Origin of the sequence: Treponema brennaborense DSM 12168 (assembly GCF_000212415.1) — a bacterium.
Classification (GTDB): Bacteria; Spirochaetota; Spirochaetia; order Treponematales; family Treponemataceae; genus Treponema_F; species Treponema_F brennaborense.
Window position 1 is genome coordinate 634,388 of the sequence record NC_015500.1, and the last position, 115,343, is coordinate 749,730.

Annotated in this window: 94 protein-coding genes (2 of these 94 running past the window's edge); 41 read left to right on the plus strand and 53 right to left on the minus strand. The window is 53.8% G+C overall.

Going from position 1 to position 115,343, the window contains the following annotated elements; all coding sequences use genetic code 11:
• The 3 genes in view from TREBR_RS02605 to TREBR_RS02615 are tightly spaced (each overlapping or abutting the next) and all read right to left on the minus strand, a layout consistent with a single transcriptional unit that may run on beyond the window.
• Positions 1–1,067: the 5' portion of a DNA adenine methylase gene (locus TREBR_RS02605; protein ID WP_013757672.1), read on the minus strand. Its footprint begins 79 nt before the window's first position; 1,067 of the gene's 1,146 nt are visible here — the first part of the coding sequence; it begins with the start codon at positions 1,065–1,067; the stop codon falls past the left edge of the window.
• Entirely contained in the window at positions 1,064–1,771 is a 708-nt protein-coding gene (locus TREBR_RS02610; RefSeq protein WP_013757673.1) for an LrgB family protein, read from the minus strand. The genes TREBR_RS02605 and TREBR_RS02610 overlap by 4 nt, the downstream gene beginning before the upstream one ends.
• Positions 1,768–2,160: a CidA/LrgA family protein gene (locus TREBR_RS02615; protein ID WP_013757674.1), complete on the minus strand. Its 393-nt coding sequence runs from the start codon at positions 2,158–2,160 to the stop codon at positions 1,768–1,770. The genes TREBR_RS02610 and TREBR_RS02615 overlap by 4 nt, the downstream gene beginning before the upstream one ends.
• Before the next feature lie 181 nt (positions 2,161–2,341).
• Here TREBR_RS02615 and gdhA point away from each other — a divergent pair, with 181 nt between their 5' ends.
• From gdhA to TREBR_RS02635, 4 genes are all read left to right on the plus strand, one after another.
• Positions 2,342–3,688: an NADP-specific glutamate dehydrogenase gene (gene gdhA / locus TREBR_RS02620; RefSeq protein ID WP_013757675.1), complete on the plus strand. Its 1,347-nt coding sequence runs from the start codon at positions 2,342–2,344 to the stop codon at positions 3,686–3,688.
• 196 nt (positions 3,689–3,884) lie between these two features.
• Positions 3,885–4,898 (plus strand): methyl-accepting chemotaxis protein, encoded by a 1,014-nt coding sequence (locus TREBR_RS02625; protein ID WP_013757676.1) that lies wholly within the window; start codon positions 3,885–3,887, stop codon positions 4,896–4,898.
• A gap of 57 nt (positions 4,899–4,955) precedes the next feature.
• Positions 4,956–6,221, plus strand: coding sequence for an O-acetylhomoserine aminocarboxypropyltransferase/cysteine synthase family protein (locus tag TREBR_RS02630; RefSeq protein WP_013757677.1), 1,266 nt, complete (start codon positions 4,956–4,958; stop codon positions 6,219–6,221).
• 9 nt (positions 6,222–6,230) lie between these two features.
• Entirely contained in the window at positions 6,231–7,016 is a 786-nt protein-coding gene (locus TREBR_RS02635) for a histidinol-phosphatase (RefSeq protein WP_013757678.1), read from the plus strand.
• A gap of 43 nt (positions 7,017–7,059) precedes the next feature.
• On the opposite strand, the gene TREBR_RS02640 is transcribed toward TREBR_RS02635, so the two are convergent.
• The 3 genes from TREBR_RS02640 to TREBR_RS02650 form a co-directional block, all read right to left on the minus strand.
• Positions 7,060–7,422 carry a DUF1622 domain-containing protein gene (locus TREBR_RS02640; RefSeq protein WP_013757679.1) on the minus strand — a complete coding sequence of 121 codons (363 nt, stop codon included), beginning with the start codon at positions 7,420–7,422 and terminating at the stop codon, positions 7,060–7,062.
• A 19-nt stretch (positions 7,423–7,441) separates the two neighbouring features.
• Positions 7,442–7,849, minus strand: coding sequence for an acyl-CoA thioesterase (locus TREBR_RS02645; RefSeq protein WP_013757680.1), 408 nt, complete (start codon positions 7,847–7,849; stop codon positions 7,442–7,444).
• A gap of 138 nt (positions 7,850–7,987) precedes the next feature.
• The gene (locus TREBR_RS02650; RefSeq protein ID WP_041610305.1) at positions 7,988–10,762 is read right to left on the minus strand and encodes a hypothetical protein; all 2,775 of its coding nucleotides are present in this window, start codon (positions 10,760–10,762) and stop codon (positions 7,988–7,990) included.
• Between the two features lie 76 nt (positions 10,763–10,838).
• Between TREBR_RS02650 and hflX the strand changes: the two genes are divergently transcribed.
• From hflX to TREBR_RS02675, 5 genes are all read left to right on the plus strand, one after another.
• On the plus strand, positions 10,839–12,107 hold the full coding sequence (hflX, locus tag TREBR_RS02655; protein ID WP_013757682.1) for a GTPase HflX: 1,269 nt from the start codon (positions 10,839–10,841) through the stop codon (positions 12,105–12,107).
• Between the two features lie 27 nt (positions 12,108–12,134).
• Positions 12,135–12,608, plus strand: coding sequence for a flagellar basal body-associated FliL family protein (locus TREBR_RS02660; RefSeq protein WP_013757683.1), 474 nt, complete (start codon positions 12,135–12,137; stop codon positions 12,606–12,608).
• 146 nt (positions 12,609–12,754) lie between these two features.
• Entirely contained in the window at positions 12,755–13,111 is a 357-nt protein-coding gene (locus TREBR_RS02665) for a hypothetical protein (RefSeq protein ID WP_013757684.1), read from the plus strand.
• The gene (locus TREBR_RS02670) at positions 13,098–13,673 is read left to right on the plus strand and encodes a sigma-70 family RNA polymerase sigma factor (protein WP_013757685.1); all 576 of its coding nucleotides are present in this window, start codon (positions 13,098–13,100) and stop codon (positions 13,671–13,673) included. The genes TREBR_RS02665 and TREBR_RS02670 overlap by 14 nt, the downstream gene beginning before the upstream one ends.
• 11 nt (positions 13,674–13,684) lie before the next feature.
• Positions 13,685–14,152, plus strand: coding sequence for a hypothetical protein (locus TREBR_RS02675; RefSeq protein WP_013757686.1), 468 nt, complete (start codon positions 13,685–13,687; stop codon positions 14,150–14,152).
• Between the two features lie 58 nt (positions 14,153–14,210).
• Here TREBR_RS02675 and TREBR_RS02680 read toward each other — a convergent pair whose 3' ends face one another.
• From TREBR_RS02680 to TREBR_RS02705, 6 genes are all read right to left on the minus strand, one after another.
• The gene (locus tag TREBR_RS02680; protein ID WP_013757687.1) at positions 14,211–16,508 is read right to left on the minus strand and encodes an ATP-dependent helicase; all 2,298 of its coding nucleotides are present in this window, start codon (positions 16,506–16,508) and stop codon (positions 14,211–14,213) included.
• 14 nt (positions 16,509–16,522) lie between these two features.
• The gene (gene rimO, locus TREBR_RS02685) at positions 16,523–18,049 is read right to left on the minus strand and encodes a 30S ribosomal protein S12 methylthiotransferase RimO (RefSeq protein WP_013757688.1); all 1,527 of its coding nucleotides are present in this window, start codon (positions 18,047–18,049) and stop codon (positions 16,523–16,525) included.
• Positions 18,042–19,127, minus strand: a complete 1,086-nt coding sequence (locus tag TREBR_RS02690; RefSeq protein ID WP_013757689.1) for a helix-turn-helix domain-containing protein — start codon at positions 19,125–19,127, stop codon at positions 18,042–18,044. Before TREBR_RS02690 ends, rimO begins: the two co-directional genes overlap by 8 nt.
• A gap of 16 nt (positions 19,128–19,143) precedes the next feature.
• Positions 19,144–19,818, minus strand: coding sequence for a LolA family protein (locus tag TREBR_RS02695; protein ID WP_013757690.1), 675 nt, complete (start codon positions 19,816–19,818; stop codon positions 19,144–19,146).
• A gap of 197 nt (positions 19,819–20,015) precedes the next feature.
• Positions 20,016–21,749, minus strand: a complete 1,734-nt coding sequence (gene ade, locus TREBR_RS02700) for an adenine deaminase (RefSeq protein WP_013757691.1) — start codon at positions 21,747–21,749, stop codon at positions 20,016–20,018.
• Positions 21,746–22,921, minus strand: a complete 1,176-nt coding sequence (locus TREBR_RS02705) for a sensor histidine kinase (RefSeq protein ID WP_041610306.1) — start codon at positions 22,919–22,921, stop codon at positions 21,746–21,748. The genes ade and TREBR_RS02705 overlap by 4 nt, the downstream gene beginning before the upstream one ends.
• On the opposite strand from TREBR_RS02705, the gene TREBR_RS02710 reads away from it, so the two are divergent.
• Complete coding sequence (locus tag TREBR_RS02710; protein WP_041610307.1) at positions 22,920–23,498, plus strand: hypothetical protein; 579 nt, start codon at positions 22,920–22,922, stop codon at positions 23,496–23,498. The two genes, TREBR_RS02705 and TREBR_RS02710, sit on opposite strands and share 2 nt — an antisense overlap.
• Here the strand turns inward: TREBR_RS02710 and TREBR_RS02715 are convergent.
• The gene (locus TREBR_RS02715; protein ID WP_013757694.1) at positions 23,493–24,188 is read right to left on the minus strand and encodes a LuxR C-terminal-related transcriptional regulator; all 696 of its coding nucleotides are present in this window, start codon (positions 24,186–24,188) and stop codon (positions 23,493–23,495) included. The genes TREBR_RS02710 and TREBR_RS02715 overlap by 6 nt on opposite strands.
• Positions 24,189–24,339: 151 nt before the next feature.
• Here TREBR_RS02715 and TREBR_RS02720 point away from each other — a divergent pair, with 151 nt between their 5' ends.
• From TREBR_RS02720 to TREBR_RS02730, 3 genes are all read left to right on the plus strand, one after another.
• Complete coding sequence (locus tag TREBR_RS02720) at positions 24,340–25,296, plus strand: formylglycine-generating enzyme family protein (RefSeq protein ID WP_013757695.1); 957 nt, start codon at positions 24,340–24,342, stop codon at positions 25,294–25,296.
• Positions 25,297–25,388: 92 nt separating this feature from the next.
• Positions 25,389–26,393, plus strand: coding sequence for a formylglycine-generating enzyme family protein (locus tag TREBR_RS13465; protein WP_013757696.1), 1,005 nt, complete (start codon positions 25,389–25,391; stop codon positions 26,391–26,393).
• Between the two features lie 210 nt (positions 26,394–26,603).
• Positions 26,604–27,902, plus strand: coding sequence for a PP2C family protein-serine/threonine phosphatase (locus tag TREBR_RS02730; RefSeq protein WP_013757697.1), 1,299 nt, complete (start codon positions 26,604–26,606; stop codon positions 27,900–27,902).
• A 405-nt stretch (positions 27,903–28,307) separates the two neighbouring features.
• Here the strand turns inward: TREBR_RS02730 and TREBR_RS02740 are convergent, their stop codons facing one another.
• The 7 genes from TREBR_RS02740 to TREBR_RS02770 form a co-directional block, all read right to left on the minus strand.
• Positions 28,308–29,471, minus strand: a complete 1,164-nt coding sequence (locus tag TREBR_RS02740; RefSeq protein WP_013757699.1) for a sugar ABC transporter permease — start codon at positions 29,469–29,471, stop codon at positions 28,308–28,310.
• 38 nt (positions 29,472–29,509) lie between these two features.
• The gene (locus tag TREBR_RS02745) at positions 29,510–31,030 is read right to left on the minus strand and encodes an ATP-binding cassette domain-containing protein (RefSeq protein ID WP_013757700.1); all 1,521 of its coding nucleotides are present in this window, start codon (positions 31,028–31,030) and stop codon (positions 29,510–29,512) included.
• Between the two features lie 79 nt (positions 31,031–31,109).
• Positions 31,110–32,210, minus strand: coding sequence for a substrate-binding domain-containing protein (locus TREBR_RS02750; RefSeq protein ID WP_013757701.1), 1,101 nt, complete (start codon positions 32,208–32,210; stop codon positions 31,110–31,112).
• A 252-nt stretch (positions 32,211–32,462) separates the two neighbouring features.
• The gene (locus TREBR_RS02755; protein WP_013757702.1) at positions 32,463–33,536 is read right to left on the minus strand and encodes a substrate-binding domain-containing protein; all 1,074 of its coding nucleotides are present in this window, start codon (positions 33,534–33,536) and stop codon (positions 32,463–32,465) included.
• A 203-nt stretch (positions 33,537–33,739) separates the two neighbouring features.
• Positions 33,740–35,308 carry a response regulator transcription factor gene (locus TREBR_RS02760; protein ID WP_013757703.1) on the minus strand — a complete coding sequence of 523 codons (1,569 nt, stop codon included), beginning with the start codon at positions 35,306–35,308 and terminating at the stop codon, positions 33,740–33,742.
• On the minus strand, positions 35,301–36,779 hold the full coding sequence (locus TREBR_RS02765) for a sensor histidine kinase (RefSeq protein ID WP_013757704.1): 1,479 nt from the start codon (positions 36,777–36,779) through the stop codon (positions 35,301–35,303). Before TREBR_RS02765 ends, TREBR_RS02760 begins: the two co-directional genes overlap by 8 nt.
• A complete protein-coding gene (locus tag TREBR_RS02770) occupies positions 36,776–37,756 on the minus strand; it encodes a substrate-binding domain-containing protein (RefSeq protein WP_041610309.1) in 981 nt (326 codons plus the stop codon). The genes TREBR_RS02765 and TREBR_RS02770 overlap by 4 nt, the downstream gene beginning before the upstream one ends.
• A 207-nt stretch (positions 37,757–37,963) precedes the next feature.
• Between TREBR_RS02770 and TREBR_RS02775 the strand changes: the two genes are divergently transcribed.
• Entirely contained in the window at positions 37,964–38,821 is an 858-nt protein-coding gene (locus TREBR_RS02775) for an AraC family transcriptional regulator (protein ID WP_013757706.1), read from the plus strand.
• Positions 38,822–38,972: 151 nt separating this feature from the next.
• On the opposite strand, the gene TREBR_RS02780 is transcribed toward TREBR_RS02775, so the two are convergent.
• From TREBR_RS02780 to TREBR_RS02795, 4 genes are read right to left on the minus strand one after another with little or no spacing between them, the layout of a single operon-like run.
• On the minus strand, positions 38,973–39,812 hold the full coding sequence (locus TREBR_RS02780) for an energy-coupling factor transporter transmembrane component T family protein (RefSeq protein ID WP_013757707.1): 840 nt from the start codon (positions 39,810–39,812) through the stop codon (positions 38,973–38,975).
• Positions 39,802–41,514 carry an ABC transporter ATP-binding protein gene (locus tag TREBR_RS02785; RefSeq protein ID WP_013757708.1) on the minus strand — a complete coding sequence of 571 codons (1,713 nt, stop codon included), beginning with the start codon at positions 41,512–41,514 and terminating at the stop codon, positions 39,802–39,804. The genes TREBR_RS02780 and TREBR_RS02785 overlap by 11 nt, the downstream gene beginning before the upstream one ends.
• Before the next feature lie 32 nt (positions 41,515–41,546).
• On the minus strand, positions 41,547–42,095 hold the full coding sequence (locus TREBR_RS02790; protein ID WP_013757709.1) for an ECF-type riboflavin transporter substrate-binding protein: 549 nt from the start codon (positions 42,093–42,095) through the stop codon (positions 41,547–41,549).
• 47 nt (positions 42,096–42,142) lie between these two features.
• Positions 42,143–42,997: an SAM hydrolase/SAM-dependent halogenase family protein gene (locus TREBR_RS02795; protein ID WP_013757710.1), complete on the minus strand. Its 855-nt coding sequence runs from the start codon at positions 42,995–42,997 to the stop codon at positions 42,143–42,145.
• 200 nt (positions 42,998–43,197) lie between these two features.
• Between TREBR_RS02795 and TREBR_RS02800 the strand changes: the two genes are divergently transcribed.
• The 4 genes from TREBR_RS02800 (at position 43,198) to TREBR_RS02815 (ending at position 49,437) form a co-directional block, all read left to right on the plus strand.
• Entirely contained in the window at positions 43,198–44,907 is a 1,710-nt protein-coding gene (locus TREBR_RS02800) for a bifunctional phosphoribosylaminoimidazolecarboxamide formyltransferase/inosine monophosphate cyclohydrolase (protein WP_013757711.1), read from the plus strand.
• An 11-nt stretch (positions 44,908–44,918) separates the two neighbouring features.
• Positions 44,919–45,989 (plus strand): MraY family glycosyltransferase, encoded by a 1,071-nt coding sequence (locus tag TREBR_RS02805; RefSeq protein WP_013757712.1) that lies wholly within the window; start codon positions 44,919–44,921, stop codon positions 45,987–45,989.
• Between the two features lie 86 nt (positions 45,990–46,075).
• Positions 46,076–47,380, plus strand: coding sequence for an SH3 domain-containing protein (locus TREBR_RS02810; protein ID WP_013757713.1), 1,305 nt, complete (start codon positions 46,076–46,078; stop codon positions 47,378–47,380).
• 8 nt (positions 47,381–47,388) lie between these two features.
• Positions 47,389–49,437 carry an ABC-F family ATP-binding cassette domain-containing protein gene (locus TREBR_RS02815; RefSeq protein ID WP_013757714.1) on the plus strand — a complete coding sequence of 683 codons (2,049 nt, stop codon included), beginning with the start codon at positions 47,389–47,391 and terminating at the stop codon, positions 49,435–49,437.
• 106 nt (positions 49,438–49,543) lie between these two features.
• Here the strand turns inward: TREBR_RS02815 and TREBR_RS02820 are convergent, their stop codons facing one another.
• On the minus strand, positions 49,544–51,451 hold the full coding sequence (locus tag TREBR_RS02820; RefSeq protein ID WP_013757715.1) for a clostripain-related cysteine peptidase: 1,908 nt from the start codon (positions 51,449–51,451) through the stop codon (positions 49,544–49,546).
• 210 nt (positions 51,452–51,661) lie between these two features.
• Between TREBR_RS02820 and galE the strand changes: the two genes are divergently transcribed.
• From galE to TREBR_RS02850, 6 genes are all read left to right on the plus strand, one after another.
• Positions 51,662–52,642, plus strand: a complete 981-nt coding sequence (gene galE, locus TREBR_RS02825) for a UDP-glucose 4-epimerase GalE (RefSeq protein ID WP_013757716.1) — start codon at positions 51,662–51,664, stop codon at positions 52,640–52,642.
• The gene (locus TREBR_RS02830) at positions 52,642–53,871 is read left to right on the plus strand and encodes a M20 family metallo-hydrolase (protein WP_013757717.1); all 1,230 of its coding nucleotides are present in this window, start codon (positions 52,642–52,644) and stop codon (positions 53,869–53,871) included. Before galE ends, TREBR_RS02830 begins: the two co-directional genes overlap by 1 nt.
• Before the next feature lie 69 nt (positions 53,872–53,940).
• Complete coding sequence (locus TREBR_RS02835) at positions 53,941–54,558, plus strand: penicillin-binding protein activator LpoB (RefSeq protein ID WP_013757718.1); 618 nt, start codon at positions 53,941–53,943, stop codon at positions 54,556–54,558.
• Positions 54,558–55,892 carry a COG3014 family protein gene (locus tag TREBR_RS02840; protein WP_013757719.1) on the plus strand — a complete coding sequence of 445 codons (1,335 nt, stop codon included), beginning with the start codon at positions 54,558–54,560 and terminating at the stop codon, positions 55,890–55,892. The genes TREBR_RS02835 and TREBR_RS02840 overlap by 1 nt, the downstream gene beginning before the upstream one ends.
• Positions 55,880–56,914, plus strand: coding sequence for an LPP20 family lipoprotein (locus TREBR_RS02845; RefSeq protein ID WP_013757720.1), 1,035 nt, complete (start codon positions 55,880–55,882; stop codon positions 56,912–56,914). Before TREBR_RS02840 ends, TREBR_RS02845 begins: the two co-directional genes overlap by 13 nt.
• Positions 56,915–56,933: 19 nt before the next feature.
• Positions 56,934–59,174 carry a peptidase U32 family protein gene (locus tag TREBR_RS02850; RefSeq protein ID WP_013757721.1) on the plus strand — a complete coding sequence of 747 codons (2,241 nt, stop codon included), beginning with the start codon at positions 56,934–56,936 and terminating at the stop codon, positions 59,172–59,174.
• A 179-nt stretch (positions 59,175–59,353) separates the two neighbouring features.
• Here TREBR_RS02850 and TREBR_RS02855 read toward each other — a convergent pair whose 3' ends face one another.
• Entirely contained in the window at positions 59,354–59,821 is a 468-nt protein-coding gene (locus TREBR_RS02855) for a single-stranded DNA-binding protein (protein WP_013757722.1), read from the minus strand.
• A 97-nt stretch (positions 59,822–59,918) separates the two neighbouring features.
• The gene (locus TREBR_RS02860) at positions 59,919–61,847 is read right to left on the minus strand and encodes a hypothetical protein (protein ID WP_013757723.1); all 1,929 of its coding nucleotides are present in this window, start codon (positions 61,845–61,847) and stop codon (positions 59,919–59,921) included.
• Positions 61,848–61,999: 152 nt separating this feature from the next.
• On the opposite strand from TREBR_RS02860, the gene TREBR_RS14610 reads away from it, so the two are divergent.
• Positions 62,000–62,881 carry an NAD-dependent deacylase gene (locus TREBR_RS14610; RefSeq protein ID WP_013757724.1) on the plus strand — a complete coding sequence of 294 codons (882 nt, stop codon included), beginning with the start codon at positions 62,000–62,002 and terminating at the stop codon, positions 62,879–62,881.
• A gap of 18 nt (positions 62,882–62,899) precedes the next feature.
• Here the strand turns inward: TREBR_RS14610 and TREBR_RS02870 are convergent, their stop codons facing one another.
• Together TREBR_RS02870 and TREBR_RS02875 are read right to left on the minus strand one after the other, a co-directional pair.
• Positions 62,900–64,552 (minus strand): putative manganese-dependent inorganic diphosphatase, encoded by a 1,653-nt coding sequence (locus TREBR_RS02870; RefSeq protein ID WP_013757725.1) that lies wholly within the window; start codon positions 64,550–64,552, stop codon positions 62,900–62,902.
• Positions 64,553–64,640: 88 nt separating this feature from the next.
• A complete protein-coding gene (locus tag TREBR_RS02875) occupies positions 64,641–65,045 on the minus strand; it encodes a PPC domain-containing DNA-binding protein (RefSeq protein WP_013757726.1) in 405 nt (134 codons plus the stop codon).
• Positions 65,046–65,355: 310 nt separating this feature from the next.
• Here TREBR_RS02875 and malQ point away from each other — a divergent pair, with 310 nt between their 5' ends.
• From malQ to TREBR_RS02890, 3 genes are all read left to right on the plus strand, one after another.
• Positions 65,356–66,918, plus strand: a complete 1,563-nt coding sequence (gene malQ / locus TREBR_RS02880) for a 4-alpha-glucanotransferase (protein ID WP_013757727.1) — start codon at positions 65,356–65,358, stop codon at positions 66,916–66,918.
• 11 nt (positions 66,919–66,929) lie between these two features.
• A complete protein-coding gene (locus TREBR_RS02885) occupies positions 66,930–67,664 on the plus strand; it encodes an RluA family pseudouridine synthase (RefSeq protein ID WP_013757728.1) in 735 nt (244 codons plus the stop codon).
• A gap of 208 nt (positions 67,665–67,872) precedes the next feature.
• Positions 67,873–69,171, plus strand: coding sequence for a redoxin family protein (locus TREBR_RS02890; protein WP_013757729.1), 1,299 nt, complete (start codon positions 67,873–67,875; stop codon positions 69,169–69,171).
• Between the two features lie 89 nt (positions 69,172–69,260).
• On the opposite strand, the gene TREBR_RS02895 is transcribed toward TREBR_RS02890, so the two are convergent.
• Entirely contained in the window at positions 69,261–70,019 is a 759-nt protein-coding gene (locus TREBR_RS02895; RefSeq protein ID WP_013757730.1) for a hypothetical protein, read from the minus strand.
• Positions 70,020–70,109: 90 nt separating this feature from the next.
• Here TREBR_RS02895 and TREBR_RS02900 point away from each other — a divergent pair, with 90 nt between their 5' ends.
• The 5 genes from TREBR_RS02900 to TREBR_RS02920 all read left to right on the plus strand — a co-directional run bounded on the left by TREBR_RS02900 (position 70,110) and on the right by TREBR_RS02920 (position 75,237).
• Positions 70,110–70,565, plus strand: coding sequence for a MarR family winged helix-turn-helix transcriptional regulator (locus TREBR_RS02900; protein ID WP_013757731.1), 456 nt, complete (start codon positions 70,110–70,112; stop codon positions 70,563–70,565).
• 121 nt (positions 70,566–70,686) lie between these two features.
• Positions 70,687–71,763 (plus strand): BMP family ABC transporter substrate-binding protein, encoded by a 1,077-nt coding sequence (locus TREBR_RS02905; protein ID WP_013757732.1) that lies wholly within the window; start codon positions 70,687–70,689, stop codon positions 71,761–71,763.
• A gap of 33 nt (positions 71,764–71,796) precedes the next feature.
• The gene (locus tag TREBR_RS02910) at positions 71,797–73,350 is read left to right on the plus strand and encodes an ATP-binding cassette domain-containing protein (RefSeq protein ID WP_013757733.1); all 1,554 of its coding nucleotides are present in this window, start codon (positions 71,797–71,799) and stop codon (positions 73,348–73,350) included.
• On the plus strand, positions 73,347–74,408 hold the full coding sequence (locus TREBR_RS02915) for an ABC transporter permease (RefSeq protein ID WP_013757734.1): 1,062 nt from the start codon (positions 73,347–73,349) through the stop codon (positions 74,406–74,408). The genes TREBR_RS02910 and TREBR_RS02915 overlap by 4 nt, the downstream gene beginning before the upstream one ends.
• 1 nt (position 74,409) lies before the next feature.
• On the plus strand, positions 74,410–75,237 hold the full coding sequence (locus TREBR_RS02920; RefSeq protein WP_013757735.1) for an ABC transporter permease subunit: 828 nt from the start codon (positions 74,410–74,412) through the stop codon (positions 75,235–75,237).
• 3 nt (positions 75,238–75,240) lie between these two features.
• Here TREBR_RS02920 and TREBR_RS02925 read toward each other — a convergent pair whose 3' ends face one another.
• From TREBR_RS02925 to lysS, 3 genes are all read right to left on the minus strand, one after another.
• Positions 75,241–76,101 carry a Nif3-like dinuclear metal center hexameric protein gene (locus TREBR_RS02925; RefSeq protein WP_013757736.1) on the minus strand — a complete coding sequence of 287 codons (861 nt, stop codon included), beginning with the start codon at positions 76,099–76,101 and terminating at the stop codon, positions 75,241–75,243.
• A gap of 84 nt (positions 76,102–76,185) precedes the next feature.
• Positions 76,186–78,216: a methyl-accepting chemotaxis protein gene (locus tag TREBR_RS02930; protein ID WP_013757737.1), complete on the minus strand. Its 2,031-nt coding sequence runs from the start codon at positions 78,214–78,216 to the stop codon at positions 76,186–76,188.
• A 520-nt stretch (positions 78,217–78,736) separates the two neighbouring features.
• A complete protein-coding gene (lysS, locus tag TREBR_RS02940) occupies positions 78,737–80,341 on the minus strand; it encodes a lysine--tRNA ligase (protein WP_013757738.1) in 1,605 nt (534 codons plus the stop codon).
• A gap of 360 nt (positions 80,342–80,701) precedes the next feature.
• On the opposite strand from lysS, the gene TREBR_RS02945 reads away from it, so the two are divergent.
• Positions 80,702–82,600 carry a DEAD/DEAH box helicase gene (locus TREBR_RS02945; RefSeq protein ID WP_013757739.1) on the plus strand — a complete coding sequence of 633 codons (1,899 nt, stop codon included), beginning with the start codon at positions 80,702–80,704 and terminating at the stop codon, positions 82,598–82,600.
• On the opposite strand, the gene TREBR_RS02950 is transcribed toward TREBR_RS02945, so the two are convergent.
• From TREBR_RS02950 to TREBR_RS02965, 3 genes are all read right to left on the minus strand, one after another.
• Positions 82,601–83,512: a hypothetical protein gene (locus TREBR_RS02950; RefSeq protein ID WP_013757740.1), complete on the minus strand. Its 912-nt coding sequence runs from the start codon at positions 83,510–83,512 to the stop codon at positions 82,601–82,603.
• Positions 83,513–83,559: 47 nt separating this feature from the next.
• A complete protein-coding gene (locus TREBR_RS02955) occupies positions 83,560–85,074 on the minus strand; it encodes an NFACT RNA binding domain-containing protein (RefSeq protein ID WP_013757741.1) in 1,515 nt (504 codons plus the stop codon).
• 237 nt (positions 85,075–85,311) lie between these two features.
• Entirely contained in the window at positions 85,312–86,013 is a 702-nt protein-coding gene (locus TREBR_RS02965) for a glycogen-binding domain-containing protein (RefSeq protein ID WP_041610313.1), read from the minus strand.
• A gap of 114 nt (positions 86,014–86,127) precedes the next feature.
• Between TREBR_RS02965 and flcA the strand changes: the two genes are divergently transcribed.
• Together flcA and TREBR_RS02975 are read left to right on the plus strand one after the other, a co-directional pair.
• Positions 86,128–89,427, plus strand: coding sequence for a periplasmic flagellar collar protein FlcA (flcA, locus tag TREBR_RS13470; RefSeq protein WP_052296139.1), 3,300 nt, complete (start codon positions 86,128–86,130; stop codon positions 89,425–89,427).
• A 49-nt stretch (positions 89,428–89,476) separates the two neighbouring features.
• Positions 89,477–90,118, plus strand: a complete 642-nt coding sequence (locus tag TREBR_RS02975) for a diacylglycerol/polyprenol kinase family protein (RefSeq protein ID WP_245523732.1) — start codon at positions 89,477–89,479, stop codon at positions 90,116–90,118.
• Here TREBR_RS02975 and TREBR_RS02980 read toward each other — a convergent pair.
• The gene (locus TREBR_RS02980) at positions 90,103–90,933 is read right to left on the minus strand and encodes a hypothetical protein (protein WP_013757745.1); all 831 of its coding nucleotides are present in this window, start codon (positions 90,931–90,933) and stop codon (positions 90,103–90,105) included. The two genes, TREBR_RS02975 and TREBR_RS02980, sit on opposite strands and share 16 nt — an antisense overlap.
• A gap of 137 nt (positions 90,934–91,070) precedes the next feature.
• Between TREBR_RS02980 and TREBR_RS02985 the strand changes: the two genes are divergently transcribed.
• Entirely contained in the window at positions 91,071–91,763 is a 693-nt protein-coding gene (locus tag TREBR_RS02985; RefSeq protein WP_013757746.1) for a DUF2259 domain-containing protein, read from the plus strand.
• An 8-nt stretch (positions 91,764–91,771) separates the two neighbouring features.
• Here the strand turns inward: TREBR_RS02985 and TREBR_RS02990 are convergent, their stop codons facing one another.
• Positions 91,772–92,209: a hypothetical protein gene (locus TREBR_RS02990; RefSeq protein WP_013757747.1), complete on the minus strand. Its 438-nt coding sequence runs from the start codon at positions 92,207–92,209 to the stop codon at positions 91,772–91,774.
• Positions 92,210–92,309: 100 nt separating this feature from the next.
• Here TREBR_RS02990 and TREBR_RS02995 point away from each other — a divergent pair, with 100 nt between their 5' ends.
• The 3 genes from TREBR_RS02995 (at position 92,310) to TREBR_RS03005 (ending at position 96,338) form a co-directional block, all read left to right on the plus strand.
• Positions 92,310–93,398, plus strand: a complete 1,089-nt coding sequence (locus tag TREBR_RS02995; RefSeq protein WP_013757748.1) for a lipoprotein TP_1001-related protein — start codon at positions 92,310–92,312, stop codon at positions 93,396–93,398.
• A gap of 51 nt (positions 93,399–93,449) precedes the next feature.
• Positions 93,450–94,346 carry an aldose 1-epimerase family protein gene (locus TREBR_RS03000; RefSeq protein WP_156786591.1) on the plus strand — a complete coding sequence of 299 codons (897 nt, stop codon included), beginning with the start codon at positions 93,450–93,452 and terminating at the stop codon, positions 94,344–94,346.
• Positions 94,347–94,454: 108 nt separating this feature from the next.
• Positions 94,455–96,338 (plus strand): tRNA uridine-5-carboxymethylaminomethyl modification enzyme MnmG/GidA, encoded by a 1,884-nt coding sequence (locus TREBR_RS03005; protein WP_013757750.1) that lies wholly within the window; start codon positions 94,455–94,457, stop codon positions 96,336–96,338.
• Positions 96,339–96,466: 128 nt separating this feature from the next.
• On the opposite strand, the gene TREBR_RS03010 is transcribed toward TREBR_RS03005, so the two are convergent.
• From TREBR_RS03010 to TREBR_RS03025, 4 genes are all read right to left on the minus strand, one after another.
• Positions 96,467–97,381, minus strand: a complete 915-nt coding sequence (locus TREBR_RS03010; protein WP_013757751.1) for an amidohydrolase family protein — start codon at positions 97,379–97,381, stop codon at positions 96,467–96,469.
• A gap of 88 nt (positions 97,382–97,469) precedes the next feature.
• Entirely contained in the window at positions 97,470–99,272 is a 1,803-nt protein-coding gene (gene pepF, locus TREBR_RS03015; RefSeq protein WP_013757752.1) for an oligoendopeptidase F, read from the minus strand.
• A 168-nt stretch (positions 99,273–99,440) separates the two neighbouring features.
• Complete coding sequence (locus tag TREBR_RS03020; protein ID WP_013757753.1) at positions 99,441–101,225, minus strand: RecQ family ATP-dependent DNA helicase; 1,785 nt, start codon at positions 101,223–101,225, stop codon at positions 99,441–99,443.
• 67 nt (positions 101,226–101,292) lie between these two features.
• Positions 101,293–102,603, minus strand: coding sequence for an OmpA family protein (locus tag TREBR_RS03025; protein WP_013757754.1), 1,311 nt, complete (start codon positions 102,601–102,603; stop codon positions 101,293–101,295).
• A gap of 148 nt (positions 102,604–102,751) precedes the next feature.
• On the opposite strand from TREBR_RS03025, the gene TREBR_RS03030 reads away from it, so the two are divergent.
• Positions 102,752–103,192 carry a Holliday junction resolvase-like protein gene (locus TREBR_RS03030; RefSeq protein WP_013757755.1) on the plus strand — a complete coding sequence of 147 codons (441 nt, stop codon included), beginning with the start codon at positions 102,752–102,754 and terminating at the stop codon, positions 103,190–103,192.
• Here TREBR_RS03030 and TREBR_RS03035 read toward each other — a convergent pair.
• The 11 genes from TREBR_RS03035 to TREBR_RS03080 all read right to left on the minus strand — a co-directional run.
• Positions 103,168–104,979 carry a putative bifunctional diguanylate cyclase/phosphodiesterase gene (locus tag TREBR_RS03035; RefSeq protein ID WP_013757756.1) on the minus strand — a complete coding sequence of 604 codons (1,812 nt, stop codon included), beginning with the start codon at positions 104,977–104,979 and terminating at the stop codon, positions 103,168–103,170. The two genes, TREBR_RS03030 and TREBR_RS03035, sit on opposite strands and share 25 nt — an antisense overlap.
• A gap of 39 nt (positions 104,980–105,018) precedes the next feature.
• Positions 105,019–106,056 carry an extracellular solute-binding protein gene (locus TREBR_RS03040; protein ID WP_013757757.1) on the minus strand — a complete coding sequence of 346 codons (1,038 nt, stop codon included), beginning with the start codon at positions 106,054–106,056 and terminating at the stop codon, positions 105,019–105,021.
• 71 nt (positions 106,057–106,127) lie between these two features.
• Positions 106,128–107,003 carry an ABC transporter permease gene (locus TREBR_RS03045; RefSeq protein WP_013757758.1) on the minus strand — a complete coding sequence of 292 codons (876 nt, stop codon included), beginning with the start codon at positions 107,001–107,003 and terminating at the stop codon, positions 106,128–106,130.
• Positions 107,003–107,956 (minus strand): ABC transporter permease, encoded by a 954-nt coding sequence (locus TREBR_RS03050; RefSeq protein ID WP_013757759.1) that lies wholly within the window; start codon positions 107,954–107,956, stop codon positions 107,003–107,005. The genes TREBR_RS03045 and TREBR_RS03050 overlap by 1 nt, the downstream gene beginning before the upstream one ends.
• Positions 107,953–109,125: an ABC transporter ATP-binding protein gene (locus TREBR_RS03055; protein WP_013757760.1), complete on the minus strand. Its 1,173-nt coding sequence runs from the start codon at positions 109,123–109,125 to the stop codon at positions 107,953–107,955. The genes TREBR_RS03050 and TREBR_RS03055 overlap by 4 nt, the downstream gene beginning before the upstream one ends.
• Before the next feature lie 217 nt (positions 109,126–109,342).
• On the minus strand, positions 109,343–109,477 hold the full coding sequence (locus TREBR_RS14690) for a hypothetical protein (protein ID WP_281054869.1): 135 nt from the start codon (positions 109,475–109,477) through the stop codon (positions 109,343–109,345).
• A gap of 15 nt (positions 109,478–109,492) precedes the next feature.
• On the minus strand, positions 109,493–111,442 hold the full coding sequence (locus TREBR_RS03060; RefSeq protein WP_041610314.1) for a methyl-accepting chemotaxis protein: 1,950 nt from the start codon (positions 111,440–111,442) through the stop codon (positions 109,493–109,495).
• A 116-nt stretch (positions 111,443–111,558) separates the two neighbouring features.
• Positions 111,559–111,891 carry a branched-chain amino acid transporter permease gene (locus TREBR_RS03065; RefSeq protein ID WP_013757761.1) on the minus strand — a complete coding sequence of 111 codons (333 nt, stop codon included), beginning with the start codon at positions 111,889–111,891 and terminating at the stop codon, positions 111,559–111,561.
• On the minus strand, positions 111,882–112,586 hold the full coding sequence (locus TREBR_RS03070; protein WP_013757762.1) for an AzlC family ABC transporter permease: 705 nt from the start codon (positions 112,584–112,586) through the stop codon (positions 111,882–111,884). Before TREBR_RS03070 ends, TREBR_RS03065 begins: the two co-directional genes overlap by 10 nt.
• A gap of 40 nt (positions 112,587–112,626) precedes the next feature.
• Positions 112,627–114,420 (minus strand): alpha-glucosidase, encoded by a 1,794-nt coding sequence (locus TREBR_RS03075; protein ID WP_013757763.1) that lies wholly within the window; start codon positions 114,418–114,420, stop codon positions 112,627–112,629.
• Positions 114,421–114,504: 84 nt separating this feature from the next.
• Positions 114,505–115,343: the 3' portion of an AraC family transcriptional regulator gene (locus TREBR_RS03080; protein ID WP_013757764.1), read on the minus strand. 37 nt of this gene lie beyond the right edge of the window; 839 of the gene's 876 nt are visible here — the last part of the coding sequence; the start codon falls outside the window, past its right edge; the stop codon is at positions 114,505–114,507.

The following is a 115,343-nucleotide window of genomic DNA, read 5'->3' on the forward strand; positions in this document are numbered from 1 at the left end:
TTGTAATTCCGCTCCAATCTGACGACCGAGCCGTGCTTGGAAAGCAGTCCGGTCATTGCGTCGGGAGAAAGGAAGCCTTCGGAATTGAACGAAATCAGCAAAAAGCGCGCGTTCACGTTCGCGACGAGGTTTTCAAGCGCGTCAGCGATTTGCCGTTTCCGGTTGTAAGCCGAGCGGTTCCAGCCGGCCGGAATGCCCGACACTTTGCTTATCGTCCGCTCGTCCGGCTTCTGTCCGGAAGCGATCAGATTCAGCATGAAATAATTCGATCCGTACGGGTGCTGATTGTACGGCGGGTCGATATACGCGAGGTCGGTTGCAGGCGCGTCTTTGACGATGCGGTTCGCGTCGCCGCAATAGACCGTCGTTTCGCACGTAAAATTGCTGAACACCGGGTACGGCAGCGTGATGTCGCCGCAGATGCGCTGCAGGGCATTCCGTCCCGCGCCGCCGAATTGACCGGTGCCGTCCGCGTTTTTGTAAAAACCTTTGAAAATACCCGCAGTGTTCGCGTGAACGGACGCTTCGGCAAGCAGCGGCGCTATCAGAAACGGCTGCATGTCTTGCGGTACTTTCCGCGCGATAAGGGCGCGCGCGGTGTCGATGAACCGCGCGTTTCGTCCCGTATAAAAACAGCGTTCTCCCGTACGCACGGCTTCGTCGTCCGCCGGTGCGTACAATTCGGTAACGAACCCCGCGGAAAGCGGTCCGCTTTCAAGTTCCGAAACGAGTTCCGCGTGAAGCGAACGCAGCTGTTCCGTGTCAGCGTCTTTTCCGTTAGCCGAATAGCAGCGGTTTATGACGAACGCGTACGGTTCAAGGTCGTTTACGAGCAGGCGGCGCGCGTATCGCCGCAAGTAACGCGACACGATTCCCGATCCCGAAAATACGTCGAACACGTCGAGTTTCCGCCCGCCCAGTTTTTCACGGACGAGCTGCACTCCGCTGCCGATAAAGTCGAGCAGCGCGCGTTTGTTTCCGATGTAGGTGATGAGCTGTTCGCTCAGATATGCGGGATTTTCTGCGGAATCCGCGGAATCTGCGGCGGCGGTCGGAGTTTCGTTCATATGCTGATTATAGCGGAAATGACGACCGTTGCAATCCCCGCGCAGCCGATGGCGAGCGCGCTTATGGAACCTTCGGTTTCTCCGATTTCTATCGCCTTCGTCGTTCCCATGGCGTGGCTGCTGACGCCGATCGCCAGTCCCGCGGCGACGGGATTTTTGACGCGCAGCAGTTTCAGCAGCGGTTCGGCGATGATCGTTCCCAATATTCCGGTAAAAATGACGGCGGCGCTCGTTACGCCCGCAATGCCGCCGGTTGCCTCCGACAGGCTGAGGGCGATGGGAGTCGTTACCGATTTGGGCAGCAGCGACGCGGTGATGACGCGGTCGAGCCGGAACAGTCTGCACATGAACAGAATGCTGCCGGTCGAGACGGCGGTACCGACCACCGTGCCGACGAGGATCGGAATCAGGTTTTTTTTGAGCGTATCGAGTTGATTATACATGGCGACTGCCAGAACTGCGGTCGCGGGGCCCAGAAACAGCGAAATGAAATAGCCGCCGCGATTGTAATCGCCGAACGGTATGCCCGTAATCCATAAAAACAGACAGCACAGAATGCTTGAAACGATGAGCGGGCTGGTCAGGGCCGATTTCCATTTTCTGTGTACGACGATACCGATCTGGTACGTAAACACGGAAAGCGTTATGCCGAAAAACGGCGAAGCGGCGGCCGTGTCGAACATCGTGCGAAGCAGCTCTTTCATGATTTTCCCTCCGTTTCGGGTGATTGCCGGCGTTCGTTGCCGGCGTTCATGATCCGGAGACAAAGCGAAACGGCGGCGGCCGTAGCGGTGAACGTCAGAATCGTGGAAACGGTGCATATCAGTATGAACGGGAGCAGAATCGAACGCAGCAGCGGTATGTGTTCAAGTATGCTGACGCTGGCCGGTACGAAGAAAAACGCCATATTCTGCTGCAGAAACGCCGTTTTCGTTTCGATGTGGCGTACTTTGAGCAGTTTCACAAGCAGCAATATGAACAGCAGGATCATACTGACGATGCTGCCCGGCAGCGTGAACGGCAGTACTGCCGAAATGCATTCGCCTGCAAGACACAGGGCGAACACGATCGCGATTTGCAATAAAATTTTCATAACAGAACCTTTGATTATACCGCATATAACGGTATGCGGAGCTTATAATGCCATATTGTGCGTTTTGTTGCAACGGTGAAAAGGGCGGCCGGCCGGCCGTATCTTGTAGAAATTCATTTTTTTGTGTTAATATCAAATGCAATCTTTATAGTAGTAGTAAAGATTTCTGGGGGTATTGATTATGAAAAACGCGTATGTAAAACGTGTCTGGGAACAGGTTCAGGCGAAAAACGCCGCCGAACCCGAATTCCTGCAGGCGGTGCAGGAAGTTTTGGAATCTCTGGAACCGGTCGTGGATACGATGCCGGAATTGGAAAAAGGCGCGATTCTCGAGCGCATCGTCGAGCCGGAACGGGTAATCATGTTCCGTGTTCCCTGGGTCGACGATTCCGGTAAAGTTCAGATTAACCGCGGTTTCCGCGTTCAGTTCAACAGCGCCATCGGCCCGTACAAAGGCGGTATCCGCTTTCATCCGTCGGTAAACCTCGGCATCCTGAAATTCTTGGGATTTGAACAGGTTTTCAAGAACAGTCTGACGACGCTTCCGATGGGCGGCGGCAAGGGCGGTTCCGATTTCGATCCTCACGGAAAATCCGATAACGAAGTCATGCGTTTCTGCCAGTCGTTCATGACCGAATTGAGCCGTCATATCGGTGCGGATACCGACGTTCCCGCGGGCGACATCGGCGTCGGCGGCCGCGAAGTAGGTTACATGTTCGGTCAGTACAAACGTCTGCGCAACGAATTTACCGGCGTCCTTACCGGAAAAGGTTTGCAGTTCGGCGGTTCTTTGATTCGCCCCGAAGCAACCGGTTACGGCTGCGTGTATTTTGCGCAGAACATGCTTGCCGTCAAAGGCAAAGATCTGAAAGGCAAAGTGTGCGCCGTCTCCGGTTCCGGAAACGTCGCGCAGTTCTGCTGTGAAAAATTGATCCAGCTCGGTGCCAAACCGGTAACGATGTCGGATTCTTCGGGTTTCATTTACGATCCGGACGGAATCACCGCGGAAAAACTGGCGTTCATCATGGAACTTAAAAACGTAAAGCGCGGCCGCATCAAAGAATACGCGGACAAATATCCCTCGGCAACATATACGGCCGGCGCGCGCCCCTGGTCGGTAAAATGCGATTGCGCGTTCCCCTGCGCGACGCAGAACGAATTGAATTGCGACGAAGCGAACGCGCTGATCAAAAACGGCGTTCAGCTGGTTGCCGAAGGCGCCAACATGCCGTCTACTCCCGACGCCGTAGCGGCGTTCCAGAAAGCGCTCGTCATGTTCGCTCCCGGAAAAGCGTCCAACGCCGGCGGCGTGGCGACGTCCGGTCTCGAGATGAGCCAGAACTCCATCCGCCTGTCCTGGAGCCGTGAAGAAGTTGATGAAAAACTTAAAGGCATCATGAAAAACATTCATGACAACGCGTACGCGGCCGCCAAACAGTTCGGTATGGCAGGCAACTACGTTGCCGGCGCCAATATCGCCGGATTCCTGAAAGTGGCGAAAGCGATGCTGGCTCAGGGTATCGTCTGATAAAACGGTGAACGGAACGCCGCGTGAGCGTGCCGCTTATCCGGCGTTTTCCGTTCCGTTTCGACGCGCCGTGCCGTGGTGTGCATCGCGCGCCGCATTGTGCCGTCGCGTACCACGGTATTCAGCCAGTATCATTTAATAAAATTAAATCGTTTTGAAAATTGACACGTCCGATTCCTTAATGATAGAATAACGTATGGCTTTAAAAACATCTAATAAAAAAACGGAAATGTCGGCGCTGTTTCAGACGCTCATTCAAAATTACGGTTCGCTGCGGGCGGCGCTCGATACGATTTATCAGTTGTCGCAGAATATCCGTCTGCTGTCTTTCAACTCGTCCGTAGAAGCGGCACGCGCCGGTCAGGCGGGGCGGGGATTCCGGATCATTGCCGGTGAAATAAAAAAGTTTTCGGAAAAAAGCGACGAATCGAACAAACTGTGCGGCGACGTAGTTAATACGATCGAAGGCGGTATGCAGCAGCTTATCGGCGTGCGCACCGCGGATATGGCGTTCGATCTCATCGATAAAATAGACCGTAACCTGTTTGAACGCAATTGCGACGTGCAGGCCTGGGCAACTTTCGGAAAAATAATTTCGGCGCTGGAATCACCGTCCGCCGCGTCGCTGCAGAGTGCGCGTGAAATATTGTCGAATCTGGTGAAGATATACGAAGTGTATCTGGACATCGTTCTGTGCGATCTGTCGGGAAAAGTCGTGTGCACCGGCGTAACGTCCGTGCTTGAAGGCACCGACGTTTCGGAACGGGAATGGTTTCGGCGTACCGTGGAAAGCGGCAAAGTGTACGTTACCGATATGTATCATTCGGCGACGCTGAACGCGCAGACCGTTGCGTACAGTTGTCCGGTGTGTTCTCTCAGCGGGCAGCTGCTCGGCGTCATTTCGACTCGGTTCAATTGGAAATTCATTTACGATATAGTGGATAAAGCCATGATCGGCCGCGACGGTGAAATTTACGTCGTAAACAAGCAGGGAACGGTTATTGCGTCTAAAAATAAAGGCGATGTCCTGAACAAATCGCTGTCGGCGCTGCCGGCTATGACCCGGCTGCAAAACGGTACCGATTACGGCTACGATATCGACGCGCAAAAAGACGGAAAACTGGCCGTGTTCGGTTTTGCCCGTACGCAGGGATACAACGCGTATCGGGGAAAAGACTGGTCTGTCATCGTCCGGGAAATATATCAGTAAACGGAGTGCCGCCGGCGGACGCGTCCGTACGGCGACCCGTTTCAGGAGGAGCACGAGATGAAAATAGAAACACAGTGTCTGCACGAAGGATACGAGCCGAAAAACGGCGAACCGCGCGTCGTGCCGATCGTGCAGAGTACGACGTATTGTTTCGATTCGACCGAGCATATCGCCCAACTGTTCGATATGCCGACGGAATACATGTATTCCCGGTTTGCCAATCCGACGTGCGACGCCGTTGAAAAGAAAATTGCGGCGCTTGAAGGCGGCAGCGGCGCGATGCTGACTTCAAGCGGACAGGCCGCTTCGCTGTGCGCCGTTTTGAACGTGTGCAAAGCCGGAGACAGTTTTATTGCGGTTTCCACGATATACGGCGGAACGGTCAATCTGTTTTCCGTTACGCTGAAAAAATTCGGCATAGAATGCGTTTGGGTGTCTCCGGACGCGACCGACGCGCAGCTGAAAAAAGCGTTCAAACGGAATACGAAAGCCGTGTTCGGTGAAACGATCGCGAACCCCGCGCTGCGCGTTTTCGATATCGAACGGTTTGCAAAGATCGCGCATGAAAAGAAAGTGCCGCTTATCGTAGACAATACGTTCGCCACGCCGGTGTTGTGCCGGCCGTTCGAGTGGGGTGCGGATATCGTGATTCATTCCACCACCAAGTACATGGACGGGCACGCGCTGCAAGTCGGCGGCGTTATCGTCGACGGCGGCACCTTCGATTGGGCGGCGAGCGGCAAGTTTCCCGAATTTACGACGCCGGATGAAAGTTATCACGGCGTCGTGTACACGCGCGATTTCGGCAATATGGCGTATATCATCAAAGCCCGTATGCAGCTGATGCGCGACTTCGGTTGTTATCAGTCGGCGCACGCCGCGTTCCTGTTGAATCTGGGACTCGAAACGCTTGCGGTGCGCATGAAGCGCTATTGTCTGAACGCTTCGATCGTCGCCGAATATTTCAAATGTTCCGACAAAATTGCGGCGGTAACGTATCCGGGGCTGCCCGAAAACGGCGATCGCGCGCTCGTACAGAAATATCTGGGCGACGGCTGCAGCGGCGTCATCACGATTTCGATAAAAGGCGGCCGCGCGGCGGCTATCCGTTTTATGGATTCGCTTAAACTGGCGTCGAACGTCGTGCACGTAGCCGATATTCGCACTTGCGTGCTGCATCCGGCTTCCGCGACGCACCGGCAGCTTACCGACGAACAGCTGGCGGCGGCCGGCATCGACGGCGGCATGATCCGGTTTTCGTGCGGACTTGAAAACGTCGAAGATATTATCGCGGATATTGAACAGGCGCTGGCAAAGGTATAAACTGTCGGTATGCTGACTAATTTTCATACTCACACGTTTTTGTGCCATCACGCGGAAGGTACCGTTTCCGATTACGTTGCCGCGGCGCAGGCCTCTGGATGCGATATGCTCGGATTTTCGGATCACTGTCCGTACCCGCGCGACGGGAACGACACCTGGCCGGGGATCCGCATGACGCCGGAAGAAGCCGTTACGTACGTTTCCGACGTACGTAACGCCGCGGCCGCTTTTCCCGTATATCTGGGATTTGAATGCGAATACGACGCGGAATACGCGTCCTGGTATGCCGATGAATTGAAAGGCCGCTTCGGTGCGGATTACCTCGTGTTGGGTGCGCATTGGGTATGCGCGGGGAACGAGCGGCTGTACATACCGGACGTGCACGACCGTGCGCTGATCCGGCAGTATTTCGATACCGTTATTGAAGGAATGCGCACGGGCTTGTATTCGTTTCTCGCGCACCCCGACCTGATTATGGCCGACGGCCGCTGCTGGGATGCCGAACTGGAATCCCATTTCAGTGAACTTATCGACGCAGCCGTCTCATGCGGACTGCCGCTTGAAGTGAACGGCGTGGGGCTCGCGCGCCGCATGGTTGCAGGTGAACGCGGTTTGCGCCATCCCTATCCGGTGGATGAGTTTTGGGAACTTGCGGCAAAAAAGAACGCCGCCGTCGTCTGCAACGCAGACGCGCACCGGCCGCAGGATGTAATCGCGAACGCCGTACTCGCACGGAATTTTGCCGCGCGGTTCGGTATTACGCCGCTGGAAACGATTTTTCCGGAATCACGGTAAACGCGGTCTATACTCACATCACGATAACGCGGCCCGCCCGTGCTCAGATTTGTTCGAAAATTTCGGGATGTTCGTGCCGTTCGCGGTCGATTTCAAGAATTTCCTTGTTCAGGAAAAATGACAGCACCGTCCGCAGAACGACGACTCCGGCGAGAATGCCGAGTTCCTGGACGCCCGGTTCGACGATCGTTTTCAAAATATCGGCGGCGATAAGCAGTTCCAATCCGAGCAGCAAATACGTACCCAGATCGGCGCGCAGTACGCGCAGCCGCTGGATATTGTATTTTCCGCGCAGTCTGAAGAACTCGTTTTTCAAAAACGCACCGGTTGCGATCAGCGTTCCGTATACGACGACGAAAATACTGATGATACTGATAATGGTTGAAAGTTCTTCCAAAAATCTCATCGTTTCTCCTTTTTGCGCGTTATGCGGAGGCGTCGGGCTGTAAACCTTCCACCATGAATTCGGCGGGTAATTTTGCCGGCCGGCCGGCGGTGGTAACGCACGCCCAGGTAACGTCCGCTTCGGCACACACCGTACCGTCCGCTTTGCGGATAGTCTGACGGAACGTTCCCGAAACGGCTTTCATTTTGGACGGATAGACTTCAATGAACAATTCGTCGTCAAGAAACGCGGACGCTTTATAGTGAATATCGACGTGCGTCACGTACAGATAATATCCGGCGGCGACGATTCCGTTGTAGTCGAATCGCACTGCGTGCAGAAACTCCATGCGGCCGTATTCCAGATAATTCAAATAGACGGCGTTGTTTACGTGACCGTACGAATCGCATTCGTACGAACGGACAACCAATTTTGCAATATGTTTCATATTCCGATTATAGCCCGAAACGGCGAAAAATACTAGTATCGCGGCCGGTTCACTTTTTGCCCCGCGGCGGAAAGCAACAGTGCAGCGAAAAGCAACAGTGCGGCGAAAAGCAACAGTGCGGCCGCCGGCAGTGCGGATTTATTTCAACACGGAATCGACCAGTTTTTTGAAATCCGGATCGAGTTTGACCGCAGCCGTTTCAAGCCGGCCTGCAATGGAAAAAAGACCGTCCCGCTCTATGATCGCGTCTGCCGGTTCAACGTCTGCCGGATCCGTTTCAATCGGTTCCGCTTCAGCTAATTCGGCTTCGGTTAATTCGGCGGCAAAATCCGGTTCTGCCGTTTTGGGCGGAAACAAAGTGAAACTGAACGGAACGTCGCCGGTAATTTCTTCGGCAAGCGGAACGTTGTCTTCAGGTTCTTGTTCGTCGGGAATCGGTTCGTTGTCGTCGGTGGGACCGTAATCGGGGTCCGTGACCTCGAATAGCGCCGGATCGAACGCGCGGCCGTGCGGATACGTGGGCTGCTGCGGCATACCGAACGTCAGCGGTTCCGAAAAGAGTTCCTTCGCAGATTTGGCCGGTTCCGCTTGGTCGAATTCGGCAAGGTCGATTTCTTCGGTATCTGCCGCTGCGGCTGCCGGTTCAACTTCAGCCGACTCAACTTCGGTCGGTTCGGAGATTTCCGGCACCTCGGTGCTTGCTTCGGCGGCTTCGGCTTCGTCCGTTTCCGCGGCGGGAGAGTTCTCGAATTCGGCAGTGTCCTGAATATCAGCCGGTTCGATACCGAAGTCGGGTTCCGTGACCACGAACGGTGCCGGATCGAACACGCGGTCGTGCGAATACGTGGGCTGCTGCGGCATACCGAGCGTCAGCGGTTCCGAAAAGAGTTCCTTCGCAGATTCGGCCGGTTCCGCTTGGTCGAATTCGGCAAGGTCGATTTCTTCGGTATCTGCCGCTGCCGCTGTCGGTTCAGCTTCGGCTGGTTCAGCTTCGGCCGGTTCGGAGATTTCCGGCACCTCGGTGTTTGCTTCGGCAGCTGTCGGTTCCGTATCGGTGAATCCGAACTCGGCCGGATCTATTTCTTCCATTCCGTGGTCTGCCGCGGCTTCGTTTTCGGCTATCGATACGCTGCCGTCAACTTCGTCTGCACCGTTTTCAGGGGGCGCGTCGGAAATTTCTTCGAGTTCTTCGACGTCTTCAACCTCTTCCGCGTCTTCGAGTTCCTCGGCTTCATCTGTTATTTCGTTGTTTTCAGGGGGCGCGTCGGAAATTTCTTCGAGTTCTTCGACGTCTTCAATCTCTTCCGCGTCTTCGAGTTCCTCGGCTTCATCTGTTATTTCGTCGTTTTCGAGGGGCGCGTCGGAAATTTCTTCAAGCTCTTCGACGTCTTCGAGTTCTTCAACGTCTTCAATCTCTTCCGCGTCTTCGAGTTCCTCAGCTTCCTCGATCTCCTCGGCTTCGGTCGTGGTTGCGACGGGGCGGCGCTGCGTTTTTTCCGATTCCGCCGCGGCAGGCAGTGTTCCGGAAGACGGTGTTCCGGGGGGTGCGACTTTGACTGTTATGTTTCCGCTTGAAATGATCTGTTCAAGCATCTGTTTCAATTCGTCTGCAGTTGTGCCGGCGGGAAGCGCGGGCTGCGCAGACTGCGTGTTTCGCTCGGACGTTCCCAGCGCTGCGATGATTTCGTTCCAGCTTTTATCAAGCAGCGCGTCCACCGCTTCCCGGTTGCGGCGCGCGCGGCTACCCAGACTCTTTTTGATTTCGGCCGAAATTTCGTGCCGGCGGGACGTGATTTCTCCGCTTATTTTATTCCAATCGACTTCTTCTTTCTTTTGCAGATATTCGTTGATCAGCCCCAGCTGAACCCGGCGGATCCGATCCCTGATGACCACCATATCGTCGTGCTTGACATTGAACAGCAGGAAAATGATCAAAAAGAGCGTGATGAACACGCATACCAGCAGCACCGCTTTCACCGTATCCGAAAATAAAAAGACCGCTTCCGGATACAGCCAGGCGATGCAGCCGTATTTCGATTGCGTGCTGGTCAGCAGCACCCAGGTGACGGCCGGCGTTTGAACTACCCGTTCCGTTCCGAAGCGTCCGTTCCGCCAGCTTTTTTCGATTTCAGCGGTGATCATATTTTGTGCGGAAACCGGCAAACCGAATACGAAACCCCGTTCGTGTGCGCCGGTTCCGCTCAGTTCGTCTGCAAGCGGCGGTGCAACCAGCCTCGCCGAATCCGAAAGCGAAATCTGATGCTGAACGGATAAAAACCGTGTGAAATCCGACGCCAATACGTAAAACAGCATCGAACCCCGGTACGCTTGATATGAATCGTAAAACGCAAACGAAAAAACGATCATACCGGAATCTGCGTCGAACAGAAAACGGGGCACATCGCTTCTGTTTTCGATCAAATTATACGGAATTGCGTCTTCGCCGTAATTATTGAACGAAACCGAATCGCTTCGCTGCCGGTATACGTCCGACTCGAACGTGCTGTAGTGGATCCGCCGCCCCGCCGCGTCCACCAGTCTGATTCCGGTGAGCCCCGGCGTTTCGGAAAGCAGCGTTCCCGCCAGTTCCGCCCTGCTGCGGATATCGGAATCGGTCTGAACCGGCTGCACGCACTGCACCACGGCCGGCGCCGTCGTAAAAACGGCGAACCGCTTTTCAAGTATTTCCATATACTCGTCCAAATTCGCGCCGATTCCGTCGAGTTTACGGTTAATGGAATTGACTAAAACCGGCTGATAGAACTTGGTTTCAATAAAAGAGAATAATCCTGCGAAAGCTGCCACGGCGAACGCCGCAAAAATGAGAATTGCACATAAAAAACTGACGGCAGCTTTTTGGCTTGAAGACACGCTTCCTCCGGAAAACTTTAAAATATATCGTTTCTTAATCATCGGCAAAATGTCCGTGTTAATCAAGAGGTTTTTAATATAATTTGATAAAAATGGAGTTTTGTGTTACACTTCGTGAATGATCGATATTCACGCCGAACAAACGGCAAAAATTAAAGCGTATCTGGTCGCCGCCGCGGGAACGTCGCCCGCGGAACTCAAAGGACTCGTGTCTACGCTCGACATGGAAACGGTCGGCGTACTCGTTTTGTCCCGTGCCGAGCCCGACGGCAGCGTCGCCCGTTTCGGCATCGGCAGCGGAAAAGCGCAGGAAATAGCGGATCTCGCTTCCGAGCTTGAAGCCGACTGCATTATATTCGATTTTGAAATTTCTCCCACGCGGCAGCGCAATTGGGAAAAGCTGGCGGGTGTTCCCGTTTTTGACCGGCACGAAGTGATTTTACGCATATTCGCCGCGCGTGCGCGCACGAAAGAAGCCGTTCTGCAAGTCGAACTTGCGCGATTGACGTATTCTTTACCGCGGCTCGCCCATTCTTACGGCGACATGGCGCGGCAGCGCGGCGGCAGTTACGGTTCCAAAGGTGCGGGAGAAACCAAGCTGGAACTCGACCGCCGTACCGTTCAGGATCGGATTGCGCAGGTTCGCCGTGAACTGACCAAAGTAGTACGGGAACGCGAAACGCAGCGGCGGCGGCGCGACCGCGTACCGCTGCCGTCGTGCGCGCTTGTCGGCTATACGAACGCCGGCAAATCGAGTTTGCTCAACGCGCTCACCGGTGCGTCCGTCCTTGCCGAAGACAAATTGTTCGCCACGCTCGACCCGACGACACGGCGTCTTTCGATTGCCGGCGGTACCAGTCTGCTTTTGACCGACACGGTCGGCTTTATCAGCAACCTGCCGCATAATCTGGTAGACGCCTTCAAATCTACGCTTGAAGAAGCGGTGCGCGCGGATCTGCTCGTCGTAGTGATCGACGCCGCCGACCCCGCCGCCGCCGAGCAGTACGCCACCGTGTGCCGGGTTCTGGAAGAAATCGGCGCGGATTCAAAGCCGCGTATCGCGGTGCTGAACAAAACGGACAAGCTCGCCGAATTCGACGTGCGCCGCCCCGCGCTCCGCGCGCAGTTTTCGGATGCGGTGGAAGTCAGCGCGCACACTAAAGCGGGATTCGACGTGCTGATTCCCCGTATCTGCAACGCGCTCGCAGGCGTGGAGCGCCGCTACCGCATTCCGCTCGATCAGCACGCACTGCTGACTCAGGTACGCAAAGGCGGCACGATTGCGGACGAGCAGTGGCTGGACGGCTTTATCGAGTTTGCCGCCCGGATCGGCGGTTCGGCTTCCGGCAAATTGCTTTCCCTGCTCGCGCCGTACGAAGTTGAGTAAACGTTCCGTATCTGCTACACTGTCGCCATGAACAAAATTCCTTCCCGGTTTACCGTTTTGTATACGATCATTTTTATCATTATAATCGCCATCGTCTGCGGTACGGCCGCCGTGTTCGTTTCACGCAGCGCGCGGCCCGGTGCGGATTTGCGCAAAGCTGATCCTTCGCCGCAGTCGCTTGCAAAAAACTTCGCCGCGTACACCGACATCGGTCAGATCAGAACCGGTACGGCCGCGGCGGACGGCCGCGGTGCGACGGTGGTCGTGGAACCGTGGTTTTCATATGAAGACGGCGATACGGCCTTTTTTGAAGAACTCGCCGGAAAGAAACGCAAAATCCGCAGTCTCATTATCGCCTATTTTGCGTCCCGGAGTGTTTCCGAACTGCGAACGGCGGGTGAAGCCGCCGTAAAAGCGGATCTCTTGTCTGCGATAAACGGCGAACTGACGCTCGGTTCCGTTTACGCCGTCTACTTTGAAACGTATCTGTTCATAGAATAGTGCGGTTCGCTTACTGCGGCAGTTTGATTGCGGTTCGCTTACTGCGGCGCTCGGCTGCGGCGTTTTGAAAATACGGTTCGGCGGACTGCAACTTTTTTATCCGCCGTGGGTCGAATGAGTATAGATATTTCCGGAGGTTTTGAAGAATGGAAGAGTCTTTGACGTCCCCTGCCGCGCAGGTCATAATTGCCGTTATTCCGATAGTCGGAATCGTGATCGGCGGAACCGTTGTCTTTTTTTATCTGTTGTGGCGGCATCGGGAGATTTCATTGCAGATTCGGACGGGCACTTTTCATCCCAAAAAATTCGATTATAAATTGTTTTCACTTTTTACGGGATTACTGCTGCTCGGCGTGGGCAGCGTGCTGACCGTGCTTTTTGCACTGCTCGAAGGCGTTTCCTATACGCTGCTCGGCGGACTGATCCCGTTTATAATCGGCATAGGACTGATGGTGTTTTACAAAGTATGTCCTGAACCCGTGCGTAAAGATGGCGAATCCTGAACACAGCCGTACCGTTGCGGCGGCTCGTGAAAAGAGGGATATTTTTCTTGCGCGCGCTGCTGCGGCCGGAAATTCGGCGGCTTTCGCCGAGCTGGTGGCTTTGTATCGTCGGCGTGTCGCCGCTTTGGGGATGAGTTTTTTTAAGAACCAGAGCGATACGGAAGATTTCGTGCAGGACGTGTTTATCAAGGCGTACACGAAATTGGCGACGTTTCGCGGAGATTCGCTGTTTTCAACCTGGTTGACGCGGATTGCGTACAATACGGCGGTCAATTCCATCAAGCGGCGCAAGGAGTATCTGCCGATTGCCGATGAAAACGCGCTGTTCGATCTTGATTGGACGCCGGAGGAACGGCAGCTGCGCCGCATCACCGTTGAAGCAGTGCGTGAAGCGATGGCCGAATTGCCGAAACGCTTCGCGATGTGTCTTGATATGTATTTTTTTTACGATATGGCGTATTCGGAAATCTGTGAGGTAATCGGATTGCCGATGAATACGGTGAAGTCGCATATTTTCAGAGCGAAGAAAATATTGCGTGAAAAATTGGCCGACATAGTGTAACGGAGGTTGGTATGAATCGCACGTGTGAACAAATTATGGATGATTTTCTTGCTCTTGATAAAAACGAACGTATGCCGCTGCACGTAACTGTGCATTTGCTGCGGTGCAAAAAATGCCGGACGGCCGTCCGGTTGTGTTCGTGTGCGGAAAAATCGGCGGCGCGCCCCTTAAAGACCGCGGAATCCGCTGCCGGAGCGGCGGTCGTCGCGTTGATGAAAAAGATAGATCCGTCGTATAAAGGTGAAGAACCCGTCGCGCCCATTTCCCTGAAGCGCTGGGTTGTTTCCGGCATCGCAATGATTGTCGCAATGTTGATGTTCCGGCTGACACCGGCGGCGATGTCGAGCGAGACGCTTGTGGTTTCGTTTTACCTTTTGTTCGCGCTCGTCGTAACGGCGTACTGCGCCATTTTCGTGGGCAGCAACCTCGATTTTTTCGTAAAGAAGATCGAAACGTTCAAACCGCGCGCCGCCGCGTAGTCCGAGTCTCCGTGTAAACCGGGCCGTCTCGGCGCGCACGAGTCTCCGCGAAACGCGCTCAGTCCCTGATTATCAGCAGACTGCGCGCCTGATATTCGGGCATGAATTGCTTGAGCGCGCCGTTTTCAAATTGAACGGTAACGACGTATTCCGCGTCCGAAACTTTCGCGTTCGTTATGATTCCGTAGCCGTAATCGTCGTGATACACTTTCTGACCTTTGCTCCAGGTATCTGCGAGCGGATGGCTTTCCGCAGCGTCCGCGGCTCCGTTCAGTGCGCCGCGCCGGAACGTTGCCGGCGATTCGCCGACTATTTGCAGCGCATCCCGCCGGATTTCCAGCAGAAACGGACTCGCTTCCATAAAGTCGGTGCGGCCGTACAGCCTGCGCCGTCTGCACGAAGTGAGCAGCAGCATGTCGCGGGCACGCGTGATTCCCACGTAAAAAAGGCGGCGCTCTTCTTCCCGTTCTTCGGGCTGCTTGTCCGTACGGGGAAAAATGCCGCTTTCAAGTCCGGTGATGACGACGCGCGGAAATTCCAACCCTTTGGTGTTGTGCAGCGTGATGAGCGTTACCGCGTCGCCGTCTTCGTCTCCGGCGTTTTCTATGGTGCGGTCGAGTTCGATATGATCGAGAAATTCGGTCAGTCCCGCGCGGTTGAGCGGATAGAGCGCCGCGCTGTTGGCCAATTCCTGCAAGTTTGCGGCGCGCTGGGTGCCGGCTATTTCGTCCTGCGCCGTGTGATAGTCCAGCAATCCGCTGAGCGTGTTGAGCAGTTCGATGAATTCCGACAGTTTTTTTCCCGACTGCGGATTTTCCGCGGAACTCGCTGTGCCGTTGTCCGGCGCGGATACGCCGAGTGACGCGGCGGCTTCCGCAGCAAGCCGTTCGGCGGGCAGCGGCAGCGAAACGTTTTCTTCCGCGTCGATAAGCGCGAGCAGTTCATCCATGATGCCGATAAAGTCCTGCAGTCCGGATTTTGCCTTTTTGGCCATGCCCGGAACCGATTCCCGGCACGCGTCGAGCAGACTGCCGCCGCCGGTAAGCGATTCGCGTGCGTTCCGTCGGGCGCATTCTACGATCATGTCCTGCGATTTGGAGCCGATACCGCGGCTCGGTTTGTTTACGATGCGTCTGAACGCGACTTCGTTGCGCCGATTCGCGGTGAGCGCCAAAAAGGCGAGCGCGTCCTTGATTTCTTCACGTTCGTAGAATTTGAGCGAACCGACGACGGTATACGGAATTTTCCGGTGCAGGAATTCGGTTTCAAAACCGAGCGACTGTGCGTTCGTCCGATATAAAATGGCCCAATCTGCGTACGGAACGCCGACAGCGTGCGCGTCCTGAATCAATTTTGCACAGAACGCCGTTTCATCATCCTGATCGTTGAGAAAAGCGAGAACCGGCTTTTCTCCGGTTCCCCGTTCGGCGCGCAGCGTCTTGCCGAGCCGGCCGGTGTTGTGTGAAATTACGTCGTTCGCCGTATCGAGAATCGGTTCGAGCGAACGGTAGTTTCGTTCGAGTTTGATGATCTGCGTACCGGGAAAGTGTTCCTGAAACGACAGTATGTTTTTGACCTCGGCGCCGCGGAATCGGTAGATGGACTGATCGTCGTCCCCGACGACGCACACGTATGTTTCCGGACCGGACAGCTGCTGCAGCAGTTCAAACTGCGCGACGTTGGAATCCTGATATTCGTCTACCATGATGACGCGGAAGCGGCGGTGCATGTGCGCCTTGACGGTTTCGTGCGCTTTCAGAAGGAGCACCGGCAGCATGATCAGATCGCCGAAGTCGACGTTGCCCGTTTCCTTGAGTCGGTTCTGATACGCGCGGTATACGTCGGGAAAGTTTTCCGCTGCATCTATTTCCGCAAGATCCGGCGAATCGGGCGTCAGACAATAATCTTTTGCAAGCGATATTTTATGCACGGCACGGGATGCTTCCTGCCGGCTCAGCGCGGGAAGCGCTTTGGTGAGCAGCGTTACCATGTCGTCTTCATCGTAAACGGTAAAGGACGGGTCGAGTCCCGCTTCCTGTGCGTGCAGACGCAAAAACCACGCGCCGAACGAATGGAACGTCCGTATGGCAGTGTTGGCGGCACGCGGTTCAAGGTGCCGCGCGCGGCTCGCCATTTCAGCCGCCGCTTTTTTGGTAAAGGTTACGGCGAGAATCGAATACGGATCGACGTCTTTTTCACCGATAAGATACGCTATTTTAGTGGTGATCACGCGGGTTTTGCCCGAACCGGCGCCCGCCAAAATGAGCAGCGGCGAACCGGAATGTTCCACCGCCGCGCGCTGTTCCGGATTGAGAACGCTCAAATACTCTGCTGCCGTCGGGTGCGTGTTTTCCATAAGTTCCTTACCGGTTACGGTACGATCCGGCCGTCCAAATCGAAGCCGCTGACGCCGGTTACGAGCACTTTGACGGTGCGGCCGGGAACGACCGGCGCGTTCCGGCTGCCGGATCCTGAGTGCGGCGCTGAGCCGGCCTGTTTCGCGTCGGGGCAAGGCTCGCCTGTTTTCAGCGATTCTGCGGGCGATTCTGAGCCGGCCGTTTCCGGCTGATCGGCCGTTTCGTCCTGATCATACCGAACGACGACGGCGCCGTCTACTTCCGGTGCCTGAAACCAGGCGCGCCCGATAGCAAGACCCGTGCCTTCGCCGTCTCCGCCTTCGATGATTTCTTCTATAAGAACGTCGTACGTCCGATTGAGATGGCGTTTGAGCCGTTCGGCCGTGATGCGTTCCTGTGCGCAGCGAAGCGCTTCCGCACGTTTTTCCGCGATTTTGCGGGAAACCTGTTTTTTAAGCGAAGCGGCGGGAGTGCCGTCTTCTTTGCTGTACGGAAAGCAGCCCGACCAGTCGGGACTGATATTTTCAAGAAAACGCTCGGTTTCCTGTGCGTCGTCTTCGGTTTCACCGGGGAATCCGGTCAAAAACGTGGTGCGCAGGGACACGCCGCCGTCTTTGACCGCGTCGAGCGTTCCGCGGATATTTTTGACCATGTCTTCGTAGCGGACTCTGCTGCCCGTGCGGTTCATCGCCTTGATGATCGAATCGGCGCCGCTTTGAAACGGGATGTCGAAATACGCCAACAGCCGCTCGTCCCGTGCGATTACCGGCAGAATGTCCGGCGGAAAATGGTCGGGATGGATGTACAGCAGTCTGAGCCAGAAGCTGCCGTTCAGTGCCGAAATTTTTTCAAGCAGCCGGGCGAGCGGACTTTGCGTACCGGACGCACCGTCGAATCGGGCCCATACCGCCGGATCGTGCGGATTTTCTCCGTCCATACCGTATGCGGCGGAATCCTGCCCGATGAGGTTTATTTCAAATATACCGTTTCGCGTCAGTTCGTCGATTTCCCGCACGATGTCGTCCGCATCCCGGCTGCGCAAATTTCCGCGGATGAGCGGAATTGCGCAGAACGAACAGCGGTTGTCGCAGCCTTCCGTTATTTTGACGAAGGCCGAGCCGGGAAACGACAGCAGTTCGCTTCGGCTGCCGCAGCAGACGCCTTGCTGCGCCGGTTTCACCACGGGATGTCCGCCGCTCAAAAGCGGTTCAACGAGAGAATCTATCGCCGTCAGATCGCCGTTACCGAAGATACCGTCCGCTTCTGGCAGCGCTTCGGCAAATTGCTCCGCGTAACGCTCCGCAAGGCATCCCGCCAGCAGTATTTTTGCGTCGGGATACGCTTCCTTTGCTTCCAGAAGTGCGTTCAGCGATTCGGTTTTTGCGCTTTCGATAAAACCGCAGGAATTGATAATGATGATATCAGCTTCCGCGGCGATTTCCGTTTTGCACAAACCTTTATTCTGCAGTCGGGTGATGATGAGTTCGCCGTCCACCTGATTTTTGGCGCAGCCGTGCTGGTCAAGAAAAAACTTAATCAATGGGAATCACCGCCAATTTGTACGTACCGTCAGTGTCCTTGATCCATTTTATGTCCTGCACGATGACCTGACCGGCGCGGCCGACTTCAAGGTTGATCGTTTTTCCGTCCGCGATGATTTGGAATTTAACGGCGTTGTTGTTTGAAATCCACAGACGGACGCCGTTGCTTGCCTGAATCGTCAGAATATCACCGCTGGTAAAGTAATCTTCGATTTCTTCGCGATTGTCCGTTTGATAGCGGAATACGCACGAACCGCGGAAACTGGAGTTTATGGTAAACGGATATGCGCGCGTATCTTCAAGAACGATCTGCCGCTTGGCGCCCGCCTCTGAGACTGACGGAATGCTGGCGATATCGGTTCCCGCCGTTCTCGTCCGCGGAGAGTTTTTGAGAATGACGCGGACTTCCGCGCCGCGCAATGCGTCCGTTCGCGATATGTCCGAAAGATAAACGATGATTTCCGAACCGTTCATTCCGTCCACGTCGATTTCACGTTCTTCGCTTAATTCAATCATCTGCATTCCCGCCGGCGTGGAAAGCTGCAATTCGGACTGCGTTCCCGCGACGGTGATTTCCATGTCGCCGTCGTCCGAGGGAACGACGAGTACGTCGCCTTTATACAGGCGCTTCTGGAGCGGCTGGGCCGACAGCACGTACCGCTCGGCGGACGACGTATTCGCAAGTACGGTGGACAACTGCGCGTTCCGATTGCGGCTTTTGACCGTGCAGACGTATACGGTCGTTATGATTGCGATCATCACGAACGCGGCTGCGCCGATGGTAAGCGGCTTGACGAACCGCGGAATCTGTTTTTTCAAGAGACCTTCGGGAACCGGTGATTCCTGAATCTTTTTTGCCCGATACAGCGATATGAGGTGCGCGGATTCAAGCCCTAAATATTCGGCATAGTTTTTCAAAAATCCGACGAGATACGCTTCGCCGGGGAATGCGTCGAGTTGTTCGTTTTCAAGCGCCTCAATGTACCGACGTGAAATGGATGTGTCGCGTTCCGCCGTTTCAAGATCGATTGATTTTTTTTCGCGCTCATCTTTTAGATGTTTGCCGAAACTGTCCATTACGCGTTCCGTCCTTTTATTCGGAAAATAGGAAATTATTGTAATTATTTGCCGACGAAGGGGCGTCGTATACGAAGCGCTGCACGGAAATGTTCTGATTCAGCACGTAATCGCTGAACAGGAACACGAACGTTTCGTTCTGGGGTGTTACCGCTTCCACGCGGCGGATCAGCTTCGTTTCGGGATTGACGGCAAGTTTTATCGTGCGGAATCCTTCCGACGAATTGCGGCGCGAAAGTATCAGTTTTATTACTTTTTCATCGGTCGTCTCGTCGAGCTGCACCGGCGCTTGGCCGATTTCGTACGCAACGGAATAGTATCTGCTCATGAGCGACAATCCCTGCGGCGTAGCGAGCGACATGCCGCTCTGTTCCGACGAGGCGGTAACGGACTGTATCAGCGCGGCGGAAGGACCGGGCAGATAAATGGTAAGCGTTTCGCCGTTAAATACGATCACCTGATTTTCAGGGTTTGAAAAATCGATACGCAGCAGATTCGGGCGTTTGAATGAAACCTTGCCGTACATATCCGATCTTGCGGCGGTAATCTGCATATTCGCTTCGTAATCTTTGATAGTGCCGTAATATTCGGATACGGATTGAAAGAACGCGCTCGCAGTCAAAATGTTTTGCGCGGAAGCGGAACAGACGGTTATAATACAAAAAATACTGATAATCAAAAGTTTTTTCATGAAACGTGAATACTCCGTATTTATATTAGAGAAGAAACCGGCTCTAGTCAAGACCGGATAAATGCAGCGGAATCGCCCGTCCGGCGGGTTCCGGCGGCAATCCGCATCGGGGACCCGCGGCCGCCGTTCGCGGCCGCCGTTTGCAGTCGCCGTTCGCGGCTGCCGTTTGCAGTCGCTGTTTGCGCCGGAATTTTTCGTCAGGATTCCGCTTCTACCGGGATAAACTCGAATCGGGTTACGTCGAACGGGCCGTTGTCCGTGAGTTTTATTTCGGGAATGACCGGCAGCGCCATAAAAGAAAGCGTCATCAGCGGCTCCATTTCTTTTCGGACATGCAGTTCGTCGAACGCAAGCTGCCGCAGCGTGCGCATGGCGGCGGCCGTTTCCGCTCCGGTGCCGGTGCTCATGAGTCCCGCAATCGGCAGCGCCAGTTCTCCGACGATCGCTCCGTTTTTAACGAGTACGATGCCGCCTTCCAGCTCCCGTATGCGTTCGACCGCAGCGGCCATGTCGCCGTCGTCCGCGCCGGCAACGATGATATTGTGCGAATCGTGCGCGTTCGTCGTGGCGATCGCGCCGCAGTCCAGCCCGTAGCCCGCCAGCAGGCCGATTCCGACGTTGCCGGTGTTCCGGTGCCGTTCGATTACGGCCAATTTTACGGCGTCGACGTTTTTGTCGTAGCGGAATCGGCCGCGGCTGTCGAGGCTGACAGTCCGCAGCGCTTTGCGCGTTACGATGCCGCCGGGCAGTGCTTCGATGACGGTTACCCGCGCAGATTTCAGTGGCAGGGCGAGCCGCTGCGCGGAAAAGTTGCGTACGCGGCAGGTGTTCCGCACGGTGTCGGTCGGATACAGCTGCGTGCGGTGCAGATAAACGCCGCGTTCGGCGCACAGTTTTCCGGCTATGAAAACGGCGCGTGCGGAAAACTGACGCAGGTCCGAGAACAGCACGATGTCGGCGCGGAGACCCGGCGCGAGACCTCCTCTGTCGTGCAGGCGGAAACATTCGGCGGCGTTCAGCGTCGCCATTTGTATGGCTGTAACCGCAGGAATCCCCTCCGCTACGCAGACGGCGAGGTCGTTGTCGAGGTGGCCGTCGGTGAGCATCGTTTCCGGGTCGTCCGTACACAGGACGCAGCGCCGCGCATTCTGCGGCGTTACGTTTTTGAGCAGCGTCTGCAAGTCGGTGCAGACGGCGCCCTGCCGGAGCAGGATGTACATGCCGCAGCGCAGCCGCTCGTCCATTTCCCGCAGCGTGGTGCATTCGTGGTCGTTTCCGATGCCGGCGGAGGCGTACGCGTTGAGCGCCTTGCCGCTCAGGGCGGGACTGTGCCCGTCTATGATAAGGTGCCGTTTGTGCGCCTGAAGGATTTTATCCAGTACGTCGTCCCGCGTTTCGAGTATGCCCGGATAGTTCATGAATTCACCCAATCCGTACGCCGCGCCCGAGTCGAACGGTTCGTCCATCATCTGCGCCGTCAGCGTGCAGCCGTTGTGCTCGAACGGCGTTGCCGGAACACACGAAGGAAGCATGTACCGCACCGAAAGCGGCGTCCGTTCGGCGGCGCGCACCATGTAGTCGAATCCGGCGAGTCCGCAGACGTTGGTTATTTCGTGCGGATCGGCGATTACGGTGGTCGTTCCGTGCGGCACGACCATGCGCGCAAATTCTTCGGGGCGGACGTAGCTCGATTCTATGTGGATATGTCCGTCTATAAGGCCGGGCGCGGCGTAGAGACCCGCCGCGTCGTATTCGGCGGCACCGCGGTACGAACCGATTCCGGCGATCGTGCCGTCGCTGACGGCGATATCGCCCTGAACGAGCGTTCCCGTGTAAACGTCGACTACGGTGCAGTTTTTGATTACCAGATCGGCTTCAAGCGTACCCGCGGCGATCCGGATCCGTTTTTTAAGTTGTTCAAGGTCGTTCATGGTTGCTCCTTGTCGTTTTTTTCATGTGTACCGGAAAGCGGTACGGTTATTTTTATTTCGGTTCCGATTTCATCGTTGGAAGTAATGGCGAACTCCGCGCCGATCAGCTTGGCCCGTTCCTGCATTCCCTGAATGCCGAAATGCGCGACGTTGTTCCGGGGCGCTTTCGCCGGATATGAAAAGCCCGTTCCGTCGTCGGTTACGTAGCAGACGAGGTTCGTCCGGTGCCGTTCGGCGGTTTTTCTGAACGCGACGCAGATTTCCGACGGAGACGCGTGCTTTATCGAGTTCGCAATACCTTCCTGGATGATCCGGTACAGATGAATGCACGTTTTTTCGGAAATCGCCGTCAGATCGAGCGATTTCGTGTATTTGCAGTAACAGGAAACGCCGGTGTCCGCTTGTATTTTATTGCAGAACGTCTGAACGGTTGCGGTGAAGTCTTTGCCGCTCAGATCCGGCGGCTGCAAATTCATGCAGATGGAACGCAGCTGCGCCACCGATTTCAGAATTCCGTGCGCTATTTCCGGCAGCGCCGTGTTCGTCAGCCGGTTCTGCGCCAATTCGAGACCGTAATATCTGAAATCCTGCATGACCGTGTCGTGTATTTCCAAAAGGATCCGGCGGCGTTCGATTTCCTGCGCTTTAATGACGGATTGTGCGAACCAGCTTGCCTGTTCCTGTTTCATTTTCGATTCCTGCAGCGATGCGGACATCCGGTACAGAATCAGCGTTCCGCCGATGATGAACGCAATGAAAAAAAGCAGCAGAAACAGAAACACGGTGTTCGTTTTTTCAGCCGCGTTTTTTTCGAGCGTTGCAAATTGAAACAGTGCGTACGAAATGTCCCGGGAATTATGCTGCGGCAGCGCGTTGCGGATTATCGCCGCCTGCTGAGTAAACGCCTTGTTCCGGTTCGCCAGCAGTGCGAACGCCGGATCGTTTATATATGCAGTAAAGTTTTCCTGAAAGATAATCAGTTTTTCTTTTTTTTCTTCTTGCAGCCAGTCGGGAGTGCCGTCGTAATCGAGCCAAGTGGTGAACAAGTCCGAAACGTCTGCCGGAAACACCAACGCGCAGCTGCACAGCAGCAGCAGCGCGAACGCGCCTTTTTTCAGTAAAATCGGCAGAAAATGAACAAAACGAAAAAAGTGTGTTATACTGTACCGCATGGCTCCAAAAATCAAGATACTTCTTTCCGTGTTCATGTGTACTGTCCTTAATACGCTGCTTGCTTTTATCGTTCAGCCTCGTTTATCGTTGTTTCTGGATACGGTGTTTACTATCGCTATCTGTTTTCAATACGGCCTGATTCCCGGTATCGCTACCGCAGCGCTGACGTCTTTATGTATCGATTTTACGCTGTATCCCAACCGATTCAATTTCCCTTTCGTATTGTGTACTCTGTGTATTGTGTTTCTGGTATGCTATTTTAAGCGCAACTATGTAAAATATCAAGAGATTTCGGCTGCTTTACTGATACATTTGTTCTTGTTGGGACTCGTCTCCAGCCTTTCGGTCAGTATATTGGGCGAATTGCTCAATTTGGTTATGGGAGTGCTGTTCGATCAGAAATTCCATTATACGACTGATTGGTACCAGATTTTCTTTTTGCGGCACGGATTCCCGGAACCGATCGCGGGATTTCTGTCGCGGCTTTTGGTAAACACGATAGATCAGCTGTTTTCCGTTTTTACCGGATACGGCGTTTTTTATCTGTTTGCGCGCAAAAAGGACAAATCGTCATAATCCGATCAAGTCGCTCCGGCAGAAAACGTCGGTTTTTTCATACAGACGGGACAGATAATTTTCTACGGTTCGCGTTGAAATATTCATTTTGTCCGCAATCTGCTGATTCGACAGATAATCCTGCACGTAAATAAGCACTTCCCGTTCCCGTTTGGTCAATATGTCCGGCGAGGCGGCGTCTTTTTTATATTCTTCGTAAAGTCCGCTGTCGATGTACGTTCCGCCCGCGGCGACCGCGTTCAGCGCGTCCAGAATTTCCTGTTCCGGTGCAATTTTTGATACGCAGCCTTTCGCGCCGAGTTCCAGCGCCCGCTGTATGCGCGGAACGGTAACGAACGCCGAATAAATGACGATTTTTACCGGACAGTCGTCCGCGCGCAGTTCCATGCCGTTTTCTTGCAGTAAATCGGCTATCCACCGAATGAATTCAAGCCCGTTGTCTTTTTGAAGCATGACGTCCAGCAATATCACCGTACAGTCCCGCCCGTTCGGCTCCGCTGTTAAAACACCGGTAAGCAGCGTTTCCGCTTCAGTAAGACAGGCTGCTTCTCCGATGCACTTCCAGGCGGAGTTGTCCGATTCGGCACTGCCAGATTCGGCACTGTCCGATTCGGAACCGCTTGATTCAAGGTATTGAGCCAGCCCGTGCCTGAGAAATACGTGATCGTCTATGATAAGAAAAGTTTTCATTGCACCGTTTCCCGCCGTTTAAAAACTGTGAAAAAACACTGAATCCGATTTTACCATAAGCAGGTACCTTAGTAAACGTAATGAAGAGAGTGCATCCGCCGGAATCGTTCGGTTCCGGACTCTTTCATATGTTTATTTTTAGGAGTTTTAGATGAAGAAAACGAAAATCGGATTTATCGGCGGAACGATTGCCGCCGCCGTTTTGGCTCTGTCTCTTGCCGGTTGTAATCAGGGAACCGGCGGCAGTGGTTCCGTTGTTCCTGACCAGCCCAAAGTGTCGTATCGGGACAGCATCTTCGTCCAGGGACGGGGACAGGTATATCAGCCGGTACTGACGAATAATGGTCAATCAGTATATGAACGTACTGATCCCGTATCTGAAACTGTCGCTGATTTTTATATGGGACAGTACGAAATCACGGACGAATGGTGGAAAGAAGTGTACGACTGGGCGACTGACGCCGCGCGCGGAAGCAGACAGTATTCGTTTACGGTCGGTAATTCTCTCAGCAACGGCATGTCGTACGGAGACGCCGTCGTGTGGTGCAACGCGCTCAGCGAATATAAAGGCCGGGAACCCGTTTATATGGAAAAGGATACAATTGTCGTTGCCCGGACAGCCGTCAACGTTTCAAAAGATACATCGAGAGACGGTATTATGATATCTACCAATAATATACAAGTCTCAAAGGCTGCAGACGGTTTCCGTTTACCGTCTCTGGCGGAATGGCAGTTTGCCGCGCGCGGCGGAAATCCTTCTGCCAGTACCATTTGGAATTATCAGTTTGCAGGCAGTGATAATATCAGTGAGGTTGCTTGGTTCATCGGCAACGCGAACAGCCGGGGAACGCTCGTTGCCGGAGGAAAAAAATCGAACACGCTCGGTTTCTATGATTTGTGCGGCAGTCAGCGGGAATTCGTGTTCCGCGTTGCATTAAAGGCAGAGGCTGTGTCTTTTCCGAGAACCCCTTCGGCAGCAGCTGAGTTTGTCGCCGGCTCGGTGCTTGACGACAGTGATGCCTGTAAGATTCTGTGCGGTGAGACGGTTGCCGCTACACAGGTCGTTCAGAGTGCTTCTTTCCGTATCGTTTCAAACACCAAGTTTTAAGAACACGTAAAGAGTAAGCAGTAGTACGCGGAACCGGTTCGGTGTTTTACCGGATCGGTTCCGCTTTTTCACAGACAACAAGGAATGGGGTTATGCAGCAAATGAAACGGATTATGCTGGTGTATTTAAAATTCGTACTGATTTGTTTTGCCGTTTTATGTGTTACCGGTATGATCTTCGGCGAATATATCGTTTCCGAGCGGGGCGGTTCGCTGCTGAGTGCGGCGGCCCGGCCGGTGCACGCGGATCACGGTCGCGCTGCCGTCGACTTGTATCAGTTTACGTTGGTTCCCGTACCGGGCGGCTCTTATACGTGCGTTTTTACCGGACTGATGCCCGCCAGTGAAAGAAAACCCGACGAAACCGAATATATCGCACCGTTTTATATGAGTGCGCACGAAGTATCCAACGAACTGTGGGCGGAAGTCTTTACCTGGGCAACGAGCCCCGAGCGGGGAACGTACCGGTACGTGTTTTCGGACGGTTCGTTCCGGTACTGTACCTGGATGGACGCCGTCGTGTGGTGCAACGCACTCAGCGAATACCTGAACCGGGAACCGGTGTATTATGCCGGTACCGCTTCAGGCATCGGTACCGCGGCCGCCGGCAATACTGCCGTCGCTTCCGGCATCGGCAGTGCGCAGTACGCGTCGGTTCTGCGCCAAAGCATATCGTATGCCGAATGCCTCAATGAAGGCGTTCACTTTCCGGATATAAAAGAAAGCGCCGACGGCTTCCGGCTCCCCACTGCGGCGGAATGGCAGTTTGCGGCGCGCGGCGGAGATCCCGACGCGGAAGACTGGAATTATCAGTTCGCCGGCAGTAATAATATAGACGAAGTCGCCTGGCACGCGGGCAACAGTATGGGCTTTCATCCCGTCGGAGAAAAAAAAGCCAACCGTTTGGGCCTGTACGACATGTGCGGTAACCACTGGGAATGGGTGGAAAAATCCCGAACGGAAAACGTCGGCTATCTGGCAGGCGGTTCGTGCAAAACGTACCCTTCGCACTGCACCGTTTTTTCCATGCTGGCCCTTCATCCGCTTGAAGGCTATGAAACGTCGTTCCGGGTCGTTACGAACGGCAGGCTGCGGTAACCTGCCGAACACGGCAGACTGCGGTACCCTGATTCCGACCCGGCGCCGCCCGGTCGGTGCGCGTTCCGGCACGATATATTAAAAAAATACCATACTTTCCCGATGATTCCGAATTATGAACGATATATAATATCGTACGCGACGCGTTCGCCCGTGTCCGCTTTCCGTCCCGATACGGTGCGCGTGCAAAACCGCTTTCAGGAGAAATTTATGGAAGAAACAGACGACAGTGAATTTATCAGCACCGATTTTTTTACGGAAGGAACGTCGGCTCCCGCCGTTCAGCCCGATTCCCTGTCCGCAATGGCGGAACAGCTGGGCAATTCGTTTTCATTCAAACAGATCGGCTCCATGTCCCGCTATATCGAGCCGGTGAGCGGAGAAAACAGCATCGACATGCTGGTCGAGTTGTTTCAAAGCCAGCCGGAACTTACCGCGGTGCCCGTTGAAGAATACGACCGGGTTATCGGCGTTATCGACCGGAAAACCGTCGCCGCCGCAACCAACACGGCGTGGAAACGGTTTACCGCAAAGAAAATAGGCGACTACGTGCAGCGGGTGTCCGCCGTGCTGTACGCGCGTGATTTTATCGAAAAATCGCTGCAGAAAGTTTCGGAAATCAACCGGAAAGACGGTATCCTGTATTTTCCGGTGTTCAACAACCGGAGTTTTTTCGGCATAGTGTCGCTCGACGATTTCCTGTCGCGGATTGCAGAGATTCGCGAACAGGATCTGCGCAAAGCGTTCGTCATACAGCAGCGGCTGTTTCCCGACGCGGAAACGCTCGCGCAGCTGCCGTTCCGCGTGCAGGTGTGGAACCGGATGGCGAACGCGCTCGGCGGAGATCTGGCGCAGGTGATACCGCTTTCTGCCGGATCGTATTTGGTGTGCTGCTTCGACGTGTCGGGAAAAAACGTGGCGGCGTCCCTTTTGACCATCGCGGCAGGTTCGTTTTTTAACGTGCTGAAATACGTTCCGTCCTGTACGCAGAATCCGCTCAAGCTCGTTTCGCTGCTGGACGAATATCTTGAATACGCGGTGCCCGTGGGCAGTTTTATTACGGCCGCTTTCTGCTACGTGGATACGGAACGCCAGCTGATCCAGATTTACAATTGCGGGCACACGGCGGTGTACGTGTTTTTTCGGGACGAAGCCGTGAAAAATCGGGTGAACATCGCTGCCGTTAATCCGGCGCTGCCGCCGCTGGGAATGGGTGCGGTGAAATCCGCACTGAACGGATACGCCGCCGATCCTGCCGGAAACGTGAAGCCGTACACGCAGCTTCCCGTCAAAGCGGGCATGCACGTCGATTTGTATTCCGACGGTTTGAGCGACATGCAGGGCGACGACGGCGTCCGGTTCGACGACGATCGCACCCGCCGGTTTTTCATGGAGCTATATTGTAAGAAAGATGCGGACGTGAGCGGCGCCGTGGAAGCGGTCGTTGACGGCTGGATACATACCGCGATGCTCCCCGACGACATTACCGTCGTCGATATCCGATTGTAACCGCTTCCGCGTGCAGGCGCCGGGTACCGCTGCCGGTATGCCGCCTGGTACCGCAGCCCGGTATGCCGCCGCTTCCGTGTGCGGCGTAACGCGGGTATAAACCGCGACTCCGATACCTTCTGAGAACGATAAACCTCGATGCGCTGCGTCGAGGTTTTTTATTTTCTTCCGCATGTTTTGAGGAAAAGATGCGCATGTTTTTTATTTTCTTCCGCATGTTTTGGGAAAAAGATGCGCATGTTTTTAAATTTCTTCCGCATGTTTTGGGGAAAAGATGCGCATGTTTTTTATTTTCTTCCGCATGTTTTGGGGAAAAGATGCGCATCCGTGCCGCGGCGCGGGAGGATGCCGGCGTTTGCCCGATGGGTGCCGGCGGTTTACGGATACCGGCCGGCATTGCGAACGTTACACTTTTATGCGGCGCGTTCTGATGTCGAACAGAACAGCCAGAATGAGGATAATGCCGCGAACCATGTACTGGTAGGAAATACCGATGTTCATCAGGTTCATGCCGTTCGATAAGGCGGACATGACGAGCGCTCCGATAATCGTTCCCGTTACGCGTCCGACGCCGCCCGACGAAGAAACGCCGCCGACGTAGCAGGATGCGATCGCGTCCATTTCAAAGGCGTTGCCCGCCGTCGTCGTTGCCGACTGCAGCCGCGCGGTGAACAGGATTCCCGCAAGCCCCGCGAGCGCTCCCATTGAACAGAAAACGAACATCGTTACTTTCTGCACGCTGATACCGCTCAGTTCCGCCGCTTCGGGGTTGCCGCCCGTCGCAAAAATGTGGCGGCCGAGCACCGTGTTGTTGGTAAAAAAATGGTAGACTGCGAGGACTGCCAGTACGATGACGACCGTCCAAGACAGTCCGTTGTAATTGGCAAGTTTCCAGGTAAAAAACAGTATCAGTGCGGCGATAAAAAAGAGTTTGCACACGAACATGTCGATCGGCAGATTCTGCAGACGGTATTTTTCCCGTTTGGCGCGGTTCACGATTTCGCTCACGATGATGAACACGATCAGCGCGATGCCGAGGATGAGCGTGAGTACGTGAAGCCCTTCCGGTCCGAACGGATCTTGGATAAAGCCGTTGCCCAGCGCGTTGAACGCGGCGTTTTTTACGATGATCGTTCCGGTGCCTTCGGTAACGCGCAGCAGCGCTCCGCGGAAAATGAACATGCCGGCGAGCGTAACGACGAACGCCGGAACGCCGCATTTCGCTATCAGCGTTCCCTGATACAGTCCGATGAGCAGTCCGATTCCCATCGCGATAAGCACGACGGCGGCGACCGGAAGACCGGTAAAGTTGCGCATCAGCAGTGCCGCGATGGCGCCGGTAAAGCCGGCGGCGAATCCGACGGACAGATCTATCTGCCGTATGATGAGAACCAGCGTCATACCTATGGCAAGAATCGCAACGTAGCCGGTCTGATCGAACAGATTGCTCAAGTTGCGCGGCGTCATGAAAATACCGCCGGTCGTAACGGTAAAGAAAATCATTACGACCATCAAAGCGACGAACATGCCGTATTGGCGTGCGTTCTGTTTCAAAATTCTGAAGTTCATGGTTTCTCCTAATGAAGTTATTGCGGTGAACGGCTGCGTCAGTTCGCCGTTGCCAGATGCATGATTTTTTCCTGAGTGGCGTCCGCGCCGCTCAGTTCGCCCGCGATCACACCGCCTGAAACGACGTATATGCGGTCGCTCATACCGAGTATTTCCGGTAATTCGGACGATATCATGATGATGCTCATGCCCTGTTCGACCAGCGTGTTCATGAGCGTGTAAATCTCGTATTTTGCGCCGACGTCTATTCCGCGCGTCGGTTCGTCGAGAATCAGAATATCGGGCTTTACCATAAGCCATTTTGCCAGCGACACTTTCTGCTGGTTTCCGCCGGAAAGTTTGTTGACTTTCGCATCTATCGAGGGCGTTTTGATTTTGAGTTCTTGGCGATATTTTTCACTCACCGTGATTTCCCGGTTTTTGTCGATGATATTGTTTTTTACCAGCTGCTTGAGCGACGCGATCGTTATGTTCTGTTTAACGTCCTGCTCGAGAATCAGGCCGTCTCTCTTGCGGTCTTCCGACACGTACGCGAAGCCGTGTGCGATGGCGTCTTTTGAGTGTCTGAAATCGACCGGTTTGCCGAACAGGAGCGCCGTTCCTTCCACTTTGTATTTACGCGGATTGCCGAATACGCTCAGCGCGAATTCCGTCCGTCCGGCGCCCATCAGTCCCGCCAGTCCCAGAATTTCTCCCCTGCGGACGTTCAAATCGATGCCTTTCAGCAATTGGCGGGAAATGTTGTAGTCGTAGACTTTCCAGTCTTTTACTTCAAAAACGACGTCGCCTCTGTCGGCGTGCGCACGCTTCGGATAGATGTTTTTTATTTCGCGGCCCACCATGTGTTTGATGATGATTTCTTCGCTCAGTTCCGCGCGCGGCAGCGTGGCGACCGTCCGTCCGTCTCTGAGTATCGTAACCGTATCCGCGATTTTCAGCACTTCTTTCAGTTTGTGCGATATCATGATGCAGGTTACGCCCTGTTTTTTCAGGTTCAGTATCAGTTCCAGCAGGTTTTCGCTGTCGTCTTCGTTCAGTGAAGACGTCGGTTCGTCCAAAATGAGTATGCGGATGTTTTTGCTGAGCGCTTTTGCGATTTCAATAAGCTGCTGTTTTCCGGTGCCCAAGTTTTTTATCTGCGTGCCCGGGTCGACGTCGAGTCCCACTTTCGCAAGCTGCTGCTGTGCCCGGATGATGGTTTCGTTCCAATCGATGGAACCGTTTTTCTTTTTGATTTCATGACCGAGGTAGATGTTTTCGTATACCGACAGTTCGCTTATGAGCGCCAGTTCCTGATAGATGATCGCAAGGCCCGCTCGTTCGCTGTCTTTGATCGTTTTATACGTTTGTACTTCCCCGTCGATAATGACTTGGCCTTCGTAGGTTCCGTACGGATGCACTCCCGACAGGACTTTCATCAGCGTCGATTTTCCGGCGCCGTTTTCTCCGACCAGAAAATGGATTTCGCCTTCGGCAACTTTGAACGTTACGTCGTCAAGCGCTTTTACTCCGGGAAATTCTTTTACTATGTGAGCCATTTCAAGAATGTTTTTGCCCATTACCAGTCCTCTTTTGATTTTGAACCGGAACCGGCAGGCTGCCGATTCCGGTAGGTGATTTCATTTCAGCAGTGTTTACTTAGAATTTTAAATTGCGCGCGCCGTTGTAATCGGCTTCAACAAGCAGTTTGATGTTGTCTTTGGTAATGACGGTTACGGCGGTTTGTTTGGCGGGAATCTGTTTGCTGCCGTTGTCGTAGGAAGAGGACGTTGAAGGTTTTTTGCCTGCAAGGATGTCCGTGGTCATGGCGATGGCGTCCGCCGCGAGCGTACTGGTGTTCTTCCACACGGTCATAGACTGTTTGCCGTCGGCGATGTACTGCGCGGAAGCGAATTCGGCGTCCTGACCGGTAATGTAGAAAGACGTTACGTCGGGATCTTTGGAAAACTCGTCCGCGATAGCGCGCGCCGTGCCGTCGTTCGGAGCGAGGATGTACACGCCGCCTTTATCGGCAGTTTTGGCTACCGTCAGGTTGTCCGCGGCCTTTTTCTTTGCGATGTCGAAGTTCCAGTCGGTCGTAACTTGGTTGATGATGTCGGCCAATTCGGTGCGGGACAGTTTGGTTTTGTTCTGCAGCGCGACTGCTTTATCCGAGTTTTTGATTACGAACGTACCGTCCGCAATTTTGGGCTGCAGGACTGACCAGGCGCCTTCAAAGAAGATGAACGCGTTGTTGTCCGATGCCGCTCCCGCGTACAGATACAACGGTACGCCTTTTTTGCCGGGTGTCAGTTTGTCGATGAGGAATTGTCCCTGAGCGACTCCGACGGAAAAGCTGTCGAACGTTACGTAATAATCGACGGCGGCGGTATCGGTGATGAGCCGGTCGTAGCAGATGACCGTTACGCCGTCTTTTTTTGCCGCTTCAACGGCTGCCGCGGCGGCGGTTGCGTCGTGCGGGCAGATGATCAGAATCTTGATTCCTTTGTTAAGGAGCGCTTCGACGTTCTGCTTTTCCTTGTTGGAATCGCCCTGACTGAACAGCAGCTGTACCGACGCTTTGCCTTCAAGCAATTTGAGAAATTGCGTTTCGTCCTGAATCCAGCGCGGTTCGTCTTTCGTGGGTAAAACGATGCCGACTTCAATCTTTGCGGATTCTTTTGCTCCGCCGGCAAAGACCGGCAGCGTTAACGCCGTCAGTATAAGCATACCGAGGATCGCCTTCACACTCTTTTTCATATGTGTCTCCTATAAAAAACGTCTGCATGATCGTTTTTTTAATCATGCAAGTTCAGTATAGAATATAGTTTTTCCGGTAACGGGAAAAATTCTGTCCGTTTTTATGATAAAAGGAAAAAGGCCGCGCGGGTGCATCGTTTTGCCGAACCTGCTCTGGAAAAAAATGAGGTCAAAATAAAACAGACGGGGCGCGGCGGTTACTCGATGCCGCGGCGTTTTCGGTACAGGCGGCGTTATTCGGTGCCGCGGCGGTTATTTGCCGTTCCGGTACACGTCTTCCCGGCTGTGAAAACCCGAATCGACGATAACGTCGTCGATATTGCCGCTCGTTACCAGAACCGGCGCAAGGAACACTGCCGGAACCCGTTTGGCGCCGTTGTCGATCGATTCGGTAACGCCGTCCAGTTCCGCCGCCGGCACGCCCGACGCGAGCAGATACGCATACGTCGCCGCTTTTTGCGCCAGTTCCGTTATCGGCTTATACACCGTCGCTGCCTGAGTGCCGGCTGCGATGCGCTGACACGCGGCGATGTCCGCATCCTGTCCGACGACGGGTACGGTCGTTCCGAGCCGGTGTTCGGAAAGCGCTTTGAGCACCGATTCGGCGACGGCGTCGTTTCCGCAGATAACGGCGTCGGGAATCAGATTCAGTTCGAGCAGTTCCGACATTTTACGGTACGAAAGGTCGTAATTCCAGTCCGTCGTATAATATTTGAATTGCACGCTGACCGGTCTGCCGTCGAGTGCGTCGCGGACGCCCGTATCGATCAGAGCCATATTGTAGTCTTCTTCCGCGCCGTATATGCAGTAATAGGCGCCTTTCGGGCGCAGGCGCAGCAGCGCTTCGGCCATCAGAAAACCGACTTGTCTGCTGTCGATCGTCAGATACAGCGAAACGTCCGCGTTCCGTATCAGTCGGTCGTATGAAACGACGGGAATGCCTTTGCTGCGGGCGCGCTGTACTACGGCGGTGAGCGCGTCGGCGTTTTTGGGGACTATTACCAATACGTCGACGCCGCGGTCTATGAGGTACTGGATTTGACTGCACTGTGCTTCCTGATCGTTGCCCGCGTTTTGTACGATAACGTCCGCACCCAACGCGCGCGCGGTGTCCCTGAAAATGTCGCAATCGCGCCGCCATCGCTCTATGATAAACGTGTCGATCGAAAAGCCTATCGTTACTCTTTTTTCCGCCGCCTGATCCGATTGTTTTTTTCGGGAGTCGGGTTTCAAAAAACAGCCGCTGCCCGTGCAGACTATCATGCATATGAGTCCCGTTATAAAAACGGACGTACGCGTACGGGGGTGTCCTGCCGAGCTTTTCATACGTTCTCCTGATAAAAAGGCAAGGAGGAAATGTCAATTTCCGGCTTGGCTTTTTACGCAGCTTCGCAGTAAAGCGAGAAGCTGCACTTGATAAGAAAGTTTGCAACGCAAACTTATGAAAGATACAAACCGACGATATTGCAGACGGTTTGTATCTTACTCTCCTGATAAAAACTTTGTGTAAAAACGCCGCGCCGTTTGTTTCATTCGCTGCCGCCGCCGTCGTTCGGTATTGAGGTACGATATTCCGTCGGCGTGAGACCGAATTTTCGGCGGAATAATTTGCTGAAATAATTCTGATCCGGATACCCGATCCGGTAACTGATTTCTTTTATGCTGTATCCGCCGTGCCGCAGCAGCTCTTTGCCTTTTTCCAAGCGCAGTTCGGTTACGTAATCGATAAACTTTGAACCCGTTTCGTCTTTGAACAGTTTGCTCAGATAAAACGGATTTACGTGTGCGAGCCGGGCCGTCTGTTCCAGGGAAATTTCGTTTCCGATATTGTCCTTGATAAAATCCTGCACTTTTTCGATTATCGGATTCAATTTTGCAGTCCGGCTTTCGTACAGGATAAACGTGCATTCGAGCAATTGCGGCAGTACGTAGGCCGTTATCTGGGAAAAAGACGCGCAGTCTGCCAGAATGCTGAACGTGTTTGCAAAAGCCGGCAGATCCGCGTATCCTTTGCGGACTTCCGCTGCACAGTTGCGTGCGTTCACCAATATTCTGAAGCAGGCGTTTTTAACCGCGTCGAACGGAATCGCCGCCGTCCGTACCAGCGCTTTCCAGCGATCAAAGTAAATCTTTACGCCGGAAACGTCGCCCGCGGCAACCCGGCTCAGCAGCTGCTGTTCCGAATGGAGTTCCGCTTTCAAATACGGCTCGCTTTTCGTCTGGCTCGCGTCGGCAAAGCCTATGCCGCCGGCCGTATCCGTTTTGTTCAGCGTTTCGAGCGCCTCGTTATACGCGCAGACGGTTTGCCCGATATCCGTTTTAATCGAACTGACGCCGAGGCGCACCGCGGCGCCCAAACGCAGCGCGAGCTGCCGGTATACGGTTCTGAGCGTCTCCCGCACGGGATCCTCGGGATTGCACGGTATGAAGACGGCGATCCGGTTCATCATGAACGAACCGACGATCCCCTGCAACGATGCCTGAAAAAGGTCGCGGACGTGCGTATACGCTTCGTATTTATTTTTTGCGGAGGTTTCCGGCAATTCGAGGCAGCAGAAATAGTACGAATCTTCCGTAATTTTAAAATATTCAAGGTATCCTTGCAGGTTCCGCGTTTCCGCGGATGCGAATATGGACGAATAAATGAAGTCGCTTTCCACGATGGACGAGACGAAGCTGAGTTTTTTGCGTATTTCGATGTCGGCCGAAAGGTTTTCCCGTTCGGCGTCGATACGGCTCATCGCGTTGCGTACCGTCTGCGTTATGATGTTCCGGTTTACCGGTTTGGTCAAATATCGGTAAGCACCGAGCGCCAGCGCTTCCTGCGCATATTGGAAGCGGTCGAACGCGCTCAAAATGACGACGATCGTTCCCGGATTCGATCGTTTGATTTCGGCGACGGCTTCAAGTCCGTTCAGACCGGGCATATTGATGTCCATAAACACGATGTCTATTTTCTGTGTCTGGCAGAGCGCGAGTGCGTCGGTACCCGACTGCGCCGTGTAAATACACAGCTGGGACGGAAAATTCTTTTCCAGAATAAAGGTCAGCGAATCTATGACGATTCGTTCATCATCAGTAAGCAGTATTTTATACATTCCGTATCCTTATGATAAAAACCGTACCGCCGCCGGCGGCTTCGGCAATGTCGAACACGTCGTCCGTTTGATAGTACGTGCGCAGCCGGGTTACGACGTTGTCCAAGCCGATGCCGGTTCCGCCCGTTCCGTCCTGCGGCCGTTTCTGCACCGGTCCCGGATTTCCGGAGAGCAGGCGCTGCCGTTCCTGCGGCGGAAAGCCGCAGCCGTTGTCGGCGATCGTAACGCAGACCGTTTCCGTTTCGCCTTCAGTTAGGGAATATACGCGGAGCGTTATCTTTCCGCCCGACGACACGTCCGCCAGTCCGTGCCGGATGCAGTTTTCGACTAACGGCTGCAGTGTCATGGACGGTATGCGCCGCCGCAGATCGGCGCATTCTATTTCCTTTTCAAAATCGAATTTGGAGGTGAAGCGGACTTTCATGATGTAAACGTAATTGTCGACCAGCGCGAGTTCTTCCTGCAGCGTCGTGTCCTGACCGGTCCGGCTCAAATTGTAACGGTAAAAATCGGAAGCCTGCTCAAGGAACCGGCACGTTCTGTCAGAACCTTCCAGCATCGCAAGCTGTGCGCCGGTATTGAACGTGTTGAACAAAAAGTGGGGATTTATCTGCGCCTGCAGCGCTTTCAGCTGCGCGTCCTGATACAGGGCGGTCATCTTCGATTCGCGCTCACGCAGTTCCGCTTCGTTTATCGCTTTTTCCCAGATGGTGTCTATGTATTCCCTGATGCTGACGATCATACGGTTGAACGCGCGGCAAATATTGCCGATTTCATCCTGCTTGTCGTATGAAAACAGCGGAATGTCGAAATTCCGTTCGGCAAGCTGATGGGCGGCGTCCGATATTTCGACGAGCGGCTGCGTGATTCTTGAAACCAGCATGTATATCAGCACCGTGTTGAGCACGATGATAAGCAGTATGATGCTCGCACAGTTTTTCATTATGTCCGAAACGGTTTCGAGCAGCTGATTGTAGCGCGTGATGTTGTTCCTGAAATAGAGCGTGCTGAGCTCCGAGACGGCTTCCGTAAGCAGGGAAAACGATTTCATCGCATGAATATAATTGCCGTCCGCCTCGCGGTTTTTGTTTGCCCGGCGCGCGTATACGGCTTTATCCGCGTATCCGATAAAACTTTCGGTAAACCGCAGTATGGAATATTCTTTTTGCCCGATCAGTTCGACGGACGGTTTGCCGCAGAGAATCGCCGGATGCGATTCGAGTTTCGAGCGGAAGCTGTAATAGTTGTCGATGCTTTCGTACGTGCGCAGTTTCATGTATGATTCCAGCGACAATTCCGTCTGCGCGAGCAGCGCGTAATACGCGTCCAATTCCGAATTCGTCTTGTAAGAAACGGCGACGGAACGTACGACCGCGCTCACGATGACCGCGACGTACAGAATGAGAACGCACATGATGCAAAAAGAGAGAAAAAACGATCTCAGAAGTCTGCTGCGAATGCTCGTTTTCATCGTCGGTTCGCTCCGTTCAGCACGCGTATCGTAGGCGCGGCGGGGAGGCCTTCGTATCCGTTCTCGTTCCGGCGGAACAGCGCGGCGACCGCCTGTTCGCCGATTTCTTCGGCGTCTACGGAAATCACGGTGTGGATGATGCCCCGGTCGAGGTATTTTTGCGTTTCACTGTTTTCATATAAGCCGATGATCGTGATTCGCTCCGTCATGTTGAAATCGATCACCGTCTGTGCGGCGAAGACCGTATCGTCCGCCGAAAAGCAGACGACGGCGCTGCCGGCTTCCATTTCGGCGATTTCGCTCCGTATCCGCTGGTTCCGCCCGCCCGGTTCCGCGCCGTTTTTGCCGCTCAGTATCCGTATCTGCGGCGCGTACGGCGGAACGAACGTTTCCCGCACGGCGGCGAGCATTTTGCGGACGGTCGCTTTGTTTTTGTCCGTGTTTTCGATCGCATATATGATGTTCGGGCGCGGCTCCACGCCGAGTATCGTGCGCGCTACGGTGTGCCCCAATTCGGCCGTGTCTGCGCCGATGAAATAAACGCCGCCGTTTTTTTCATTATCAGTCCCGACGACTGCCACTGCAACGTTCGTGTTCCGGACGGTAACCGGTTCGGTAACGACGATGTTTTCATCCTCCGTATAAACGATGATGCCGTCGGCGCAGACGTACGCCGCGTAATCGAGCAGGGATTGTATCGATACGTTCTGTGCCAGCGTTGTAGGCGTGAGCAATTCCACTGCGGCGTCGTACGATTCGGCGGCGCGGGCGGCTCCTTCGTACAGTTTTTGCAGAAAATCCGCGTCTTCCCGTGTTCCCGCGACCAGCAGATGATACGAGCGCTGTCCGCCGTCTCCGGAACGCGCGGCGGTTCCCGCCGTTCGTATGATGATGTTCGTGTAATACGCCGTAAAGCAGCCTACCGCGGCAATCAGGACCGCGATGAATATGAGGATATAACCGGAATACTTTTTCATATGCATAACAATTCTCTCGTTGCCGTATATCGTATGATACCATATGATTTTTTATCCTGCAACAAAAAAGGACGTTCGGTCAAAGCGCGCTTTCTTGTGCACGAACTGCGAGGTCGTATATACTGAAACCGTGTATACTGATCAGAGTGCGGGGCGGTAAAAACGGAGCGTTGATGCGGCCGTTTCCGCCGTCGCCGCGGAGGAACTATGGAGTGGTTTGACCGAATGAACGATGCCGTTTCGTATATCGAAACGCATCTGACCGAGACCGTCAGGTATGAGGAAGCGGCGCGGATTGCGTGCTGTTCGACTTTTCATTTTCAGCGGATGTTCGCGTATATTGCGGGAGTTCCTCTTTCCGAATATATCCGCCGCCGGAAAATGTCTTTGGCAGCCGTCGAGTTACAGAACGGCCGGAAAATCATCGACGTGGCGCTTGCGTACGGCTACGAGTCGCCGACGGCGTTCAACCGTGCGTTCAAAAGCGTTCACGGCATGGTTCCGTCGGCCGCCAAAAAACGCGGCGTATCGGTAAAATCGTTTCCCCGAATCACGTTTCAATTTTCCATAAAAGGAGACACCGTCATGGAATACAGAATCGAAACGAAGGGCGCGCGGCGAATCGTAGGCGTTTCGTGCGCACTGGACAAGGATTTGGAAAAAAACTTTGCGCAAGTTCCCAAAATGTGGATGAAAGCGTCTTTGCTCGGCACGGTGAAAAAGCTGGCGGCGCTGCAGAACGACCCTGAACTGCCCGGCATTTTGGGCGTCAGTTTTTGTACCGGCGACGACGAATGGCGGTATTACATCGCGGCCGCAACGGACAAGAGTGCGCCGGGAAAATTTGAAACGCGTGAAATTCCCGCCGCCACCTGGGCAATTTTTTCGGGGGAAGGTCCCAGTCAGGGAATTCAGGAACTTGAAAAACGTATCGTAACCGAATGGCTGCCGGATTCCGGCTGGGAATACGGTTCGGCGCCGGACATCGAAGTCTATCTGACGCCGAATCCCAAACACGCCCGGTACGAAGTGTGGATTCCCGTCGTAAAAAAAGTGGCCGACTGACGGTTTTAATGCCGCCGTTCGCCGCTATCGCGGGCGCTGCCGCTGCTGCCGTGGGCGCTGCGTAACCGCTGCCGGTGGTAACCGCCGCTGCTGCCGCTGCTGCCGCCGTGGGCGCTGCTGCCGGTGGTAACCGCCGCCGGTTTCCCGCCGCTCAGGCGAACGGATTCCAAAACCGCGACCCGTCGTGAAACGTAATGATCAGACTCGCCGCCAAAAGCAGCACGCCGAATCCGATCGCAGCGTAATCGTTTCGGGCGAACGGTCGGCGCACGTACCAGGTGCGCTTGTTTTTTTTGCCGAACCCGCGCAGTTCCATCGCGTTCGCGATGGTTTCCGTTCGTGAAATGCTCGACAGGATAAGCGGCAGCAGAATGGCGACGGAGTTTTTGACGCGGGCATGCAGTTTGACTTTTTTGCCCAATTCGACGCCGCGCGCCTGCTGCGCTTGGCTTATGTTGCGGTAGTCGCGCTGAATATCGGGAATATAACGCAGCGCGATGGCTACCGCGTATCCTATGCGGTAGCTGACGCTGACGCCGTTCAGGCTGGACGCGAATTCGCTCGGATTGGTCGTGCAAATGAACAGCAGCGCCACCGGCAGCGCGACGAAATATTTCAGTGAAATGTTAAAATGATAAAACAGTTGTTCGGCGGTAACATCGTATCGCCACGCGATGTGAAACAACACGTGTCTGGTGCCGTAAATTTCGGTTCCCTGATCGGGTGCGAACAGAAAAATGAACGCGTTGTTGAGCAATAAAAATATCAGCATAAACCAAAAGACGAATCTGACTTCACGGAAGCTGATTTTACTTACGGAAAAAAGGGAAAAACTGACGACGAGCAATCCGGCAAGAACGCGCGTGTCGTAAGTCAGCATACTGGCGAATGTAAATAGAAGAAAAAACACCAATTTGGTCGTTCCGGTAAGCGAATGGATAACGCTGTTTTTCGGAATGAAAGACATGACCGGATTCGGTTTAGACGCCACGGCTTCGTACCTCCCGGTCGTAATCGATAAAACGCTGAACGAACGCTTCCGGCGGCGTTATCCCGCAGCGCGAGGCGAGCGTAAACAAGCTGGTTACTTTAAGCGCAGCCTGTTCCACCAGCGGCAGATCGCACAGAACGCGGGCAGCCGACTTGTCGCCGACTTGAACGCCGTCGTTGAATACGACGGCACGCTGCGTGTATTCGAGCATCAAATGCATGTCGTGCGTGATCAGCAGCACCGTAACGCCGCGTTCGTTCACGCTGCGAAGGAATTCCATAAATTCCGTGTAATGCCTGAAATCCTGTCCGGCCGTCGGTTCGTCCAGAATGATGATTTCGGGATTCATGACGAGGACGCTCGCAATGGTAACCCGTTTTTTCTGCCCGAAGCTGAGCGCGCTGATCGGCCAGTTCCGGAACGGATACAGCGCGCAGACGCGCAGCGTTTCTTCCACGCGCGTGCGTATTTCCGCTTCGCAAAGACCGCTGTTCGCAAGGCCGAGCGCCACTTCGTCGAAGATCATCGCTTTGCTTATCATCTGGTTCGGGTTCTGCATAACGTAGCCGATGTGCCGCGCCCGTTCGCGGATAGTGTCGCCGCGCAGATCTCTGCCGTATAGGCTGATGCCGCCGGAGTCGGGCGTTTCAAATCCGCAGATCAGTTTGCACAGCGTGCTTTTTCCCGCGCCGTTTCGGCCGACGACTGCGGTCATTTCGCCTTTCGTAACGATGAGCGACACGTCCCGTACCGCCGGACGGTGCGCGGTGTATCCGAAGCAGACGCGGTCCAACTTCAGCAGTTCCGGCCGGTCGGGCGGAATCGGCGCGGGCGGTACCGATTCGTACCATGCGCGGACTTTTTCCGTATCCGCCGCGTCGAGCAGCATTGATTCCAAATGTTGCGGTTTTTTTTGGGAAGTGATCTCGACTCCCGCGTAGCGCAGGGCGGTCAGATACAGCGGTTCGCGGATGCCCGTCTGCGCGAGCAGCGTCGTGCCGAGCAGTTCGTCGGGACTCATGTCGGCGACTATCCGGCCGTCGTTCATTAAAATGATCCGGTCTACGTCCCGATGCAGGACGTCTTCAAGCCGGTGTTCTATGATAACTACGGTGGCTCCCGTTTTTTCGTGAATGGAATCGATCAGTTCTATTGTCTGTTTCCCGGCGGCCGGGTCCAGATTTGCCAGCGGCTCGTCGAACAGCAGTATTTTTACGTCGTCGACCATAACGCCTGCAAGGCTGACGCGCTGTTTTTGCCCGCCTGAAAGGGCGTGCGGCGCAAAGTCGAGATGACTTTGAATATCGACCAGCTGCGCCGCCTGCAGAACCGTTTTTCGCATCGCGTCCTGCGGCACGCAATCGTTTTCCAGTGAAAACGCAATATCTTCAGCGACGGTCAATCCGATAAACTGCCCGTCGGGATCCTGCAGCACCGTACCCACGCTTTTGCTGAGCGCAAAGATGCTTTCGTTTTCCGGTTCCATACCGTCGACCAGCAACGTGCCGCTGCTTTTTCCGGTAAAACTGAACGGCACCAGTCCGTTGATGCAGCTGGCGAGCGTGCTTTTGCCGCTGCCGCTCGGACCCGCGATGAGAACCTTTTCTCCCGGAAATATATCCAAATCGATATCGACGAGCGTCGGCTCCGATTGGGCTCTGTATTGGAAGCTGTAATTCCGAAAAGAAATCACCGGTGTCATCGCGTGTCTCCGTGGTTGCAGAACCTGCCGGTTCAGTCTTTTTTCAGCGAACCGCTTTTTGCGATCGTTTTGCTGTAGGCGAGCAGCAGTAATCCGCCGACGATCGCCGCAGTGAGAAAGTTCGCGATGCAGGCCATCGTTCCCTGTGCGAACACTTTGTTCGCCGGCTCCGCGTAAATGATGACGTCGAGTACCGGCGCAACGCCGATCCAGCAGACGATCATGGCTGCGAGTGTCGCCAGTACGTACGTTACGGCGCCTTTTTTACCGAACACGCCTTCACTCAGCTGTATCCGTTTGGTGAGCAGGCCGACGATGACGCCGACAAGTGCCGACGCGGCGACCCAGCTCCACCAGGGACTGCCGCCCCAAGACAAATCGATCAGCGTGTGACCGATAAGTCCTATCAGTCCGCCGGCGATCGGTCCGTACAATACGGCGAACAGACCGAGCACCGCGTACTGCAACGAAATATTAGTGTTCGGAATGCCGCTCGGAATCGCTACGAAGCGTCCCAACACGAAAAACAACGCCGCTCCGATACCGACCGCGACGACCGTCTTGATAGACATTTTTCCCATACAGATTTCCTCCTCAGGATCAAAGAACCGTATTCATTCCCGGTCCGTCATTCGTAAATCACTTTCGGTGCTTTACGGATCGACAGTTTCCAGGTTATGCCCGTGCCGATGTTGTACGCTTTTGCAAAACTTCCCTGATTGATGGCGAGCGCCATGTTGTCCAAACTGTTGACGTATAAAAGCGGTTCGCCGACGTAGACGTCCGCGAAACTTTTGGCGTATACGACGATGTTTTTATACAGCGTGCGCGTTTCGTTTGCGATGGAAATTTCGGCACGCTGTCCGTGCGCGACGCCGAGTTTCAAAAACAGGGCGCGCGGAATGTTCGTCCATAAACTGCCGAACCGTACGTCGAGCACGTCGATCGTACCGGTGATGTGATCGCTTTCCGCAATCGCTTCCACGACCGGCAGTTCGTTTATGCTGTCAGCCGGAACGGCGGGGCCCACCTGTTCAAATGAAATGACGCCGGCGGCGAGCCGCGCGCCCGTATATGCGTAAATGTCGCGGCCGTGAAACGTATAGCTTTCACCGCTGCCGGGAAGCCGGTTTGCCGTTTCGTCTATAACGCGCGCGTCGGTAATGCCGATCATCCGCCGAACGTGGGTAAGCGTGCCGTTGTCCGGCGTTACTATGTATTGATTGTTCGCGGTGCGCACGACGATGCTCCGTCTGGTGCTGCCGACTCCGGGATCCACGACGCTCACGAACACGCTGCCTTCCGGCCAATAAGAAACGGTTTGAATCAGGCGGTAGCTCGCTTCCCAAATGTCGTATTGCGGTATGTCGTGCGTCAGATCGAACACGCGCAGTTCATCGCTGACGCACGCGGCGACACCGTACATCGCCGAAACCGCGCCGTCCGCGTACCCGAAATCCGTTTGCAAAATCAGAGGTTTCATTCGTGCCTCCCGTTAAACTCTCGCCGTACCGGTTTATTATCAATATGTTTTTTCATCTTGTCAATATACGCGTTTTACCGGCGCCTGTACAAACCTTCCGTAAATAGTGTATAATAACGCGTTACATCGCGTCCGCTTACGTTTCAGGTGCAGGCGGGGCGTTCGGCAGCAAAATTTCTTGCAGTATCGAGGTTCTCTTCATGAAAAAACGTGCTCTTATCAGCGTATTTGTTAAAGACGGCGTGCTTGCGTTGGCGCAGTTTCTGCACAGTCAGAACTGGGAAATCCTTTCGACCGGCGGAACGGCGAAGTATCTGACGCAGAACGGCGTTCCCGTTACCGACGTGAGCGCCGTAACCGGATTTCCCGAATGCCTCGACGGCCGCGTAAAAACGCTGCATCCGAAGATTCACGCGGGCATTCTGGCGATCCGTGACAATCCGGCGCATATGAAAGCCGTTGCCGAACTCGGCGTTGAACCGATCGATCTTGTCTGCGTAAACTTGTATCCGTTTTTTGAAAAAGTACAGGCGGGGCTGCCGTTCGATGAAACGGTTGAATTTATCGATATCGGCGGGCCGACGATGATCCGTGCCGCGGCGAAAAACTGGCAGGACGTGCTGGTGCTTACCGATCCGGCCGATTACGCGAACGCGATGGCCGAAATCGAAGCCGGCAAAAAAGACGCGGTGCTGCATCGCCGTCTTGCCGGAAAAGTGTTCAATCTGACAAGTGCGTACGACGCGGCCGTTTCACGTTTTATGCTGAACGGTCTCGACGATATTACGGATGCCGGCGGCGCCGAGACGTTTTCTTCCGAACTGCCCGCGTATTACGATATGCCGCTGGTCAAGGCGCAGACGCTGCGATACGGTGAAAACGCGCATCAGGAAGCGGCGCTGTATCTTACCGCAGACAAAAAAGGCGCGTTCGGCGGCATGGAGCAATTACAGGGAAAAGAACTTTCCTACAATAATATCCGCGATCTGGACGTTGCCTGGAAAGCCGTGTCCGCGTTCAATCGGTTTGCAAAAAACGCGCGGAGCGTGAGCGGTACGGACTATTCTTCGTTCGACGGAGCTGTCTGCGGAAAGGACGCCGCGGGAAACAAGGCTTCGCCCGCGGGGACTGCGGTAACGGCGACGTTTGCCGCCGCGTCGGCTTCGGTGTTCACCGTCGCGCTCAAACACAACACGCCGTGCGGCGCGGCGCTCGGTGCGACTGCGCTCGAATCGTATAAGAAAACGTACGATTGCGATCCCGTTTCCATTTACGGCGGAATCGTCGGCTGCAGCGCGGTGATCGATAAATCGGCTGCGGAAGAAATGGTAAAATGCTTTCTTGAAGTTATCGTCGCGCCCGGTTTTACGGACGAAGCGCTCACCGTTTTCAGTGCGAAAAAGAACGTCCGCGTCGTCGTCGCCCGCGTTCCCGCGGATGAAAAATGGGACTGCATGGCGGTGGACGGCGGCCTGCTCGTCCAGAACCGCGACAACGAACTGTTCGGCAAATGGGATATCGTGACGAAAGCGAAACCCGTTCAGCGGCAAATAGACGAAATGGCGTTCGGCATGACGGTCGCGATGTTTGCAAAATCGAACGCGATTCTGGTCGTTAAAGATAAAATGGCGATCGGCATCGGCTGCGGTCAGACGAACCGCATCTGGGCTGCCGAGCAGGCGCTCTCTCGCGCAAAAGCGCTGACCGACGCCGCCGGAACTTCCGCCGCGGAAGTCCTGATAAGCGACGCGTTCTTTCCGTTCGCCGACTGCGTGGAAAAAGCCGCGGAATACGGAATCAAGGCGATCGTTCAGCCCGGCGGTTCGATCCGTGATCAGGAATCGATCGACGCCTGCAATAAACACGGTATTTCGATGGTCTTTACCGGAATACGTCACTTCAAACATTAAGAGGCTGTCCCGTGCTGTATCATCTGGCTTCATGGTTAATGCCGTTTTTCGGCCCGGCGCGACTGCTGCAGTCGCACGCGGTGCTTATCGTGGTTTCCCTCTATTTCGGTTTTTTGGCAACGGCGCTGCTGCTGCCGAAATTGTACCGTTTTTTGCCGCACGACCGCGGCCGGGAGTTTACGCTTACCGCGGACGCGGCTAAAGGGAAACCGACGGGTGCGGGATCCGTTTTCGTAACGTTTTTCGTCCTTATCTGCGTTCTGGTTGCGCCGCTTGATCCGCTGCAGCTGTGTATGCTCGTTCTGACGTGGTTTACGATGCTGACGGGTTTTTTGGACGACCGCAGCGTTACGAGTTGGGGCGAATATCTGAAAGGCGCGCTGGATCTGGCGATCTGCGTCGCCGCGTCGGTGATGCTGTATCTGTTTATCAGCCGCGGCAGTGCGGACGGCCGGCTGCATTTTTGGCTGCCGTTTATTTCCCGGAACGTCATAGTCGCGCCGTGGGTTTACATTGCGGTTTCCACCGTTTTGCTGTGGATGTCCATCAATACGACGAACTGCACGGACGGGGTGGACGGTCTTTCGGGAACGCTCGTGCTGATCGCGCTGATTACAATGGGCGTCATTTTTTATTTCATATTGGGACACAAAGAAATATCCGCGTATCTTTTGGTGCCGCATCTGGCGGACGGCGCCATTTGGGCGGTGATGACGTTTGCGCTTGCGGGCGTGCTTATGGGATATCTGTGGCACAACGCGTTTCCCAGTTCCGTTCTGATGGGAGACGCCGGAAGCCGGGCGCTCGGTTTTTACATCGGCGTATGCGTGATGGTTTCGGGAAATCCTTTTCTGATACTGGCGACGTCTTCCATTATATTCGTAAACGGCGGGATGGGGCTGATGAAAATTTTCCTGATGCGCTTTTTCAGAATCCGGATTTTTCAGACGATTCGTTTTCCGCTGCACGATCACATGCGCCACAACCATCATTGGTCGCCTACGCAGGTGCTCGTGAAATTCATGATCATGCAGGTGCTGATAACGATTGCCTTCGTCGGGGTATTCTTCAAAGTCCGATAAAACCGTAAAGTCCGATAAAACCGTAAAGTCCGATAAAACCGGCCGCACCGTTTACACCGGTGCGTCTTTATGGTATTCTGCATTTCATGGGTAAACGGATTTTTTGTATCGTAAACATATGTATTGTCCTGACGGTTTTATGCGTAACGGGTTGTTCCAAACAGCTCGGGTACGGCGTGCTGCTGTGGTCTGTTCCGGAAAAGAATTTGAGCGACGGCGACATCGTGCCGGTGTATATTAAATCGAATATTTCACAGGTATATGTTATCGGCATTCCCGGTACGAAGGAAAAACTGGAAGTGCCGCTGTGGCAGATAACGGAGCCTGCCTCGAAAGGCAAAACGGCGAAACGTGCGGCGCGGTACGAAGAATACCGCCATCAGTATGCGCGCGTCGTACTCGACGGGCTTCCCATCCGGTACGAACCGGTCAACACGTCGCGGCAGATATACCGTCTGCGAAAAAACGAAGTTATCAAAGTATTGTATAAGGGGCAGGGCGCCGCCGTCATGTCCGGGGCGAATTCAATGGCCGGCGATTGGCTTCGCGTACTCACTTCGGACGGAACGCAGGGATGGTGTTTTTCCTACAATCTGCGGTTGTTCGACATCCGCATGTCCGACGTACCGGAGCAGAACGTCGCTGCGGCTGAAAAGCTTGAAGATTCGGTGCTCGACGGAGTCGTGTCGCAGATTTGGTATCCTGATTCGTACGCTTCGATGATAAAATCGAATAAAATCGATTTAACCCGCATGAAGGCGTCGTACCGCTTCGATCCGGGACTCTCCGGACAAGTTGAACTGCGCGTACCCGATTTGATGCTGGTGTACCCGTATACCGGCGTTGAAAAAACCGGATCCAACACGTATCAGTTCAAGGATACGCCGATTTCGATTACGGTGCGCAGCGAAACGTACATCGTCGTGCATTATACGAACGAAAAAGGTATGCCGACGGCGTACAATTTCGTAACGATCAGCGAACCGATCGAAGAAATCCTTTCCGGTGAACAGGAGCGGCGGCAGCACGCTTACGACCAGCTGGAAGCGTTCGGACCGCGTTTTTCGAGTTCAAACTACGGTACGCTGGAGCTGACCGGGGCCAATGCGTTTACCTGGAGCGGTTATAAGCTGCTGCAGCCGGCGGTGATTCCCAAGTCGGCGCTCGGAAGGGGAACGGTCGAGTTCGACTGTTTCCTGTCAAACGCGCTGTCTCTTTCGTACGACGGAGTGCTTTCTTTTAAATTCGACAACGTTTCCGAACCGGTGCGTTTCCTGTATAAAATAGAAGAAGACGGTTTGCGGCTTGAAGATGCGGCGACGGCGCTGATCCGGAGCAACACCGTGATGGAGCGCAGTTCAAATCCCGTCGTCATGTTTTTTGCAAAATAGGAAACGCAATGGCTTTCGTTCAATTTTCAAAAGTATCGCTCGCGTTCGGCGACCGCGATATTCTTAAAAAAGTTTCGGTAAATCTTGCGGCGGGGAGTAAAGCCGCGCTGACCGGTGCGAACGGGTCGGGCAAGTCGACGCTGATGAAAATAATGGCCGGCCTCATTTTGCCCGACAGCGGTGAACGTATCGCGCAGAAAGACGCCCGCGTTGCGTATCTGCCGCAGTCCGGCATCGTGCATTCGGGATGTTCTCTGCGTGAAGAAGCCGATCGCGCGTTCGAATACGGTTACGCGCTGCAGCGCGAGCTTGAAGCGGTCGGCGACGCGCTTCAGGCGAATCCGGCGAATCCGGCGCCGCTGCTTGAACGGCATCACGAGATTTCAACCAAATTGGAAGAATCCGGCTGGTATCGGCGCGAAGCGTTCGCCGAACAAGTGCTGCTCGGTTTGGGATTTTCCGCGAGCGATCTGGATCGGCAGGTGGAAGAATTTTCCGGCGGATGGCAGATGCGCGTCGCCCTCGCAAAAGCGCTGATGCAGGGGCCGGATATCCTGCTGCTCGACGAACCGACGAACTATCTCGATCTTGAAGCGCGCAATTGGCTCGAACAGTTTCTGCTCAATTTTAAAGGCGGATTCCTTTTGGTAAGTCACGACCGGTATTTTCTGGACGTTACGATCACGGAAGTATACGAACTGTTCAACGGCGATCTGCATCGGTATCCGGGCAATTATACGCATTACGAACAGGTGCGGCAGGTCGAACTCGAATCGCTGATTGCGAACTATAATCAGCAGCAGGAAGAAATCCGTAAACTGGAAGATTTTATCCGCCGCTTCGGTGCGAAGGCGACGAAGGCCGCTCAGGCGCAGGAACGGCAGAAAATGCTGGACAAGGTGCTCGCGCAGAAAATAGAAATACCCGAATCCCTGAAGAAAATCCGGTTTTCGTTTCCTCCGGCGCCGCATTCGGGGCGTTTGGTGCTGACGCTGGAACAGATAGGCAAGTCGTACGACGGCGTGCGCCGCGTTATAGAAAATCTGGATCTGGTGGTGGAAAACGGAGAGCGGCTCGTAGTCGCCGGGCGCAACGGGTCGGGTAAATCGACACTGCTGCGGATTTTGGCTGCGCAGGATGCCTCTTTTGCCGGGACGGTCAAAACCGGCGCGGGCGTCGCCGTCGGGTACTTTTCACAGGACAGCGCCGAAACGATCACCGGCGCGCAGTCGGTGCTCGACTACATCGAGCAGGACGCGCCGCTCGAATTGATTCCGAAGCTCCGCGACATGCTGGGCGCGTTTCTGTTCCGCGGAGATGATGTTTTTAAGTCGCTGAACGTCCTGTCCGGCGGTGAAAAAAGCCGTCTGGCGCTGCTGCGGCTGCTGCTCAGGCCGGTCAATCTGCTGATTCTCGACGAACCGACGAACCATTTGGATCTGCATTCAAAAGACGTATTGCTCGGAGCACTCAAGGATTTCGGGGGAACGGTCGTGTTCGTTTCTCACGACCGCGGATTTATCGAGTCGCTCGCGACGCGGGTGCTCGAACTGACGCCGCCGGTAAACGGTGCGCCGCCGCGCTACCGCGTGTTTCCCGGTTCGTACGCGTACTATTTGGACAGGCTCGCAGCCGAAGCGGCGGGAGCCGTACCGGGCGCAGGCGGATGCGGGGCCGGTTCTGCGGGAGTTTCTGTGCGAGGTTCGGCGCTTACCGGTTCCGCCGCCGCGTCTTCAAGCGGCAGCACTTCAATCGCCGGCGCTTCAATCGGCGACGCGGCGTCCCGTTCAAACGAATCGTCGGGTGCGCAGCGGTATGAAGAACAGAAACGGCTCAAAAACGAACGCCGTCGTCTTGAGCGCGAAGAGGAACGTCTTATGGAAGAAATTGCCGCTGCGGAAGAAGATAAAGCGGCGCTTGAAGCGCGCCTTGCCGAGCCTGCCGTATACAGCGACGCGGCGGAGTGCCGTGCCGTTCAGCAGCTGATAGAAAACGCCGGGCACCGTATTGAAGAACTCAGCGCCGCCTGGGAAGCCGTTTCCGCCCAGCTGGCGTAACGGCGGTAGCGGCTGGCAATCTGCAGTAGCTGCTGACAATCTGCGGTAGCGGCTGACGATCGCCGTTATGCACCGGTTCCGCCGTTCGGCATCGGCGTTTGTTTTTCTAATCGAGCGTGAGCGCTATAAAATCCGAATAATACGTGTTCTGCTGCAAATCGGTCGCGGTAAAGCAGTACCGGTACGTACCGTCCTCCGCCTGCGCCGTTCCCAACAGCGGTTTTCCGGTAACGGTGAACGGTTCGCTTTCATACCACTGTTCGCTTTCAAGTTCTTCCTGCGTAAGTTCCCGGTCGTCTTCCGGCATGAGTATCGCCCGATATAAAAGCTGTATCGTGTCTCCGCTGCGCAGCGGCAGCATCTCCCTTGCGGGCATTGCAAACGGATCCTGATCCACCGGTACGGCTCCGACGACGATGCCTTCCGGAAATCTTTTATTGTATGCGGCGATAATCATCACTTCTTCCTCGTCGAGCAGCGCGGGAATCGCATATCGGGTTTCGGCGTCCGTTTCATCCAAACTGTACAGGCAAACGACTCGATCTTCAAACGTGATCCAAGTACCGGTGAACGGTTCCTCGATGATCCCGTCTTCGTCTACCGACGTTGCCGGCAGCTGCGCAAGCTGTACGTACCAGTACGTATCGGGAACGTCCGATTCTTCCATCTGCTGCCACAATTCAAAATCGAGCTGCGTGATATAGTCCAGCGCCTGCGGTTCAATGCCGATACGCAAGTCTTCATCCTGCCGAAAGAAAAATTCTACGGCGTGCAGCGGCTCTCCGGTAAGCACGCCGGCAAACGCTTCTATAAAAGCGGTATAGTGCGGCAGTACGCCGAGACTCCGGTATATTTCGAGATATTCCGAAACGTACTCTTTTCCCGAAAACGGAAAATATACGGACAGCCCCGCGGCTTGCGATTTCAAATTATCAGTTGCATTCGCGTAGGCAACCGTTTCATTGAGCGCGGCGCCGATCGCCTGTGTGTACTGCGGCGTTATTTCCGCAAGCTGCTGAGCAAACCGCTCTATATCGATCAGATCCGCATCGCTTTCCTGCGGTCCGCCTTTTCCGAAACCGAACGACTGATAGCGGGCGCGTGCAAGTGCCGGATACGTGTTTTCGGTTACCGGCAGCAGACTGCGCGCCGCGTCGTCGACGGCATCGGCAAGTTTTTTTATTTTCCGCAAATCGACGACCGAAAGCGTCGCCGAGTCGCCGGTCGGGATGTCTTCCGACGGCGCGTTTCCCCGTATGAACGAGTCGACCAGTTTTTTGCCGAATCGGGAAATCGGAAGCGCCGGCTTGTCAGAAAGCGTTTTGAACACACGGTAATCCCAGCCGCTTCCCGGTTCCAATTCTTCGCTCGCAATCATGTATTCGGCGTAATCGCTCAGCAGCAGCGCGGTTTCAATACTTCCCATGAGACACGCGTCGAACCCGATGAACGCAAGCGGTGCGCGCGCCGCGGGCGTATCGTTCAGCGCCAGCGCCAGCGCGGGCAGCGGCAGCGCTTCGTCATCGAAATGCTGATCCGAACCGAATCCGAGTACCGGTCCGCCGCCGTGATTCCAGAATATCAGTCCGTATCGGGACGCGGGTGCGGTTTCGTAACAGAAATTTACGAAAGAACTCAATAACTGCGGGTTCCCGACGCTGATCGGTTCAGGGTATCGGCTCAGCTCTTCAAGCCCGCTGCCGTATAATCGCCATATCACGGGAACGTCCGCCGGAACGCGGTCGTTCTGCCATTGCGTCGTTCCGCACGTTAACACGAAAACTTTCAGTTTGTCGGGATTGAATCCGCACGCCATCAGTTCGTGCAGATCGTCGGTCGCGAATCCGTTTTCGCTTTCAAGATCCGAACCGTTCATCAGTATCATCAAGGTGAACGATCCCGCTTTATCCGGAAAACGTTCCGCAGGCTGCCGGCTTGAAACGCAGCCGGTCAGTATCGATAAAACGATGACCGCTGCGTATAAACCCGTACCGAGTTTTACGTTGTTTTTCATATTCATTCCTTGCTGCCGCCGGGATGTCCCGGTATGCGTGCGTAAGTCTAATTTATGAAAAGCTTTTTTGTCAATACACATGGCTGCGGTTCGGATACGGTTTGGCTGCGGCTCGGATGTACTTTCCCGGTCCCGTTTCGTCTTGACCTGTCAAAAACATTGCGATAGACTGAACTCGGAAGGAAGAAGGAACTTTATCAGGAGGAAACTATGAAAGTTTTGGTAATTGGCGGGGCGGGTTACATCGGCAGTCATGTCGTAAAGGAATTGATGAAGGCCGGACATACGGTTACGGTTTTTGACAATCTGTCGTCGGGGCTGCTGCAGAATCTGTTCAATGAAAACGATTTTATTGCGGGCGACATTCTGTATCCGGAAACGCTGGACGCGGCGTTTGCCCGCGGATTCGACGCGTTCGTGCATCTGGCGGCGTTCAAAGCGGCCGGTGAATCGATGATCGTCCCTGAAAAATATTCTATTAACAACATCAACGGAACGCTTAATATCCTGAACGCCGCGGTAAAACACGGCTGCAAGCGGATGGTGTTTTCATCGTCCGCGGCGGTGTTCGGCGAACCGCAGTATCTGCCGATAAACGAAGAGCATCCCAAAAATCCCGAAAACTATTACGGGTTTACCAAACTTGAAATCGAACGTTTTATGGAATGGTACGACACGCTGAAAGGACTGAAATTCGCCGCGCTGCGCTATTTTAACGCCGCCGGATACGACCCCGACGGCTTCCCGTGCGGTCTTGAACAGAATCCCGCCAATCTGCTGCCGGTCATTATGGAAGTCGCGTGCGGTATGCGCAGCCGGCTGAAAGTGTTCGGCCGTGATTACGATACGCGCGACGGCACGTGCATTCGCGATTACGTACACGTTTCGGATCTTGCCGTTGCGCACGTAAAAGCGCTCGAATATATCGCGGCGCACGATGAAAGTCTTAAAGTGAACTTGGGCAGCGAAACCGGCGTAACCGTTACGGAAATGCTTGAAGCCGCCCGCCGTATTACCGGCAAAGAGATTCCCGCGGACTACGTCGAACGGCGTGCCGGCGATCCTGCGTGTTTGTACGCAACGTCCGCGTTCGCCCGTGAAAAACTGAATTGGAAACCCTTGCATTCCGACGTGGACACGCTCGTGTCTTCAACCTGGAATGCGTACAAAAAACAGAAAGGATTGAAATAATGGCTTCAGCTTTTGACCGCGTTACCGATTTTATTGCCGCCAGCCGTTCCGATATGATCGAATTGGAAACGCTGCTCACTTCTTTTCCGGCGCTCGCACCCGAAAACGGCGGGCAGGGGGAACTTGAAAAAGTTACCGCTCTCGAATCCTGGCTCATGGCGCACGGCGTAACGCGGCTGGAACGTTTCGACGCTCCCGACTCCCGCGTGTCGAGCGGAATCCGGCCGAATCTGATCGCGACGATTCCCGGCGCGGACGATTCGGTGCGCGTATGGATTATGGCGCATACGGACGTGGTCCCGGTCGGAGAATTGAGTTTGTGGCGTACCGATCCGTGGAAAGTCGTTGAAAAAGACGGTAAACTGTACGGTCGCGGAGTCGAAGACAATCAGCAGGGCTTGGTTGCCGGAATTTTCGCCGCGCTTTCGCTGCTGAAAAACGGCATTACCCCCGCGCATACGGTAAAACTGCTGTTCGTCGCCGATGAAGAAGTCGGTTCCGACTACGGCATAAAATATCTGCTTCAAACGCAGAAGCTGTTCAAAAGCGAAGACATTATCATTATTCCCGACGGCGGCGATTCTCAGGGAGCAACGATCGAAGTTGCCGAAAAAAATCTGCTGTGGATGCGCGTGAGCGTCCACGGCAAGCAGACGCACGGAAGCCGGCCTGACGAAGGCGTAAACGCGGCGCTCGCCGGCTGCGACTTGGCGCTCCGGCTGAACGCGCTGGAAACGGTGTTCGACAAACGGGACGAACTGTTTGAACCGCCGTATTCCACGTTTCAGCCGACCAAAAAAGAAGCGAACGTGCCGAACATCAACACGATTCCCGGTGAAGACGTGTTCTGTATGGACTGCCGCATTCTGCCGTGTTATTCGCTTGCGCAAGTGCGTGCGGAAATCGGCGCGTGTATTGCCGCGGTGGAAAAAAAGTACGGCGTAACCGTTTCTTACACGGAACCGCAGGCCGTCGAGTCGCCGGCGACGCCGGCGGACGCACCGGTCGCGGTAAAACTCGCCGCAGCGATAAAAGCGGTTACCGGCGTGAGCGCGCGTCCGATCGGTATCGGAGGCGGAACGGTCGGTGCGTATTTGCGGAACGCCGGCCTGAACGCGGTCGTATGGAGCCGTATGGACGAGACCGCCCATCAGCCGAACGAATATACCGTATTGGATAATTTGGCGAACGACGCACTCGTATTGGCATATGTCATGATGAATTCCTGACAGAATTTTATCACTGTGTTATACTGTAAGTGTTATACTTATTGCGGAGCTTTTTAGAGGAGTGTTTTAATGAAAAAAATGGGTTTGAAATCGATTTTGGTGTGCGCGGCGGCCGTTTCTGTCTTGCTGACCGCCGGCTGTGCGTCCCAATCGGTGGAACGGGTTTCCGCCGATACGGTAATGGATTTGAGCGGCTATTGGAACGATACCGACGTGCGGATTGTTGCCGATTCGATCGTCAGCGACTGCGTGAACGCGCCTGCGATTTCAAATTATATCCGTACCAATAACAAAATGCCGGTGGTAATCGTCGGTTCGTTCAGGAACGACAGTGACGAACATTTGGATACGTCGATCCTCGTAAAGAAATTTGAAACGGCGCTCATAAACAGCGGCAAAGTCGATTTCGTGGCGAGTTCGGCCGAACGCGGCGATATCCGCGCCGAGCGTGAAGAACAGCAGGAATGGGCGAGCGAATCGACGGCGAAACGGCTTGCGAACGAAACGGGAGCCGATTTCATGCTGATCGGATCGGTTAAGACGATCGTCGATCAGGCCGATAAAACGTCGACCCGGACTTATTGGGTGTATGCGGAATTGATCGACATCGAGTCGAACCGCAAACTCTGGATCGGTGAAAATTCGGAAATCAAGAAAGTGATTAAACGTTCTTCCGTCCGGATGTAATGAAAGCACACCGAGCCGCGCGGTATGCCGCCGCGTTTACCGCATTTATTTTCGCTTCATGCGCGACCATGGCCGATTATGATTTTTCCGGAATAAACAGCGCGCTGTTTTCGGGAAATTATGACGCGGCGTATGAAATGCTTGAAGCGGACAGTTCTCTTCTGTATTCCGAACACGACGACGTTTTATACGCGCTCGATAAAGGTATGCTGTCCCACTATGCGGGTGATTATAAGCGCTCAAACACCGAATTGGCGGAAGCCGAACGGAAAATTTTCGATAATTTTTCAAAAAGCATCACGCAATCGATTTCATCGTTTTTGGTAAACGATACGGTCGTCGATTATGCGGGTGAAACGTTTGAAGACATTTATACGAATCTTTTTATGGCGCTGAATTATCTGAATCAGGACGATACGGAAGGTGCGTTCGTAGAGATCCGCCGCTTTGATAATAAATTGAAGACCGTTTCCGCGCAGTATGCCGATCTGATTGCGGAGGCGAATAAGGAAAATCAGGCGAACGGATCGGCAACGCTTCCGGCGGATACGATGGAATTCCACAACTCCGCGCTTGCCCGCTACCTCAGTCTTATCATGTATCGCGGTGCCGGCAAGCTCGATTCTGCGGAAATAGACCGCAAATACATCCGTTCGGCTTTTCAATTGCAGCCGAATCTGTATCCGTTTGCGGTGCCGTCCTGTATCGCGGAAGAATTTTCCGTTCCCGACGGCATGGCCCGGCTGAACGTCGTTGCGTTTTCCGGCAAAGCGCCCGTAAAAACGGAAGAAGTAACCCGGCTCGGTACGGCGGATGCTTCGTTCTATTATAAGTTGGCGCTGCCGGTGATGAACAAGCAATTTTCCGCCGTTTCTTCGATAACCGTGTCGGCAGTATCCGCCGACGGTACGGTGGTAGTTTCGGAACAGTTGGAAAAAATTGAAAGCATCGAAAATATTGCGGTCGAAACGTTTTCGCAAAAACAGGCGCTGCTGTATCTGAAAGCGGTCGCCCGGTCTATTGCGAAATCGGCAGCGACGTCAACGTGGGGTGTGCTGTCGGATTCTGCGGACGATGACAATGTCAGCATGTTTTTTTCCCTGATGCAGGTCGTTTCCGCAGTTACGACCGAAGCGACGGAACGCGCCGACGTGCGGGTTTCAAGATATTTTCCGGCGACTGCATCGGTGGCCGGTTTAACGGTACCGCCGGGTGATTATACCGTCTCGGTTTCATATAAGAACAAAGACGGTAAAATTATCAGTCAGGATGAATTTTCCGTTGCGGTAAAAACTTCTTCGATCAATTTAGTGGAGTCAGTATGTCTCAGGTAATGCGTTTCGTTTTTTGCGGTTTATTCGTATGCTTTTTTGCCGGCTGCGCTTCGACGTCCGTATCAAAAGCCGCTCCGCTGTGGGTAAGCGAGCCCGACGCGGAGTATTCCTCGTCGTCGTATTTGAATGCCGTCGGATACGGTTCCGACCGCCGTTCGGCCGAGCAGGACGCGGCTTCGGCTCTTGCAAAAAGCATCCGCCAAAGCGTGGTAGTCGCGGCTTCCGCTTCCGAATCTTTTTCCGGCAGCGACGCCGCGGGTTTTGCCGAGCAATATGATTATTCGCAGATGGTCGAAACGGCGACGACGCTGAACGACATCCCCGGCATTTCGTTTAAGACGAATTGGACCGACAAAAACGGAACCGTATACGTGCTCGCACAACTGAATCGCCAGGAAACGGGTGCGTATTACCGCAGCCGGATAGAAGAAACGGCGGCGGTTATAGAAAGCGAGCTGCTCTACGCCCGCCGGAACGAGGGAACCTTTGAAGCGCTTGCGGCGCTGAATAATGCTGCGGAGAAAGCGCTGCAAAATCAGGAATATCTGGATATTCTGACCGGCATAAACTCCGATATGTACCGGCTTGTTTCGCTCGATTACAAGAGTGCCGCCGCCGTTGCTGCGCTTGCGGCCCGCGAACCCGAAAAAATAAAGATAACGGTTACCGTAGCCGGAGACGATTCAGGCAGACTTTCCGCTGCGTTTTCCGAAATTTTTACTTCTCAGGGATTGAAAATCACCGCTTCCGATCCTGACGCGCGTTACCGGCTTTCCGCTTCCGTTTCGATAGAAAAACTCGACGGATTTGAAAAATACGAATACGTGCGCTACGTTCTGACGGCGTCGCTTGAAGATACCGTTACCGGTAAAGTGCTGATTCCGTATTCCGTCAATGGACGTGAGGCCCATATTTCCCAGAGTGAGGCGGCTCAACGCGCGTTGCGTACGGTTGAAAACGAGATTTCAAATAAGTTCAAACCGCTGTTCGTAACGTTTCTCTCAGGTTGTGCAGAATTCTGATTCGTGCTATAGTTCCCGTATGGCAGAACTTTTGGCCCCTGCGGGTAATATTGAAGCATTGGATGCGGCGATCGGTGAAGGCGCCGACGCCGTGTATTTAGGTCTCAAATCGTTTAATGCGCGCTTACGCTCATCGAATTTTGCGTGGAATCAGTTTGAGGCGGCGGTACAGTCCGTGCACCGGCTGGGGAAAAAGATTTTCGTAACAGTCAACACCGTTTCGGAAGAATGGGAAATGGAACGGCTGTACCGGTTCCTCGGTTATTTGGATGCGGTAGGTCCTGACGGACTTATCGTTCAGGATTTCGGCGTTGTGCGGATGGTTCAGGAATTTTTTCCGAAACTCCGGTTGCATGCGTCGACGCAGATGAATATTGCCAGCGCGCGCGCCGTAAATGTAATGAGCAAAGAGGGCCTGAAGCGCGTCGTGTTGGCCCGTGAACTGGGGCTTGAGGAAATCCGTACCATACGGGCGAATACGTCTGCCGAACTTGAAGTGTTCGTGCACGGCGCGTTGTGCGTAAGTGAATCCGGCTTGTGTCTGTTTTCGAGTTATTTAGGCGGAAAATCCGCCAATCGCGGTATGTGCACGCAGGCGTGCCGCCGTTTTTATTCGGCCGAAATTTCAGGCGGATTGGAGCAGGGATACTATTTTTCACCTTGTGATTTGCAGCTCATCGATAAAATTCCCGATCTCATCACCGCCGGCGTCGATTCTTTCAAAATCGAAGGGCGCATGAAAAGTGCCGAATACGTCGGCAGCGTAACCGCCGCGTATCGATACGTTATGGATCACTGGCAGGAAGACCGGAAGGGTTCCGTTGCCACCGCAAAACGGATGCTTTCAACCGATTTTGCCCGTACCAAAACACGGTATTGGTATGATTTTAACGCTGACGATACGGAAAAAGTTGCGGATACCGTTTTAAATCCCGCGCAGGCGGGCGGAACCGGTATCTATTTGGGAAAAATAGACCGCACCCGGTCTGCCGGCGTTTCCGCTGCGGATTCCGAGGGCGTTTTGCAGTTCGCTTCCCTAACCGGCGGTTCGTACGATCCCGATGTCGGAGATTCAATCCGGCTGCACCGGAAAGACGATACGGGACGCGTCAGTCATAAAGTCCGTTCCGTGCAGGATGAAAACGGCGTGCGCTGGATCGATATTCCCGAAGGTTTTTCTTCCGGAGATTCCGTGTACTTGTTGCAAACGAAGTTGATGTCCAAACGGTATCCGCGCGTACTTCCCCATGACCTGAGTCCGTTCAGACGGCAGCCCGGTGCGCAGCAGTTGCCGATACTCGATTTGACTCCCGTTGCAAAAAACGAATTGTCGTATTTTCCCGAAGGTCTGTACATTCAAGTTTCAACCGTAGAGGATCTGTTTACCGTACAGTCGGGGCAGCCGGTTCGGATCATCCTTGAACTGAACAGCGAAACTCGAGCCGATTTGCTGGAGCATGACGTTACGCTTCCGATTTCCAAAAAGCAGATTTTCCTTTCGCTTGATCCGTTCTGTCCGGCGTCTGCCGAAGACGATAGTGCTGCCGCGGTGGATATGCTTGTTGAAAGCGGTTTTACCTGCTGGGTTGTGAACAATCCGGCGCATATCGCGATGCTTCGCGGTAAACCCGTTTCGCTGATTGCCGGGCCGTATCTGTATACGTTCAACCGCTGGGCGGTGTCGTGGCTTGAAAATCAGGAAATCGGTGCGTTCGTCATGCCGTATGAAAATTCCCGCCGCAATCTGGAGGCAACGTTCGACGGCGCCCAGCGCAGTCGCGTGCTGATACCGGTGTTTGCGTATCCGGCGTTGTTCCGCATGAGATTCAAATTACCCGCTTCTTACGATTTTACGTTTTTCAACGATAAGGAAGGCATGACTTTTAAAGCGCTTTCCACGCCGGACGGTGCGTTCGTTATGCCGGATAATCCGTTTTCTATCATAGACAAAATCCAGTTTTTGAAAAACGCCGGTTTTACCCGCTATCTGATCGATTTTTCAAAAACGAGCGTGCATAAAAAACACTTGAAACAGATTTTAACGGCGATGTACCGCGCGCAGGTGCTTCCCGACACGTCCCGTTTCAATTGGAAAGACGGATTCTATTCGCCCGAAAAAATGGAAGAATTCCGGGCCTCTGCGGAGCGTGCTGCCGCTTCCGGCGTTAAAAGTACGTTTCAGAAAAAAGGTGCCGTTCCCGGCAAAAAAAATACGTTTACTCCGCGCGGCGGAAGCCGCCGTCCCGATAAAAAACGCTGAGCGGAACCCGTTCCCCCGCCGCTGTAAGTTTCGCCGGAATATCGGTTCCGGCATATTCGCAGCGGCTGCCGGTCATCGGCCGATAGCTGCTGACTGCCGGTCAATGGTGATTACTGGCTGCCGGTTACCGGCCGATAGCTGCTGGCCGATAGTGCGGGGAACGGTTCCGCCCGTTTTTTCTAGAAAACGGCCGGGATATCCGTATCCGGTTCGTCCGTATTCTGGGCCTCGTGCTGTGCAGCGGCGGCTTCCGCAAGATCAAGGAGATCCTGTTTTGCGCTGCCGTTTTCCGAATCGTCCGCAGATTTGTCTTTTATGAATTTGGGTTTGAAGTCGACGTGTTCCGCGACTATTTTTACGCGCGACTGCGTTTTGCCTTCCATATCCTGCCAGCGGTTCTGTTTGAGCCTGCCGACGACTCTGATGCCGCGCCCTTTATCACAGTATTTGCCGCAGGCTTCCGCAAGTGTGCCCCAGGTTTCGATATCGAAAAACGACACTTCTTTTTGTTTGTCGCCTTCCGAATCCTTATAGTAGCGGTTTACCGCGATGGACATTGCACAAACTCTTGAGCCTTTGGGCGTTTCCTTTACGACCGGGTCGCGCACGAGGTTTCCTTCAACGACGATAGAATTGAAATCATCCATAATTCGTTCTCCTTGAATACGTAATTCCGTGTCCGTACTGCGGGCACGCATTATTATTCGTTTCGGAGTATCCGAATTTGACGGAGAAGAATGCGTTTTACAGGTTTTTTATCAGTTTGACCATATAGAGCTGGATGTACATGCTCAGTTCGTCCTGATCTTTTATTTTCTGCATTCCCGGTGTTTTTACGAGAGTTTCCGCCAAGTTTTTAATCCGGTCGACGGTAAAATTATTGGCGCGCAGCGTTTTGATAATTTTACGCATATAATCCCGTATCAGGGAATTGATATCTTCCGTAAGGTTTTCCCTTGACTGCTTGTTCAGCAATTTATTCCATGACTGAATATAGGAATTCAGTTCCCTCTCAAGCGTGGAATTTTCGGGGATGAGCACTTTTTCCGCCTCGACGGCGGCCTGTTTCAACTCGTTTTTGCGCGACATGACCGGATCGCGTTTTTCCGCAATCGGAATTTCACGTTCCTGTTCCGATGTTTTTTCGACAATGATTTTCTTGCTCCGGGCGAGTTCTTTTTTCTTTGCCTGCGGCGGCGCCATAAACAGCGAAATGATCCAGGAGACGACGGGAATCGTGTACCAAAACGGCAGCAATATCCGCGCGTCGGTGAGAATTTCTTCTTTGGAAATCATGAGCAGTTCGCTGTAGGGAATCAGCTGCCCGTTGCTGAACAGGTTTATCCGTTCCGCGCCGGAGTCGCCGGACATTCTTGTTTCATACTGGACGGCTGAAAGGAACGGCGCGCCGAGCAGCGTATATAAGGCGGGAGACACTGTTTGCAGCGTTTTTTCCAGTTTTTTTTCAAACAGCGGCTGTTCCTTTATTTCGGGAATCGGCAGGAACTGTTTGAGCATATTGTAGCAGTCTTTCGTGATCGTATCGCGGACGGTTTCACGCGCGTCGCTGCAAAGCCTGATGATGAGCGGAATGACCTTCGTTTTATAGATATAATACCGGGCGCCGTTTTCCGGTTTGAAGGTCAGAAGCGGCGGCAGCAGATTATCGGCGGACTGTGTGGATTCCCGATGCAGGAATTCGTTCAGATCGTCTTCCGTATATTGACCGAGCAGCGGAATGCCTCTGGAATCGGCGAACATGGATATAGCTTCTTTGGTAAAATAATACGGCGGTTTGTTTAAAATCAATTCCAGATTTTTCAGCGCGGTCGTGCGCTGCAAGTTCTGCTGCGCTTTATTTCGGTAGAAGGTGATACTGCATTCGATCAAATAGACTGCCTGAAGTATCGAAATATCTTCCTGCGTCAAATCTTTTACTTTTTCATAATCCTGCCGGATAAAAAAGCAAAGCTGGCTCCATTGATAAAAATTGTCTCCCGATTCCTGCAGCGACGACAACGCCCGATCCGTTTTTTGGATGAGCATCGAAAAGAAATTTTTCATGGACAATTCTTTGCCCGGATTGGCGATTTTCAGTTTTTTCAGAAAATAATCGTGAAATTCTTCTTTTATCAGCATCTGCCGCAATTTGGACAGTGATATTTCCATGAGAATCGTCGCCGGTACGTTCGACGGAAATAAAATCGGCGGTAAATTTCTGGGCATCTGCAGACAGTACAGCGCGCGTGTGCTGAGATCCTGCTGGGTGAGCGCGGCTACCATATAGTCGCCGGCTTGCTCCTTTTCGAGAATATCCGTCGGCGTATGTTTGGGCAGATCCGAAATGGACGGGAAGGGAATGGCTGCGTTGTTTTTTATTTCCTGATAACGGATTGCATATTTATCGATATAAAAACCGATAACGATCACGTCCTGCTTGTCGGGCGTCGGAGAAACGAGAAATACCTGTTTCGTTTCCGCAAGTTTTTCAATTTCCTTGTTGACCAATTCGTGCGTATTGGCCAAATAAGGAATCAGTTCCGGCTGTTCTTCCACGTGATGCTGCGCGTAGCGCTTTATGTATTCGCAAAAGTTAGCAATGTTTATCTGCGCGTTGTTCTGGCGTGCCGCGTAATATTTGAGCAGAACCGGAATACTTGTCGTTGTTGCCATACCGGTATCATAACAAAAAAAGTTCAGAAAAACAAGGTATAAATTCCGGTATTGCCGATAGTTGTATAAATCTTACGGAGCGTTTATGATATTATGCAGCGGGCGCCCGGTGCCGAAACGAAAACCGAGCGTTTGTATAAAGAGCAAAGCGTATGAACAGTGAAAACGGCAGCGAACGGCTGCAGCAGATTATCGACGAAAGCCGGAATATCGTGTTTTTCGGCGGCGCGGGAGTTTCAACCGAAAGCGGAATTCCCGATTTCAGATCGACAGACGGATTGTACCGGCAGACTTGGACGTATCCGCCCGAAACGATTTTGAGCAGAAGTTTTTTCGACGCGCATCCGGCCGAGTTTTACCGGTTTTATCGGGCAAAAATGATCGTACCCGATGCAAAACCGAATGCGGCTCATTTCAAATTGGCGGAGCTTGAAGCGGCCGGCAAATTGGGCGCCGTCATAACGCAGAATATAGACGGTCTGCATCAGGCGGCCGGCAGCAAAACCGTGTACGAGCTGCACGGCAGCGTGCTGCGCAATTACTGCATGAAGTGCGGCGCTTTTTATCCGGTCAGGGCGATTCTTGACGCTGCACCGGGCGCGGACATCGTTCGCGGTGATGCGGATCTTTCGCCGCGTGCAAACGCTGCATACGGTGATGCCGAACTTCCGCGGCACACAGCCAATGCGTACGGTGATGACAGTCTGCTAAACCCGCCTGCCGGAAATCGGGTGAACGGAGACGGAATCCCGCGCTGTACGCACTGCGGCGGAATTATAAAACCGGACGTTGTACTGTATGAAGAAGGGCTCGACGGCGGCACCGTGGACGCGGCCGTACGGGCCATTTCCTGTGCCGACACGCTGATTATCGGCGGCACGTCGCTCGTCGTGTATCCGGCGGCTTCTCTGATCGATTATTTTCACGGCCGCCGCCTCGTGCTTATAAACAAGTCGGCAACGGCTGCCGACGGCCGCGCGGATTTGTGCATTACCGATCGTATCGGCGCCGTGCTGGACGCGGTGCACGTGTAGCGGCCGCGCCCGTGCGGCTCACTGCGCGGACAGTTTTTCTATCTGTTCGGAAAGCAGCGGTATCAGCTGTTTTTTGCGCGACACGATGTCTTTCAATATGTAAATATTCGTATCCATTTTGGGAAATCCGATTACCTGCAAAAACGCGGGTTCCGAAGATATGAGCAGCAAACTCGTCAGTTTCGTAATGTCGGTAACCATCAGGGCGCTGAACAGCGTCTTACGGGATCTGCGCTCTATTTCCAGTTCTTCAAAGAATTCTTCTTTGCGCGTAATCAATTCGTCGGTCGTATCGACTTCGATCTGACTGACGGTGAACGAAAAATCTTCTTCCGTGTATTCTTTCATATCCTGATGGACGACTTCCGAGGCGCTGCGTCCGCCGAGCCTGCTCGCCGCCGTCAATACGTCCTGACCGAGCGCTTTTATGTCGAGGTTCGTGATGTTCGACAGATATTCCGCGGTTTCCCGATCTTCTTCCGTAGTCGTTGCCGATTGCAAAATGAGCGTGTCGGACAGAATGCCTGCGAGCAGAATCGACGCGATTTCCTTGGGAATCGAGACGCGGTTCTGCCGGAACAGATTTGTTACGATAGTCGACGTCGCGCCGACCGGTTTATTGATGAACGTGATGGGGTAGCGCGTGGAAAAACTGCCGAGCCGGTGATGGTCGATCACTTCCCGTATCTTGTAATTGTCCACCCCTTCGACAGCCTGCGACAATTCGTTGTGATCGACGAGAATCACTTCAACGTTCGCTTCGTGGATCAGATCGCTTTCCAATATGATTCCCAATAGCCGGTTCGCGTCGTCCACTACCGGCAGGCATCTGCCCGGTGATTTCTGGAGCAGCGGCCGTATTTTCCGCAGCGTGTCGTTCGCGTTGACCGGCGGTATCGTGCTGTCGGCCATGGAAGACACCGGCGAAGAATAGACTATCAGCATGGCGCTCGCCGACGTGTCGTACGGGCTGATGAGCACGGAAACGTTGTTTTTGTCCGCCAGATCGCGCAGCGGTTTTTCAAGCGTGTAGCCCGAAGAAATAACGACGGCGCGTACTTTTTGCTTGATGCAGTATTCCTGAATATCGGTTCTGTCTCCGGTGATGACGATGACGTTTTCCGGCGGATAAACGGCGAGCATCTGTTTGAACGTGCCGAACTGCGCCGCGGCGACCAGAATCGTGCTTTTGAATAATTCCTCTTCATCCCTGATGATGACCGGTTGGGCCGAAAGCGTTCCGCAGACGAGCGAAATGCTCGTCGTAACAGCGGCTTCTTTTTCCGGATCGAGAATTTTCAGCACGTTGCGGGCGAACACGTTGTAATGCAGCAGCGAACGGTACGTGCCGTCTTCGTCGACGACCGGCAGCACTTTTATGTCGCTTTCTTCCATCTTTTCGATGGCGCTCCACAGCGACGTGCCTGTTTTGACCGTAGCGCATTCACCGCTCAGGTAATACCGCACTTTGGGTACCAAATCGGGAATATATTCGGGAATGGGTACCCGAAATCGGTCGAATATATATTCCGTTTGCGGCGATATTTTGCCCGCGCGCGCGGCTATGTGCTCCGTTTGGCCGAGACTCTGTTTCAGCCTTGCATACGCTGCAGCCGAAACGACGGAATCCGTGTCGGGGTTGCGGTGTCCGATAACGTAGACGGTTTTCATAAATCGGGAAATCCTCCGGATATCCAGTGTACAATCAAAAGCCGGATTCCGCAACAAAAATTGACGGAACGCGGTGAGCAGAATCGGTTTAGTCGTCCTTTTCCGTTATTACAAGTTCGTCGTAACCGGTCTCTTTATCGAATTCGGCGGCAAAACTGATACCTTCCAGGTGCTGCAGTACGATTTCTGCCGTCGTGTTGACGGTACAGCCTTCAACGAGGTGTCCGCCGACGGTTGAAAGATCTTCTTTTGAAAAAGAAACGTGCAGGTGCGTTCGTGCGGCGGATACCGTTCCCGTAAGCGATACGATTTCCATCGGCTCGTCGACGGTACGGACGGTCAGACCGCTTGCGTCGCGGATATGTGCGCGCAGAACGCATCCGGCGCAGGACAAAACGCAGCCGGCTTCGATATGGTGCTTGCGGGCGTACTCGGTGATCTTCGTAAGCAAATCGTCTCCCCGACGCAATCTGAAAACGTGTACGGTGTTCATACCGCCAGTGTAGCGCGGAACGGAAAACTGCGCAACCGATTCCGTGCGCGTGTCCGCCGGTTACCCGCTATGCACAACGGGTAAAAATATGTATACTGATACGGTTATACAAGAGAGATGTCTATGTGTCATAAAAAAATGGAAATCGCCGCGGCGGTTCGTAACCGGAAACTCCGCTCGTCGTTCGCCGCAGTAATGAAATATCCGTACAGTTACAGAAAAAACTTGCAGTATTTTAATTGCTGTGTTATAGTAAATAGGTAAACCGGTTTATACACCTGTGTTTTATACTTCGTTTAAGGGAAAATATATGAATTTGAAACGATCCAGCGGTATTTTACTGCATCCTACATCGTTGCCCGAAACTCCGGGAATCGGAACTATCGGTAAACAAGCGTACCGTTTTATTGACTGGCTCAAAACGGCGAATCAGACGCTGTGGCAGATATTGCCGCTCGGGCCCACCGGATACGGAGATTCCCCGTACGCGTCCTTTTCGACGTTTGCCGGAAATCCGTTGATGATCGATCTCGATATGCTCGCCGAACGCGGCTGGGCGGAACCGGCTGCCGTCGTGCCGCCCGATTATATAAAACGCTCCGGACCGATCGATTTCGGTTCCGTCGTGTGGTGGAAAATTCCGGTGCTGAAGGCGGCCGCAAACCGTTTCCTTGATGCGTCGTCGGTGCAGGATCGGGCGTCTTTCGAGGCATTTAAAAACGACAACGCCGCTTGGCTCGATAATTACAGCGTGTTCATGAGTATCAAAGAATTTTACGATGCCGAAGCGCAAAAAGAAAACCGATTCGGAGCGATGTGGAGCAATTATTGGCCTGAAAAACTCGCTTCGCGTGACGCCGCCGCAGTTTCCGAATGGCATTCATCCCACGTTCGTGAAGCCGAAGTGCATAAAGTCATTCAGTTTTTCTTCTTTACGCAGTGGTATGAACTCAAAGCCTACGCGAACGAGAACGGAATTTCGATTATCGGTGATATTCCGATATTCGTCGCCGCCGATTCGGCGGACGTTTGGGCGAACCAGCATCTGTTTCAGCTCGACAAAAGCGGTAAATCTTTGGCGGTCGCCGGCGTTCCGCCGGATTATTTCAGTGCAACCGGACAGTTGTGGGGCAATCCGCTGTACGACTGGGACGCGATGAAAAAGGAACGCTATCATTGGTGGATTGAACGCATCAAGGCCATGAATTTGATGGTGGACTTTGTCCGTATCGATCATTTCCGCGGATTCGAGGCGTACTGGTCCGTTCCCGCGGGAGAGGCGACCGCCGTGAACGGTACTTGGAAAGCCGGTCCCGACCACGAGTTGTTTGAAGTGATTAAAAAGGAACTCGGCGACATTCCGATCATCGCCGAAGATTTGGGACTTATCACGGAAGGCGTCCGTAAACTGCGCGACGATTTCGATTTGCCCGGTATGAAGATTCTGCAGTTCGCGTTCGATCTGAACGAAGCGGGAAAAGACGGGTTCGTAAATCCGTTTCTGCCCCATATGTATACGCCGAATTGCGTCGTATACACCGGAACGCACGACAACGACACCATGCAGGGCTGGCTTGATAAGGCGTCCGATGCCGAAATCAAACTGATTTCCGAATATCTTGCGGGTCCCGGCACCGTACTGCCGCGTTCCGCGTTGTGTGAGGAACTCGTGCGCGCAGCGATAGCTTCCGTCGCAAAATTCGCCGTTATTCCGATGCAGGATATTTTTGCGATCGGGAGCGAAGGACGGATTAACGTGCCGTCCACTTCCGACGGTAAAAACTGGATATGGCGCATGGAGCCGTCGCTGTTCGACGACGGCGCGGCGCGTCGTTTGAAAGAAACGTGCAAGCTGTACGGCCGAAACGTCTAACGGAATCCGTAATGCGCCGTTTTCCGTCCGCCCCGGCCGAGCCGTCCGTACCGGATTTCCGCCGGCTTTCGATATTATATGAAGACGCTTCCGTTGCCGTCGTATACAAGCCGGCGGGGTTGCTGTCCGTTTCGTATCCCGGCAGCACGGCCAAAACCGCGCTCGACGTGCTGTGCGATCTGATGCGGAAGCGCGGGCGGGTGTCCGCCCGCGTCCGCCCCGCCGTCGTGCACCGGCTTGACCGCGATACGTCCGGCGTGATGGTGTTCGCGCTTACCGCGCAAGCCAAAGCGCTGCTCATGGATGATTGGAACCGGCTCGTGACGGAACGACGGTACCGCGCGCTGGCGGAAAATCCTTCCGGCAAAATCGCTTTGGGCGACCGCGGCGTTATCGATTCGCCGCTGTCGTACAACGCGCAGCACCGCGCGTACGTTGCGAAAGGTGCCGGACGCCGCGAAAATGAGGCGGTGAGCGCGGTAACCCGGTATTCGGTCGTCAGGCGCGGAAGCCGGTACACGCTGTTTGAACTGGAACTTGAAACCGGCCGTAAAAATCAGATCCGCGCGCATTTGGCGTCCGAAGGATTCGTTATTGCCGGCGACGGCTCCTATCGTGCAAAAAGCGATCCGTTCGGCAGACTGTGTCTGCACGCGCGGACGCTCGCGTTCACGCAGCCACTTACCGGAGAATCGCTTCGTTTTGAGATCCCGGAACCTCCCGAATGGGAAAAATTCTGCCGATAACCGTAAAATTTAAGCCGCATACGGGGAATTTCCGTCGGAAAAGTGATTTTGTGCGATAATTTGTCCGGTCATCTGTAACTTTAATATTTACAGTTTTATTATACTGGTATATGATTGACATAACCCGTGCAGACGCGGCGGAATCGCGGTGCGCTTTTACGTCGTTTTTATCGGGTTTTGAATCTGTAACGAATTCAGGAGGTTATCTATGGGTTTAACTGTAGATACAGGCATTCCGGCATTTACCGTTTTCATACAGGGTTTGCTGAGTTTTTTTTCCCCCTGCGTGCTGCCGCTGATTCCGCTGTACGTCAGCTATCTTGCCGGCGGCGCTTTAACCAAAAATGACGACGGTACGGTTGCGTATCCGCGCGGAAGGATTCTGGTGAATACGGTGTTCTTCATTTTGGGCATCAGTTTCGCGTTCTTTGCGCTCGGATTCGGTTTTACGTCGCTGGGCCGTTTTTTTAGCGCGCATAAAATATGGTTTGCGCGCGTCAGCGGTATCATCATGATTCTGTTCGGTTTGTACCAAGTCGGTCTGTTCGGCCGCTCGAACGTGCTCGATCGGGAACGCCGGCTGCCGTTCAAGCTGAACGGAAAAACGGTCAATCCCGCGCTCGCCTTGCTGCTCGGTTTTACGTTCAGTTTCGCCTGGACGCCGTGCATCGGACCGGTGCTGAGCAGCGTTTTGCTGATGGCGTCTTCCGCAAAATCGGCCGGTTGGGGATTTACGCTGATCGGCGTGTACACGCTCGGATTCGTTCTGCCGTTCCTTGCCGCTGGTATTTTTACCGGGGCAGTACTGAACTTTTTCAAAAAGTACCGCAAGGCGGTTTCGTATACGGTTAAAGTCGGCGGTGCACTGCTGATTGTCATGGGGGTGCTGACGCTTACCGGTTTTATGAACGGCGTTACCGGATATCTTTCATCCGCCGGTGCTAGAACCGCTCAGACCCAGCCGCAGGACGTTTCCGCTCGGAAAGCCGCCGACTCTCAGTCGGTTCCCGTGCGTGCGAATGCGGAAAGCGCTGCGGAAAAGAATCAGGCGGTTCCCGCGCCGGATTTTTCTCTCACCGATCAGTTCGGCACGGTTCACCGGCTTTCCGATTACAAGGGCAAAACGGTTTTCCTGAACTTTTGGGCAACCTGGTGCCCGCCGTGTCAGGGGGAAATGCCGGACATTCAGAAATTGTATGAAAAATACGGAAAGAACACCGGAGACTTGATCGTTTTGGGAGTTGCGAATCCGAAATCGGAAGGGTATCCGTACGCACAGGATAAAAGCGTTTCCGAAGTCGCGCGGTTTTTGTCAGACCGGAATCTGACGTTTCCCGTCGTGATGGATTTGGACGGCAGCGTGTTCTCCGGCTACGGAATCACCGCGTTTCCCACGACGTTTATGATAGACGACGGCGGAAACGTGTTCGGCTACGTGCCGGGCGCGCTGACCGGAGCGATCATGGAAAGCATCGTTCAGCAGACGATAACGAAAAATCGCCTGTAACGACGAGACTTTGACAAAAAAATCCGGCCGTATCCGCGGGACGTTTCCGTCTTGCCGCCTGCGGCCGGAATTTCGGGCTGAAACGCCGATCATTTCCACGGAAAGATAAAACTTTTGAACGATCGCGGTCCGAGCGTGTCCTGATCTTCGGCGATAAGTTCGCCCCAGGGAACGTGTTTGCGTTCTTTTGCGGACAGATCGGGATTTTCTTCCAGCCAATCGTATTTATACAGCCGCAGCCGCAATCCGTTCGTATGCGCGAGCAGAATGCCGGCGAATCCGGGCATCATGAAGAAAAGGAAAATCGACAGTGCAAGCAGAAGTATCGAATAAATGAACATGAACAGTGAAAATCCGGGATTATCGAAGAAAATGATAAACGATTTTTTCAGGCATTTGCGGAAATTATCTTTCAGCAACGATCTGATCGGAATGAACCACTGCAGCGCCATCGCGCAGACGAGCAAAAACCAAAACACGAGCGCGGCCAAAAACAAGCCGAACAGCGACTGCATTCCCATATAGAACGGAATACCGAAAAAACCGAGCAAAAACAGCACGGCGACGATCAGCGCGAACAATACGCCGTCTTTCCAGACTTTGGGAAATTCGGCGAAGTATTCTTTGAGCGAAGCGGACTTGAAATCGGCAATGCGCGCCGCGTTGTTGCCGAAAGCGAACAGGGCGACGGACAATGCGGCGACTCCGATTATCTGCAGGGCGATGCCGAGCGGCGCCGTTATCAGAATGGAAACGACGGCGACGGTCAGCACGATGTTCGGAACGAACAGCGACAGCATGCTGTCCCAGCCGTCGCAAAAATTCTTTTTGATAAAAAACCAGATCATACGTATACTGTATAGAATCTTTTCCGCATAGTCAATGATCCGTGCGGCTGTTCCGCACACAAGACGGCTTTTCTATGCTATACTGGACGCATGGCATGGACGGATACTTCTTCTATTACGGCACTCATATCGCAGATTCATTCGGCGGCTTCTTCTTTCTTAAAAGCCAGACTGCAATCGTACGGGCTTCCCGATATGTCGTCGTCTCACGGAAACATTCTGTTCCGCCTTTCCCAGTCGGAATGTCTGACGATGGGCGAACTGGCGCAGCTGGTGAACCGGGACAAATCGACGGTAACCGTGCTCGTGCGAAAACTGGAAAGCGCAGGCTACGTGTGCCGTGAAAGCGCGGAAGCCGACAACCGCGTTACGTATATCCGGCTTTCCGCTACCGGCCGCGAATACACCGATAAAATGGCACAGATTTCAAAAGAGCTGATCGGCACGTGTTACGAAGGGTTTTCGGAAGACGAAAAAGCTGCGGTATTCACTCTGCTGCGGCGGATTGCGCTGAATTTCGAGTCTTCGGAAACGTGCAGCCGATAAAAATCCGGCTCGAAACGCACGAACGTCTTGACAATAGTTTTATATAAAACTATTATAGGGAACGACAGACGAGAACCGGTGTGCACTGCGTGCCGGCAATTCGTGTGCAGAGGAGTCTCAGATGAAAAAAAATCCGTTTCCGGCCGGCTGGTTGCTGCCGTGTGCCGCCGCCATTGCCGCCGCGTTAATCCTTTTATCCGCCTGTTCCGCGCGGCAGGAAAAAGCGGCGCCGGGTATCGCCGTTTTCGTTCCCGGAATAATAGAAGACAGTCCGGTTTACGACATGCTGGTGCAGGGTGTCCGCGCCGCCGTAGACGCGTACAATGAAACCGAAAGCGCAAAAGACCGCGCGCCGGTCGAACTTTCGGTGCTGGAAGCCGGAACGAATCAGGCGGAGTGGGGCAATAAACTGACCGCGCTCGCGGCGTCCGGAAAGTACGGCGTGATCGTCTCGTCGAATCCGTCTCTGCCGGAGATCGCCGCGCCGCTGACGGCGCAGTTTCCCGATCAGCGCTTTATCATTCTCGACGCGTTTTACGAAGGAAACGACCGCATCGCGACCGTCCGCTACAATCAGCGCGAACAGGCGTATCTGACCGGCTACATTGCCGCACTGATTTCCGCCGCGCCCGCTTCCGAAATGCGGTTTGCGAACGCTGCCCGTAAAATCGGCTTTATTGCGGCGCAGGAGTATCCGGTTATGAATACGATTCTGCTCCCGTCGTTTACCGAAGGCGCTCAGGCTGCCGTTCCCGGCACGGAAGTGGATTTTCGCGTCGTGGGCAACTGGTACGATGCGTCCAAAGGTGCCGAGCTGGCCAAAGCGCTGTATAAAAGCGGCGCGGACGTCGTACTGCCGATTTGCGGCGGAGCCTCACAAGGCGTCATCGCGGCGGCGAAAGAACTCGGTTTTTATATCACCTGGTTCGACGACAACGGTTTTGCAAAAGCGCCCGGTTATATCGTTTCCAGTTCGGTTATGGCGCAAAAACGCATGGCGCAGGAAGTTACCGCCGCGTATTTGGACGGAACGGTCGAGTTCGGCAGCGCGCGGACCGTCGGTATTGAAGACGGATACATCGACTTTGAGCAAAACGATCCGCAGTACGTTGAAACGGTTTCCGAACCGATCCGTACCCGTATGGCGGCGGTGGTTGATCAGATAAAAAGCGGTGCGCTGCTGCTGCCGTCTCCGTAATGGAGCGAGCCGACGGCGTGCCGGACGATGGGTATGAAAGAAATTGCGTTTGACCGTGTTACGAAACAGTTTGCCTCGAAAAAAGCGCTCGACGACGTGACGCTTTCATTTTCCGCCGGTTCCGTTCACGCGCTGCTCGGAGAAAACGGCGCGGGAAAGTCGACGCTTGCGGCGCTTCTCAGCGGAGCCGCCGAGCCGTCGTCCGGCTGCATAAAAATAGACGGTGTGCCCGTCGTGTTCCGCTCACCGCGCGACAGCGCGGCAGCCGGGATCGCGATGGTGCATCAGCGCCCGCTGCTTGCGGACGAACTGTCGGTATGGGAAAACGTCATACTCGGCGCCGAACCGCTGCACGGGCCGGCTGCCGCGGGTATCCTGAACAAACGCGCTGCTGCGGAACGCATCGGAAGGCTGCGCGCGCGATTCGAGATATCGGTTCCGCTTGATCCGGATTCGGCCGTTTCAGACCTGAGCGCGGACGCCGTTTTTTACACGGCGCTGCTCGCCGCCCTTTTTCGGGAACCGCAGCTGCTGATTCTGGACGAACCGTCGGCGGCGCTCGACGATACGAGCCGGAATCTCCTATACGCGTGTCTTTCGGCCGAAGCGGCGCGCGGAACCGGAATCATCGTGATCACGCACAATTTGCGGGAAGCCGTGTTGCACGCCGATTCGATAACGGTGCTTAAAAAAGGCCGGCTTTCCGCCGAATTCGACAACTCGCGGCGCACCGTTTCTGCCGCCGACATTTTGCCGCATCTGTTCGCGTCCGCCGGGTCCGGTGTTTCCGCTGGGTCCGGTGTTTCCGCCGGGTCCGGTGTTTCCGGCAGTGCGGCGGTTCCGGGCAGTGCGGCAGATTCCGTCGGCACGACTATGCCGCCGGTTTTCCTTTCGACGCCGGTCGCGGCGGTTCCGCGGCTGACGATCACGGAACTGTCGGCCCGCCCGCGCGCTGCCGCAGCGCTGTTCGGCGTGTCGTTCCGGGTAGCCGCCGGCCGTATGACGGTTATCGCCGGTCAGCGGGAGAGCGGCATGGAAACGCTTGAAAACTGTATCACCGGCGCGCGCCGCGTTCCGTGCAGCGGCACGTATTCGTTCGGCGGCGGTGCCGCCGTTCCGTTCAAAAAGAAACGCCTTTCGGCTGCACTGCTCAGAAAGCGACGGGCGGGTATCGTTCCGTTCGATCGGACGTTCGGCGCGTCGAATCCGGGGCTGACGGTTGCGCAGGTTGCCGGCATATACGAAGCGCCCGCGAACGTTACGGCGTTTGCCGAAAAACTTATCCGTGAAACGGGGATATCCATAAAAGCGTCGGAACCCGCGGCCAATCTTTCCGGCGGAATGCTGCAGCGTCTGATTTTGGCGCGTGAACTTTACTATAAACCGGAACTGCTCGTGCTATCCGAGCCGTTTCAAGGACTCGACACGCCTTCTTCCGTCGGATTGGCCGAATTGCTTCAGTCCGTTTGCCGTTCCGGCGCGGCGATTCTGGTGCTGACGTCCGACGCGTCGTTTTTATCCGAGTATGAAACCGATTCGTACGTACTTGCGGGCGGTAAATTGTATAAAGGCGGTTCGCTTCTATGATTCATCCTTTCGATCTGCGGCGAAAATTCGTGCGTTCGGTGCTGACGCCGCTTTCTTCCAGCCTGATCGCGCTTGCGGCCGGAATAGCCGTGTCGCTGGCGATGCTGCTTTTTTTCAGCGGACAGCCGGTTTCGGCTGCGGTCGATTTTTTTACCGGCCCGTTTGCGTCCCGTTTTTACGTGGGAACGCTGCTGAACACGGCGTCTTTGCTGATGTGGGCCGGCGTCGGCGCGGGAATCGCGATTGCTTCGGGTAATCTGAATTTGGGCGGTGAAGGGCAGATTTATCTTGCGGGTTTTATCACGGCCGTCGTCCTCTCTAAAGGAAGCGGAATCGTACCGCCTTTTCTGCTGCTGCCGATCGCCGGTTTTACGGCGTGCGCGGCCGCGGCGGTCTGCGCCGGCGTTGCAGCGTTGTTCAAGCAATTCCGCGGCAGCAGCGAACTGCTGGTGTCGTTTCTCGTTTCGGCAGTAACGATTCCGATCGTCGACGCGGCGATTGCCGGACCGTTCCGCGATACGGCGCGGAATCTGCTTGCAACGCCGCCGGTTCCCGCTGAATTCCGTCTTGAACGGATATTGCCGCCGTCTCCGCTGACGGTTTCCTTTTTTGCCGCCGCCGCGTTTTGCCTTGTTTCGGCGTGCGTTCTGTATCGAACCCGCGCGGGACGGGCCGTTCGGGTGTGCGGTGCGGCGCCGCAGTTCGCACAGTACGCGGGGTATTCGCTTGCGGCGCATTCGTTCGGCGCGTTGTGCCTGTCCGGAGCGTGTCACGGATTGACCGGTTTCTTTGCCGTCGTCGGAACGTATTATACGTGCCACAGCGGATTTTACGCCGGTATGGGATGGAACGCGCTTTCGTGCGCGCTTATCGCACGGTCGAATCCCGCGGCGGTCATACCGTCGGCGCTGCTTTTGTCGTGGATTTTTACGGCGGCGGACCGTTCGGCGATGATGTACGATTTTCCGTTCGATATGACCGGCTTGATTCAAGCCGCCGTACTGTTTTGTATTTCGGCCCGTTTCGTCGGCGCCGCCAAGCGAGCGAGGAGCGCCTGATATGCACGTCGTATACGATATCGTTTTAACGTCGGCGCCGCTGCTGCTCGCCGCGTGCGGGGCACTTATAAGCGAATACGCGGGCGTTATGGCCGTGTTCGCCGACGGCTGCATCAATATCGGCGCGTTCCTGTGTTTCGCCGTAACCGCCCGAACCGGATCGCTCGCGGCGGGAATCGGCTGTTCGGCGGTTGCGTGTACCGGATTGGCGTACGGAGTGTCCGTTCTGACGCTGAAATTGCGCGCGAATCCGTTTCTGACCGGCCTTGCACTGAACGTGTTCGCGTCGAGCTGCATCTCCGTGCTGTCCGCAGTCCTGTTCGGCACGCGCGGCGTTTTGGTTTCTCCGGCATTTTCGTTTACGGGAGGCGGAGCGCGCGTCGTTTCCGCGATTGCCGCGTACGGGCTGTGCGCCGCCGCCGCGGTCGTTTTACGCACGACGAAAGCCGGTCTGCATCTGCGGGTTACCGGCAGTGCTCCGAACGTACTCACGGCGCGCGGCGTTTCGCCCGACCGCTGGAAAACGGCCAGCTGGTGTGCGGCGGCAGCTTTTGCGGCGGCGGCGGGATGCGTTCTTGCGCTGCGGCTTTCTTCATTCGTTCCGAATATCAGCGCCGGGCGCGGATGGACGGCGCTTGCCGCCGTTTTCTTGGGCGGAAAGAAGCTTTCGGGAACGCTGATCGCCGTGCTGGTTTTTGCGGGCGCCGAATACGCGGCGAACAATATTCAAAACGTCGCCGCTTTCGCGAACGTTCCGTCTTCCGTACTGCTCGCGCTGCCGTACGCCGCCGCGCTCGTTATGATAGGAGCGGGGCGCCGCGCGGATTGATTATCATACGGCATCAAGCAATACGGTGTCTTCAATATATTTGCAGGGAATTTTCAGTCTGTCAAAATATGCGGCCAGTTTTATCATTGCCGGCCGTTCCGTTCCGAAGTGAGTTCCGCCTATCAGATTCAGCTTGAGTTTATGATTCAATTCATGAAATTGTTTGTTTCCTTCCTGTATGAACGGAACGTTCCATCGATGTTCTATGGTACCCGTAAGCAGCGTATCACAGCCATAATCGTAAACTTGCTGCAAAATATCCGGCAAATCTCCTCCGCCGGCAACAACTCCAATTTTTCGTACGGATTCCGTATGTTTTTCAGTTGTTATGATCGGACGTTCCAATTTGTTCCTGACATATTCAGCGTATTCGTCAAAAGATCTTTCCGGTATGATTCCTATCAGCGCGGTGGGTTCACCGAAATAGTCGTAGAAATATTTTTCAGCCTGTATTCCGCATAATTCGGCTAAACTTTTAGATGTTCCGTAAATCGAATGGGTATCCAGCGGTGCGTGTGCTGCGTATATCGAAATCCCGCATTTTTTCAGTTGCTCAAAATATTCCGGTTTAATCGGCTGCAAACCCCGTTCATCTTCAAAATAGTCGAATTGGTGATGTGTCAAGATAAGCACGTTTCGGTATTGCAATGCTTTTTTGACGATTTCTTTCGTAATGAAAACGGAAGTCAACACGATATCTACGTTTTCCGAATTATCGGTCATTAAAGCGGTTTTCTTTGAAAGAAAGTCAGGATTGATAAATGATTTATTTTCATCCGTTACTGCAAAATCGATAAGGTTTTCGTCAGTTCGGTCAATTTTGAATTCACGATCCAATATGGTTTGCAATTCAATTAATTTCATATGTACAACAGTCCTTCTTTTTCCGTATGAGTTGCGCTCGCACTGCCGTACGCCGCCGTGCCGGATGACGGCGAAAGCTCAGCGCTACAAACCGAATTCCGACGCGGAAACGGTTTCAAATTGGCCGTTTTCTGTTTCGTCGGCTGCCGGCGTCTCCGGTTCCGGAGCTTCTTCCGGTATTTCCTCAAGCAGTTCCGGTTCGGCTTCTTTTTCCGGTATTTCTTCGGACGCTTTACGCAGCGCTTCTTTATCGATATGTACCGAATAATCGACCGTAGTGAATTCGGACAGGATGTTGTCCAGTTTTTCCATTCGGGTGCAGCTGTCGGAACTCATCGCGTTTATGTCGAGCATTTTTTTTACGATATCCGCGGTGCCGATTTTGATTTCGTGAATACCCGCTTCCACCTGTTTGAACACCGTGCTCATCGCCGCCATTTCGTTGGAAACGACGTTCTGCTGTGCCGACAGATTGTCGCACGATTTATTGATTTGCTGCGACGCGTTCGACAATTCGGTGTTTTTTCCGGTAACCTGATGCATGTTGCCGTCGATGTTTTTGATACCGTCGGTAATTTCGGTCAAAGATACGACCATATCGTGCGTACTTTCGCTTACCTTTGCAAACGCGTCCGCCGCGGATTTACTGGTGTCGTTCGCGTCTTTTACTTTCGAGATTATCGCGTAGAGGGACGAACTGATGCGCGTGGCGTTGTCGCCCGTAGATTCGGCGAGCACGCGGATTTCTTCGGCAACGACGCCGAAGCCTTTGCCGCTTTCGCCGGCGTGCGCGCTTTCGATCGCCGCGTTCATGGAAAGAATGTTCGTCTGTTCGGCGATGTCGTTAATAATGGTAACGATTTCGGCAATTTCGTCGAGCTGTCCGTTGATTTCCTGCAGGAGCGTGTGCGTCGAAGATATTTTTTCGTCTCCGTCGAGAACGTACCGCTGGATTTCGTGCGCGCTCTGCGTTTTGTCTTCCGCCATCTGCGCGATCGTGTCGAGGTGTTCGGCCATCGTACCGACCGCCTGTTGGCTCGCGTTGATCGCCGTCGTCTGGCGGTTGTTGTCGGAGAGCAGCATCGCCGAAATTTCGATCATCTGATTGAGCGATTTGATGGAACGGGTGACGGCTGCGGAAAGTTTTTCGACCTGCACGTTCAGCGATTCGATGTTCGAGTCGATCTGATGCGTCGCCGCCGCCGTACTCGCCGCGGAATTGTTTATCGAACGGCCGGCTGCGTCTGCGTCCGCCGCGGTTTTCTTGACCGTGATCAGAAAATCGTTCAGAATGCTGACCGTGTTGTTCAAATCGCCGGTTAAATTACAGATTTCATCGTTGCCCGACGCTTCCATTCGGACTGAAAAATCTTTCAGTGAAAGTTTGCCCGTCATATCCTGAATGCGGCGGATACGTTTCGTAATCCGTCTCGTGATCCGCGTGGCAAAAAAGAGCGCGGTAACCGACGCCAGAACGGTTACGAGTATAACCGTGCGGTAAAACAGCAGATATTGCCGGTTAATGTCCGCGGTAATTTCAGTGCGAATCGTTTCGACGAGTGAACTGAACGTATCGCAGATAGTCTGTATGCTCTGTGTCTTTTGCCGCAGCTGGTGCAGTGTGAATTCGATTTGAAACGAAGATTCTCCGGTACTGTTCGTTGAGAGTGCGGTTGAAAATCCGGTCGACGATATTGAAAGTTTGAACGACGGCTGCAGCGGCATTTCGCTCAACTCTTTGTATAAAAGACCGACATCCTTGAACGGCGCATCGACCATTTTCCACAATTCGTTCAGTGAGTCTATTTTTTTATTCGTTACGGCGGGCAGCGCCTTGCGCGTGCTGCTTTCCAGAATCCCCTGTATGGATACCGCGACTTCGCCCGTCAATTTTTCCCATTCCGAGTATATGGTGTCTATGTTCACCCCTCTGGAAGTCGTTTTATCGGAATATCCCATGGTTTGCTGAAACGTATTCTGGATGCGCATGAGATCCAGTTCAAAATCCTTGATTTTCATGAGCGACGATACGCCGGTGAGCATGAATATCATGATTCCGATGCTTACCAGCGCAAGCGCAGAGACGGTGAAAGAAAATTTTGCGTTAAGTTTCATCTGGAACAGCTCCTTGTCACGCGAAACTAGTATATCATATTAGGAAAAAATTGTAAAATTTAAATCGAGTCGGTTTTGTCTGAACGGTCAGTGTACGAACAGCCGCCCCGTTTGCCGATTTTTCGGACGTTTGCCGATTTTCCGGACGTTTGCTTACGCGCGTGCCGTCCGCAGCGTTCGGTGCTCCGCCGATTTTCCGGACGTTTGCTTACGCGCGTGCCGTCCGCAGCGTTCGGTGCTCCGCCGATTTTCCGCGGCGATTTCCGCCGTCCGATCCCCGGCAGCCGCTTCACGCGCGGTTGCCGCTTGAGAACGTACCTGAAACGCTTGCGTGCGCCGCATGTGCGACCTTTGTAAGCGTCCCGGCAGCCGTTTCACGTGCGGTTGCCGCTTGAGAACGTACCTGAAACGCTTGCGTGCGCCGCATGTGCGACCTTTGTAAGCGTCCCGGCAAACGCAAAAAAACGACCCGAACGCATTCCGCTTTCGGGCCGTTTCGTCTGATCGCCGCGGGAACCCGTTACCGGTACGCCGCGAGAATCGCCTGCAAACGGTCTTTGCCGATAATTTTCATAAAACTTGCAAGGCGCGGCCCGGCGTTTTTGCCGATGAGCGCCTGATAGACGGCGGTAAACAGCGCTTTCGGCTCAAGCCCGCATTCCCCGGCAACCGCGTACACGGCCTCGGAAAGCGGTTTTTCATCGAGCGTGTCCATTATCGGCAGCACGTCGGTGTAGATTTTGCGGATCGCCGCAAGTTCGGCGTTGCCGAGCTCCGCTTTTGAACCGTCGGTGCGCAGCGCAAACCTGAAATCGTCCGGCGCACATTCGGTAATCCAATACCACGCGCACTTGCACCGCACGCGCAGTTTTTCAGCCTGTTCGGGCCGCACGTCGCCGAGAGAGGCTATAACCGCCTCAATGTCGCCCGAATTCGTTTGCAGCAAGTTGCACAAATGCCGCAGCGGCATCTGGTACGGCATCACCTGCGGCATACCGTCCACCTGCGACAGTTCGTAAATGCGGCGTTCCTTGGCGTACACGTCGTCGTTCTTGGCCTTTTCGGCACCCCAGGCGATGCGCTCGGTTTTATCGTAATCTTCGTACGTTTTGAGTACGTCGAGGTCGAAACTTATCGAAAATTCCGTGTTCGGGCGCGTTCCGGCAAACATGTACCGTACGATTTCCGGCGGATACACGCGCAGTACGTCCGGCAGCGCGATGACTTTTCCCTTTGAAGACGACATTTTGCCGGGCGTACCTTTGATGCCGATAAAATCGTACCGGAACGTTACCGGCGCCGGCCACCCGTAAATCTCGTCGGCAACGAGCCGCGCCGTATCGAACGAACCGCCCTGACTGTGATGGTCTTTGCCCGCCGGCTCGAACACCGTGTGCTCGTGCCGCCACCGCATCGGCCAGTCCACTCGCCAGCCCAATTTCATACCGGACGCCGTGCGCAGATCGGCCGTTTCCGCATGACCGCATTCGGTACAGTGATACGTAACGCCGTACTCGCCGTCGTATCCGTCGATAACCGTCGTGTCCCGATTGCAGTTTTCACAGAAAACGGAAATCGGCCAATATTCTTCTTCGGCGGGAATTTTATGCTCGTCGTCGCGGTAGCGGTTCAGACAGTCTTTAATACGGCTGCGGTTCTGCAGCGCCGTTTTCATGCCTTCGTCGTACGTATGGGCGCGGTACCGTTCGGCCTGATACAGGAATTCCGGATGAATGCCTACGACCGGCAGCGCCGATTCCACGTCGGTTTCGTGATGCCGCGCGTAAGAGGAATCGCGCTCGAACGGATCGGGTACCATCGTGATCGGAAAACGCAGATATTTCGCCAATTCGTCCGATTTGGGCATGTTCATCGGCACTTTGCGGAACACGTCGTAATCGTCCCACGAATAAATGAACCGGACGTTCTTGCCGCGGTCCCGCAGCGCGCGTACGACCAAATCTACGGAAATGATTTCGCGGAAATTACCGATATGTACGGTGCCCGACGGAGTGATTCCCGAGGCACAAGTGTAAACGTCAAGGTCTCCGCGTTCGCGGATGATTTTTTCGGCCGTCTGATCCGCCCAGTGGGTCAGCTTCGCCGTTTCGTTTTGATTGTTCATAATGCATAATTATACATAAAACGGTGCGGTAGAGCAATAAGCCTATGCGACCGTTTTATTCGGAGCGCACGTCGTCCGCTCACCGGCTTTCCGCCGATTCCGGCTTCAATCCGGGCTAGCGGCCTGCGCAAGATAGCTCAATGCGGCCGGTGCATTTGATTGCCGGCAACGGCTTGATATGTTTTTGAAAATACTGTATTATATCGCAACAGCGTGAATCGCTTACTGTTTTAGGCACTGCGCTTGCAGTGAAAAGAAAAAGTGCGTGCGTCATAGTCGTTTATAAAACATTCCGGACAGATTTCTACACATGATTTTTTTGCGGAGACGGCTTTATCGTACGCAAAGGAATTGTTGTATATGGAAGAAAACATCTCGTTCGAGGATCTGGGACTCGATGAAATCACTCTGAACGCCATCGCGCTCAAAGGATTTGAAGTACCGTCTCCGATTCAGGTTTTGGCGATACCCCGCCTGCTCGGCGGAGAAGCCAACGTCATCGCAAAAGCGCGCACCGGAACCGGTAAAACCGCCGCGTTCGGCCTGCCGCTCGTGCAGACTATCCGTGAGGACAAAGGCCACGTCCGGGCGCTCATTTTGGCGCCGACGCGCGAACTGGCGTTGCAAGTCTGCAAGGAAATCGACTCGCTTACCACCGGAACGTATCCGCGGCTCGCCGCCGTATACGGCGGACAATCCATGGGCGAACAGCTTCGCGCGCTCAAACGCGGCGTTGAAATCGTCGTCGGTACGCCCGGGCGCGTACAGGATCATATCGAACGCAAATCGCTCGATCTGTCGCAGATCGACTATTTCATTCTCGACGAAGCCGACGAAATGCTCGACATGGGCTTTATCGACGACATTGAAGCGATATTTGCCAAGGCGAATCCCGAAAGCCGCATTCTGCTGTTTTCGGCAACCATGCCGCAGCCTATTCTGAAAATTGCGTCCCGGTTTATGGGCGATTACGAAATCGTCGAAGAAGAAACCAGTCCCGAAGAACCGGTGCTTACCGAGCAGAAATACTGGATCGTGCGCGAAAGCGACAAAATAGAAGCGCTCGTGCGCCTTATCGACATTTCACCCGATTTTTACGGGCTCGTATTCACGCAGACCAAAGCCGACGCGGACATGATCACCCGGCAGCTCGACGAGCGCGGCTACGAAGCGGCCGCCCTGCACGGCGATATTCCGCAGGCGCAGCGTGAAAAGATCCTGTACCGTTTCCGCAATAAGAAAACGCGTATCCTCGTCGCCACCGACGTCGCCGCGCGCGGTATCGATATCGAAGGATTGACGCACGTCGTGAACTACGCGCTTCCGTTCGACGGTCCCACCTACGTACACCGCATCGGCCGTACCGGCCGCGCGGGCGCCAAAGGTTTGGCGTTCACGCTCGTGCGTCCCGAAGAGCGGCGCAAACTCGAATATTTGAAAGCGGCCGTCCGGAAATCGGCGAAAGGCACCATGACCGAAGCGCCGGTGCCGCCGGTCTCGGATGTGCTCGCCGCAAAACGCGCGCGGCTGTTCGACGCAATGAAACTTTCTTTGGCGAACGGCGGGCAGTCGTCGGACGATGCTGCCGGGAACGCCGACGGCGGCGAATCTGCGGACGGCTTCGCGCCGCCTCGGAGTGCCGGTGAAGATTCCGTTTTTGCGCGCATGGCGGAAGAACTGTGCAGCGGCAAAGATCCGCAGGACGTGCTCGCTTCCGTACTGAAACTGTCGTACGGCAAACAGCTCGACCCGTCGCGTTACGGCGATATTTCGACGCTGAAAGCGTTCAATCCCGGTAAGCAGATCCGGCTGTTCGTGCAGCTCGGCCGCCGCGACGGTTTTTATCCGCGCGAAATAGCCGAATATTTCAGCAAACTGCTCAATATCCAGCCGCGCCTGGTAGACCGCATCGACGTTGCCGAAAACTTTTCGCTGGTCAGTCTGCCGATGCAGGCCGGTATGGACGCGCTTGAACGGTCAAAACGCGATCACTCGTTGCCGCACATGCATATCGATTCAAAAGACGCGCAAAACGGGGAATCCGGCTTTGCCAATCGCCCCGGACGGCGCGGCTTCGGAAACGCCGAGTCCCGTTCCGGCGGGTTCCGCCGCGAAGGCAGGGAATTCCGGCACGACGGCGGCCGCGGCTTCGGACGCGATTCCGAACGTTCCGGCGGCGGCCGTTCCAGACCGCCGCACGCTCGGCAGGGTTCGGCCGGCTTGTATAAACGCAAGACGCCGCAGTCCGACCGCTACTAGTTATTCGCTCCGTCCGGCGGCGGTCTGCTTCTGATACTGCAGAATCCAGCGCTGGACGGGAACGAGCCAGTCGTCTTCGGCGCAGCCTTCCAGAATCAGGCGGTCGAGCATGTAATGGATGTGTTCGGTAATTCGTTTTTTTGCCGCGGCGCTTACGTCGTCCGCGCCGTTAAAAAGCGTGTCGATGAACGCCGTCGCCTGCTCTATGGAAAAAAGGGCGGGCTGCAGATGTATCATCATGTAAACGGCGGCGGGAATGCAGTTGACGCTGTGCTGTTTCAAATACAGCACCGTTTCGGCAATTTCAACGGCGCCTCGGTATAATTCTTCGTTATAGCGCCGCGCTTCGTCTTCCGGCAGGCGTTCTCGATTGAACACGTCGGCAAAAAAAGAAAATGTCAGAATGACGACCGAGATATGCAGACTCGGTACGCACAGAAAATGCGGATCGAGCAGGTGTATCGTTTTGAGGTTTTTATTATCGCCCGCCGGCGGCCGCGCCGTCGTGGACATGCGGAATTTATACATGCGCGCGGCTTCGCGATACGCCTGATACAGCGCCTGCATGAACCGCGCGCAGTGCGGCAGCGCCCGTTTTACGCCGAATCGCTTGATGATCAGGGTAAGCGGACGTATCCAAAAATGAATGAAATCGAGATACGTGTCGGATTTTTCGGGATCGAACGGTATTTCGTCGTCGAGCGGATGGTCGACCGGTATGACTTCGATTTTCTTAAATCCGAATTTGACGTTGAACTGCAGCAGAAAAAAATCGTGAATGACGGTGTGTAAATATCTGCACAAAGGTTTCAGCGTCGTCAGGTGGGTCGGAATTACCAAGTACGGCCACGCGACGCCGAGATCCCGAATCTGTTTGCCGTTCAATTTCTGCTTTCGATGCTCGTCTGTCATTTTTTCAGTATAACTCAAATGCCGTTCGGCGCGCAAGAAGCGGAAGCTTACCGGACGATGCTTTCTTCCATTCTTTTCAGGCGTTCTTTGTCGAGTTCAACGAACAGATTTTTTTCCTGAGCGGGCAGAACCGTGCCTTTCGGTGCGTTTTTCGCACGGCGCAGATATTTTACCTGCGTGTAATATAAATCGGCTTTTCCCGCTTTGCGTGCCTTTGAATGGTATACGGCGACGTTCGCCGCACACAGCAGCACTTCAAGCGGCACCGATTTTCCAGGCCTGTTTTTGACGAATACGTAGCCGCCCGCGTAATCGCGCGCGTGCAGCCACATATCCTGTCCCTTTACGTGGCGGCGCAGCAGTTCGTCGTTTTCCGCGGCGGTGCGGCCCGCGAATATCGTCCAGCCGTCCAATTCGTACGTGATTCCGGGACGTTTTTTTTCGATCTGCTGTTTCGGTTTGGTTTGTTTTCTCAGCAGCTGCTGCATTTTGATCGGATTCGCTTCCCTGCAGACCGTTTCGTAGGCCGCGTCCAAATCAAGCAGTTCCCGTTTTGCTTTTTGTATATCGTATTCGAGATCTTCAAGTCCCGACACCGATTTTTTATACATGGCGTAATAATCGGCGGCGTTTTCCTGCGCCCGTTTGGCGGCGTTTATTTTGATGCGGAGCGTACCGCCGTTTTCGTAATCTTCGCATTCAAGATAATCGGACGTTCCGTCTATCAAATGTCCGTACGCGAGTATCACGTCTCCGTAATGTTTCCATTTTTCCGCGTGCAGGAATTCTTCCCGTTTTTTTTCAAGCCGATGCAGCGCGTTTTCCATGCGGCTGCGTTTGGCGCGGTAGAATTTCGCGGCCTGTTCCAGCAGCGCACTGCGGGAAAGACTTTCCGAATGTTCGCCGTACCAGCGGTCGATTTTTTCATTCAGGGAAAGACCGTCCGCGTTTTCGAGTTCCGCGAACGTTCTGATTTCGCGTGTTTCACGGACCGTGCGGCCGGCACGGTCATCGCGGGCGGCGGTGCGCGGCGGCTTGCTCGCCGCATCCGCCGTATCTGCCGTATCCGCTGGAACAGCCGCTGCGTCCGCTGGAACAGCCGCTGCCGGCGGAGAGAACGTTCCGCCGGTAACTTCTCCGCGCGCGGGGCGGCGGTAAAACGAATCGAGGACGACGTCGTACTCGTCGGTAAGCACGATGTTCGCCGCGCCGCTCCACAAGCGGATGTACAGGAAAAACGTCTGTTCGGCGTGAGTTAAAACGGCTTTTATGATCCGTTCCGAGCCGAGCTGCCCGATCGACGCTATGCGCGCGCCTTTTACCCGTGATTTCAGGAATTCCATAAAACGCAGCGGTTTGTCGTTTTTGGGTACGGAACGTTTCGTTTCGTGGATGCGGCACGCGCCGCCGGCCAGGCAGACGAGCACCGTTTTCGGCGTTCCGGCTTTGTACGTGTAAAGCGCGATGCTGTCGAATCCGGGCTGTACGATTTGCTGTATAAAGGAACCGGTAAGATCAAGTTCGGCAAGTACGGCGTCTATTTCTTTCCAATTGAGGGACATAAAATCTCCTGTAAACGGGCGCCGGCGCAAGTTTTTTTTCGGCGGCGCCGCGGATTTTATCCGCGCTTCGGTTTTGGCCCGTGCCGTGCCGCGGATTTTATCCGCGCCTCGGTTTTGGCCCGCGTCGTGCCGCGGATTTTATCCGCGCCTCGGTTTTAGCCCGTGTCGTGCCGCGGATTTTATCCGCGCTTCGGTTTTGGCCCGCGCTTCGGCTTTCCCGGAACGCCCGGTTCCCGTTCAGCGTACCGTAATAACGGAAGCCGTCCTGCCGTCGGCCGTGTAGGCGCGTTCCGGATTCGACAGATCGACGAACGAACTAATACCTTCGTAGTACGCGTAATAATACGTTCCGCGCGGCAGCGGCAGTTCAAGTTCGTACAAGCCGGGAGCCGTCTCGGTTAATTCGTAAATGTAGGAATCCCAATTGGTGAACGAACCGCCCACCCGTATCCGCTTGCCGCTTTCGCCTTGATAGACGAATTTTACCGTTCCTTTGAGCGGTACCTCCGTTGCGGGAAGCTGTTCGCGCGGAATATCGACTTTCGAGAGCGTGATTCCCGCGTCCTGATTGAACACTTTCTGCGGATTTCCCGGATCCGTCGTCCACAGTCCGTCTACAACGAGCCGGTACGAAACGCTTTTAAGCTGCGGCGGAACTTCAAGAATATAAAAATACAGCGAACTGATGACCTTGTCGTCGACGTCCTTCGTATTCAGGCGCTGGAACGAATGAATGGTTCTGAACTTTTCAAAATCGAACGCAATCCCGACGTGCCGGGCGGAATTTTCCGCAGTAAAAATGACGTAATCTCCGCTTATGCGGGGCGCACCGACTTTGTCTATGCCGGAAATGAGTATATCGATATCGTACGTGTCCTGCGCAGCCAGCGGCACCAAAAACATACCGAGTAAACAGGCTGATATGATAATATTCTTCATAAGTTACTATCTTATCGGATGCGGATGCGGAAAACTAAAGGGGGCGGAAAAAAAACCGATGAATATGGAAAGAATACTTGTTATTTTCCTCTATTGTGGAGTACAATTACTAGAATGCCCGGATTAAACCAGCTGAAAAAGTTCAGCGAAGACGTATTAAATTTAGGAAACGAACTCTCCGTACGCAGCGAGCGCGGCGAACCTCCGGTAACCGTACCGCTGCCGTCCGATATTCCAGAGGACGACGATTCTGAAGATTTCGTGCTGGGATTGCCGGAGAACGACGCGGAGGGCGGCGGTTCCGATTCGGACGAAGCTTCCGGTGCCGCAGAACCGGCGGACGCTGAGCTGCCGGATCCGCTCGATTCGGAAATTCCCTCCATACCGGCCGGCGGCGCCGTCGACATGTCCGCCTTTCCCGAACTCGACAGTATTCTGAATCCGGTGCCGGAAGAGCCCGATTTGTCGGAATTCACCGATGCGGCGGCCGGTTTCGATTCGGTTCCCGGTGCGGAGCTTCCGCCTGATGATGTTGAAGAATTGCAGGAACTTTCCGACGCCGATATTTCCGGTTCGGACGAACCGTTCCGGGCGGAAAGTGAAGCCGCCGCTCCCGATTTTTCTTTTCCCGACATCCCGATGGATGGCCTTTTTGATACGCCGTCCGATAATTCACCGGCCGCCGGCGACTTTTCGGCAGCCGGCGACTTTTCGGCGGACGCCGCTCCGGGCGACAGTGCACCGGCTGGTTTTTCCGTTGCGGATTCCGATTTTGATGATTTTGCGGAATCGGGTCCGGAGATTTCACTTTCGGAAGATTTTCCCGAGCCGGACGTCTTTGACGGTGCTGCCGGCGGTTCTGCAGCGAACGACGGTTTTTTAGCGGCCGGCACTTCTGCCGGCGGCCCCGATGTTTCGGCCGGCGGCACTTCTGCTGACGGCGGCGATGCTGCGTTCGGCGGCGGTTTCTCCGCTGAATCGGACGGCGGTCCGTCCGATTTTTCCATGCCGGAAATCCCCGATTTCGATCTTGCGTCTTTCGACGGAGCCGCCGACGAGGCCTCCGCATTTGCCGGAGACGCTGCTTTTGCCGGAGACGCTTTGGACAGCGCCGCCGATTCGGGTGCCGGCGACGACGTATCCGGCGATTTACTCGACGGCGCCGAGCCCGGCGATCCGGCCGGTTCCTCGCAGTTCGATATCGCCGCCGATTCCGTTCCCGACCCGTTCGCGACTCCCGAAGTGTTCGATATTCCCGACGATCCGTTCGACGGCAGCGCCCCGGTTGCGGAGAATTCCGGCGACGACGGTTTTTCCGCTGACTCCGACGACGATTCGTTCGGCGATTTTGATATTCCGGGCTTTTCCGATCGCACGGCCGGCACCGCTCCGCTAAAAGCCGCGCCGAAGCTGCCGGGCGCCGAATCCCGCAGGGAAAAAAACACGCTGACGGATACCGAATACAAAACCTTTCTGCAGAATCTGTCTTCGTATCCGCTCAATATCAGAATCGCGCTTGAAGAATTTATCGTAAACAATGAATTTACCGACGCCGCCGTTTTTGAAGTCGTTGAAAAGGTACTGAAAAAGGCGTCCGCCCGGCAGATTGCTTCCCATTTGGAAAAACTGATGGATATCAGTCTTTCGGTTCCGCGCGATTTTGAGCGGCGTACCTTCGAGCAGTACGAAGAATACAAAAAATCGGTGGAATATCAGCTCAAAAACCGCATTATTCCCGGTATTCTGCTGTGCGTGCTGGCCGGCGTCGTCGTGTTCCTGCTTTTCCTGTTCGGTAAATTCGCCGTATATAATCCGCTCAAGGCGGAAAGCCTGTATCGGCAGGGGTACGCGCTGCTTGAAAGCAACGAATATCCGCAGTCCGAGCTGAAATTCAACGAAGCGGTTTCATATCAGCCCAAGAAAAAATGGTTTTTCACGTACGCACGGGGCTACCGGACGCACCGTCAGTACGAGCGCGCCCGCTCCTTGTATAAAGCCGTTCTGATGCGGTTCAAGCAGGACAAGCAGGCCGGTTTGGAATACGCGCAGATGGAACTGGACGATCTGCGCAATTTTGAAAACGCCGAAACGATCGTCCGGCGCGAAGTGCTCGATTATCATATCAACGATAAGGACGGGCTGCTGCTGCTCGGCGATATTTTTCTCGAATGGGGCGACGAACGGGATCCGGCAAAGTACGACGAAGCGTTTGAGATTTATACGGATTTGGCGCAGCTGTACGGGCAGAAGGACGTATATTTGTCGCGGCTGCTGCGGTATTTTATCCGTGTCGACGATCTGCGCAACGTGCTTCAGCTGAAAAACCATTTTTATCCCAAGAAAAAATCGCTCGGCGCGCGGGATTTGACGGAATTGAGCGGTTATCTGCTCGATAAATTATACGGCGAACTGCCCGCAAGCGACGAATACCTGCGTTCGTCTATCGAAGACGTGCGTGATCTTTTGGAACGGGCCGTTGCCGCCGGTTCCGATATTCCCGAAAGCAAATACAATCTTGCCCGGTATTTCATTAAAACCGGCAATCGTTCCGCAGCGAAACTTTGGATGCAGGAGGCGCTCGACGCGTTCGACGCGGCTTCCGCCCGTCCCCGCAAGCGGCTGAACCGCCACGTTAACGCATACCGTCTGCTCGGCGAACTGTACGCGGAAGACAAGGAATACCTTACGGCGGAGGATCTGTTCAGATCGGGCATCCGACTGTATGAAAAAGAACACGCCGCCGGGCTTACCGGAGACGCGAACACCGGTATGCTGTATGCGGATACGGCCGATCTGGATTATTTCGTTTCCGGCGATTTTGACGAAGCGCTCAAAAACTATCTTTCCGCCGTGCAGACGCAGTACGACACGCCGTCGGTACGGTACAAAATAGGGTATATCCAGTATTCAAAGAAAAATTACGCGGAAGCGCTCGGCTCGTTTATTAAAGCTTCGGAGCAGAATTCCTCCGATCCGCACGTACTGATTGCGCTCGGCAACGTGCTGTCGCTGCGCGGAAACAATTTTGCGGCGCAGGGGTATTATGAAAAATTATTGCAGCTGCTGGATGCGGAACGCAGCCGTTACGGCATCATGTTTCCGCAGGTCAATACGGAACATGCGGACATCGTCGACTTGTATCTGAAAGCTTCAAACAATCTGGGCGTAACGCAATACCGGCTGGCGCAGCAGACCGGTGACAGCGCGCTGAACGCTCAGGCTATGGTAAATCTGACGACTTCGCTGCGCGCCTGGGACGCGCTGACGCGCAATCAGGAAACGATGATCCGGCTCGGCGGAACGAATCTTGCCGAACGGAACGTAGCGTATATGAGCCATCCGGTTCCCGATTACGAACCGTCTATTTATACCGAACTTCCCCGCGTGCTGACCGGGGAAGCGTTTCCGGAATGAGTTTTATCCGGTCAGCGGCCGCCGCGCGCAGCCGTCTGCCGGATAGTCTATGGAGAAGCGTTACATGGAGCAATGGTTTTGTTATAAAGAAGGCGTAGAATGGCAGAAGCATATGAACGAATTGCTGAAAGAAGTGTTCCGCAAGTCGATTCACATCTGCACTGCGTTCGTACCGCTTCTGCTTCACGCAGCGTATCTGCCGGTAATGGTTCTGCTCGGCTGCGCGCTGATCGGGTATTGCATTGCCGAGGCGCTGCGCTGCAGGGGTATTACCGTTCCGCTCGTATCCGCGATCACCGCCGCCGCCGCGCGTAAACGTGACGAAAACCGATTCGTGCTGGGACCCGCGACGCTTGCGTTCGGCGTATTGTGCGCGGCGCTGCTGTTTGAACCCGCTCCGGCGGCCGTCGGCATCTTTGCGCTGGCGTTCGGAGACGGGCTAGCCAGTTTAGTGGGAAAATTCTGCGGCCGGATTAAAATTCCCGGTTCCGCAGGCAAAACGGTAGCCGGCAGTTTGACGTGTTTTACGGCGATATTCTGCTCGACGTTTGCGGTTACCCGCCGGGCAGACGCTGCGCTCGGCGTCGCACTCGCCGGTATGCTCATAGAAGTGCTTCCGCTCAAGGATTTTGACAACGTGCTGATTCCTGTCCTGCTCGGCGCGCTGGCTCAGTTTTACTTCCACATATAATAATTGTGCAGTTTTTTCAGAAAATACGCGGTTCCCGCAAAAAGCAAAACGGCGCCCGCTATGACGATCAGAAACGCGTCCGCAATCGTCAGCACGGCGTATCCGGTAATGAGCGCGGCGTATCCGACGGACGCTTTCCGGTATTCGGCGCTTCCGATGCTGCTGCCGTACAGCCGCATGGCGGTAAACGCAACGATGATGCAGATGACGGTGAGCGTCGTGAACAGGTTGCCGTATCCGAACTTGACCGAACAATTGGAGAGCATTTGCAGCGTGTCGATCGGAATGATAATCGAAAAACCGCCCGCCGCGGCAAGAATGACGAGAATGTTTTTATCCGCGTCCTGTTGTGCGTTCTGCTTTATTGAAAGCAGAACGAGAAATACGAAGCTCAGCACGGCGAGCATTTTACCGAAGAAAAGAACGCGGCCGATAAAAATATAGACGTTGACGTAATACTGCCAAAGATTGAAAATCGGCAGACACAGTCTGACGCCTTCAAGCAGGCAGCCGCATAGAAATCCGGTAAAATAAATGATTTCGGGCGACTGTGTTTTTTCAAAATTGACGTACAGTATGAACGTTACGCCGCAGGCGTACAGTGTCAGCAGAACGATCGCGCTTACGGACGCAAAAAAATTGTAGGAGAGCAGCGGCACCGTTTCCGGTAAAACGAACCGCCGTTCAACCTGTTCGGGAATCGCCGCCGTTCCGTTTACGATGGAAACGATCGAGCAGCCGGTCACTGCCGTAATGAAGATTACTGAAATTATGGAGAAAGTAAATAAAAGCCTGTTCCGGATAATGAGTGTCATGTTTTTAAGATACTGCGAACTGAAATTTATGTAAAGACTGCCGTTCCGAAAACCGACATTTAATATGACGGGTTTTAATTCCTGCGGAGTTGAATTCCGTTTTCGTGTGCAGAATAACCGTTTTAGAGTGAGGAACTATGCAAAAACAAATTACGGCCGTATGCGCAATCCTGTGGTGCGCTCTCTGTGCGTTCGCCGGTGATGCCGCCGCGTTTGCCGATATAGGTTTTTCAAAAGACAGCGGAACGTACGTATTCGGTCAGTACGGCATGACCGACAAGACGTATACGGCGTACGCAGAAATATATACCGTTGACATTGCAAAAAACGATTTCGTTCCGAACGGAGTGTTTAAAATATCCGATACGACGGGAAAAAGCGGTTCCGACGTATACGCCGATCTGCTGAAAAAACAGGCACCGTTTCTGAAAAAATACGCGCCGGTTCCCGTATCGCCCGATTCCATGCTCTATATTCGTGACGACGAATCAAAACGGGCCACCGATGAAATCGTTTTCAAAGATTTCGGCCAAACCGGAGAAAAGGCGCTTTATTTCCACGTTCGGCTGGTGCCTTTATATGAAGGAAAAGGCTCCGGTCTGAAGTCTTCGTTTTATATTGTTGCCGAAAAAAAGCACGCCGACGGCACGCTGGTTGAACGGAAAGTCGTGGGAAATCCCGACATAAAACGTGCGGGAGTCACCGGATACGCGGTTAACGCCATATTTACCGCACCCGACGGCAAAGGTCTGGTGTTCGTCGTAGAAAAAACGCTCGGCGACGCTTCGGGCGTGTCGATCAGATACATGGTGGAAACCGCCGTTTTTTGATTTTCCCGTTACGCCGATTCTCCGATCCGTCTGAAAAGCTGAAAGATCACGACATCGTTTTCTTTCAGCTTTCTCATATATACCGTTGAATCCTGAATCCGAAATTCCTGCCATATGCATTCGAGCCACAGCGTTTCGGCCGCTTTGAACAGCGCCGTTTCGTTTTCGTACACGCCCTGAATGAACGCGTACGTTCCGGCCGGCAGCCGTACGGTTTCCGCCGAATCCGAAGCGCCGCTCTTGTCTGAAAGCAGCGCGTCGTTTTCTTTCGGCGGCACCGCTCCGCCGCAGAACACCGGTTCGGTCAGGTAATCCTGCAAACGCGGATCCATGTCTTTCACGCCGACTCCCGCCGTGTAGCGGGTCAGCGTTTCGTCCTCATTTTCCGACGCCGCCGAAAAAGTCAAATCCTGAAATAATTGCAGTTTTTTTACTCGATATGTCATACGTTCGTACTATAGCGGAAAAAAGGAAAAAAATACAGATTCGTTCAGCCGAAACGTCAAAAATACACGGGATTGTGCCATATATAGGGCAGGAGGTCGTATGAGAATACAATTTTTGTCGCGCGTCGCTGCCGCCGTATGTCCGTGCGTGCTGCTGGGACTCGCCTTGTCCGGCGTTTCGTGTCGGATTACCGAAGACAGCGTACAGCAGGTGGAGGGCGACATGATCGCGCCTGAACTGATCGCGGTGTCTCAACTGAATGAAACGCAGCTCCGGCTGTCGTTTTCGGAGGATGTCGGCGTATCCGCAGCGAACGTATACGCTGACGGGGTCCTGTTTTGTACCGGAACCGCCGCCGGCAGCGGTACGGAAGCCGCGGCGCTGTCGGCGGAGCCCGTGATCACGCTGGACGCCGCTCCCGCCGTGGGGGTGCAATACGTTCTGACCGGGACTGCCGCGGATAAAAAAGGCAATTCGCTGCTGTTTACGATTCCGTTCAGTGGCTACAACGGCCGCGTTCCGGCGCTCGTGCTGAGCGAAATACGGAGCGAGTATTCAAGCGGTAAAAGTGAATTCATAGAATTGTACGTTTTGTCGCCGGGAAATCTCGCGGGCGTAACGGTTTACAGTGCGAACGACGATAAATACGGTGCCTATGAGTTTCCTGCGGCGGATGTCGCTGCCGGAGAATACGTTACGCTGCATTACCGTCTGAGTGCGGACGATGCGGAGGCTTGCGTTGACGAAACGGGCGCCGACTTGAATGCTTCCGCTTCAAAAGAATCGTGCGGCGATTCCCGTGATTTTTGGATACGGGATTCCGTCGCCCGAATCGGCAAGTCGGACGTCGTTCTGCTTCGGGACCGGGCCGGCGGCAAACTGCTGGACGCGCTGCCGTATTCCGAATCTTCCAAGACTGCGTGGAAAACGGACGCGCTGCGCGCCGCCGCACAGGAAGCGGCCGATGCGGGAGTCTGGCCCGCCGGAGGAGATGATTTTTCGGAAAGCTTCTGTTCCGACGGCGTTACGGCGACGCGCACTTTGTCCAGACGGAATGTCGCCGTTCTTGACGCCGCCGCTGAAAGCGGAACCGGATTTCCGCCGTCAGATAAAACGAGCTGGATCGTAACGGCGACCGGCGGTGCGACTCCCGGTATGCCGAATTCGGAAAAAGAGTATTCCAAGTAGCAGGCGGTTTCCGTTGTGATTTATTCCGTTCAGGTGTATAATGCGTTCATTATGGTTACACTTAAAAACGACCGTTATGAAGCGGTTATTGACAGTCACGGAGCCGAGTTGCATTCTCTCCGCAGTATTGCCGACGGAACCGAATATATTTGGAACGGCGATCCTTCGGTATGGAAGTTTCACGCGCCGGTGCTCTTTCCGCATGTCGGACGGATCAAAGATCAGTATATGACGAGCGGCGGCAAAACGTACGCGCTTGCCGTAAACGGTTTTTCACGCGATATGGAGCATACGCTGCTTGAACGTTCCGATACGTCGGCCGTGTGGGAATTGACCGAATCGGCGGAAACGGTCGGCAAATTTCCGTGGAAATTTTCACTCAAAACGTATTACGAACTGAACGGCGCCGGAATTTCTTTCCGCACCGAAGTTACGAACACCGATTCCGAAGAAATGAGTTTCAGTTTGGGAAGTCATACGGCTTTTTGCTGTCCGCGCGGTACGGAAAAGGAATCTTTCGGCGATTATCGTATTGAATTTGAAAAGCGCGAACCGCTTACGGCCGTCTGCCTGACCGAAAACGGTTACTTGGAACCGGATGCGGACGGTACGTGCCCGTGTACACGGCCGTACGGTGAAACCGAACGCGGCGTGATTCCGCTTACGGAAAAAGGATTCGGTACCGGGCATTTTTTTACGGCCTTTACGTCCGATTGGATCGGTGTGAGGAACCGTAAAACGGGTTCTCTCGTTAAAGTCAATACGGCCGGGTATCCGTACGTAATGATTTGGCAGAATGCGGGAGAGCCGCGGTTCGTGTGCATCGAACCGTGGTACGGAACGCCCGATCCGGATAATACCGATCATCGGTGGGAGCATAAACCCGCTTTGATTTCGCTCGCACCGGGTGAATCGTTTCGTGCCGATCAGTCTATCAGTATCGAGTAAAACAACTTCCGTCGTAAAATCGGTTATCTGATTTATCCGCGTGAAGTCCGGCTGTAAAATCGGCCGTACTTCCCACTGAATCGGAAAAGCGGTATACTACGGAAACGTATGGCTGGATTTTACGATGCATTTGACGTCGCCGTAGTCGGGGGCGGACACGGTGGGATAGAAGCTGCGCTGGCAGCGTCCCGAATGGGACTTAAAACGCTTCTCGTTACGCAGACGATAGATTCTATCGGAAGAATGTCCTGCAATCCGTCGATCGGCGGAATAGCGAAAGGAAATATCGTCCGTGAAATAGACGCGCTCGGCGGCGAAATGGGGCGTTTGATCGATAAATCGATGATCCAATTCCGGTTGCTTAACCGAAGCCGCGGTCCCGCCGTCCAGGCGCCGCGCGCACAGGCGGATAAACTGTTGTACGCGCAGCTCGCGCGGCACACGCTTGAATCCGCGCCGAATTTATCCGTGCTGCAGGATACGGTCGTCGATATCGAAGCGGCGGAAAGCGTCGCGTCGCTGCCGCCCGACAGTTCGGGGATTTCGGAACCGGGGTCTCTGCCGGGTGAAACGCGCGGCGGCGGTGCGTCGATGCGGCAAAAAATCTCGGCGCTCGTAACGGAACGCGGCCGCAGGATTCCCGTCCGCGCCGCGGTGCTTACGACCGGAACGTTTCTCGGCGGCAGGATTTTTATCGGTGCATACGACGCGCCGTGCGGCCGTTTGGGGGAGCAGGGCGCGTTCGGTTTAACGCAGGCGTTGAATAAACTCGGATTTACGACCGGCCGGTTAAAAACCGGAACGCCGCCGCGGGTGCTGAAATCTTCCATCGATTTTTCGGTACTGGAACTGCAGCAAGGAGACCTCGACGTCATTCCGTTTTCGTTCGATACGAAACAGATCGACCGGCCGATGGTGCCGTGTCATTTAGTGTACACGAATACGGAAACGCATCGGATCATCCGGGAAAATATTTCAAAATCGCCGTTGTACAGTGGAAAAATAAGCGGTATCGGTCCCCGTTACTGCCCCTCGATTGAAGATAAAGTGATGCGGTTTGCCGAGCGCGAACGCCATCAGCTTTTTGTAGAACCGGAAGGGCTTACGACGGATGAAATGTATATAAACGGTTTTTCATCGTCTCTGCCGGAAGACGTGCAGGACTCGTTTCTGCGCACGCTGCCCGGTTTTGCAGACGCGGTTGTGTCGCGGCCGGGATATGCGGTCGAATATGATTTTATCGATCCGACGCAGCTTTTTCCGTCGCTGGAGACGAAACCCGTCGCGGGATTGTTTACTGCCGGACAAATTAACGGAACTTCCGGATATGAAGAAGCGGCGGGGCAGGGGCTCGTTGCGGGTATCAACGCGGCTTTATACGCAAAGGCTCACGCTTTGCTTTGCGGTCCGTTCCCGTGTCATCCCGACCGCCGTGCCGATATTCCGTCCTATGAGCCGCTCGTCCTGTCTCGGAGCGAAGCGTATATTGGCGTGCTTATCGACGATTTGGTTACGCTCGGAACGAAGGAACCGTACCGGATGTTTACCGCGCGGGCCGAATATCGGCTCAAACTTCGCCACGATACCGCCGATCGCCGTTTGTGCGGAAAAGGTTTCGCGGCTGGACTCAATTCGCAAAGCCGCTACGAGGCGGTTCTTGAAAAAATCCGTATGGAAGACGAGATTCTCGCGCTGCTCGCGCGGAATCCCGCCGCGGATAATCCGGGATATCCCGCCGCTTTGTGGGAAGAAGCGCAGGTCGATTTTAAATATAAACATTATATCGAAAAACAGGATAAACGGGTTGAAAAGCTTAAACGCATGGATACGGCGCGTATTCCGGATAATTTCGATTACGCCGCCATTCCGTCCCTTTCTGCCGAATCGCGGCAAAAATTGGAAAAAATTCGGCCGCTTACGCTCGGCCAGGCGAGCCGTATTTCCGGTATACGCAATTCCGATATTATGCTGCTTATGGTGTATTTAAAATAATTGCTCAGGTATGATTCGGTTTTGCGTGCGTGAGTAGGTTCGCACGCGGCCGTAGGTCTGTATGCGCCGTAAATCTACGTGCAGCCGTAGTAAGTTTACGCGCGGCGCGGGATTTCCGGCATATCGTTTTATTTTACGTATTCAGCCGTATTCGATTCAAATATCGTTTTTATTTGTTCTTTTGTCAGCGTACCAGCTTCAACGAGATCCGCACTCTGTTCCGCGACCGTTCTGTTAAAAAACAGCAGGTCGTCGGTCGCTATCGAAACGTTTATGCCCGCGGCTACCAACTGTTTTATGGGATGATCCGCAAGTGATTTTACCGCACCGAGCATGACGTTGCTGGCCGGGCAGATGTTCAGTCTGAGTTTCCGGTCTTTTATGAACTGCATGACGGATTCATCCTGAACGGCGCCTATTCCGTGCTGTACTTCGTCAAGATCGAAGAATTCTATGAAATTGCGTACCGATGCGGCGTTTGAAAATTCACCGACGTGCGCCTTTTTTTTGATGCCGAGTTTTCCTGCCAGTTTATAAATTTCGTCAAAATCTTCTATGCCGTCTTCTATTTCAGGACCGTATAAATCGATGCTTTTAAATAATCCGCTTTCCAGACATGCCGGAACCCAGGCTCTGATTTTTTCCATATCGAACGTTTTACCCATACCGAGTTCAGGTCTGAAATCGATTCGGGTACTGAATTTTGCCTGAATATCCTGCACCATTTTAAGGAAATTCTCTATGCTGCCGCAATGTCCTACGAACTGAATATCAACGCTGCCTTCCAAAATCGAAACGCCGTCGGCGACGGCATCCTGAATGGAAAGTGATAATAAATTCGTTATGTCTTTTGCCGTTTTTGCACGGGGACGGGTATATTGACCGATTATTTCGTGCATTTCTCCCAACCCGTTCAATTTTCGCGGAAAATCCGGAATATAAAACCCCGCCCAAGGCGCATATGATGCATATCTCATTCCCAAATTCAAATGATTATGCGCATCTATTTTAGGAAGAGAAATAAAATCTGATACTGACATCATCGATATCTCCGCTTTATATTTTTTCGTTATACGTATCGGCAAATAATCCTAAGAACTTTAGTATTTTTTTACCGTTCGGCGTATCCGGTTACGGGAGCAGCATCCGTTCAAGGTCTGCAACGAGTCTTTCAAACTTTTTCAGTGCGGCCGTAACCGGTTCCGGCGATTCCATATCGACGCCGGCCTTTTTCAGCGATTCGGCCGGATATCGTGAACCGCCCGATTTCAGAAATGCGAAATAATCGGCACGCTCCGTTTCGCCGCCGTTCGTAACCCGTTCCGCCAAAGCGAGGGCGGCGGAAATCCCGGTTGCGTATTTATATACATAAAAGGCATTGTAAAAATGCGGAATGCGCAGCCCTTCCAGATCGCTTTCCGGTTCAAACTCCATGTCCGGTCCGAAATACGTTTCAAGCAGTTTTCGGTACGTCGCGCGTAATACGTCTACGGAAAGCGGCGTACCGCTTTCCACGAGTGCGTGCGTCTGCATTTCATATTCTGCGAACATCGTCTGCCGGTGCAGCGTGGCGAGTATGTCCGCCGTTCGGTTGCTTACCAGATAAGCCTTCATTGCAGGATCGTGCGTATTGTTCAGCAGATACTCGAAAACCAGTTGTTCGTTGAACGTAGACGCGACTTCTGCCTCGAAAATGGTATAATTATACTGCATGAACGGGTTCGAGCGGGCTGAATACAGCGAATGCATCGAGTGGCCGCCTTCGTGTGCCATCGTAAAAACGTCGCGCAGTACGTCCGCTTTGTAATTGAGCAGAATGTACGGATACCCCGTGTAGGCGCCTGCCGAAAACGCGCCGGAACGTTTCCCTTTATTTTCGTATTTATCGACCCATCCGCCGAGCAGACCGCTGCAAAGCGTTTCGGTGTATTCGGTACCGAGCGGAGCGAGTGCGCTTCTGATAATTTCAACGGCTTGCTCGTAGGTAAAATGTGTTTTTACGTCTTTTGTCAGCGGAACGTACACGTCGTAATGCTTCAATTCCGGTACGTCCAGAATTTTTTTCCGCAGCGCGTAATAGCGGTGCAGAACGGGCAGGTTTTCGTGCACTGCCGTGATCAGATTATCGTATACCGTTTCGGGAATTTTATCGGGAAAGAGCGCCATCTCCCGTGCCGACGAATAGCCGCGGCTGCGCGCTTCAAAAATATCCTGATTTACACTGCCTTCGTAAAGTGATGCGATCGTATTTTTATGGATTTCAAACGTACCGTAAAATTTCGTGTACGCTTCTTTTCTGATGTTCCTGTCGGGATTTTCAAGGAATTGGGAATAAGTCGTTTGACTGAGCGGCATTTCGCCTTCAGGCGTCTTAACCGTTCCGAAGTCCATGTCGACGTTGGTCAGCATGGAAAACGTTTTACGGGCAGTCCTGCCGGATTCACTTTGCAGCGTTAAAAGGCGTTCCTCTTTTTCACTTAGAATGTACGGTTTCATGCGGAGCAGTTTTTGTATCCAAATCCGATAATCGTTGAAGTCCGGAGTCGATATCCATTCCGACAGCGTCGTTTCGTCGATAGACTGCAGTTCCGGAATCAGAAAACTGCATTCAGCTTCCGCCGCGGTAGCGGTCATGAGGTATCGTCCCTGTTTTTCCTGATTTGCCGAATTTCCCGCGTCTTCGGCAGTCAGCAGGAACGCGTAGCTTCCGGTCAGTTCGGAAAGTTCTTCCAGTTCCGCAAGTCTGCGCAGTGCGTCGAGCAGCGTCTGCGCGGACTGTGCCAGTGAACCCTTATAAGATACCAATTCGCGCGCGAGTTCCGGTATGCGGGCCAACGCCCGTTCCCAATCTGTCGTCGTTTTATATAAAGCGGTAAGATCCCATCGGTCTCTTGCCGGTACGTCTTTTCGTTCAGGTATAACTGTCGTATTCATGCGTTTATTATAACACGTTTTAAAAAGAATCACAAATACCGGGCACGGTTTCTTTCAAGATTTGTCGGATGCCGGCCGATATTCATACTATGAATACTCCCGGTATGCTGACTGTCATTATGAGTGTGCTGACTGATGTAAAAGTGATCGGGATAACTGTCGCCGTTATTATTTATTTGAATTTTGTCGTATACATTGTCCGATACCGTAAAAAACCGCAAAAAAAGCGTTTAAAAAAGAAGATATACGCCGCTTCTGCCGCGGAGAATCCGTCTTCGGCCGCAGAAGCCGGTTCCGCTTCCGCGGTGGAAAACGGCGACTCGTTCTGATTTCCGTTTTGCCGGGGAACGACAGTCTATTCCGTTGAAAAGTGCCCGTATCGGTTAAAATGCCGGCCGCCACCAGTTGTTCGATCACGTATCTGAAATCGTCTTTATCCCATATTCTGAGCGGAGAGCAGGTATTCATTTTATCCGCAAGGATTTCCGCCGCTTCGGATACCGTCCATCTGTTTTTATTTCGGGCTACGAGTGTACGGACGAGACTCCCTTCCGCGGATATTTCGGGTAGTACCGTTCCCGCTTCCGCAGCCTCGCATACGTCGCAGCCGCTGCAGGCTGTCCGTTCGGCCGCCAGCGCGTCGAGCAGTACCTGTCTCCGGCAGCTTTTCGCTTCCGCAAAATCGGCGAGTATGCGTTCCCTGCTGTACGGCGAATATTTTTTTGCCTTGAGCGAATCGTCCGTACTCCAGAGCAGAATTGCCTGCGACTGCCGCCCGTCCCTTCCGGCGCGTCCCGCTTCTTGAATGTAGGATTCGACGGTCGGCGGTGCTTCCAGATGTATGACCGTCCGTATGTCCGGTTTATCGATTCCCATGCCGAACGCACACGTACAGCAGAGAATTGCGTCCGTGCGCGGATAAAACCAGGTTTCTGTGTCCTTTTTTTCTTCTTTTGATAAGCCCGCGTGGTAGAATCTGACGGCGTCCCGCCCGAGCAATTCCCGTATTAAATACGCCGTTTTTTGCGCCAGTACTCGCGTTCCGCAGAACACAAGTGCCGGACGCTCCGCTTCAGTGACGAGTTGCAGTACCGTTTTCCGTTTTGCATCCGATCTGTGAACCCGGTACGCTATATTCTGTCTGTCAGACGAACTTCGTATAAGATACGCCGTTTCCGGTGCGAACAATACGTCCCGTATTCGCTCAAGAACCGGCGGAGACGCCGTCGCAGTAAAAGCGGTGACAACGGGGACGTTCAACTGCCGCAGAATCGAGCCGAGCGTCGTGTACGCGGGTCTGAACGAATCGCCCCATTCCGCGATGCAGTGCGCTTCATCTATGGCGGCGTGCATGATCCGGTACTTTTTGAGCCGCTCGATAACGGCCGGCGACTGCAGTACTTCCGGGTTTGCGATGAGTATTTTTGCTCCCTGTTCCAATTTTTTATAGTTGGATTCCCGTTCGGCCGCACTCTGCTGTCCGCGCAGCACGGCGGCGTCAAGTCCCGCCTGCCGTATCCGGCGCAGCTGGTCGGACATTAAAGCCAGCAGCGGATATATTATGAGCGTCGGCCGGGGAAACAGAACGGCCGGAATCATAAAACACAGTGATTTTCCTGCGCCGGTAGGCAGCAGGACGATCTGTTTTCCCCTGTTGCCCGGATCGCGGCCGCACTCCGCAGACCGGCTGCACTCCGCAGATTGAGCGCACTCCGTTGCGCGGTCGTAATCAGCCGATGCGCAGCACGCCGTCGACGGTTCTTCGGAATTTTTTACCGCGATATCCGGCTTTGCGGTAAGCGCCGCTTCCGCCGATTCCATGATGTTTGCAATAACGAGCCGCTGCCACGGATACAGCGACGATATGCCGAATATATTGCGGGCGGCGTCGCGGACGGGATCCGTGTACACGGCGCCGCAGTTATCCGGTTCGTTCGGTTCAAAATCGTTCACGTATATAATATCGTTCCGGATAACGCGTTTTTGACTGATATGCGGTGCCGTTTTGCGGGTTTCCGCTTTATTTGTCCATAACGGTTATTTCTACGCGCCGGTTGCGGGCTTTGTTCGCCTCCGTCGTATTAGGCGCGATCGGGTGTTCGCCGCCGAGTCCCTGCGTGAAAATATGATACGAATCGCGAATGCCCAGCTGCATCAGATATTCGGCGACGGCTTTGGCGCGCTGTTCCGAAAGCGCCGTACGCGACGCGGCTGTTCCGGCGAGCGCAGTGTGTCCGGTTATCAGTAAATCGTTTTCGGGAAACAGACTCAGGATTTCCGCAATTTTCCGGAGTTTCATTTTTTCGCTTTCAAGCAGTACGGCAGAATCGGCCTTGAATTGTATGTTTTCAAGACTTATGGTGAGCCCTTTTTCATCGGCTCTGACCTGTGCGTTTTCAATTCCCAACTGATCGATCCGTTCACGGACGTCTGCAAGCCGATCCGCCGACCGGGACGCGAACTCCTGCACTTCGGCTTGGGCTTTACCGGAAAACTCGAACGTATTTCCGTACGCACTTTCTACAATAATGCGGAAATCTTCATTATAATGATCGATTGCGCCGCGCTCGTTGTCCCAATAGATGGTTTGGTGCGAATACCCCATCGTGGTAACCGGATAATCGCGGTATGCGCCGCCGCCGTTTGCCGAAGCGCTGTTTGCCGAAGCACCCTGCGCGGCGGTACCGTGTGCTGCGGAATTTACATTTTTCCGTGCCGCCGTATCGGTTTCGGCGGCAGAAGGGCTGTCGAAATATAAATTATAACGAACTTCTATTATATGCAGCGTTCTGCCGTCTTTTTCCGTCGTACCCGTGTACGTATATGAAGCGGTAAACGGAACCTTGTACGGTGTTTTAAGATCGAACGTCCGGCGCATGTCGTGCGCTTCGTGTCCGGCGGCTGTCCAGGTGTCGCCGGGGGACAGTTCCTCATCGGGAAAAAGAGGTACGTCCCGAACGACCGGCATAAAATATTCGTCGCCGATGACATACCGGCCGGAGCTGTCTCTGGTGAAAATGCTCGTATATTCTTCACCCCACGTGAACTGCGTGTTTCCGGTTCCGGTGGAATTTTCGGTAGTCATAAAGACCGCCGTATGAGTTCCCGACGATTCGGTTGCCTCCGTTACTTCGACGGAAATGCGGTTGACGATTTCCGCATAATGGTCGAATCGGCCGTTTACCAACACGTTTTCCCGCACGGTAGACAATATTCGGTACGCGTCTCCTGCTGCGTATTGAAATCGGAACCGAACCGCCGGCAGCGGTGCGCAGACGAGTACGGTCAGCAAACAGAGCAGTACGGTGTGCGGTATTTTTTTCACGTTCATAAAAATCCTCCGTTCGGGGTTCGGTGTGCCGGCTGCAAATCGGTTGCAGCCGGAATGCTTGTTACGGTGAGCGCAACGTGCTATGCTACTATAGCATCAAAATTTATTTTTTTACAACACACGGATTGGATTATCAAAGGTTTGCAGTATGAATTCAATGATCAGGTTCGCGGCGGCGCTTTCAGGCCGGGAACTGCTGTTTTTAACACTTTCGGTTTTCGGTTTTATACTCGTTTGTGCGTTTTGCGTTGCCGTCGGTATCAGAATCGGCCGGCTCGGCAGCGACCGGCGCATCAGATCGGAACGGCGCGACGCGGTTCGGCGCTCGAAATCCGTCGTAACGGGACTCGTTTCCGAACAGCTGGCTCCGTTTCTGCCCGGTTTTCCGTGCAATCCGGCCGACGTGCGGTTCGTGGGCAAACCGGTCGACTTTATCGGGTTTTGCAGCGATTCCGGCGGCGACCGGGTGGAAGAGGTTCTTTTTATCGAAGTAAAAACCGGTTCCGGCTCTCTTTCCGCCCGTGAACGCTCGGTAAAGCAGGCCGTGGAAGCGGGGCGCGTGCGCTATATCGAATACCGGATCGGCTGACGGTTTTCCGTTTCAATGCGCAGAATGGCCGACTCGTCGCCTGAAAGCATTTTTTCACACAAGCTGATCGGCATCGGTTTTCCCGTTAAAAATCCTTGGGTCGTGCGGCAGTTTATGCTTTGCAGCACTTGCAGCTGTTCGACCGTTTCAACGCCTTCGGCTATCGTGTCGAGTCCGAGTTTCGTAACGAGCGCTACGATCGCGTCGGTAATATCCGCCTCAACGCTGTTCCGGGCCGCGATGTTTGAAATGAACGATTTGTCGATTTTGAGCGCGGTAAGCGGTAGAATCTGCAAATAATTGAAAGACGAATAACCTGTTCCGAAATCGTCCAGCGAAATACCGATGCCCATGCTTTTGATTTGCGTCAAAATGGACACGACGGATTCCATATTTTCAATAAACACGCCTTCGGTGATTTCTATTTCCAGCTTGGTGGGGTCTATGTCCTGTTCGGCTATGAGTTGTTCAAGGTCGTAAATGAACGACGCCTTTTTCAGCTGAACCGGAGAAATGTTGACGGATATGATGCCGGTAAATCGGTATTCCTCCTGCCAGCGCTTGAGGGTTCTGCACGCCGTTTCAAGCACCCATTCGCCTAATGCGATAACTTGGCGCGTTTCTTCGGCGATCGGAATGAATTTTGACGGCGGTATCCAGCCGAGTTCCGGATCGTACCAGCGGATAAGCGCCTCGAATCCGCGCAGTTTGTTGCGCGAGATGTCTACTTGCGGCTGAAAATACATTTCAAAAGATTGGCCGTTTATCGCTTTCTGCAGTTTCGTTTCGATGTTCAGCCGGTTCAGAAACTCATCCTGCATCGAGCGGGAAAAAAACAGTGAGTTGTGTTTGCCTTGCTTTTTGACTTCGTGCAGGGCCATATCGGCAAATTTCAGCAGTTGGTCCGGCAGAATCGAGTCGTCGGGGTACAGCGTAATTCCCGCGGATATGCTGATTTCCGCCGTTTCAAACGCCTCCATAATCACGTCCGAAACGGTTATCATGGAATCCCGCGTTTCGAGTTCCGTCGCCAGCACCAAGAATTCATCTCCGCCGAACCGATACAGCTGAATCGTATCCTTTTTGAACTGCCGCAGTGCGTTCGCGGCGTTGCACAGCAACATGTCTCCCGCCGTGTGTCCTCTGGAATCGTTGATATTTTTCATGTTGTCAATATCGATGATCATGATGCCGAAGATTTTGACGGCGGTCGAAATTTGCGTGGTCAGCAGATTGATATCTTTGTTAAAGCAGCTGCGGTTTTTTAAACCGGTGAGCATGTCGTGGTACGCGATGTGGCTGAGCTCCATGTTCAGCGCTTCGATTTTGTTCAATTTATATCGAAGCACTTGCCGCGACTGCTCCAATTCGTCCGTCAACGCCGCCAGGCGGTCGTTCTGCTGTTTCAGCTGTTCTTCCCGCAGTTTGTCGTTAGTTACGTCGAGTATGGTGGCCATCAGGTTGCCGTCGGTCATCATTTCTGTCATGACGCGAAGCCACAGCTGTAATTTATGCGAAAAAAACACGAGCTGCGTTTCGGGATCGTTCTGCAATGCCTGCCGTATCAGTTCGGTTCCGATGCCTGCGTCGGAAATGTTTGTGAAAAAGACGGAAAGCGGCAGCCCTTCGAGCTGCGTCACGCAGCCGATCAGTTCGGCACCGAACCGGTTGGTATCGGTTATATGAAAATCAACCGGTTTGCCTGTGGTGTCGCAAACCGGCTTCGCTACAACAATTAAATTAGGTTTATAACTCTCTACACTTTTAAATATTAACTTATCTGACATTTTACCATTATACCACAGAATTGTGTTCTGTAAAGCGTTTTATTCCGTGAAGCGTATGTCCTGCCAAGCCGTATCGAACTTTTTCAGACCCGCACCGACGTCTTCCTTGATTTCACACGCGGCCATTTCTTCGGCGGTGTACATCGGTTCTGTTTTCATGAAACGATGTGCTTCCGTATTGACGCTCGGCGGAAACCGGAATTCGTCCAAAAACTGCGCGTACACTTCCGGGCGCTGAATAAAATTGATGAATTCCATCGCCAAGTCGTAATGTTTCGCGTTTTTCAGAATGCACATGGAATCGATGTACATCGGACCGCCTTCGCGGGGAATGAAAAAATCGACGGTGTTCCATTTTTCCGGCGGAACTTCGCCGAACACGACTTCCGCGTATCCTTGTACGACCCAAAAATCACCCGCGGCAAACGATTTGCCGAATCCTTCCGCATCGAATTTTACCAAATTCGGTTTCCATTCGGTTATGACGAGTTCCTTGGCCGCGTTCAGTTCCGCGTCGTCGAGCGAATTGACGGATTTGCCCATGTAGGCGAGCGCGTCGCCGATAACTTCGCGCATATCGTCCATCATGCACATGCGGCCTTTCAAGTCTGTCCGCGCAAAAATATTCCAGCTCTTTTCATAAGACGTTACTTTCGTTTTATTTACGGCGACTCCCGCGGCGCCCATGTAGTAGGGGACGCTGTATTTCATGTCAGGATCGTACGTCGCTTTTTCAAGTACAAGCGGACTGATGTACTGTGCGTTGGGCAGCTTCGTGCGGTCTATTTCCCGCAGCATATCTTCCTTGATCATGATCGACACGTAATCCTGCGACGGAAAAACGATGTCGTATCCGGATGCGCCCGCTTTCAGTTTGGCGAACATTTCTTCGTTTGAAGCGAAGCTGTCGACTTTTACTTTAACGCCGAATTCCTGTTCAAACTGTTTGATAACCGTATCGGGAGTGTAATACGTCCAATTGAACAGATACAACGTTTTACCGTCGTCTTTCGCACACGAGGTAAAACACATTGCGGCGAGCGCCGCTGCACACCATTTTAAAAGGTTCTTTTTCATTTGAAACCTCCTCTAAAAAATCAGGCGCGGAACCCGGCGGGTTCCGTGTTTGAAAAATTTGTGCGCCGTCCTTATTTTGCGGCGGCGATCGTTTTAAGGAATTTACGCAGCGTAATGGTTATGAGAATCGTTGCCAGAATCAGAACGAACGACAGCGCGTTGATAACCGGCGACACGCCGAAGCGAATCATCGAATAGACGTACAGCGGAAGCGTGGTCGAACCGGGGCCCGATACGAAGAACGTAATGACGAAATCTTCAAGAGACATGGTAACTGCCATCATGAATCCTGACAAAATACCGGGCATGATGCCGGGCATGATGACTTTCAGCATCGTCTGCCGTTCGGTCGCTCCCAAATCGTGCGCGGCTTCTATAATGGAAAAATCGAATTCGTCTATGCGGGCAAGCACCATCAGATAGACGAACGGTAAGCAAAACGTCGTATGCGCGGCAAAAATCGTAAACAAGCCGAGCGGCAGTTTTATGCCCGAGAAAAAAATCAGCATGGAAACGCCGATAATCACTTCCGGCAGAACCATCGGCAGAAAACTGATGCTCTGAATATACGATTTCCCGCGGAATTTATACCAATTGATACCGACCGCGGCGAGCGTGCCGAGGATCGTGGAAACGGCTGCGGAACTGAACGCAACGATGAGACTGTTGGCGAGCGCCGTCCACAGATCGTCGGAATCGAAAAACAGCTGCTTATACCATATCAGTGAAAATCCGGTAAAATCGGATCCTTTGCTTTCGTTGAACGAATAAAAAATGATAAAAATCAGCGGCAGAAACAGAAACACGAACGTAACGGCGAGCACGGTCATCGACAGTGAAAACGGCCGTTTTGCCATAAACGCACGCCGTGCGTGCCGCGCGGGTTCCGACGCCGGTTTTTTTCTGTTTACCCTGTCTATGAGGCGGCGGTAAGGATTGTTCGTCATTATTTGCCCCTTTCAGTTTTACCGGTGTCTTTAAGCGCCGCGTCTTTTTTGCCTGAATTCATCATCCACAGCACGCCGAGCATACTGACGACCGTGATGATCATGGAAAACGCCGCCGCGAGCGGCCAGTTGCGCGTTTTATTCACTTGATCGACGATGATGTTTCCGATCATGTACGAATCTTTGCCGCCGACGAGCAGCGGTACGGTGTATGCGCCGAATATCGGAATGAACGTAAAAATGATCGCCGTTACGACGCCGCTTTTTATGTTCGGAAGCAGAACTTTGAACATCGACTGCGGTTTTGTTGCGCCCAGATCGCGCGCGGCTTCCAATAAGGAAAAGTCGAAGCGGTCTATCGACGTGAATACCGGCAGAATGGCGTACGGCAGATACATGTATACGGATACCAGAATTACGGCGTTCTGATTGTACAGTAATTTTGCATATTCGGAGACGATGCCGAGCTGCCGCAGCAGGGAATTGACGATACCGTCGTTGCCCAAAATGGACATCCAGGCGAAAATACGAATGAGTGAATTGGTCCAGAACGGAATGATCACCAGAATGAGCAGCATCGTCTGCCGTTTGCTGCGCGCCATCGCGTAACCGCACGGCAGTGCGATCAGTATCGTAACGAGCGTTGAAATCAATGCGATTTTAACCGTGCGCAGCAGAATGATTCCGTATTTGGGATTGAACATCTGCCGGTACGCTTCAAAAGAAAATTTCCAGACGACTCCGCCGTACAGCCCTTTTTCCAGAAAACTGTAGAGAATAATGATCACGAGCGGTATGACGAAAAAGACGGTAAACCAGGCACCCATAGGCCACGCGTACAGCGCGCCCGGTGTTTTAAATAATTTATGAGCCCGTCTGAGCTTTATCCGTTCTTTCCGCTCGGAAAGGGAGCCGGCTTCCGGCGGTTTTACATCTTCCGGTGCCGCGCTCATTTATCTATATCCTCGACGATATATCCGTCGTTGGCGCTCCAAGAAATATACACGGTGTCTTTCCACTCGATTTCGGGGCCGTCGTCAAGATAGTTGGTATGCTGTTTGAACACTTTTACGATCGTGCCGTTTTCTAGGCGGACGTAAAATTTGGACTGAAAACCCGAATAGATCGGCTCTTCAACGACGCCGCGGAACACGTTGATGTCGTTCCGTTCCGTCACGGGAGGGTCGAGCGTAATGCGGATCTTTTCGGGACGTACGGTAAAACAGACTTTCTGGCCGATTTCCGTCTGCTCGTAGTCGGTAACCTGAATGAACTGTTCGGTTCCCGCCGGCGCGTTTATCCGGCTGCCGAGCTGCGGCGCTTCAAGAGACACCATATATTCGACATCTTTTCCCGCGGGCATTTCAATGGCCTTGCATTCGGACACGCGCGACGGAAAAATATTCGTTTCGCCGATGAACTGCGCGACGAATTCCGTCGCCGGACTTTCGTAAATCTCGAACGGCGTTCCGACCTGCAGCACTTTTCCCTGATTCATGACGGCGATGCGATCCGAAACGGAGAGCGCTTCGGACTGATCGTGCGTAACGTAAATAAAGGTAATGCCGATTTTATCGTGCAGGGCGTCCAAATCCACGAGCAGATTGGAACGCAGTTTTGCGTCGAGCGCCGAAAGCGGTTCGTCCAGCAGCAGCACCCGCGGTTCGTTGATGAGCGCCCGTGCGATTGCAACGCGCTGCCGCTGTCCGCCGGAGAGCTGATTCGGCTTTTTGTTCATATGCGCGTCGAGCTGCACCAAATGCAGATATTCCCTGACTTTTTCGTCGATACTGGTTTTATTCAGTTTGCGCAATTTGAGCGGGAACGCAATATTTTCATATACCGACAAATGGGGAAACAGTGCGTAATTCTGAAACACGGTATTTGACTGGCGTTTATCCGGAGGAAGCGGAATAACGTTCCGATCGTCAAATAGTACCACACCGTCATCGGGAAATTCAAAACCGGCAATGATCCGCAATAAAGTCGTTTTACCGCAGCCGGAAGGGCCTAATAAGGAAAAGAATTCACCCTTATTGATGGTAAAATTCACGTCGTCGAGCGCATGGAAAGATCCGAAATGCTTTGACACGTGTTCGATCGAAACAACGCTTCCTTTCAATCTTTTTCCTGTTCCTCCTGAAGAACAAATCAATCCGTATTCTTGAGAATGGTGAAAATACCGCTTATTGTCAATAGGTATCGCACCTTTTAGCCGATTATTTTACGGCATGCGGACGGCGGAAACCGGGCGCCGCGTTTGCCGCTTACGGGCGCCGCTTACGTTCGCCGCTTACGGGCACTGAAGGCGGCGACGATTCCCGAACCGCACCGGATGATCACCGTTCGCGCAGTTTGAATTTATACACGAGCCGTTTTACCGTTTGAATGTTTTCATGCGTTTGCACCGCCATTTCGGAAACCGTTTGGGCGGACGTGTTTATTTCGGCGGCGCCGGCACTCATTTCGTTCATGCTGTCGGCAACCGTCTATGCCACGGCGTCGAGTTTTTCGAGTTCTTCACCCGCGTGGTTTATGTCGGAGAACATCTGTTTCGACGTTGTCTGCACTTCCGCAGAGGAATCGTTGATGTCGCGCAGCGCCGTGAGTACTTGCTGCGACGCTTCCTGCTGTTCCGTCATCGCGTTGTCGATTTCCTGTACGAGGTGTTCCGTACTGGTAACTTTCGCCGTGATTTGGGCAAAATCCTGCGTCGACAGTTCGGACGTTTCCACGACCGATGAAATGATGTTTGAAATGCCGCTGAGTTCCTGTTTAATTGCGCGTGATTGGCGGGCGGAATTTTCGGCAAGTTTGCGTATTTCATCGGCAACGACTGAAAATCCTTTGCCCGCGTCGCCCGCGTGCGCCGCTTCAATCGCCGCGTTCATGGCGAGCAGATTGGTCTGCGACGCTATTTGCGATATGATGCTGTTCGCGTCGGCAAGATGCTCCGACTGCAGCGCCATGTCGCTGATTTGGGCGGCTACGTCGTCTTGGCGTTTTTTACTGCTCTGCGTTATTTGGGTGAGTTGACTGTACTGTTCAGCCATTTTCTGGACGGAATGCGAAACGGAGGCGATGTTGCCGACCATTTCTTCGATAGAGGCCGACGATTCGACGATGCCCGCGGACTGGTTTTCGATCAGTTTGTCCAGATTTTGAATACCGCCGATATTCGACTGGAGTACGTTCTTTACGGTCGAAAGCGCGGCGGACTGCATACCGACCGATTTTTTTATGCTCGTGATGTTCGCCATGATTTGGGCGATCGCGCTTGCGGATTGCTGGGAACTCGCCGCGAGTGATTCTCCTATTTTTTGGAGCGAATCGCTCGCTTTTTCTATGTCGACCAGTATGGACTGCTGCGTGCCGATAAATCTGTTGATGGCGACGCACATCGTGCCGATTTCATCGTCGCGGCGGATGCTGATCCGGTACGTTAAATCCGCCTGACCGGACGTTCCGTTCAAATTTTCAAAGGCGAGCGACGTGTTTTTGAGCGGCTTCATGATGACTTTTGAAATCAGCATGATGATGATAGCCGTAATCGCAAGCAGTATGATAAAAATGACCGGAAGTTCGGCCTTTATCAATTCAGTTGACAGCGCCCGTACGTGATTCAGCGGCATTCCCATAAAGAACATCGACTTGCCGTCCGGATCGTCCGTTTTTAAGGGAAAGTACACGGTAAGATAATCTTCACCGTTGATGACGTTCGTTCCGAAATACGATTGACCGTCGCCGTAGACCTGCGTGTAAATTTTACTGTTGCCCAATTTCGTTCCGGTCAGATAATTACCGTTGTGATCCTTAATGGTCGTCGTGATACGGACGTCGTCGATAAATATGGTCATGACGCAATTGATGAGTTTCGCGTGTTTTTCAAGAAACGCCGTGTCTGCCATTTCTTTTTGCAAAACGATGGCGCCGTACGTTCCGCTGCCTGCGGAGGACAGCGTGGCCGCCGCGGTATGGATGACGGCGGAATCCGTAACGGTTGTCGTAACGATGTCTTTACCGGCGAGCGCGGCCGAAACGGCTTTCTTTTCCGACGTACGGGAGAGCGAAGCGGAACCTTCGGCTGCGTAAAGCACGTTTCCGTCCGTATCCAGCAGATATGCGTTCTGCAGGGCAAACGCAGCGCAGATGTCTTGGAGCCATTTTTTACTCTGTCCGTCGCCTTGTTCCGAAGCAGCCGCCGGTAAATTTCCTACCGCCCTTTTGATGAGAAACAGATTTTCTTTCAGCGTTTGTGCTTCCTGCTGCAGCGCTTCGTTAATGATTTCTTCCATCAGTATCAGTTTTTCGAGTTCGATGTTTTTCATCGTGCGATCCGTCCTCGTCCACAGCAAAAGTGCGATGATACCGCAGCTCACTACGACAGCGACGCAAACGGGAATAAGGATGTCGGAATACAGCGACTTTTTAGCTTTCATTACAGAACCTCTTTAGTTTTTTGGTAATACATAGCACGAATGTATAATTACTTTTTACTATATCTTGGACGATATTACAATATATTTGGCGGATTTTGTAAAATTTCATCAGAATTTCATGCCGGAAGCGCTCCGTTCAACAGCATAAAAACGACGGTGCCGCCGAAAATGCTGAGCATTGAATTACTTTTCCATAAATACGTACCGACGGTAACTGCCAGTGCCGCAAGGTGAGGCAGTCCGTACGGTGCTTCGGTAAACGGAACTCCGTTGAAGCAATAGACGAGCAGAATCGCCATTATCATCGGCGGAATGTATTTTTCTATAAATTTGAGTAGCGCGGGCGGTTCCCTGCGGGAAAACAGTGCGAACGGAAACAGACGCGTACCGAAAATGACAAGTGCGGAAACGGCTGTCGCGGCGAGCGCGGCGGAAACGGTCAGCGGCACGGCTCCTCCTTTCCGGCGTTTTTCCGCGTCTTTCCGACGACCGCGAGTACGGTAACCCCGGCGGCAAGCGCGGTAACCAGAATATGCCGCGCCGGCACGAACAGGATTGCAAACACCGTGGCGGCGGCTCCGACGAGCGGCGGTACGACGTCCCGCGTTTTTCTGAGCTGGTCGATGAGCAGTACCGCGAACAAGGCGGTGAGTGCGAAGTCGACTCCTTCAAACGAAAACGGGATCAGCGTTCCCGCCAGTGCGCCGATACAGCTGCCGAGAATCCAATACGAATGGTCGAGCAGGGCGATGAAACCGTAAAACGGTCCCGGTTCGGCGCCTTTCGGAACGGAACAGCCGGTCATAAGCGCGTACGTTTCGTCGGTGAGTGCAAAAATAAGGTACGGTTTCCATTTGCCGGTGTCTTTGAACGGCGTTATGAGCGAAAGTCCGTACACGATGTGTCTGATGTTCAAAAACAGCATGGCGATGGCTATGACCGACAGCGACGCACCGGATGCGAACAGCCCCACGGCCATATATTGTCCCGCACCCGCGTACATCAGAACGCTCATGACCGGTGCAAGCCACCACGGATATCCGGCGTTTACCAGCATCAGCCCGAACGGTATGCCGATTGCAAGATATCCGAACAGAACCGGAATCGTTATTTTAAATGCCTGCACGGCATAATAATTGTTCATACGCCGTGCATTATATATTTTTACAATATGAATGTAAAGCTTACAGTTCCAATACAATTACTTGGCACGGACGCAGCGTTATTTTCATGCGGCTGATCTGTGTTTCCTCCATGTTCGACAGCACGAGCGCCTTGGGTTCCGCTTCAAGCGGCAGCGTTTCGTTTTCCGTTCCGAAATTCGCGATGACGAGGAGTTCCCGGCAGCAGTTTTCGGTTTCCGCGGAAGCCTCCTGATTTGCGGAAGCCGTCTGATTTGCGGAATTTATCCGATTCGCAGAAACCGCCGAATACTCTGAACGTTCCTGACCGCGGACGGGGGCGCAGTCCGCACCGCGCGTCCGACGGAACGCGAACACGTTTTCCGTTTCACCGTAGGCCGGCTCGTAATCGCCGTACGTCAGCACGTCGGCGTACGCGCCGCTTTTACGCAGCGCGAGCAGTTTCCGGTAAAAATGCCATACCGAGTCCGGATCGTTCAGCTGCGCCCGTACGTTGCGCGTTCGGTAGTCGGGATTTACGCGCTGCCACGGCGTTCCGGCGGTAAATCCCGCGTTCTCCGTTGAATCCCACTGCATGGGCGTGCGCGCGTTGTCCCGGCTGAACGTATTGCAGACGGCCAGCGCGTCCGCTTCGCTCAATCCCGCCTCCCGCGCCGTTTTGTACTGATCTTTTGTGCTTATGTCGTCGAACTCATCTATACAGCTGCGCGGACAGTTGTGCATACCGATTTCCTGTCCCTGATACAGAAACGGCAGTCCGCGCAGCAGTACGGAACACGCTGCCAGCATTTTGGCACCGGTATCGTTGCGCGCGTGAGGCGGCAGATACGTACTGACACCGCGCGGTTCGTCGTGGTTTTCTATCAGATTGGCCTTAAAACCTACGCCCATGCATTTCAGCTGACTGTCGTGCACCGTGTTTTTCCAGTCGCGGAAGCTCAGCGGCCGGGCGTCGTACCAGCCGTGTTCGCCGTGTGTCAGGCAATGCGCCGAAAAATCGAAAATGGTAGAAAAATGCCCGTCGTCGCCGATAAAATCGCGCAATTCGTTTTCTTTCATATTAAAGACTTCGCCCACGGTAAAACTGTCGTGAAGGGCGAACGTGCAGCGTTTCAGTTCTTCCAGAAAATCACCGACTCCCTCCACCGCGTCTATCATACGGCCGATAGAAGACATGCCGTCGTCACCGTCCGCAGGCGTATCCTGCCATGAAGTGTCTTTTTTGATGTTAATGATCGCATCTATTCGGAACCCTGCGACGCCTTTTCGCGCCCACCAGTTTATCATATCGTACAATTCCTGCCGGACAGCCGGATTGTTCCAGTTCAAATCGGGCTGCTCTTTGGCGAACGAATGCAGATAATATTTCGACGTTCCCGGTACCGGTTCCCAAACGCTGCCGCCGAAGTACGAGCGCCAATTACACGGCGGTTTCCCGTTCTTCCCTTCGACGAAATAAAAATAGTCGGCGTACGGTCCTTCGGGATCCGCGAGCGCCTTTTGAAACCATTCGTGCTTGTCGGAACAGTGGTTCAGCACCAGATCCATGACGATGTACATACCGCGCTTTTTTGCCTGCGCGATCAGGTTGTCGAAGTCGTCCATCGTTCCGAAGCGCGGATCAATGGCGCGGTAGTCGGAAATATCGTATCCCTGATCGACGAATGGCGAAGGGTAAACGGGTGAAATCCAAATGATGTCTATACCCAGCTCTTTCAAATAGTCGAGTTTTTGGGTGATTCCCTGCAAGTCGCCGATTCCGTCCGCGTCGGTGTCAAGAAAACTTTTGGGATATATCTGATAAGCGGCCTTTCCGTGCCACCATTTCTTTTGCATAGCGAGCCTCCGTGTATCGTGTAATAATTGTATTATATATACCGACAGCGACGGATGCTTCCACGGGATTGCATCGTTATTGCATTATTTTGACTTTTTGCGGTATTGCCGGGGTGAAGTTCCCTTAAAACGGGTGAACGTTCTGATAAAATAGCCGACGTTGTTGTATCCGCAGCTGACGGCGATATCTATGATTTTCCCGTCCGTTTCGGACAGGAGCGACGCGGCTTTTTCGATGCGAATCAGGTTGACGTACGACGTGATCGTCCGCCCGGTCGCTTTTTTGAAAAAACGGCACACGTACTGTTCGTTCATACCGGCGATCCGCGCAATGTCCGCGGTCGTAATTTTTTCATCGTAACGTTCTTCTATATAAGTAAGAATCCGTTTAACGCAGTCGACGTTGTGCGCGTTCGCGTGCGGCAGCTGCGACAGGGCGGTGAGCGCCCCTTTTTCATACAAGCCGGCTATCAGTTCCAGCAGCCGCGCTTTTATTCTGATGCGGGAACCGGCGGCGCGCTCTTCAGCGGCCTCGAAGATAGCGGTGAACAACGCGGCGCTTTCCCGCCACGCTTCGTCCTTTTCGGTAATCAGCGGCGGAAAGCGCAGTTTCCTTTCCGTAAGCGGCGTCAGGACGGCCGCCTGCGTCTGATCGTACTGTTCAAAGTTCAGCATGTGCAAATCGAACACGAGCGCTTTTTCCGAAGAATCGGTTTTTGCCGGCGACACGATTGAATGAATATCTCCCGCGTTAAAAAAGGCCATCGCGGGCGCGCTTACCGTCTGCGCGCGCATGTTGACCGATATTTTAAACGTACCGCGGCAGAACAGCACGATTTCCGTTTCGTCGTGCCAATGCGTTCTGACGTTCAGCGTCTGCGAACCGTCCCAGGTGTAGGCCGCGAACGGAAACAATACGGAAC

Bases quoted from the DNA above. Each gene is read 5' to 3' on its own strand.
- flcA (WP_052296139.1), top strand. From the start codon at position 86,128: ATGCCCGGATTAAACCAGCTGAAAAAGTTCAGCGAAGACGTATTAAAT.
- TREBR_RS02810 (WP_013757713.1), top strand. From the start codon at position 46,076: ATGGGTAAACGGATTTTTTGTATCGTAAACATATGTATTGTCCTGACG.
- TREBR_RS02820 (WP_013757715.1), bottom strand. From the start codon at position 51,451: ATGAAAAACAACGTAAAACTCGGTACGGGTTTATACGCAGCGGTCATC.
- TREBR_RS02800 (WP_013757711.1), top strand. From the start codon at position 43,198: ATGAAAAAACGTGCTCTTATCAGCGTATTTGTTAAAGACGGCGTGCTT.
- TREBR_RS03045 (WP_013757758.1), bottom strand. From the start codon at position 107,003: ATGACGAACAATCCTTACCGCCGCCTCATAGACAGGGTAAACAGAAAA.
- TREBR_RS03010 (WP_013757751.1), bottom strand. From the start codon at position 97,381: ATGATGTCAGTATCAGATTTTATTTCTCTTCCTAAAATAGATGCGCAT.
- TREBR_RS02920 (WP_013757735.1), top strand. From the start codon at position 74,410: ATGCACGTCGTATACGATATCGTTTTAACGTCGGCGCCGCTGCTGCTC.
- gdhA (WP_013757675.1), top strand. From the start codon at position 2,342: ATGAAAAACGCGTATGTAAAACGTGTCTGGGAACAGGTTCAGGCGAAA.
- pepF (WP_013757752.1), bottom strand. From the start codon at position 99,272: ATGAATACGACAGTTATACCTGAACGAAAAGACGTACCGGCAAGAGAC.
- TREBR_RS02635 (WP_013757678.1), top strand. From the start codon at position 6,231: ATGCTGACTAATTTTCATACTCACACGTTTTTGTGCCATCACGCGGAA.
- TREBR_RS02640 (WP_013757679.1), bottom strand. From the start codon at position 7,422: ATGAGATTTTTGGAAGAACTTTCAACCATTATCAGTATCATCAGTATT.
- TREBR_RS02925 (WP_013757736.1), bottom strand. From the start codon at position 76,101: ATGAAATTAATTGAATTGCAAACCATATTGGATCGTGAATTCAAAATT.
- TREBR_RS14610 (WP_013757724.1), top strand. From the start codon at position 62,000: ATGAACAGTGAAAACGGCAGCGAACGGCTGCAGCAGATTATCGACGAA.
- TREBR_RS02720 (WP_013757695.1), top strand. From the start codon at position 24,340: ATGAAGAAAACGAAAATCGGATTTATCGGCGGAACGATTGCCGCCGCC.
- TREBR_RS02930 (WP_013757737.1), bottom strand. From the start codon at position 78,216: ATGAAACTTAACGCAAAATTTTCTTTCACCGTCTCTGCGCTTGCGCTG.
- ade (WP_013757691.1), bottom strand. From the start codon at position 21,749: ATGAACGACCTTGAACAACTTAAAAAACGGATCCGGATCGCCGCGGGT.
- TREBR_RS03060 (WP_041610314.1), bottom strand. From the start codon at position 111,442: ATGAAAGCTAAAAAGTCGCTGTATTCCGACATCCTTATTCCCGTTTGC.
- TREBR_RS02870 (WP_013757725.1), bottom strand. From the start codon at position 64,552: ATGAAAACCGTCTACGTTATCGGACACCGCAACCCCGACACGGATTCC.
- TREBR_RS02625 (WP_013757676.1), top strand. From the start codon at position 3,885: ATGGCTTTAAAAACATCTAATAAAAAAACGGAAATGTCGGCGCTGTTT.
- TREBR_RS02830 (WP_013757717.1), top strand. From the start codon at position 52,642: ATGGCTTCAGCTTTTGACCGCGTTACCGATTTTATTGCCGCCAGCCGT.
- TREBR_RS02900 (WP_013757731.1), top strand. From the start codon at position 70,110: ATGGCATGGACGGATACTTCTTCTATTACGGCACTCATATCGCAGATT.
- TREBR_RS02975 (WP_245523732.1), top strand. From the start codon at position 89,477: ATGGAGAAGCGTTACATGGAGCAATGGTTTTGTTATAAAGAAGGCGTA.
- TREBR_RS02710 (WP_041610307.1), top strand. From the start codon at position 22,920: ATGGCTCCAAAAATCAAGATACTTCTTTCCGTGTTCATGTGTACTGTC.
- malQ (WP_013757727.1), top strand. From the start codon at position 65,356: ATGAATTTGAAACGATCCAGCGGTATTTTACTGCATCCTACATCGTTG.
- TREBR_RS02645 (WP_013757680.1), bottom strand. From the start codon at position 7,849: ATGAAACATATTGCAAAATTGGTTGTCCGTTCGTACGAATGCGATTCG.
- TREBR_RS03005 (WP_013757750.1), top strand. From the start codon at position 94,455: ATGGCTGGATTTTACGATGCATTTGACGTCGCCGTAGTCGGGGGCGGA.
- TREBR_RS02795 (WP_013757710.1), bottom strand. From the start codon at position 42,997: ATGAAACCTCTGATTTTGCAAACGGATTTCGGGTACGCGGACGGCGCG.
- TREBR_RS02945 (WP_013757739.1), top strand. From the start codon at position 80,702: ATGGAAGAAAACATCTCGTTCGAGGATCTGGGACTCGATGAAATCACT.
- TREBR_RS03040 (WP_013757757.1), bottom strand. From the start codon at position 106,056: ATGAAAAAGAACCTTTTAAAATGGTGTGCAGCGGCGCTCGCCGCAATG.
- TREBR_RS02770 (WP_041610309.1), bottom strand. From the start codon at position 37,756: ATGAAAAAGTATTCCGGTTATATCCTCATATTCATCGCGGTCCTGATT.
- TREBR_RS02850 (WP_013757721.1), top strand. From the start codon at position 56,934: ATGGCAGAACTTTTGGCCCCTGCGGGTAATATTGAAGCATTGGATGCG.
- TREBR_RS02965 (WP_041610313.1), bottom strand. From the start codon at position 86,013: ATGAAGAATATTATCATATCAGCCTGTTTACTCGGTATGTTTTTGGTG.
- TREBR_RS03030 (WP_013757755.1), top strand. From the start codon at position 102,752: ATGAATTCAATGATCAGGTTCGCGGCGGCGCTTTCAGGCCGGGAACTG.
- TREBR_RS02990 (WP_013757747.1), bottom strand. From the start codon at position 92,209: ATGACATATCGAGTAAAAAAACTGCAATTATTTCAGGATTTGACTTTT.
- hflX (WP_013757682.1), top strand. From the start codon at position 10,839: ATGATCGATATTCACGCCGAACAAACGGCAAAAATTAAAGCGTATCTG.
- TREBR_RS02775 (WP_013757706.1), top strand. From the start codon at position 37,964: ATGGAGTGGTTTGACCGAATGAACGATGCCGTTTCGTATATCGAAACG.
- TREBR_RS02765 (WP_013757704.1), bottom strand. From the start codon at position 36,779: ATGAAAACGAGCATTCGCAGCAGACTTCTGAGATCGTTTTTTCTCTCT.
- TREBR_RS02730 (WP_013757697.1), top strand. From the start codon at position 26,604: ATGGAAGAAACAGACGACAGTGAATTTATCAGCACCGATTTTTTTACG.
- TREBR_RS02670 (WP_013757685.1), top strand. From the start codon at position 13,098: ATGGCGAATCCTGAACACAGCCGTACCGTTGCGGCGGCTCGTGAAAAG.
- TREBR_RS03025 (WP_013757754.1), bottom strand. From the start codon at position 102,603: ATGAACGTGAAAAAAATACCGCACACCGTACTGCTCTGTTTGCTGACC.
- lysS (WP_013757738.1), bottom strand. From the start codon at position 80,341: ATGAACAATCAAAACGAAACGGCGAAGCTGACCCACTGGGCGGATCAG.
- TREBR_RS02860 (WP_013757723.1), bottom strand. From the start codon at position 61,847: ATGGCAACAACGACAAGTATTCCGGTTCTGCTCAAATATTACGCGGCA.
- TREBR_RS02875 (WP_013757726.1), bottom strand. From the start codon at position 65,045: ATGAACACCGTACACGTTTTCAGATTGCGTCGGGGAGACGATTTGCTT.
- TREBR_RS03070 (WP_013757762.1), bottom strand. From the start codon at position 112,586: ATGAACAATTATTATGCCGTGCAGGCATTTAAAATAACGATTCCGGTT.
- TREBR_RS02615 (WP_013757674.1), bottom strand. From the start codon at position 2,160: ATGAAAATTTTATTGCAAATCGCGATCGTGTTCGCCCTGTGTCTTGCA.
- TREBR_RS02665 (WP_013757684.1), top strand. From the start codon at position 12,755: ATGGAAGAGTCTTTGACGTCCCCTGCCGCGCAGGTCATAATTGCCGTT.
- TREBR_RS02740 (WP_013757699.1), bottom strand. From the start codon at position 29,471: ATGAACTTCAGAATTTTGAAACAGAACGCACGCCAATACGGCATGTTC.
- TREBR_RS02905 (WP_013757732.1), top strand. From the start codon at position 70,687: ATGAAAAAAAATCCGTTTCCGGCCGGCTGGTTGCTGCCGTGTGCCGCC.
- TREBR_RS02705 (WP_041610306.1), bottom strand. From the start codon at position 22,921: ATGCGGTACAGTATAACACACTTTTTTCGTTTTGTTCATTTTCTGCCG.
- TREBR_RS02790 (WP_013757709.1), bottom strand. From the start codon at position 42,095: ATGGGAAAAATGTCTATCAAGACGGTCGTCGCGGTCGGTATCGGAGCG.
- TREBR_RS02745 (WP_013757700.1), bottom strand. From the start codon at position 31,030: ATGGGCAAAAACATTCTTGAAATGGCTCACATAGTAAAAGAATTTCCC.
- TREBR_RS02845 (WP_013757720.1), top strand. From the start codon at position 55,880: ATGTCTCAGGTAATGCGTTTCGTTTTTTGCGGTTTATTCGTATGCTTT.
- TREBR_RS02955 (WP_013757741.1), bottom strand. From the start codon at position 85,074: ATGTCCCTCAATTGGAAAGAAATAGACGCCGTACTTGCCGAACTTGAT.
- TREBR_RS02760 (WP_013757703.1), bottom strand. From the start codon at position 35,308: ATGTATAAAATACTGCTTACTGATGATGAACGAATCGTCATAGATTCG.
- TREBR_RS02660 (WP_013757683.1), top strand. From the start codon at position 12,135: ATGAACAAAATTCCTTCCCGGTTTACCGTTTTGTATACGATCATTTTT.
- TREBR_RS02915 (WP_013757734.1), top strand. From the start codon at position 73,347: ATGATTCATCCTTTCGATCTGCGGCGAAAATTCGTGCGTTCGGTGCTG.
- TREBR_RS02695 (WP_013757690.1), bottom strand. From the start codon at position 19,818: ATGAAAAAACTTTTGATTATCAGTATTTTTTGTATTATAACCGTCTGT.
- TREBR_RS02950 (WP_013757740.1), bottom strand. From the start codon at position 83,512: ATGACAGACGAGCATCGAAAGCAGAAATTGAACGGCAAACAGATTCGG.
- TREBR_RS02910 (WP_013757733.1), top strand. From the start codon at position 71,797: ATGAAAGAAATTGCGTTTGACCGTGTTACGAAACAGTTTGCCTCGAAA.
- TREBR_RS03035 (WP_013757756.1), bottom strand. From the start codon at position 104,979: ATGTCAGATAAGTTAATATTTAAAAGTGTAGAGAGTTATAAACCTAAT.
- TREBR_RS02650 (WP_041610305.1), bottom strand. From the start codon at position 10,762: ATGATTAAGAAACGATATATTTTAAAGTTTTCCGGAGGAAGCGTGTCT.
- TREBR_RS02690 (WP_013757689.1), bottom strand. From the start codon at position 19,127: ATGGACAGTTTCGGCAAACATCTAAAAGATGAGCGCGAAAAAAAATCA.
- TREBR_RS02715 (WP_013757694.1), bottom strand. From the start codon at position 24,188: ATGAAAACTTTTCTTATCATAGACGATCACGTATTTCTCAGGCACGGG.
- TREBR_RS02895 (WP_013757730.1), bottom strand. From the start codon at position 70,019: ATGATCTGGTTTTTTATCAAAAAGAATTTTTGCGACGGCTGGGACAGC.
- TREBR_RS02815 (WP_013757714.1), top strand. From the start codon at position 47,389: ATGGCTTTCGTTCAATTTTCAAAAGTATCGCTCGCGTTCGGCGACCGC.
- TREBR_RS02680 (WP_013757687.1), bottom strand. From the start codon at position 16,508: ATGGAAAACACGCACCCGACGGCAGCAGAGTATTTGAGCGTTCTCAAT.
- TREBR_RS02785 (WP_013757708.1), bottom strand. From the start codon at position 41,514: ATGACACCGGTGATTTCTTTTCGGAATTACAGCTTCCAATACAGAGCC.
- galE (WP_013757716.1), top strand. From the start codon at position 51,662: ATGAAAGTTTTGGTAATTGGCGGGGCGGGTTACATCGGCAGTCATGTC.
- TREBR_RS02835 (WP_013757718.1), top strand. From the start codon at position 53,941: ATGAAAAAAATGGGTTTGAAATCGATTTTGGTGTGCGCGGCGGCCGTT.
- TREBR_RS02750 (WP_013757701.1), bottom strand. From the start codon at position 32,210: ATGAAAAAGAGTGTGAAGGCGATCCTCGGTATGCTTATACTGACGGCG.
- TREBR_RS02890 (WP_013757729.1), top strand. From the start codon at position 67,873: ATGGGTTTAACTGTAGATACAGGCATTCCGGCATTTACCGTTTTCATA.
- TREBR_RS02755 (WP_013757702.1), bottom strand. From the start codon at position 33,536: ATGAAAAGCTCGGCAGGACACCCCCGTACGCGTACGTCCGTTTTTATA.
- TREBR_RS02995 (WP_013757748.1), top strand. From the start codon at position 92,310: ATGAGAATACAATTTTTGTCGCGCGTCGCTGCCGCCGTATGTCCGTGC.
- TREBR_RS02610 (WP_013757673.1), bottom strand. From the start codon at position 1,771: ATGAAAGAGCTGCTTCGCACGATGTTCGACACGGCCGCCGCTTCGCCG.
- TREBR_RS02885 (WP_013757728.1), top strand. From the start codon at position 66,930: ATGCGCCGTTTTCCGTCCGCCCCGGCCGAGCCGTCCGTACCGGATTTC.
- TREBR_RS02675 (WP_013757686.1), top strand. From the start codon at position 13,685: ATGAATCGCACGTGTGAACAAATTATGGATGATTTTCTTGCTCTTGAT.
- TREBR_RS03050 (WP_013757759.1), bottom strand. From the start codon at position 107,956: ATGAGCGCGGCACCGGAAGATGTAAAACCGCCGGAAGCCGGCTCCCTT.
- TREBR_RS02985 (WP_013757746.1), top strand. From the start codon at position 91,071: ATGCAAAAACAAATTACGGCCGTATGCGCAATCCTGTGGTGCGCTCTC.
- TREBR_RS14690 (WP_281054869.1), bottom strand. From the start codon at position 109,477: ATGAACGAAATGAGTGCCGGCGCCGCCGAAATAAACACGTCCGCCCAA.
- TREBR_RS03075 (WP_013757763.1), bottom strand. From the start codon at position 114,420: ATGCAAAAGAAATGGTGGCACGGAAAGGCCGCTTATCAGATATATCCC.
- TREBR_RS02855 (WP_013757722.1), bottom strand. From the start codon at position 59,821: ATGGATGATTTCAATTCTATCGTCGTTGAAGGAAACCTCGTGCGCGAC.
- TREBR_RS02630 (WP_013757677.1), top strand. From the start codon at position 4,956: ATGAAAATAGAAACACAGTGTCTGCACGAAGGATACGAGCCGAAAAAC.
- TREBR_RS03000 (WP_156786591.1), top strand. From the start codon at position 93,450: ATGGTTACACTTAAAAACGACCGTTATGAAGCGGTTATTGACAGTCAC.
- TREBR_RS13465 (WP_013757696.1), top strand. From the start codon at position 25,389: ATGCAGCAAATGAAACGGATTATGCTGGTGTATTTAAAATTCGTACTG.
- TREBR_RS02980 (WP_013757745.1), bottom strand. From the start codon at position 90,933: ATGACACTCATTATCCGGAACAGGCTTTTATTTACTTTCTCCATAATT.
- TREBR_RS02840 (WP_013757719.1), top strand. From the start codon at position 54,558: ATGAAAGCACACCGAGCCGCGCGGTATGCCGCCGCGTTTACCGCATTT.